This is a genomic window from Pseudomonas sp. TE24901, assembly GCF_054058375.1.
Genome location: NZ_JBSSAF010000001.1, coordinates 506923 through 622265 on the forward strand (window position 1 = coordinate 506923; position 115343 = coordinate 622265).

Annotated in this window: 96 protein-coding genes (2 of these 96 only partly in view); 47 read left to right on the forward strand and 49 right to left on the reverse strand. The window is 62.0% G+C overall.

Features of this window, described 5'->3' with window-relative positions; all coding sequences use genetic code 11:
• The 10 genes in view from ACVWVP_RS02385 to tagH are tightly spaced (at most 51 nt apart) and all read right to left on the reverse strand, a layout consistent with a single transcriptional unit that may run on beyond the window.
• On the reverse strand, window positions 1-303 hold the start of the coding sequence (locus tag ACVWVP_RS02385; protein ID WP_457404409.1) for an ABC transporter permease. The gene continues 882 nt to the left of window position 1, outside the view; 303 of the gene's 1185 nt are visible here — the first part of the coding sequence; it begins with the start codon at window positions 301-303; the stop codon falls past the left edge of the window.
• A complete protein-coding gene (locus ACVWVP_RS02390; protein ID WP_178920373.1) occupies window positions 303-1007 on the reverse strand; it encodes an ABC transporter ATP-binding protein in 705 nt (234 codons plus the stop codon). The genes ACVWVP_RS02385 and ACVWVP_RS02390 overlap by 1 nt, the downstream gene beginning before the upstream one ends.
• Entirely contained in the window at window positions 1007-3991 is a 2985-nt protein-coding gene (locus tag ACVWVP_RS02395) for a serine/threonine-protein kinase (protein WP_457404411.1), read from the reverse strand. The genes ACVWVP_RS02390 and ACVWVP_RS02395 overlap by 1 nt, the downstream gene beginning before the upstream one ends.
• A complete protein-coding gene (locus ACVWVP_RS02400) occupies window positions 3988-4707 on the reverse strand; it encodes a PP2C family protein-serine/threonine phosphatase (protein WP_178920377.1) in 720 nt (239 codons plus the stop codon). The genes ACVWVP_RS02395 and ACVWVP_RS02400 overlap by 4 nt, the downstream gene beginning before the upstream one ends.
• Entirely contained in the window at window positions 4708-5361 is a 654-nt protein-coding gene (gene tagF, locus ACVWVP_RS02405; RefSeq protein ID WP_457404413.1) for a type VI secretion system-associated protein TagF, read from the reverse strand. It lies immediately after the preceding gene.
• Window positions 5358-8858, reverse strand: coding sequence for a type VI secretion system membrane subunit TssM (gene tssM / locus ACVWVP_RS02410; RefSeq protein WP_457404414.1), 3501 nt, complete (start codon window positions 8856-8858; stop codon window positions 5358-5360). Before tssM ends, tagF begins: the two co-directional genes overlap by 4 nt.
• Window positions 8855-10144 carry a DotU family type VI secretion system protein gene (locus tag ACVWVP_RS02415; protein WP_176994476.1) on the reverse strand — a complete coding sequence of 430 codons (1290 nt, stop codon included), beginning with the start codon at window positions 10142-10144 and terminating at the stop codon, window positions 8855-8857. The genes tssM and ACVWVP_RS02415 overlap by 4 nt, the downstream gene beginning before the upstream one ends.
• 6 nt (window positions 10145-10150) lie before the next feature.
• Entirely contained in the window at window positions 10151-11485 is a 1335-nt protein-coding gene (gene tssK, locus ACVWVP_RS02420; RefSeq protein ID WP_178920385.1) for a type VI secretion system baseplate subunit TssK, read from the reverse strand.
• Between the two features lie 18 nt (window positions 11486-11503).
• Window positions 11504-12013, reverse strand: coding sequence for a type VI secretion system lipoprotein TssJ (gene tssJ / locus ACVWVP_RS02425; protein WP_176994478.1), 510 nt, complete (start codon window positions 12011-12013; stop codon window positions 11504-11506).
• Between the two features lie 51 nt (window positions 12014-12064).
• A complete protein-coding gene (gene tagH / locus ACVWVP_RS02430) occupies window positions 12065-13399 on the reverse strand; it encodes a type VI secretion system-associated FHA domain protein TagH (RefSeq protein WP_178920387.1) in 1335 nt (444 codons plus the stop codon).
• Between the two features lie 404 nt (window positions 13400-13803).
• Here tagH and tssA point away from each other — a divergent pair, with 404 nt between their 5' ends.
• The 12 genes from tssA (at window position 13804) to ACVWVP_RS02490 (ending at window position 31280) form a co-directional block, all read left to right on the forward strand.
• Entirely contained in the window at window positions 13804-14823 is a 1020-nt protein-coding gene (gene tssA / locus ACVWVP_RS02435; RefSeq protein WP_457404417.1) for a type VI secretion system protein TssA, read from the forward strand.
• A gap of 54 nt (window positions 14824-14877) precedes the next feature.
• Window positions 14878-15384, forward strand: a complete 507-nt coding sequence (gene tssB, locus ACVWVP_RS02440) for a type VI secretion system contractile sheath small subunit (protein ID WP_010207547.1) — start codon at window positions 14878-14880, stop codon at window positions 15382-15384.
• Window positions 15385-15386: 2 nt separating this feature from the next.
• Complete coding sequence (tssC, locus tag ACVWVP_RS02445) at window positions 15387-16886, forward strand: type VI secretion system contractile sheath large subunit (protein WP_178920391.1); 1500 nt, start codon at window positions 15387-15389, stop codon at window positions 16884-16886.
• A gap of 172 nt (window positions 16887-17058) precedes the next feature.
• Window positions 17059-17547, forward strand: coding sequence for an Hcp family type VI secretion system effector (locus ACVWVP_RS02450; RefSeq protein ID WP_005792512.1), 489 nt, complete (start codon window positions 17059-17061; stop codon window positions 17545-17547).
• Between the two features lie 78 nt (window positions 17548-17625).
• A complete protein-coding gene (tssE, locus tag ACVWVP_RS02455) occupies window positions 17626-18141 on the forward strand; it encodes a type VI secretion system baseplate subunit TssE (RefSeq protein ID WP_005792513.1) in 516 nt (171 codons plus the stop codon).
• The gene (gene tssF / locus ACVWVP_RS02460; RefSeq protein WP_178920393.1) at window positions 18138-19997 is read left to right on the forward strand and encodes a type VI secretion system baseplate subunit TssF; all 1860 of its coding nucleotides are present in this window, start codon (window positions 18138-18140) and stop codon (window positions 19995-19997) included. Before tssE ends, tssF begins: the two co-directional genes overlap by 4 nt.
• Window positions 19961-21004, forward strand: coding sequence for a type VI secretion system baseplate subunit TssG (gene tssG, locus ACVWVP_RS02465; protein ID WP_178920396.1), 1044 nt, complete (start codon window positions 19961-19963; stop codon window positions 21002-21004). Before tssF ends, tssG begins: the two co-directional genes overlap by 37 nt.
• Window positions 20997-23675: a type VI secretion system ATPase TssH gene (tssH, locus tag ACVWVP_RS02470; protein ID WP_259172396.1), complete on the forward strand. Its 2679-nt coding sequence runs from the start codon at window positions 20997-20999 to the stop codon at window positions 23673-23675. The genes tssG and tssH overlap by 8 nt, the downstream gene beginning before the upstream one ends.
• A gap of 155 nt (window positions 23676-23830) precedes the next feature.
• The gene (locus ACVWVP_RS02475; protein ID WP_176994485.1) at window positions 23831-25771 is read left to right on the forward strand and encodes a type VI secretion system Vgr family protein; all 1941 of its coding nucleotides are present in this window, start codon (window positions 23831-23833) and stop codon (window positions 25769-25771) included.
• 14 nt (window positions 25772-25785) lie between these two features.
• A complete protein-coding gene (locus ACVWVP_RS02480; RefSeq protein WP_457404419.1) occupies window positions 25786-26220 on the forward strand; it encodes a DcrB-related protein in 435 nt (144 codons plus the stop codon).
• A 12-nt stretch (window positions 26221-26232) separates the two neighbouring features.
• A complete protein-coding gene (locus ACVWVP_RS02485; RefSeq protein WP_457404420.1) occupies window positions 26233-30657 on the forward strand; it encodes an RHS repeat-associated core domain-containing protein in 4425 nt (1474 codons plus the stop codon).
• Complete coding sequence (locus tag ACVWVP_RS02490) at window positions 30654-31280, forward strand: hypothetical protein (protein ID WP_457404421.1); 627 nt, start codon at window positions 30654-30656, stop codon at window positions 31278-31280. Before ACVWVP_RS02485 ends, ACVWVP_RS02490 begins: the two co-directional genes overlap by 4 nt.
• Before the next feature lie 112 nt (window positions 31281-31392).
• Here ACVWVP_RS02490 and ACVWVP_RS02495 read toward each other — a convergent pair whose 3' ends face one another.
• From ACVWVP_RS02495 to ACVWVP_RS02505, 3 genes are all read right to left on the reverse strand, one after another.
• The gene (locus ACVWVP_RS02495) at window positions 31393-31668 is read right to left on the reverse strand and encodes an HU family DNA-binding protein (RefSeq protein ID WP_003213368.1); all 276 of its coding nucleotides are present in this window, start codon (window positions 31666-31668) and stop codon (window positions 31393-31395) included.
• Between the two features lie 191 nt (window positions 31669-31859).
• Window positions 31860-33008 carry an NAD(P)/FAD-dependent oxidoreductase gene (locus tag ACVWVP_RS02500; RefSeq protein WP_178920403.1) on the reverse strand — a complete coding sequence of 383 codons (1149 nt, stop codon included), beginning with the start codon at window positions 33006-33008 and terminating at the stop codon, window positions 31860-31862.
• A gap of 36 nt (window positions 33009-33044) precedes the next feature.
• The gene (locus ACVWVP_RS02505; protein WP_015886569.1) at window positions 33045-33212 is read right to left on the reverse strand and encodes a rubredoxin; all 168 of its coding nucleotides are present in this window, start codon (window positions 33210-33212) and stop codon (window positions 33045-33047) included.
• Between the two features lie 196 nt (window positions 33213-33408).
• On the opposite strand from ACVWVP_RS02505, the gene ACVWVP_RS02510 reads away from it, so the two are divergent.
• Both ACVWVP_RS02510 and ubiA read left to right on the forward strand, forming a co-directional pair.
• The gene (locus tag ACVWVP_RS02510; RefSeq protein ID WP_178920405.1) at window positions 33409-33972 is read left to right on the forward strand and encodes a chorismate--pyruvate lyase family protein; all 564 of its coding nucleotides are present in this window, start codon (window positions 33409-33411) and stop codon (window positions 33970-33972) included.
• Window positions 33972-34862 (forward strand): 4-hydroxybenzoate octaprenyltransferase, encoded by an 891-nt coding sequence (gene ubiA / locus ACVWVP_RS02515; protein ID WP_178920407.1) that lies wholly within the window; start codon window positions 33972-33974, stop codon window positions 34860-34862. Before ACVWVP_RS02510 ends, ubiA begins: the two co-directional genes overlap by 1 nt.
• A 119-nt stretch (window positions 34863-34981) precedes the next feature.
• On the opposite strand, the gene ACVWVP_RS02520 is transcribed toward ubiA, so the two are convergent.
• Window positions 34982-35359, reverse strand: coding sequence for a COG4315 family predicted lipoprotein (locus ACVWVP_RS02520; protein WP_178920409.1), 378 nt, complete (start codon window positions 35357-35359; stop codon window positions 34982-34984).
• 153 nt (window positions 35360-35512) lie between these two features.
• On the opposite strand from ACVWVP_RS02520, the gene phoB reads away from it, so the two are divergent.
• From phoB to ACVWVP_RS02535, 3 genes are all read left to right on the forward strand, one after another.
• Window positions 35513-36202 (forward strand): phosphate regulon transcriptional regulator PhoB, encoded by a 690-nt coding sequence (phoB, locus tag ACVWVP_RS02525; RefSeq protein WP_003195617.1) that lies wholly within the window; start codon window positions 35513-35515, stop codon window positions 36200-36202.
• A gap of 82 nt (window positions 36203-36284) precedes the next feature.
• Window positions 36285-37571 carry a phosphate regulon sensor histidine kinase PhoR gene (gene phoR / locus ACVWVP_RS02530; protein WP_218172521.1) on the forward strand — a complete coding sequence of 429 codons (1287 nt, stop codon included), beginning with the start codon at window positions 36285-36287 and terminating at the stop codon, window positions 37569-37571.
• A 259-nt stretch (window positions 37572-37830) separates the two neighbouring features.
• A complete protein-coding gene (locus ACVWVP_RS02535) occupies window positions 37831-39171 on the forward strand; it encodes a hemolysin family protein (protein ID WP_178920411.1) in 1341 nt (446 codons plus the stop codon).
• An 87-nt stretch (window positions 39172-39258) separates the two neighbouring features.
• Here ACVWVP_RS02535 and ACVWVP_RS02540 read toward each other — a convergent pair whose 3' ends face one another.
• The 9 genes from ACVWVP_RS02540 to ACVWVP_RS02580 form a co-directional block, all read right to left on the reverse strand.
• Window positions 39259-39921, reverse strand: coding sequence for a M23 family metallopeptidase (locus ACVWVP_RS02540; protein WP_457404422.1), 663 nt, complete (start codon window positions 39919-39921; stop codon window positions 39259-39261).
• A 217-nt stretch (window positions 39922-40138) separates the two neighbouring features.
• Window positions 40139-41047, reverse strand: coding sequence for a response regulator (locus tag ACVWVP_RS02545; protein ID WP_178920415.1), 909 nt, complete (start codon window positions 41045-41047; stop codon window positions 40139-40141).
• Between the two features lie 163 nt (window positions 41048-41210).
• Window positions 41211-41972: a phosphate signaling complex protein PhoU gene (phoU, locus tag ACVWVP_RS02550; protein WP_176994499.1), complete on the reverse strand. Its 762-nt coding sequence runs from the start codon at window positions 41970-41972 to the stop codon at window positions 41211-41213.
• A gap of 71 nt (window positions 41973-42043) precedes the next feature.
• Window positions 42044-42877: a phosphate ABC transporter ATP-binding protein PstB gene (gene pstB, locus ACVWVP_RS02555; protein WP_178920417.1), complete on the reverse strand. Its 834-nt coding sequence runs from the start codon at window positions 42875-42877 to the stop codon at window positions 42044-42046.
• Between the two features lie 140 nt (window positions 42878-43017).
• Window positions 43018-44688, reverse strand: coding sequence for a phosphate ABC transporter permease PstA (pstA, locus tag ACVWVP_RS02560; RefSeq protein ID WP_457404423.1), 1671 nt, complete (start codon window positions 44686-44688; stop codon window positions 43018-43020).
• A 15-nt stretch (window positions 44689-44703) separates the two neighbouring features.
• Window positions 44704-46737, reverse strand: a complete 2034-nt coding sequence (locus tag ACVWVP_RS02565) for an ABC transporter permease subunit (RefSeq protein ID WP_178920499.1) — start codon at window positions 46735-46737, stop codon at window positions 44704-44706.
• 440 nt (window positions 46738-47177) lie between these two features.
• On the reverse strand, window positions 47178-48164 hold the full coding sequence (locus ACVWVP_RS02570) for a phosphate ABC transporter substrate-binding protein PstS (protein WP_053258707.1): 987 nt from the start codon (window positions 48162-48164) through the stop codon (window positions 47178-47180).
• 330 nt (window positions 48165-48494) lie between these two features.
• Complete coding sequence (locus tag ACVWVP_RS02575) at window positions 48495-49784, reverse strand: MFS transporter (protein WP_259172402.1); 1290 nt, start codon at window positions 49782-49784, stop codon at window positions 48495-48497.
• Window positions 49785-49886: 102 nt separating this feature from the next.
• Window positions 49887-51164 (reverse strand): MFS transporter, encoded by a 1278-nt coding sequence (locus ACVWVP_RS02580; RefSeq protein ID WP_457404424.1) that lies wholly within the window; start codon window positions 51162-51164, stop codon window positions 49887-49889.
• Window positions 51165-51541: 377 nt separating this feature from the next.
• On the opposite strand from ACVWVP_RS02580, the gene ACVWVP_RS02585 reads away from it, so the two are divergent.
• Complete coding sequence (locus ACVWVP_RS02585) at window positions 51542-51946, forward strand: acyl-CoA thioesterase (protein ID WP_003176975.1); 405 nt, start codon at window positions 51542-51544, stop codon at window positions 51944-51946.
• Window positions 51947-52003: 57 nt separating this feature from the next.
• Entirely contained in the window at window positions 52004-52903 is a 900-nt protein-coding gene (locus tag ACVWVP_RS02590) for a D-hexose-6-phosphate mutarotase (protein WP_457404425.1), read from the forward strand.
• A gap of 116 nt (window positions 52904-53019) precedes the next feature.
• Here ACVWVP_RS02590 and ACVWVP_RS02595 read toward each other — a convergent pair whose 3' ends face one another.
• From ACVWVP_RS02595 to purE, 4 genes are all read right to left on the reverse strand, one after another.
• Window positions 53020-53556 carry a DUF3299 domain-containing protein gene (locus ACVWVP_RS02595; protein WP_259172406.1) on the reverse strand — a complete coding sequence of 179 codons (537 nt, stop codon included), beginning with the start codon at window positions 53554-53556 and terminating at the stop codon, window positions 53020-53022.
• A gap of 78 nt (window positions 53557-53634) precedes the next feature.
• Window positions 53635-53880: a GlsB/YeaQ/YmgE family stress response membrane protein gene (locus tag ACVWVP_RS02600; RefSeq protein WP_017253508.1), complete on the reverse strand. Its 246-nt coding sequence runs from the start codon at window positions 53878-53880 to the stop codon at window positions 53635-53637.
• Between the two features lie 104 nt (window positions 53881-53984).
• Window positions 53985-55070: a 5-(carboxyamino)imidazole ribonucleotide synthase gene (locus ACVWVP_RS02605; RefSeq protein WP_176994505.1), complete on the reverse strand. Its 1086-nt coding sequence runs from the start codon at window positions 55068-55070 to the stop codon at window positions 53985-53987.
• An 11-nt stretch (window positions 55071-55081) separates the two neighbouring features.
• Window positions 55082-55573, reverse strand: a complete 492-nt coding sequence (gene purE, locus ACVWVP_RS02610) for a 5-(carboxyamino)imidazole ribonucleotide mutase (RefSeq protein WP_003176980.1) — start codon at window positions 55571-55573, stop codon at window positions 55082-55084.
• A gap of 379 nt (window positions 55574-55952) precedes the next feature.
• Here purE and ACVWVP_RS02615 point away from each other — a divergent pair, with 379 nt between their 5' ends.
• Window positions 55953-56588, forward strand: coding sequence for a hypothetical protein (locus ACVWVP_RS02615; protein WP_457404426.1), 636 nt, complete (start codon window positions 55953-55955; stop codon window positions 56586-56588).
• Window positions 56589-56644: 56 nt separating this feature from the next.
• On the opposite strand, the gene ACVWVP_RS02620 is transcribed toward ACVWVP_RS02615, so the two are convergent.
• On the reverse strand, window positions 56645-57556 hold the full coding sequence (locus ACVWVP_RS02620) for a LysR substrate-binding domain-containing protein (RefSeq protein WP_178920429.1): 912 nt from the start codon (window positions 57554-57556) through the stop codon (window positions 56645-56647).
• 182 nt (window positions 57557-57738) lie between these two features.
• Between ACVWVP_RS02620 and aspA the strand changes: the two genes are divergently transcribed.
• The 7 genes from aspA (at window position 57739) to ACVWVP_RS02655 (ending at window position 70062) form a co-directional block, all read left to right on the forward strand.
• Window positions 57739-59163 carry an aspartate ammonia-lyase gene (gene aspA / locus ACVWVP_RS02625; RefSeq protein ID WP_178920431.1) on the forward strand — a complete coding sequence of 475 codons (1425 nt, stop codon included), beginning with the start codon at window positions 57739-57741 and terminating at the stop codon, window positions 59161-59163.
• A gap of 393 nt (window positions 59164-59556) precedes the next feature.
• Window positions 59557-61002 carry an alanine/glycine:cation symporter family protein gene (locus ACVWVP_RS02630; protein ID WP_178920433.1) on the forward strand — a complete coding sequence of 482 codons (1446 nt, stop codon included), beginning with the start codon at window positions 59557-59559 and terminating at the stop codon, window positions 61000-61002.
• A gap of 77 nt (window positions 61003-61079) precedes the next feature.
• On the forward strand, window positions 61080-62057 hold the full coding sequence (locus tag ACVWVP_RS02635; RefSeq protein ID WP_457404427.1) for an asparaginase: 978 nt from the start codon (window positions 61080-61082) through the stop codon (window positions 62055-62057).
• 107 nt (window positions 62058-62164) lie between these two features.
• Window positions 62165-66766: a coiled-coil domain-containing protein gene (locus tag ACVWVP_RS02640; RefSeq protein WP_259172410.1), complete on the forward strand. Its 4602-nt coding sequence runs from the start codon at window positions 62165-62167 to the stop codon at window positions 66764-66766.
• 52 nt (window positions 66767-66818) lie between these two features.
• A complete protein-coding gene (locus ACVWVP_RS02645; RefSeq protein ID WP_178920439.1) occupies window positions 66819-67811 on the forward strand; it encodes an AraC family transcriptional regulator in 993 nt (330 codons plus the stop codon).
• Between the two features lie 122 nt (window positions 67812-67933).
• The gene (locus ACVWVP_RS02650) at window positions 67934-68974 is read left to right on the forward strand and encodes a histone deacetylase family protein (protein WP_457404428.1); all 1041 of its coding nucleotides are present in this window, start codon (window positions 67934-67936) and stop codon (window positions 68972-68974) included.
• Complete coding sequence (locus ACVWVP_RS02655) at window positions 68971-70062, forward strand: polyamine ABC transporter substrate-binding protein (protein ID WP_457404429.1); 1092 nt, start codon at window positions 68971-68973, stop codon at window positions 70060-70062. Before ACVWVP_RS02650 ends, ACVWVP_RS02655 begins: the two co-directional genes overlap by 4 nt.
• Before the next feature lie 60 nt (window positions 70063-70122).
• On the opposite strand, the gene ACVWVP_RS02660 is transcribed toward ACVWVP_RS02655, so the two are convergent.
• Both ACVWVP_RS02660 and pdxR read right to left on the reverse strand, forming a co-directional pair.
• A complete protein-coding gene (locus ACVWVP_RS02660; protein WP_457404430.1) occupies window positions 70123-72393 on the reverse strand; it encodes a hypothetical protein in 2271 nt (756 codons plus the stop codon).
• Between the two features lie 73 nt (window positions 72394-72466).
• Window positions 72467-74008: a MocR-like pyridoxine biosynthesis transcription factor PdxR gene (gene pdxR / locus ACVWVP_RS02665; protein ID WP_178920446.1), complete on the reverse strand. Its 1542-nt coding sequence runs from the start codon at window positions 74006-74008 to the stop codon at window positions 72467-72469.
• An 87-nt stretch (window positions 74009-74095) separates the two neighbouring features.
• Between pdxR and ACVWVP_RS02670 the strand changes: the two genes are divergently transcribed.
• The 3 genes from ACVWVP_RS02670 to ACVWVP_RS02680 are packed head-to-tail and all read left to right on the forward strand — an operon-like array spanning window position 74096 to window position 75859.
• Window positions 74096-74734, forward strand: coding sequence for an FMN-binding negative transcriptional regulator (locus tag ACVWVP_RS02670; protein WP_457404431.1), 639 nt, complete (start codon window positions 74096-74098; stop codon window positions 74732-74734).
• The gene (locus tag ACVWVP_RS02675) at window positions 74731-75177 is read left to right on the forward strand and encodes an N-acetyltransferase family protein (protein ID WP_457404432.1); all 447 of its coding nucleotides are present in this window, start codon (window positions 74731-74733) and stop codon (window positions 75175-75177) included. The genes ACVWVP_RS02670 and ACVWVP_RS02675 overlap by 4 nt, the downstream gene beginning before the upstream one ends.
• A 10-nt stretch (window positions 75178-75187) precedes the next feature.
• Complete coding sequence (locus ACVWVP_RS02680; protein WP_178920452.1) at window positions 75188-75859, forward strand: GNAT family N-acetyltransferase; 672 nt, start codon at window positions 75188-75190, stop codon at window positions 75857-75859.
• Between the two features lie 38 nt (window positions 75860-75897).
• Here the strand turns inward: ACVWVP_RS02680 and ACVWVP_RS02685 are convergent, their stop codons facing one another.
• The gene (locus ACVWVP_RS02685; protein WP_176994518.1) at window positions 75898-76173 is read right to left on the reverse strand and encodes a helix-turn-helix domain-containing protein; all 276 of its coding nucleotides are present in this window, start codon (window positions 76171-76173) and stop codon (window positions 75898-75900) included.
• Window positions 76170-77444 carry a HipA domain-containing protein gene (locus tag ACVWVP_RS02690; RefSeq protein ID WP_178920501.1) on the reverse strand — a complete coding sequence of 425 codons (1275 nt, stop codon included), beginning with the start codon at window positions 77442-77444 and terminating at the stop codon, window positions 76170-76172. Before ACVWVP_RS02690 ends, ACVWVP_RS02685 begins: the two co-directional genes overlap by 4 nt.
• Window positions 77445-77733: 289 nt before the next feature.
• Between ACVWVP_RS02690 and ACVWVP_RS02695 the strand changes: the two genes are divergently transcribed.
• Both ACVWVP_RS02695 and ACVWVP_RS02700 read left to right on the forward strand, forming a co-directional pair.
• Window positions 77734-80619 (forward strand): autotransporter outer membrane beta-barrel domain-containing protein, encoded by a 2886-nt coding sequence (locus ACVWVP_RS02695; RefSeq protein WP_457404433.1) that lies wholly within the window; start codon window positions 77734-77736, stop codon window positions 80617-80619.
• A 109-nt stretch (window positions 80620-80728) separates the two neighbouring features.
• Window positions 80729-82015 (forward strand): autotransporter outer membrane beta-barrel domain-containing protein, encoded by a 1287-nt coding sequence (locus ACVWVP_RS02700; RefSeq protein ID WP_457404434.1) that lies wholly within the window; start codon window positions 80729-80731, stop codon window positions 82013-82015.
• 73 nt (window positions 82016-82088) lie between these two features.
• Here the strand turns inward: ACVWVP_RS02700 and oadA are convergent, their stop codons facing one another.
• Both oadA and ACVWVP_RS02710 read right to left on the reverse strand, forming a co-directional pair.
• Window positions 82089-83897 carry a sodium-extruding oxaloacetate decarboxylase subunit alpha gene (gene oadA, locus ACVWVP_RS02705; protein ID WP_016971699.1) on the reverse strand — a complete coding sequence of 603 codons (1809 nt, stop codon included), beginning with the start codon at window positions 83895-83897 and terminating at the stop codon, window positions 82089-82091.
• A gap of 11 nt (window positions 83898-83908) precedes the next feature.
• A complete protein-coding gene (locus ACVWVP_RS02710) occupies window positions 83909-85324 on the reverse strand; it encodes an acetyl-CoA carboxylase biotin carboxylase subunit (protein WP_016971700.1) in 1416 nt (471 codons plus the stop codon).
• A 196-nt stretch (window positions 85325-85520) separates the two neighbouring features.
• On the opposite strand from ACVWVP_RS02710, the gene ACVWVP_RS02715 reads away from it, so the two are divergent.
• Window positions 85521-86495 carry a LysR family transcriptional regulator gene (locus ACVWVP_RS02715; protein WP_178920458.1) on the forward strand — a complete coding sequence of 325 codons (975 nt, stop codon included), beginning with the start codon at window positions 85521-85523 and terminating at the stop codon, window positions 86493-86495.
• Here ACVWVP_RS02715 and ACVWVP_RS02720 read toward each other — a convergent pair.
• The 3 genes from ACVWVP_RS02720 to ACVWVP_RS02730 form a co-directional block, all read right to left on the reverse strand.
• On the reverse strand, window positions 86425-86622 hold the full coding sequence (locus tag ACVWVP_RS02720) for a PA3496 family putative envelope integrity protein (RefSeq protein WP_178920460.1): 198 nt from the start codon (window positions 86620-86622) through the stop codon (window positions 86425-86427). The two genes, ACVWVP_RS02715 and ACVWVP_RS02720, sit on opposite strands and share 71 nt — an antisense overlap.
• Window positions 86623-86858: 236 nt before the next feature.
• On the reverse strand, window positions 86859-87725 hold the full coding sequence (hexR, locus tag ACVWVP_RS02725; protein WP_003177007.1) for a transcriptional regulator HexR: 867 nt from the start codon (window positions 87723-87725) through the stop codon (window positions 86859-86861).
• A gap of 162 nt (window positions 87726-87887) precedes the next feature.
• Window positions 87888-90761 carry an EAL domain-containing protein gene (locus tag ACVWVP_RS02730; protein ID WP_178920462.1) on the reverse strand — a complete coding sequence of 958 codons (2874 nt, stop codon included), beginning with the start codon at window positions 90759-90761 and terminating at the stop codon, window positions 87888-87890.
• 279 nt (window positions 90762-91040) lie between these two features.
• Here ACVWVP_RS02730 and uvrD point away from each other — a divergent pair, with 279 nt between their 5' ends.
• The 3 genes from uvrD (at window position 91041) to ACVWVP_RS02745 (ending at window position 94866) form a co-directional block, all read left to right on the forward strand.
• A complete protein-coding gene (uvrD, locus tag ACVWVP_RS02735) occupies window positions 91041-93224 on the forward strand; it encodes a DNA helicase II (RefSeq protein WP_178920464.1) in 2184 nt (727 codons plus the stop codon).
• 225 nt (window positions 93225-93449) lie between these two features.
• Complete coding sequence (locus tag ACVWVP_RS02740) at window positions 93450-94322, forward strand: Tim44 domain-containing protein (protein WP_178920466.1); 873 nt, start codon at window positions 93450-93452, stop codon at window positions 94320-94322.
• A gap of 136 nt (window positions 94323-94458) precedes the next feature.
• Window positions 94459-94866 (forward strand): SMI1/KNR4 family protein, encoded by a 408-nt coding sequence (locus ACVWVP_RS02745; RefSeq protein WP_010207624.1) that lies wholly within the window; start codon window positions 94459-94461, stop codon window positions 94864-94866.
• A gap of 183 nt (window positions 94867-95049) precedes the next feature.
• Here ACVWVP_RS02745 and ACVWVP_RS02750 read toward each other — a convergent pair whose 3' ends face one another.
• Entirely contained in the window at window positions 95050-96813 is a 1764-nt protein-coding gene (locus ACVWVP_RS02750; RefSeq protein WP_178920468.1) for a cation:proton antiporter, read from the reverse strand.
• A gap of 291 nt (window positions 96814-97104) precedes the next feature.
• Here ACVWVP_RS02750 and ACVWVP_RS02755 point away from each other — a divergent pair, with 291 nt between their 5' ends.
• Window positions 97105-97590, forward strand: a complete 486-nt coding sequence (locus ACVWVP_RS02755; RefSeq protein ID WP_176994526.1) for an acyl-CoA thioesterase — start codon at window positions 97105-97107, stop codon at window positions 97588-97590.
• Between the two features lie 34 nt (window positions 97591-97624).
• Here ACVWVP_RS02755 and ACVWVP_RS02760 read toward each other — a convergent pair whose 3' ends face one another.
• Together ACVWVP_RS02760 and pdxY are read right to left on the reverse strand one after the other, a co-directional pair.
• A complete protein-coding gene (locus tag ACVWVP_RS02760) occupies window positions 97625-98665 on the reverse strand; it encodes a hypothetical protein (RefSeq protein ID WP_457404435.1) in 1041 nt (346 codons plus the stop codon).
• 82 nt (window positions 98666-98747) lie between these two features.
• Window positions 98748-99620, reverse strand: a complete 873-nt coding sequence (gene pdxY, locus ACVWVP_RS02765; protein WP_178920472.1) for a pyridoxal kinase PdxY — start codon at window positions 99618-99620, stop codon at window positions 98748-98750.
• A 117-nt stretch (window positions 99621-99737) separates the two neighbouring features.
• Here pdxY and ACVWVP_RS02770 point away from each other — a divergent pair, with 117 nt between their 5' ends.
• On the forward strand, window positions 99738-100133 hold the full coding sequence (locus tag ACVWVP_RS02770; RefSeq protein ID WP_122716332.1) for a DUF3301 domain-containing protein: 396 nt from the start codon (window positions 99738-99740) through the stop codon (window positions 100131-100133).
• Here ACVWVP_RS02770 and ACVWVP_RS02775 read toward each other — a convergent pair.
• From ACVWVP_RS02775 to dksA, 4 genes are read right to left on the reverse strand one after another with little or no spacing between them, the layout of a single operon-like run.
• Window positions 100127-101089: a CobW family GTP-binding protein gene (locus ACVWVP_RS02775; protein WP_457404436.1), complete on the reverse strand. Its 963-nt coding sequence runs from the start codon at window positions 101087-101089 to the stop codon at window positions 100127-100129. The genes ACVWVP_RS02770 and ACVWVP_RS02775 overlap by 7 nt on opposite strands.
• Before the next feature lie 44 nt (window positions 101090-101133).
• On the reverse strand, window positions 101134-101778 hold the full coding sequence (locus tag ACVWVP_RS02780; protein WP_176994531.1) for a DUF1826 domain-containing protein: 645 nt from the start codon (window positions 101776-101778) through the stop codon (window positions 101134-101136).
• Window positions 101778-102986 carry a zinc metallochaperone GTPase ZigA gene (zigA, locus tag ACVWVP_RS02785; protein WP_178920477.1) on the reverse strand — a complete coding sequence of 403 codons (1209 nt, stop codon included), beginning with the start codon at window positions 102984-102986 and terminating at the stop codon, window positions 101778-101780. Before zigA ends, ACVWVP_RS02780 begins: the two co-directional genes overlap by 1 nt.
• A 27-nt stretch (window positions 102987-103013) precedes the next feature.
• Complete coding sequence (gene dksA / locus ACVWVP_RS02790) at window positions 103014-103418, reverse strand: RNA polymerase-binding protein DksA (protein ID WP_178920479.1); 405 nt, start codon at window positions 103416-103418, stop codon at window positions 103014-103016.
• Window positions 103419-103544: 126 nt separating this feature from the next.
• On the opposite strand from dksA, the gene ACVWVP_RS02795 reads away from it, so the two are divergent.
• A complete protein-coding gene (locus ACVWVP_RS02795; RefSeq protein ID WP_259172425.1) occupies window positions 103545-103913 on the forward strand; it encodes a glutamine synthetase in 369 nt (122 codons plus the stop codon).
• Here the strand turns inward: ACVWVP_RS02795 and ACVWVP_RS02800 are convergent.
• Complete coding sequence (locus ACVWVP_RS02800; RefSeq protein ID WP_178920482.1) at window positions 103910-105121, reverse strand: N-acetylmuramoyl-L-alanine amidase; 1212 nt, start codon at window positions 105119-105121, stop codon at window positions 103910-103912. The genes ACVWVP_RS02795 and ACVWVP_RS02800 overlap by 4 nt on opposite strands.
• 128 nt (window positions 105122-105249) lie before the next feature.
• Between ACVWVP_RS02800 and folE2 the strand changes: the two genes are divergently transcribed.
• From folE2 to ACVWVP_RS02835, 7 genes are read left to right on the forward strand one after another with little or no spacing between them, the layout of a single operon-like run.
• Complete coding sequence (gene folE2 / locus ACVWVP_RS02805) at window positions 105250-106146, forward strand: GTP cyclohydrolase FolE2 (protein ID WP_457404437.1); 897 nt, start codon at window positions 105250-105252, stop codon at window positions 106144-106146.
• Window positions 106143-106811: a metal ABC transporter ATP-binding protein gene (locus ACVWVP_RS02810; protein WP_178920486.1), complete on the forward strand. Its 669-nt coding sequence runs from the start codon at window positions 106143-106145 to the stop codon at window positions 106809-106811. The genes folE2 and ACVWVP_RS02810 overlap by 4 nt, the downstream gene beginning before the upstream one ends.
• Window positions 106811-107677, forward strand: coding sequence for a metal ABC transporter permease (locus ACVWVP_RS02815; RefSeq protein ID WP_178920488.1), 867 nt, complete (start codon window positions 106811-106813; stop codon window positions 107675-107677). Before ACVWVP_RS02810 ends, ACVWVP_RS02815 begins: the two co-directional genes overlap by 1 nt.
• Before the next feature lie 11 nt (window positions 107678-107688).
• Window positions 107689-108567, forward strand: a complete 879-nt coding sequence (locus tag ACVWVP_RS02820) for a metal ABC transporter substrate-binding protein (RefSeq protein WP_178920489.1) — start codon at window positions 107689-107691, stop codon at window positions 108565-108567.
• On the forward strand, window positions 108564-108977 hold the full coding sequence (gene hisI / locus ACVWVP_RS02825; protein WP_259172427.1) for a phosphoribosyl-AMP cyclohydrolase: 414 nt from the start codon (window positions 108564-108566) through the stop codon (window positions 108975-108977). Before ACVWVP_RS02820 ends, hisI begins: the two co-directional genes overlap by 4 nt.
• Window positions 108974-109534 carry a gamma carbonic anhydrase family protein gene (locus ACVWVP_RS02830; protein ID WP_005792581.1) on the forward strand — a complete coding sequence of 187 codons (561 nt, stop codon included), beginning with the start codon at window positions 108974-108976 and terminating at the stop codon, window positions 109532-109534. Before hisI ends, ACVWVP_RS02830 begins: the two co-directional genes overlap by 4 nt.
• 2 nt (window positions 109535-109536) lie before the next feature.
• Window positions 109537-110874 (forward strand): dihydroorotase, encoded by a 1338-nt coding sequence (locus ACVWVP_RS02835; RefSeq protein ID WP_457404438.1) that lies wholly within the window; start codon window positions 109537-109539, stop codon window positions 110872-110874.
• Here the strand turns inward: ACVWVP_RS02835 and ACVWVP_RS02840 are convergent.
• Window positions 110871-111392 carry a DUF3617 domain-containing protein gene (locus tag ACVWVP_RS02840; protein WP_178920492.1) on the reverse strand — a complete coding sequence of 174 codons (522 nt, stop codon included), beginning with the start codon at window positions 111390-111392 and terminating at the stop codon, window positions 110871-110873. The genes ACVWVP_RS02835 and ACVWVP_RS02840 overlap by 4 nt on opposite strands.
• 130 nt (window positions 111393-111522) lie before the next feature.
• On the opposite strand from ACVWVP_RS02840, the gene cls reads away from it, so the two are divergent.
• A complete protein-coding gene (gene cls / locus ACVWVP_RS02845) occupies window positions 111523-112962 on the forward strand; it encodes a cardiolipin synthase (protein ID WP_259172429.1) in 1440 nt (479 codons plus the stop codon).
• A gap of 135 nt (window positions 112963-113097) precedes the next feature.
• On the opposite strand, the gene cfaB is transcribed toward cls, so the two are convergent.
• The 3 genes from cfaB to bufB form a co-directional block, all read right to left on the reverse strand.
• Entirely contained in the window at window positions 113098-114282 is a 1185-nt protein-coding gene (gene cfaB / locus ACVWVP_RS02850; RefSeq protein ID WP_178920494.1) for a C17 cyclopropane fatty acid synthase CfaB, read from the reverse strand.
• An 87-nt stretch (window positions 114283-114369) separates the two neighbouring features.
• Window positions 114370-115158, reverse strand: coding sequence for an HvfC/BufC N-terminal domain-containing protein (locus ACVWVP_RS02855; protein WP_178920495.1), 789 nt, complete (start codon window positions 115156-115158; stop codon window positions 114370-114372).
• On the reverse strand, window positions 115149-115343 hold the 3' end of the coding sequence (gene bufB / locus ACVWVP_RS02860; protein WP_457404439.1) for an MNIO family bufferin maturase. Its footprint extends 651 nt past the window's final position; only the last 195 of its 846 coding nucleotides appear in the window; its start codon lies off the right edge, out of view; its stop codon occupies window positions 115149-115151. The genes ACVWVP_RS02855 and bufB overlap by 10 nt, the downstream gene beginning before the upstream one ends.

Below are 115343 nucleotides of genomic sequence, written 5' to 3' on the forward strand. Positions count from 1 at the left end.
GCCCACCTGCGCGGTCGCCGCAATCTGCCGCGTACGCGGTACGGCAAACGCCACATCACTACGCTCGCCAAGCTGCTGGATAAAAGCGCTGCTGAATCGACCACCGCCCAGCGGAATAATTTCACGGGTGGCGGGGTCGGTCTCCAAACGTTCGGTCAAACTGCTAACCAGTCCAAATTTCAACCCGAATAACACCAGCAGCGGCGCGATCACCGCCACCAGCGCCAGCACTGAACAGACCGACAACCAGGCATCATTGCGATAGTCCTGCCAGGCCAGCGACGCCACCAAACCGATACGCATCAGTACGCCTCCCCAAGAGTGGCGGTGACGCCGCCGTCGGTATCACGACGGCAACTGATGCGCCTTACCTGCAAGCCACTGGCACGGGCCAGAGGTTCGTCATGGGTGGCGATCACACAGGCGGCACGGTGCTCCCGGGCCTGGGCCAGCAACGCCTGCATCACCCGTTCGGCGTTCAGCGGGTCGAGGGAGGCGGTCGGCTCATCGGCCAACACCAATTGCGGCGCATGGGCCAGGGCGCGGGCACAGCTCACGCGCTGGCGCTGACCCACCGACAAGGCGGCGGGCTTCTTGGCCAGTTGGTCGCTGATCTCCAACTGTTCGGCCAGGCGCATCACGCTGCCGTCATCCCTCAAACCCAGCAGTTGGCGGGACAACGCAATATTGCTGCGCACATCGAGAAAGCCCAGCAAGCCACCGGTTTGCAGCACATACCCCAAGTGCTGGCTGCGCAGGGCGGCCAGCGTGGTTTGCTGATCACCGCGCCACAGCCCGGCGATGTCGTGCTGATGGAATTCAAACTGCCCGACCTGATCGGGCGCCAACACCAGCGCCAGCAGGTCCAGCAAGGTGCTCTTGCCGCAACCGCTGGGCCCGACGATTGCCACTTGCTCACCCGCACGCAGCGCCAGCGCCGGGATTACCAGGCTATAGCGCTGGCTACCAACGCCCCGGCTCTTGTGCACCGCGCTCAGGTTCAACATCACGGCAACGTCGACAGCGGCACGCGGTACAACGCATCGCCCGGCTCGGCATCGCCGAAACGGACCCAGTTGGCCACGTCATTGTGGAAGGTTTCGTAGAGGCGGATCTTCGAATCCAGCTCGTCGATAAAGTCTTCCTGCTCGGCCACGCTCAACGACAACCACAGGTCCTGGGTCATGTTCAGCGACTTGCTGCGGTACGGCAGGCCTTCGAGGTATTCGCCGAGGATGCCGCCGTCGGCCAGGTTGCCGCCCTTGCGCAGGGCCTGTGGGTCGCGGCTCATGTAGGCCGAGGCGCTGGCGATTTCCTGGAAGAAATCCTTGGGTGAGGTCTGGGTCTTGCGCGCAGCATCGACGATCAGTTTCAGCGACTGCTGCAGGTCGTTGAGCTGCAACTTGGTCAGCATCACGCACACCTGGAACGCCGGCAGTGCCGGGTTGGTGAGGTCACGGTCGGCGGTCCAGGCGCTGACCAGCTGCGGCGCCTGGCTTGCGCTCTTGCGACCGAGGAAGTCCATGTGCATCGCATAGCCCACCGCCGCCGACTTGTCCGCCAGGCTCGGTGCACTGCTCAGCAACGGCACCGGTTGCGGCGTGTTGCTGCGCACCTGGTGCACGAGGTTGGCGAACACGCTGCCGATCTCGTCCACACGCTCACCCAGCTTATGCACGTCGCCACCCGGCACCGGCGTGTACAGGTCGCCGATCTGCGGGTTGGCGTCTGCCGTGAGGATGCGGTACTGGCTCTCGGCGCCGGCGTGGGTTTTCTTGCCGGCATCGGTACGCAGGTGAAGGGCATAGATCTTGATCTGCTTGCCCAGCGCCGCCTGGCGCACCTCGGCCTCGTTCATCTGGGTGGCGGCAAACGGGTCGTTCTTGCGCAGCGCACCCGCATCGGTCACCAAGAGGATGATGCGCCCGCCGTAGCCAGACCAGTCCATGCCATCCACCGCCTGCATCACACCGGCGAAGGCATCTTCGTTGAAGGAATGGCTGGACACGGTCGACGCCTTGACCTGGCGCGCCATGTCGAGGAAGCGTTGCGGGTCGCGGCCCTGGTCGAGGGTGATCAAGGTCTTGGCCACATACTCCAGGCCCGGGGTTTTCTTGATGCTGTTACGGAACCCCACCAAGCCAAAACTCACGCTGTCCAGCTCGCCGCGCTCGGCAATACGGGTTTGCAGCTCGTGCACCACGTCGCGCACCTGGTCGATATAGGGCTGCATCGACACGGTGGTGTCCACCACCAGCACCACGGCGGTCCGGAAGGCGTCGGCGTTGGCGCTGATCACCGGCGTGGCGGGCTTGGCCGCTGCGCCGCCGGGGTCGATGGACGCCACATTGAGCAGCTGCACCGGCTGACCGTTTTCGTCGAAGCTCTCTTTGGAATCGAAGATCGGCAACAGGTAGAACTGGTTCTGCGGCACCGCGCTCGCCGTGGGTTCCAGGGCCAGCACCTGGCCGTTGTCGTCACGGTTTTTCTGCGCCTTGGCCAATACACCTTTGGCGGCTGCCGGGTCAGCCAACAGCTTTTCCACCTCAGCGGATTGGCGCAGGAACATCACCGGTGCCCGACCCGAGCGTTCGGTGAACTTGAGCACCAGGCTCTGCTTCCAGTCGCTGACTTGGGCCGCAGGCAGCCAGCCGTCGCTGCGCCCATCGGTGGCGGCACCGACGCGAACCCACGGGCTGCCGTCGACGTCTTTGCGCTGATAGACATACAACACGGAAAACGCCGGCAACGCCTTGCCCGGCGCACTGCCGGCCTCTGCCGAAAGCTTGGCGCCGGGCTTACTCAGGACCCGCTGGAACAGGGTCTTCTTGCCCGCCATCAGCAACGGGCGCTGGCCGCCATCCACCTCGGCCACCGATGCAACGGGCGTAGGCGGTGGTGTGACCGTCGGCACCACGGCAGCTGAAGGCTTGGCGGCAGGGGTATCGCTGCCACTCAACCACCAGTAACTGGCGCCGCCAATGGCCAATGCAACCGCCACCGCAACGGCCGCCAGTGCCAACACCGGACCGCGACGCTGCTCACTGTGCTGGGTGGGCGGCACCACCGGTTGGCGCACCGGCTGGGGTTTGTCGGTGGGGATCTCGATGGACTCTGGTGTGATGCCAGCCAAGTCGAAACTGACTGGAGTCGGAACCGGTATCGGCAACGGCCGTACCAGCGTCGCTTCCGGCGAGTCTGCCGGCAGTTGATCCAGCGCACGCAGCAAGGCCGCCGCATCCGGAAAGCGTTCTGCCGGGTCCTTGGCCAACAGCTTGCGCAGCACGTCCTGATAACGGCCGTGGTGCACCGGCAACTCCGGCAGGGGTTCGGTCAGGTGTGCCAGCGCAGTGGAAAGCGCATCGGTGCCGGTGTACGGCAACTTGCCCACCAGGATTTCGTAGAGCACCACGCCCAACGCGTAAAGGTCGGCGCGGCCATCGATCTCCTGGCCTCGCGCCTGCTCCGGGCTCATGTAGCTCGGCGTGCCCACGGCAAACCCGGCCTGGGTGAACTGGGTGCGATCGTCCAGGGACTTGGCGATACCGAAGTCCGACAACACCGCCGTGCCATCGGCGCGAAACAGGATGTTCGCCGGCTTCACGTCGCGATGCACCAGGCCCTGGGCATGGGCATAGCCCAGCGCCGAGGCAATCTGGCGGATCAGCGTCACGCCCTGCTCCGGGGTCATGCCGGCGGCAATGCGCTCCTTGAGCGTGCCATTGGGCAGGTATTCCATGGCCATGTAATACAACTCACCGACATTGCCGATGTCATGGATGGTCACGGTGTGCGGGTGGGACAACCGCGCCAGGGTCTTGCCCTCGCGCAAAAAGCGTTCGCAGAAAGTCGGATCCGCCGCCAAGGCCGCCGCCATCACTTTCAGTGCCACCTTGCGCTCCAGCGAACGCTGGGTCGCCAGGTATACGCTGGCCATGGCGCCTTCGCCGATCTCGCCGTCGATGTCATACCCCGGAATCACGATGTTCATGGCGAGACCTTCACGACAATGGCGGTGATGTTGTCCGGTGCGCCCCGGTTAAGCCCCAGGTGCACCAGGCTGCGCACGATTTCGTCGGGGGCGTCGTGGCTCAGCACTTCGCGGATTTCATGGTCTTCGACGGTCTTGTTCAGGCCATCGCTGCACAGCAGGTAGCTGTCGCCGGGGGCGATCAGCAGGTCGGTGACAGCCAGGTCCAACTGCGCCTCCACCCCGATGGCGCGGGTGACGATGTTGGCGCGCGGGTGTACGCGGGCGTCGGCTTCGCTGAGCAGGCCGCTGTCTTGCAGGTCCTGCACGTAGCTGTGATCGCGGGAGATGCCTTCCAGCACGCCATCGCGCAGGCGGTACAAACGGCTGTCGCCGGCCCACAGGCACACGCCTCGCAGACCGCGCGCCGCCAGCACCACAACGGTGCTGCCCATCAGGCTCACGCCACGGTTGGCGGTTTCTTCACGCACGGCGGCGTTGATGCGGATCAGGTCATTGCGCAGGGCCGCCGAGTACTCGTCCAGGGAACGCCCCACCGGCACGCCGCGCAGGCTGTCGACGATCAGGCTGCTGACATAGTCGCCCGCCGCATGCCCGCCCATGCCGTCGGCCACCACCCACAGGCGGTTCTCCGGCAGGTCCAGGCACGCGTCTTCGTTGACCTGGCGGACCATGCCCACATGGCTTTTGCTCGCGGATTTGAACGTCGACCCCATCTACACCACACCTTCTTGTCCGAGCAAAAACTGCGCAAAATCGCCGGCGGCAGGCAGGCCCTGACACCGTAATAAACCAGGGGAAATCTGTTGCGAGCCACGGCCCCACCACAGGCTCGCCCCTTCGCAGGCCTGTTCGGCCAGCGCGGCCAGGCGCCCGTGGGGCACGGTGGCGGCCACCCGTTGCAGGCCGGCGAAACGGCTATCGACCGCGCGGGGTTCACTGCTCGGCAGGCCCAGGTTGTCGAGGCCCTCGTTAAAGCTTTCGAAGGTGGCGCCGGCCTCCAGGGTGCTGAGCAGCAGTTCTTCTGCTTGCTCGAACCAGGTGTCCGGCCCGCCGACCAGAGACGCGGGGTTGGTGTCGTGGTCGAGCAAGGTGACCACCGCCAGCGGAAAATAACGCCCGACCCGGTCAATGCTCGGCATCACCACACCCGCTGCGGCGTCCGGCCCGCACACGCCCGGCGCCAGCACAAAACGCCACAGTGGGCTGACCAGGTAGGTGTTGAGCCAGTCACCGCCGAGGCTGTTCTGACTGGCGAGCAAACCTGCTGCCAGCCAGCTGTCCCACGGGCCGATAAAGCTCTGGGGCAAGGCACGGCTGACAAAGTCACCCCGGCTGGCCAACTTGCCGTAGAAGCCCAGCGTCGTCATAGCCGCTCCGGCAGGCTGAAGCCGCTGAGTACCCGGCTCTTGAACGGGTTGAAGGCACTGTTGGCGCGCAACTCGTAGGCGATGCTTGCGCCGTCGACCCGCAGGCGCAGGTTGAAGCGGTCCGGCGAGTTGCCGGCCGTGAGGTCCGACTGCTCCAGCAGGCGGAACCAGGCCCACGGCCCGTCCAGGGTCACGCCGGAACGGCCACTGGCCGACGGCGGCATGATGGAAATCCGCACCACGCCAATGCTGCCGGGGTTTGGCCATTGCATGGCCACCGGGCGGCTGGGGCCGTGGTCGTAGCTCAGTTGCTGGCCGTCCAGATCCAGCAGGAACTGGGTGATGGTCGGGTCCATCGACACCGGCTTGAGTTCAAAACGCACGATGGGCTGGGTGCCCCCGGCGCGGAAGAACGCATCCCGGATCGCCGCCGCACGCTGGAAGGTTTGCAGCACGCCCGGGGCAATCCCCAGTTTCTGCGCCGCGCCCGGCTGCCAGCGCCAGGTCTGGGCCGAGGTGTCCACGTAAGGCTGCAGGTATTTGCGGAAGTAGTTATCCATCACCCCGCCCACCCCGAAGAACTGGCCGAAGTCGTCCAGGGTGGCATCCCGTGCACTGCCCGGCGCCATCGGGTAACGCCCGGCCAGGGACTGGCGATACACGTTGACCACTTCGCTGACCCACGCCGCGTTCAGTTGGTTACGCACCCCGCCCATCATGGTGTTGGTGGTGGAGTTGACCACCGACTTGACCATGCCTTGCACCAGCGGCGGCTGACGCTCGGCATTCAGGCTGACCCGCGTGGCCGCAGCCGCCGCCTGGTTCTTCGCCTCGCCGAGCAAGGCGTCGCCACTGGCACCGACCATGGCGCTGACCTGCACGTACAGCGCATTCATGTCGGACAGCAGGCCATCGATGGCCGCTGGCTCACCTTCGTTTTTGCTGACAATGCTGTTGAGTTCGGCAAAGTGCGCGGTCACCGGATCATCCGCAGCAGCCGGCGCGCTGGCCGTCGGTTGCTCCTGGCCGAGCAGGCTGCCCAGGCGCTCCTTGAGCTTGTCCACGCCGCCTTCCACCGGCACACCTTTGGCGGTCAGTTGGCGCTCTTCGGCTTGCAGGTCGGTTTCCTTGGCCACCGCCACCAGCAGTTTCTTCAGTGGCGAGGTCGGGCCGGAGATCACCCGCAGCACGTCGGCCGCCTGGGCCACGCTGGTGATCGGCACAAAGTCGATGTCTGCCAGCAGCGCGTCCCACTGGCGTTGATAGTCCTGGAAGTACAAACGGCGCACATCGCCGGCCAGGCTCACCACGTTTTGCTGATCCGCCTGTTCGTGGCCCAGCACCCACTGCTCTTCGGCCAGGGTGCCGGTCTGGTTCAGGCTGCTGAGCAAGAACGCCTGGCGATAGCCCTTGGCGGTGAAAAACCCACTCAACGGCTCGCCCAGGGGCTTGCCGCTTTTGCGGCTGAACACCAGCGCCGCATCACGGCCTGCGGCTTCGTTGAGGCGAAAATCCGGGATGCCTTCGGGCAGTTTCTGACGTTTGACCCGGTCATACACACGCTGCGCCACCGGCAGTTGTTGCAGTTGTCGGCGCAGGTCGTCGATCAAGCGTGGGTCCAGGCGCGCATTCGGCGGATGGCGCTCGAACAGCGCCTGCAAGTGCCCGCTCAGGGCCTGGCGCTGATCGGCCGGCAGGTCGCGCGGCAGGTTGCGGTCCCAGTCGAGGGCGATCCAGGCCTTGATGAAGTCCGGGTCGTAATGCTCGCTGTCGGCCAGCATCAGGTAGGCCTTGAGGCCTTCGTAGAGGAAGTCGGAATTGCCGCCGCCGTGCAGTTGCTCTTCGATGCGCGTCACCAGGCGTGGTGCAAACACGGCGATCAACAGCTTGCGGTAGACACTGGCCGACTCGGCTTCGAGCATATCGCCCTGGTAAAGCCCCAGCCCTTCGGACCAGCTCGGCGAGTCACCCGCCAGGTGCTTCACCGCGTTGAGCAATGGCAGCACGGCGAGGACTTCACGCTGCGCCGGACTCAGGCTCTGTACCGCCTGCCCCAGCGGCGCGACCTTCTGGTCAACCTGGGCGATGTAGGCCTGGTTGGCGCGATAACTCACCCACCACAGGCCACTGACCACCACGACCACCGCCACGGTGGCCGCCAGCACGCCACGCGCAATCCACTTGCGTCGACGCTCGACCTTGGGGTTCACGCCCACCAGCCCGCGTTCGGCAAACGCCACGGCGGTGAAGAGTTTTTCGATAAAGTAACTGCGTCCGGTGCCGCTCTGGCGCGCCAGTTGTTGGCGGTCCAGGTTCATGCTCTGGGCCATGGCGCCGATCAGGCGATCAATCGGGCTGCCCTCCTGGGTGCCGCTGGTGAAATACACACCGCGCAGCAACACGCGCTCTTCAAAGGCATTGGGTTTGAACACACCTTCGAGGAAGCTTTGCAGGCAATCTTTCAACGCGCCGAACTGCTGCGGGAAGCCGTAGATCAGGTCGCGGCGCGCCGGGTCGCGCTCCTGTTGCAGGCGTTCCACCAGGCGTTCGTTGAGGCGCTGTTCCAGCCCGGCGAATTCGCTTTGCAGGTGCGCCAGCGGGCTGTCGCTGTTCTTGCCATCGTCCAGGGCAAAGGTCATGCCCCACACCTGGGTGCGGTCTTCCTTGCTCAGGTTGTCGAAGAACTCCATGAAGCCTGGTACCAGGTCGAGCTTGGTCAGCATCAGGTAGATGGGGAAGCGCACGCCCAATTGGGTGTACAGCTCCTGGATACGCAGGCGGATGGCGGCCGCGTGGGCGGCGCGTTCCGCGTCGGTGCCCAGCAACAGGTCCGACAGGCTGATGGCGATAAACGCGCCATCGATGGGGCGGCGCGAGCGCTGCTTTTTCAGCAGGTCGAGAAAGCCCAGCCATGCGGCCTTGTCCACCGTGGAGTTGCTGTCCTGGGTGGTGTAGCGGCCTGCCGTGTCGAGCAACACCGCCTGGTCGGTGAACCACCAATCACAGTTGCGTGTGCCGCCGACGCCGCGCACCGCACCGGCGCCCAACTGGGCCGCCAATGGGAAATGCAGCCCGGAGTTGACCAGCGCGGTGGTCTTGCCCGAACCCGGTGGGCCGATGATCACGTACCACGGCAGCTCGTAGAGGTTGCGGCGCTCATCGCCACCCAACTTCGCCTTTTTCAGCAGTGCCAGGGCCTCGTCCATGCGCTGGCGCAGGGTGGTGAGTTCTTCGGCGGTGGCCACGCTGTTGGGGTCGGCCGGGGTTTCGGCGGCCAGGCTGCGCATCACTTCGGCGGCCTGGCGACGGGCCTGGATGATGCGAAATACGCGGTAGGCGATCCACACCGCGAACACCAGGATGATCAGCGCCCAGCGGCGGCCTTCCGGCACCAAGGCATCGAGCAACGGCCCGACAAACCAGATGATCAGGCTCAAGGCGATCAGGCCCAGCACCGGGATCACCCAGCGAATCATGAAACTGAAAAACGCCTTCACTCGACGCCCTCCGCCAATACAGTGATTTCAACCCGACGATTGCGGGCACGGCCTTCGGCTGTGCTGTTGGTGGCCACAGGCTCCGTGTCGCTGCGGCCTTCGGCGCTGAAGCGCTCGGCCTGGCCAGTCTTGGCCGCCAGGATCTCCAGCACCGACTTGGCCCGCGCTTCCGACAGCGCCCAGTTGGACGGGAAGCGCAGCGTGGCAATCGGCCGGTTATCGCTGTGGCCGGTGACGCGCACCTGGCCTTTCACTTTGCGAATGGCGTCGGCGATGCGCAGCATCAGCGGCTGGTAGTCATCGACGATGCTGGAACTGGCGGACGCGAACAGCTCGTCGCCCCGGATGGTCACCACCGAACGGTCCACTGCGTCTTCCACGGCCACGCGCCCGGCCTTGATGTCTTCTACCAGGAAGCCCGCCAGGCGTGGTCGCTCGATCACCTTGGGCTGCGCCACTGGGCGGTCGATGGCTTGCACCGGAATCTCGCCCAGGGCATGGATATTTTTGAACACCGGCTCGGCATCCGACGCCAGCTTGAGGCGCAAGCCGAACAGCAACGCCAGCAACAGCGCAACGCCGATGGCCACCGCGATCCACGGCGGCATGAATTGGGCCAGCCGATCGCGGGCCACGGTCACACCGCGCCAGTGCGGCGACAGCTCACGCTCGTGCTCGCCACGGGCGCTGCGAATCGCCGCAGCGGTACGTTCACGCAACGCTTCCAGCTGGCTGCGGCCGTCGTTCATCACGCGGTAGCGGCCTTCGAAACCCAGGCACATGCACAGGTACAACAGCTCCAGCAGGTACAGGCGTTCCCGTGGGCTCTGCAGGCAGTGGTCGAGCAACTGGAAGACCTTTTCGCCGCCCCAGGCCTCGTTGTGCACGGTGATCAACAGGCTCTGCTTGCCCCAATCGCTGGTGCTGCCCCACGGCGTGCTCAGCACCGCTTCATCAAGGGCGGTGCACAACGCGTAGCGCGCCAGCAGCACTTCATTGCGCGCAATACCGGCGGCTTCGGCGCGCTCTTCGAACTGGCGCAGGTACGCCAGCAACTGCGCACGCAGGCTGGCGGGCGCCGGGTGGGCGATGGTGTTGCGCAGACGCGTCAGCAGCGCCAACAACGGGCCAGCCGCACTTTCCAGCGGGTTGAGACCCTGGCTCTTGCCGGTGAGCATCGGCGCGGCCGGCATCGACAAAGGCGCGGGTTCGGCACGCGCGGGTTCTGGCGCACGGCCACCGGGGCGCGGCATGAACTGGGTGCGGTCGTCATCATTGGGATGCATCGCGGATTATCCTCGGATCGCCCAGAAGGCCAGGTTCAAGCCCGGGAACTGCCCGGCGATGTGGAAGGCAAACCCACCGGAATTGCTCAACTGCTGCCAGTGCTCGCTGCCCCGGTCCAGTTCGTAATAGGTGGAGCCGGCGTGGTAGGGGATCTGCCGTGGTGCCACCGGCAACGGCAGCAGGCCGATGCCCGGCAGTTGCAGGTTGACCATGTCGCGGATGTGTTCCACCGAGCCGACCTTGCTCTGCTGGCCGAAGCGCGCGCGCAGGGTTTCGCCGGGCACATCGGCGCGTACCACGAGGATGAAGCTGGCGCTGTCGATCAGGGTCTTGTCGGCCAGCATCGCCACGTGGATGCCGTAGGCTTTCTCGACAATCGGGATCGGCGTGGCCTTGCTGTCGATCAGCATCGACAGGGCCTCGCGCAGCGCCGCCATCACCGGGGCAAAGCTCAGGGCCAGGTCGTCGTGCTGGTAGTGCGGGTATTCCTGGGGGCGCCGGCCGGTGGTGGAGAAGGTGGAGAATTCGCCGGCCAGGCTCACCAGCTCGCTGAAAAAACGCTCCGGGTGCAACGGGCTCAACTGGCTGAAATGCTGGATCAGCGGCTGGGCGCGGTTGACCAATTGCAGCAGCATGAAGTCGGCAATCTCCGACGCGCCACCGGCGCCCGAGGCGACCACGCGGCCGGCCAGGGCTTCGCCACGCTGGTGCAAAAGGCCCAGCAGTTCGCTGCGGAACGCCGTGAGCGGTTTGCTGGCGGCCACGTCGAGCACCGGCGGGATGTAGGTGTCGTCGAGCACCAGCGCACGGTCGGCGCGTTTTTCCTTGATGCGCACCAGGCCCACGGCGGCGTAATCGCTGATGCCGTCCTGGGCGGTCAACAGGCGCAGGGCCCGGGAACCCACGGCCACCGGCGCGCGGTTTTCGAACGGCGCGTTGTCATCACGCACTTCGCGCACCTGGCTCACATAGCGCGCGGCGCCAAGGGCTTCGCCCTCGTCGACCGTGTCGCGGGCGCCTGCACGCTTGAGCGGCAAGGCCAGGTACACCAGACCGTCACGCAGGTTGTCGTCGATGTTCAGTGGGCTCGGCGCCAGGTCGTCCTGGGGGATATTGAACGGTGTGCCGTCGGGCAACAGGCCGCGTGCAGACACAATGGCCAGCTTGCCCTGGGCCAGCAGGCCCTGGTCGATCAGCAATTCGGAAAAACCCCAGCTGCCTGCCGACAACGGGCGGCTGCGGGCATCAATGAGGTTTTCCAGGTAACGGTCATGCTGCTGGAAGTGCTGCGTTCCGATGAACATGCCTTCCGACCAGACCACGCGATTGTTCCAGGACATGGGGGCTCCGATTGCTTCTTATCTGGCAGGGCTGGATGGGGGAACCACGACGTCGGCGCGCACGGCACGCACATCGAGGCTGATCTGGTATTCGGTGTATTGGCGCGCCGGCACATTGATCACCGTGCGCCATTGCGCGCGATCAAGCTCGCGGTAACCCACCAGCAAGCCGATCTGGCGGGTGGACGGGTCGAGGTCGCGCTGAATGCTCAATTGCTGGCCGGGCTGCACCATCACTTCGTCTTGGTCGAGCAGGTCCAGGCCGAGGGTGGATTGCGCACGGTCGGCCAGGGCGAAGTAATCGGAACGGCCGAAGGTGGCGGCGTTTTTCAGCTCGAAGATGCGCACCCGCACCGGTGCCGCCTGGCCGTTGGCACCGGGGTTGAGCCCGGCAATCGCGTGGAAGTGCAATTCGACGGCGGCGGTGTCGGCTTCAGCCTCGGCCGGTGCGTCGGGTTTGGCGGCGTCCGTGGCACACGCCGTCAGCAGAAGCGCCGTGGCGGCTGCGAGTAAAAACCTGGGAATCATCCTGCGTCCTCAATGACGTACTTAGCTATCCGTTAATCCATGTACTGCGTGTCAGCGTCGCTGTCGGGCGCTGTGTTCTTCGTAGGCTCGGCTGAATTCGCGGCCGAACAGGTCCTGGAAGTCTTCCTGGGCCTCGCGGGAAATATTGCTGTAGAGCTCGGTGAACTGTTGCCAGTACTGGGCCTGGCGCGAACCGTTGAACAGGCTGGAGAGCCCGCCCGGCTTGCCCATGCGCTCTTCCAGCTGGGCCGGTTCAAAGCGCTTGAGCAGGTGCTTGATGGCCGCTTCCACCCCGGCCATTACCGCCAACTGGTGAGCGCGCAAGTCGTCGAAACTGTCGCGCACTGCTGCGTCCGGCGCCATGAACGCCTGGTTGCCGTGGCGAAGCAGCAGCAGTAACGCTTCATCGGCATTCGGGGCGAATTTCAACGGGTTGTTTTCGGCGGGCTGGATCATCGTCTGCTGCATGCGGAACTCGCCCTTGAGGCTGGCCCGGGCACGCAACACATCGATCAGGCCTTCGACCATCAGGCGGTAGCTGCGGCCGATGTTTTCCATCTGGGCGCAGGCGTCGGCCTTGTCCAGGCGCAGCTGGTCCAGGCCGGCACCGCGCAGGAAGGCTTGCAGCAGGTCGGGTTGCGCGGTATCGGCAAGCACCGGCGGCGCGATGACGGGCGCAGGGGGCGGCTCAGGTGTGGCGACTGGTACGGGCGTGGCCACCACAGGCGCGGGCGCGGGCGTGTCGCCGAACAGGTCCCAGTCCTCGGGGATCACCGAGCCGGACACCACGGGTTTTTCGACCACTGGGACTGCCACGGGCGTCGGTGGGCGGAAATCGTGCTGCTCGGAAGGCACATGGTCCGCCACGGTCGGCGGCGGCACGGCGGTGGGGCTGAGGAAGTCGAACAGGTCGGGCAAGGTGTCCATCGAGGACGCGCCCTGAAATTGCGGGGCGATCACCGGCACGGGGGCCGGCGTGGGCGTGTTCACCACGGCCCCCATCAGCGCTTCGAAGCTGTTGGGTGAGTCCCCGACAAACGGCTGGCTGTCGACGGCCTGCACGTTGAAGTCGATGCGGGCCTGGATCTCGTAATCGCCGATACGGATCAGCTCGCCGTCCTGCAGGGGCTCGCTGTTGCCCCGACGCAAACGAATACCGGCGTTGACCAACTCCACGCCGTTGGTGCTGTTATCGGTTAAATAATAACGGCCATCTTTGTATTGAATAACACAGTGTTGCGAAGAAACCAGACGCTCAGGATCAGGCAATACCCAGTCATTATCCGAGCTGCGGCCAATAGCCATCGAGCCCTGGTTCAAGGACTTTTCCGGACACTGCCCAGGGGTAATCTTGTGATAACTAGTGATAGTCAAACACAGCGACATCTTGCCTCCTTGCTGATACTTCGCGCGCGGTCGGCTCCCAGGACAGCGTTTCCCGGGAGATCCCCACCAGGCCGTGCAATCGACCTTAAAAACCTGCTTTTGTCAGCATGATCGCTGATCTTAACTGGCCTCTATGACAAAAATCCTGTCCTGGTGCGCCACCAGACCCACCAGTCGCGCAGGTTGTTAAGCACCGCACATCTGTCACAGAGGGCGAATAGCTTACCTTGACAAGGCATAAGTACTACACCAAAAATGCACAACTTCTTGAATACCAGTGATGGCACTTTGAAATCAACTTGAGTTCAAAGTTCCAATATGACCAAGAAAACATGCCTAGTTCCTCGCGCAACTAATGCATGCATTGCCCGCCATCTAACGGGCTGATAGGGAGATCAATTTCAGTGGATGTGCCGTTGCTGCTCACCGCCGTTTCCGCGACTTCGCCCTGTGGCGAAGACATGGAATATGACGCGGACTTTCTCCACCTGGAGCGTGCCGCCAAGGGTCAACCCGAGCGCAGCATGGGCGACTCGATCCTGCCCGCCGAACCTCCGGAATGGCGCAGCATCCAGCAGCAAAGCCTCGACCTGCTGGCGCGCAGCAAAGACCTGCGCATCACCCACTTTCTGGTGCAAAGCTCGCTCGCCCTGCAAGGCGTTGCCGGGTTTGCCGAAGCCCTTTCGCTGATCAACGCGCTGTTGCGCGACTACTGGGCCGAGCTGCACCCGCGCCTGGACGCCGACGACGATAACGACCCCACCGTGCGCATCAACGCCCTCACCGGCCTGACCTGCGACACGAACATCCGCCTGCTGCGCGAAAGCATCCTCACGCGCTCGCGCACCTTCGGCCCCGTGAGCCTGCGCGCCGCGCTCAACGCCAGCGGCCTGCAGAGCTTTGCCGACGAGCAACTGGGCGCCCAGCAGCTCAACGCCGCCTTCCTCGACAGCGACCCCGAGCAACTGCAAGCCACCCGCGATGCCTTGAGCGCCGCGCGCGCGGCCTGCGAAGCCATCGAGCAACAGGTCAACGATCAAGTCGGTTCCGCCCAGGGCGTGGACCTCAGTGCCCTGAAGCAGCCGCTCAAGCAAGCGCTGCAGATACTCAACCAAGCGGTGCCCGGCACCGACAGCAGCAGCGAACCCGAGGCCGTCAGTGACGACAATGCCCCCTCGGCCGACTTCGCTGCCGCCCCCGCAGTACAGCGTCCGGTCGGCGATATCGCCAGCCGCGACGACGTGCTGCGCAGCCTCGACAAGATCCTTGCGTACTACACCCGTCACGAGCCTTCGAGCCCGCTGCCGGTGCTGTTGAACCGGGCGAAGCATCTGGTGCACGCCGACTTCGCGGCCATCGTGCGCAACCTGATTCCCGACGGCATGTCCCAATTTGAAAACCTGCGCGGTCCGGACGGCGAGTAAGCCGCGCCAACGTGCAGTAACAACACCGTCGCTCAAGCGACCAGGAGCAGCAACGTGGCGAAGCAAAGTTCTCAGAAATTCATCGCGCGCAACCGTGCGCCTCGAGTGCAGATCGAGTACGACGTCGAGCTCTACGGCGCCGAGAAAAAGGTCCAGCTGCCCTTCGTGATGGGTGTGATGGCCGACCTCGCCGGCAAGCCTGCCGAGCCGCTCGCGCCCGTGGCCGACCGCAAGTTCCTTGAAGTGGACGTCGACAATTTCGACTCGCGCCTCAAGGCCATGCAGCCGCGCGTGGCGTTCCACGTGCCCAACGAGCTGACCGGTGAAGGCAACCTGAGCCTGGACATCACCTTCGAGAGCATGGACGACTTCAGCCCGGCCGCCGTGGCCCGCAAGGTCGACTCGCTGAACCAACTGCTCGAAGCCCGCACCCAGCTGGCCAACCTGCTGACCTACATGGACGGCAAGACCGGCGCTGAAGAAATCATCATGAAGGCGATCAAGGACCCGGCACTGCTCCAGGCACTTGCCAGCGCGCCGAAGCCTGCAGGGGACCAGTAATCATGACCGACAATACCGCCCGCGAAGGCTCCCAGATCCTGGGTACCCAGACCGAAGAAGCCAGCGAATTCGCGAACCTGCTGCTGCAAGAGTTCAAGCCCAAGACCGAGCGTGCCCGCGAAGCCGTGGAAACCGCCGTGCGCACCTTGGCCGAACAGGCCCTGGCGCAAACCGACTTGGTGTCCAATGACGCGATCAAGTCGATCGAATCGATCATCGCCGCCATCGACGCCAAGCTGACCGCCCAGGTCAACCAGATCATTCACCACCAGGATTTCCAGCAGCTGGAAAGCGCCTGGCGTGGCCTGCACTACCTGGTCAACAACACCGAGAGCGATGAGCAGCTCAAGATCCGCGTGCTCAACATCTCCAAACCGGACCTGCACAAGACCCTGAAGAAATTCAAGGGCACCGCGTGGGACCAGAGCCCGATCTTCAAGAAGATGTACGAAGAAGAATACGGCCAGTTCGGCGGCGAACCTTACGGCTGCCTGGTGGGCGACTACTACTTCGACCAGTCGCCTCCCGATGTGGAGCTGCTGGGCGAGCTGTCGAAAGTCTGCGCCGCCATGCACTCCCCGTTCATCGCCGCTGCTTCGCCAACCGTGATGGGCATGGGCTCGTGGCAGGAACTGTCGAACCCGCGCGACCTGACCAAGATCTTCACCACCCCGGAATACGCCGGCTGGCGTTCGCTGCGTGAATCGGAAGATTCGCGCTACATCGGCCTGACCATGCCGCGCTTCCTGGCGCGCCTGCCGTACGGCGCCAAGACCGACCCGGTAGAAGCCTTCGCCTTCGAAGAAAACACCGACGGCGCCGACAGCTCCAAGTACACCTGGGCCAACGCCGCCTACGCGATGGCAGTGAACATCAACCGTTCGTTCAAGCACTACGGCTGGTGCTCGCGTATCCGTGGCGTGGAATCGGGCGGTGAAGTGGAAAATCTGCCGGCCCACACGTTCCCGACCGATGACGGTGGCGTGGACATGAAGTGCCCGACCGAAATCGCCATCAGCGACCGCCGCGAAGCGGAACTGGCCAAGAACGGTTTCATGCCGCTGCTGCACAAGAAAAACACCGACTTCGCCGCATTCATCGGCGCCCAGTCGCTGCAGAAACCGGCCGAATACGACGACCCGGACGCCACTGCCAACGCCAACCTGGCCGCGCGCCTGCCGTACCTGTTCGCCACCTGCCGTTTCGCCCACTACTTGAAGTGCATCGTGCGCGACAAGATCGGTTCCTTCAAAGAGAAGGACGAGATGCAGCGCTGGTTGCAGGACTGGATCCTCAACTACGTGGACGGTGACCCTGCGCACTCCACCGAAACCACCAAGGCCCAGCACCCGTTGGCGGCGGCCGAAGTGATCGTGGAAGAAGTCGAAGGCAACCCGGGGTACTACAACTCCAAGTTCTACCTGCGCCCGCACTACCAGCTTGAAGGGCTGACGGTGTCGCTGCGCCTGGTATCGAAGCTGCCCTCGGCCAAGAGCGCGTAAGTAGCTGTTGAACCGGCTCTTCTGTGGGAGCCGGGCTTGCCCGCGATGCAGGCGGCGCGGTCCGGCAGGCAGACCGCGGTGATGCCATCGCAGGCAAGCCAGCTCCCACAGAAAAGCAAAGCCCCCTTGGGCTTAACCAAATTTCGTGGCCTGGGCCACACAGGGAGAAAACATGGCTGTTGATATTTTCATCAAGATCGGCGACATCAAGGGCGAGTCCATGGACAAGGCCCACAAGGACGAAATCGACGTGCTGAACTGGAGCTGGGGCATGGCCCAGTCCGGCAACATGCATGTGGGCGGAGGCGGTGGCGCGGGCAAGGTGAATATCCAGGACCTGTCGCTGACCAAGTACGTCGACAAGGCCTCGCCCAACCTGATGATGCACTGCGCCAGCGGCAAGCACATCGACAAGGTCAAGCTGACCGTGCGCAAGGCCGGTGGCGAGAGCCAGGTCGAGTACATGGTGATCAACCTGGAAGAAGTGCTGGTGACGTCCCTGAGCACCGGCGGTTCGGGCACCGATGACCGCCTGACCGAGAACGTCACCCTGAACTTTGCCCAAGTGATGGTCGACTACCAGCCGCAGAAAGCCGACGGCACCAAAGACGGCGGCGCGATCAAGTTTGGCTGGAACATCCGTTCCAACACCAAGCGCTGATAGCCCTTGAGGCCGTGGCTTCGCGCCACGGCCACAGCCCACTTGCCCCTCTCAAACCCCGTCCGTGGAGCCGCTTTGGTGGTCACTGAAATCGCTTCCCGCGACCGTCTGCAACCGTCCCTGCTGGACCGGTTGACCGACGACGATCCGACCAATCCCAAGGAAAGCGCCGATAAACGCGTGCTATCCCTGACCCAATTGAAAGCCTCGGTGCTGCGTGACCTGGCGTGGCTCCTCAACACCACGTCGTTGCTCGATGCCGATGCCACACTGCACACCCCGGCCGGTACGTCGGTGGTCAATTACGGCCTGCCGGCACTGGCGGGCAACAGTGTTTCCAGCGTGGACATCAAGGCCCTCGAAGCCCTGATCTACCAGGCCATCGCCACCTTTGAGCCACGTATTCTGCGCCACACCCTGCGCGTCAAAGCCCGCGTCGGCCATGGCGAGATGAACCACAACGCGCTGAGTTTCGAGATCGAGGGCGACCTGTGGGCACAGCCGGTGCCGTTGCGCCTGCTGCTGCAAACCGACCTGGACCTGGAGTCAGGCCACGTGCGCGTGGTCAATGCCGACCAGCGGAGACGCCCATGAACCCGCGCCTGCTGGAGCTGTACAACCAGGAACTGCACCACGTGCGCGAAAGCGCCGCCGAGTTCGCCAAGGAATACCCGAAGATCGCCAGTCGGCTGACCCTGTCCGGCATGGACTGCGCCGACCCGTACGTCGAACGTTTGCTCGAAGGTTTTGCCTACCTCACCGCCCGCGTGCAGCTCAAGCTCGACGCCGAGTACCCGACCTTCACCCACAACCTGCTGGAAATCGCCTACCCGCACTACCTGGCGCCGACGCCGTCGATGACCGTGGTGCAATTGCAGACCGACCCGGACGAAGGCTCCCTGGCCAGTGGGTTTCCGTTGCCCCGCGACAGTGTATTGCGGGCCGCGTTGGGCCGCGAAACCCAGACCTGCTGCGAGTACCGCACTGCCCACCCGGTGACGTTGTGGCCGTTGCAAGTGGCCAATGCCGAATACTTCGGTAACCCCGCTGCCGTGCTCGGGCGTCTGGCCGCCAGCGAGCCGAAAGCCAAGGCCGGCTTGCGCCTGACCCTGCGCACGGGCGCCGAATTGCCGTTCAACAGCCTCGACCTCGACAGCCTGCCGCTGTACCTCAGCGGCGCCGACGAGCAGCCGTTTCGCCTCTATGAGCAACTGCTGGGCAATGCCTGCGCAGTGTTCGCACGCAAGCCGGGGGGCGATTGGGTCGAGCGCCTGCCGCAGGATGCGCTGCGCTCCCGTGGTTTCGACGATGCAGACGCCGCCATGCCCGTGGTCGCGCGAGCGTTCCAGGGCTATCGCCTGCTGCAGGAATACTTCGCCCTGCCCCACCGCTTCCTGTTCGTCGAGTTCGCCGAACTGAGCCGTGCGGTCAAGCGCTGCGACGGCCAGGAGCTGGAACTGATCGTGCTGTTTGACCGCCATGAGCCGAGCCTGGAAGGCAGCGTCGGCGCGGCGCAGTTCCTGCCGTTCTGCACGCCGGCGATCAACCTGTTTCCCAAGCGGGTGGACCGTATCCACTTGTCTGACCGGGTCAACGAACACCATGTAATCGCCGACCGCACGCGGCCGATGGATTTCGAGATTCACTCGTTGAGCGGCATCACCGGCCACGGCACCGGGCCGGAGCAACCATTCTTGCCGTTCTACGCGGTGCGCGACCCGTCGCGGTACGGCCGCGACCAGGCCTACTACACCGTGCGCCGTGAGCCGCGTGTGCTGTCCAGCGACCAGCGCCGCAACGGCCCGCGCTCGACCTATGTGGGCAGCGAGACCTTTGTCAGCCTGGTCGACAGCCGACAGGCCCCCTACGGCCACGACCTGCGCCAGCTCGGCGTGACCGCGCTGTGCACCAACCGCGACCTGCCGCTGTTCATGAGCGTGGGCAATGGCAAGACCGACTTCACCCTGGCCGACAGCGCGCCGGTACTGGCCGTGCGCTGCGTGGCCGGCCCGAGTCGGCCACGCGCCAGCCATGCCCATGACGCCAAGGCCTGGCGCCTGATCAGCCAACTCTCGCTCAACTATTTGTCGTTGAGCGAGCAAGGCCAGGGCGCCGGTGCCTTGCGCGAACTGCTGCGCCTGTACGGCGACAGCAACGACGCCGCCCTGCAATTGCAGATCGAAGGCCTGCGTGAAGTCAGCAGCAAGGCCGTGACCCGGCGCCTGCCGATGCCCGGCCCGATTGTGTTTGGCCGTGGCTTGGAAATCACCTTGGAGTTCGATGAAAACGCGTTTCGCGGCACCGGCGTGTTCCTGCTCGGTGCCGTGCTGGAACGTTTCCTGGCGCGCTACGTGTCGATCAACAGTTTTACCGAGACGGTGATCCGTACCACCGAACGCGGCGAGATCATGCGATGGAAAGCCAAGCCCGGACGGCGTCCGACCCTGTGAACACACTGGATGCGATGCATCAGGAACCCTGGGAATACGATTTCTTCCAGGCGCTGCGCCGTCTCGAGTGCGAATCGCCGGAGCTGCCCCGCCTGGGCCATTCCCTGCGCCTGGCCGATGACCCGTTGCGCCTGGGTCAGCAGGCCGATTGCACCTTTGCCCCGGCCACCCTGGCGTCGGTCGACCCCGGTGGTGACGGCAAGCCGGCGCGCCTGGAGCAGTTCTTCTTCGGCCTTGGCGGCCCCAACGGCCCGCTACCGCTGCACATCACCGAGTACGTGCGCGAGCGTCAGCGCAACAACGCCGACAGCACCAGCAAACAGTTTTTGGATGTGTTCCACCATCGCCTGCTCAGCCTGTTCTATCGGGCCTGGGCCGAGGCGCGGCCGACAGTCAGCCATGACCGACCGGACGATGACTACTGGTCGGCACGCCTCGCCGCTCTGAGTGGACGCGGCATGCCGAGCCTGCTCAACCAGGGGCTCATCCCGGACACCGCGAAGCTGCATTACAGCGGCCACCTGTCGGCGCAAACCCGCTACCCGGACGGCCTGAAAGCCATTCTCGGCGAGTATTTCGGCCTGCCGGTGCAGATCGAAGAGTACGTCGGCCAATGGCTCGAATTGCCCGAGCGCAGCCGCGTCAGCGTGAGCGCCAACCGCTTGGGCGTGGACTTTTGCCTGGGCAGCTTCGTGTGGGACCGCCAGCACAAATTCCGCATCCGCCTGGGCCCGCTCAAGCTTGATGACTACATGAGCATGCTGCCCGGCCAGCAGCCGTTCAACGAGCTGGTGGCGTGGGTGGCCGAGTACCTGGGCCATGAACTGGACTGGGACCTGAACCTGGTCCTGCAACAACCCGAAGTCCCGGCGCTGCAACTCAACGGCAGGTTCCGCCTGGGCTTCAACACCTGGCTTGGCCAGCCCGAGCGAGACGCCAACGACCTAATCCTGGCCCGGCATTACGCCGATCAGGCCACCACCTCAAGGAATCCAGAGCATGGGTGAAATCAGTCGCGCCGCACTGTTCGGCAAACTCAACAGCGTGGCCTACAAGGCCATCGAAGCCGCCACCGTGTTCTGCAAACTGCGGGGCAACCCGTATGTGGAACTGGCCCACTGGTTTCACCAGTTGCTGCAACTGCAGGACTCGGACCTGCACCGCATCATCCGCCAGTTCAACGTGGAACCGGCGCGCCTGGCCCGTGACCTCACCGAAGCCCTGGACCGCCTGCCGCGCGGCTCAACCTCGATCACCGACTTGTCGTCCCATGTGGAAGAAGCCGTGGAGCGCGGTTGGGTCTACGGCAGCCTGATGTTCGGCGAAAGCCAGGTGCGTACCGGCTACCTGGTGCTCGGCATCCTCAAGACGCCAAGCCTGCGCCATGCATTGCTGGGCCTGTCGTCGGAGTTCGACAAGATCAAGGCCGAGGCCCTGAGCGAACGCTTTGACGAGTACGTCGGCGACTCGCCGGAGAACGCGCTGAGCGCCAGCGACGGTTTCAATGCCGGCGCCGTACCGGGCGAAGCCAGCGGGGCCATGGCGCCGAGCGCGATGGGCAAGCAGGAAGCCCTCAAGCGCTTTACCGTGGACCTGACCGAACAAGCGCGCAGCGGCAAGCTCGACCCGATCGTTGGCCGTGATGAAGAGATCCGCCAATTGGTGGACATCCTCATGCGCCGCCGCCAGAACAACCCGATCCTCACCGGTGAAGCCGGCGTGGGCAAGACCGCCGTGGTCGAAGGTTTCGCCCTGCGTATCGTTGCCGGTGACGTACCACCCGCCCTGAAAGACGTGGAGCTGCGCAGCCTGGATGTGGGCCTGTTGCAGGCCGGCGCCAGCATGAAAGGCGAGTTCGAACAGCGCCTGCGCCAGGTCATCGAAGACGTGCAGGCGTCGCCCAAGCCGATCATCCTGTTCATCGACGAAGCGCACACCCTGGTCGGTGCCGGTGGTGCTGCGGGCACGGGCGATGCGGCCAACCTGCTCAAGCCGGCCCTGGCACGCGGCACCTTGCGCACCGTGGCCGCAACCACCTGGGCCGAGTACAAGAAGCACATCGAGAAAGACCCGGCCCTTACCCGCCGCTTCCAGGTGGTACAAGTGGCCGAGCCGTCGGAAGACAAGGCGCTGCTGATGATGCGCGGCGTGGCGTCGACCATGGAAAAACACCACCAGGTGCAGATCCTCGACGAAGCGCTGGAAGCCTCGGTGAAACTGTCTCACCGTTACATCCCGGCGCGCCAGTTGCCGGACAAATCCGTGAGCCTGTTGGACACCGCCTGCGCCCGCGTCGCCATCAGCCTGCACGCGGTGCCGGCCGAAGTGGACGACAGCCGCCGCCGCATCGAGGCGCTGGAAACCGAGCTGCAAATCATCGCCCGCGAGCATGCCATCGGCATTGCGATTGGCGCGCGCCAGACCACGACCGACGCGCTGTTGAGTGCTGAGCGTGAGCGCCTGGCGACCCTGGAAAGCCGCTGGGCTGAAGAGAAAACACTGGTGGACGAACTGCTCGCCACCCGTGCAACGCTGCGTGAAACCGCAGGCGTGGTGGATAGCGCTGCTGGTAATAACGAGAGCGACGAACTGCGTGCCCAACTGGTCGACCTGCAACACCGCCTCAGCGCCCTGCAAGGCGAAACCCCGCTGATCCTGCCGACCGTGGATTACCAGGCCGTGGCCTCAGTGGTCGCCGACTGGACCGGCATTCCGGTGGGTCGCATGGCGCGCAACGAGCTGGAGACGGTGCTCAACCTCGACCAGCACCTGAAAAAACGCATCATCGGCCAGGACCATGCCCTGCAGATGATCGCCAAGCGCATCCAGACCTCCCGCGCCGGCCTCGACAACCCGAGCAAGCCGATTGGCGTGTTCATGCTGGCCGGCACCTCCGGCGTGGGCAAGACCGAAACCGCCCTGGCCCTGGCCGAAGCCATGTACGGCGGCGAGCAGAACGTCATCACCATCAACATGAGCGAGTTCCAGGAAGCCCACACCGTGTCGACCCTCAAGGGTGCGCCACCGGGTTACATCGGCTATGGCGAAGGCGGCGTGCTGACCGAAGCCGTACGACGCAAACCCTACAGCGTGGTACTGCTGGACGAGGTGGAAAAAGCCCACCCGGACGTGCATGAGATCTTCTTCCAGGTGTTCGACAAGGGCGTGATGGAAGACGGCGAAGGCCGGGTGATCGACTTCAAGAACACCCTGATCCTGCTCACCACCAACGCCGGTACCGAACTGATTTCCCACGTGTGCAAAGACCCGGCGAACGTGCCGGAGCCGGAAGAGATCGCCAAGGCCCTGCGCCAGCCGCTGCTGGAAATCTTCCCGCCGGCGCTGCTCGGCCGCCTGGTGACTATTCCGTACTACCCGCTCAGCGACGAGATGCTCAAGGCGATCACCCGCCTGCAGCTCAACCGCATCAAGAAGCGCGTGGAGAGTACGCACAAGGTGGCCTTCGACTACGACGACGCGGTGGTCGACCTGATCGTCTCGCGGTGCACCGAGACCGAAAGCGGCGGGCGCATGATCGACACCCTCCTCACCAACAGTTTGCTGCCGGACATGAGCCGTGAGTTCCTCACGCGCATGCTGGAGGGCAAGGCGTTGGCGGGTGTGCGGATCAGCAACCGGGATAACGAATTGCACTACGACTTCAGCGAAGTCGAGTAACTAAAGGTGGATGCGGTCAGTGTGGGAGCTGGCTTGCCTGCGAAAGCGGTCTGACATTCAACTTTGATGTTGACTGATACACCGCTTTCGCAGGCAAGCCAGCTCCCACATTTGATCCGGTTCCGTCAGTGAAAACGGTATTTACGGGTTAACCGATGCTATTCAACCAAGCCTCACGCCTGGCCAAAGTCACCAGCCCCCTCGGGCCGGATGTGCTGCTGCTCAATGAAATGGGCGGTGGTGAAGAGCTGGGCAGGCTGTTCAACTATGAGCTGCAACTGACGTCCCTGGACGCCAACATCGACCTCAATCAATTGCTCGGCAAACCCATGAGTGTGGGCCTGCAATTGGCGGATGGCGGTGAGCGGCACTTCCACGGCATCGTCGCGCGGTGCAGCCAGAATATCGACCAGGGCCAGTTCGCCAGCTACCAGGTGACCCTGCGCCCGTGGTTGTGGTTGCTCAGCCGCACCTCCGATTGCCGGATTTTCCAGAACCTGAGCATCCCGCAGATCATCAAGCAGGTGTTCCGCGACCTGGGGTTTTCCGATTTCGAAGACGCCTTGAGCCGGCCGTACCGCGAGTGGGAATACTGCGTGCAGTACCGCGAGACCAGTTTCGATTTCGTCAGCCGCCTGATGGAACAGGAAGGGATCTACTACTTCTTCCGCCATGAGCAGGACCGCCATGTGCTGGTGCTGGCCGATGCCTACGGTGCCCACACCACGGTGCCCGGCTACGCGTCGATCCCGTATTACCCCAAGGACGAGCAGCAGCGCGAACGTGACCACATGCATAACTGGCACCTGGCGCACGAGGTGCAGCCGGGCTCGCTGGAGCTCAACGACTACGACTTCCAACGCCCCAGCGCCAGCATCGATGTGCGTTCCGCCATGCCGCGCCCGCACACCGCCGGCGACTATCCACTGTACGACTACCCCGGCACCTACGTGCAGAGCGAAGACGGCGAACACTACGCGCGCACCCGCATCGAAGCCCTGCAAACCTTGCACGAACAAATCGAGTTCAGCGGCAATGCGCGAGGCCTGGGCTCCGGCCATTTGTTCAGCCTCACCGGCTTCAGCCGCCAGGACCAGAACCGCGAATACCTGATCGTCGGCTGCCGCTACTACATCGTCCAGGAAAGCCTGGAAAGCGGCGGCGGCTCGGGTTCGGCGCAGTTTGAAAGCAGCCTCACCTGTATCGACGCCCAACAGAGCTTCCGCCCACTGGCCAACACCCACCGGCCTATCGTCAAAGGCCCGCAAACCGCCCTGGTGGTGGGCCCCAAGGGCGAGGAAATCTGGACCGACCAGTACGGCCGCGTGAAGGTGCATTTCTATTGGGACCGCCATGACCAATCCAACGAAAACAGCTCGTGCTGGATTCGTGTGTCGCAGTCCTGGGCCGGCAAGAACTGGGGCTCGATGCAGATCCCACGGATCGGCCAGGAAGTGATTGTGAGCTTTCTTGAAGGCGACCCCGACCGGCCGATCATCACCGGCCGCGTCTACAACGCCGAGCAGACCGTGCCCTACGACCTGCCGGAAAACGCGACCCAGAGCGGCATGAAAAGCCGTTCGAGCAAGGGCGGCACGCCGGCCAACTTCAATGAAATCCGCATGGAGGACAAGAAGGGCCTGGAGCAGCTGTATATCCACGCCGAGCGTAACCAGGACATTGTGGTGGAGGTGGATGAAAGCCACTCGGTGGGGCATGACCGCAACAAGAGCATCGGCCACAACGAGACGGTGACCATCGGCAACAACCGCCTGCGCATCGTCAAGCAGGAAGACATCCTCTCGGTGGGCCAGCGCAAGACCGATAGCATCAGCCAGAGCTATGTCATCGAAGTGGGTGAAAACCTGCGGCTGGTCTGCGGCGAAAGCATTCTGGAGTTGAACGCCAGCGGGCAGATCAACCTGACCGGCGTGCAAATCAGCTTCTATGCCAGCGGCGATGCCGAATTCAACACGGGCGGCGTGCTGCACTTGAACAACGGCGGTGGCCCCGGCGCCACGCCCGATGGCCAGGGCCAGAAAGGCGCCATCGACGCCAATATCAAAGCCGCGTTCCCCGCGCCTAAAAGCTCCTGACGAGACCTGCTTTCATGACGTATCGAATCAACGAATTCCAGTTCCAACTGCCGGCCAGCGAGCTGCAGGACGCGACGATCAATATCCTCAAGTTCCCGGAACTGGGGACTTCACTGATCGTCAGCCGCAGCCTGCTCGCCGAGGGTGAAACCCTGCACAGCAACTTCAATGACCAACTCCAGCGCCTGGAAAAACAGGTGCAGGATTTACGCTATCAACCCGGTGTCGACGTGCGTTTGGGCACGGCCCAAGAGGTGGAAGGCATCGAGCTGCGCAGCCAATTCAACAAGGGCAATGACAAGGTGTTCCAGTATCAACTGGCGCTGGTACTACCGGGTACGCGCAAGATGCTCGCCTTGAGTTACGTGAAGGCCGACAAGCTTGGGGATGCCGAGGCGGCGCATTGGGCGTTGATCAAAAACTCGCTATCGTTCGACGCTGTTTCCTGATGAGCTGCCTGCATGTCTGACGCGTTATGGGCGGCCCGTATGGGCGATGCGCTGACCCACACCTCCATGATGGCCGATATCCTCGGCGGCGTGCTGGAGGTGGCGGCCAACGTGGCGATTACTGCGCTGGCGACTGCAGCTGTAGCGGCTGCCGTGGGGGTGACAATTGCTACCGCCGGTATCGGCGGCTGCATCCTCGGTGCGGTGGTGGGCATCGTCGTCGGCATGGCCATGAGCAAGACGGGGGCCGACAAGGGCCTCAGTAAGATGTGCGAGAGCTTCGCCAATGCGCTGTTCCCGCCCGTGGTGGAAGCTACGATTGCGGTGGGTTCGACCGACACCTTCGTCAACAGCATTCCGGCTGCGCGGGCTGCGGGCTCCATTCCCTCGCACGTGGCGCCCGCTGGTACGGAGCTTGAGCAAGCGCCGCCGGAGCTCGACCCCGAGCCAAAACCCGAGCCTGGCTTCCTGGACATGGCCGAGGGTTTCTTCTCCCAGCTATGGCGGCCCACCGTCGCCACGCCTGCACCGGGTGTGGTGCCGGCCCTCACCGACATGGTCCTGTGCGCCCGCCATCCGCCGATGCCGCCACAGCTTCTGGCCGAAGGGTCTGACAAAGTCACCATCAACGGCCAGCCCGCCGTGCGCAGCGGTGATCGCAGCATGTGCGAGGCGACGGTGGTGTCATCGGGGCTGATCTCGCCAAACGTCACCATTGGTGGTGGGACGGTGGTGGTGCAGGAAATTCGCAGCGGGAAGACCCCCGGCGTTGGCTTGGCGATTGAAGCATTAATGATGCTTAAAGGAGCCAAGGGCAAGACGCTGAGTAATTTGCCGTGCATGTTGTTGGGCGGTGTCAGCTCCTTTGCCGTGAGCCAGGCCATCGGCGCCATGACAAACGCCGCCATGTCTTCACTTAACCCCGTGCATACCGCGACAGGCGCCAAAATACTGGGCGGCACGAATGAATTGGATTTTGTGCTGCCAGGTGCGTTGCCCATGGCCTGGCAGCGCGTCTACAACAGCCACGATATACGCACAGCAGGGCTCTTCGGCGCGGGCTGGAGCGTTGCCTATGAGGTGAGTGTCGAAGTCCTGATGCATCCTGAGGGCGGCGAAGAGCTGATCTATACAGATGAGCAAGGGCGGCGTATCAACCTGGGTTCGCTTGTGCCAGGCAGCGCAATGTTCAGCCCTGCAGAAGTACTGAACTTCAGGCGCCATTACAACGGTCAGTTATTGATCGAGAGCGATGATGGGTTGTATCGCCTCTTCGATCTCACACCAGGTTCGACCACGCACCTTCGGTTGAGTCAGTTGGGGGATCGCAATGACAATCGGATTTTCGTCGGTTACCACGAGAACGGCCGCATTGCGCGCCTGCGGGACACATCGAACCAGGTCCAGGTTGAGCTGGTTTACGACCAGGATCGCCTGGAGCGAATCGAACGCCTGTACGCCGACCAGTCGCGTGAGGTTCTCGTCAGCTACCGCTACAACGCGATAGGTGAATTGGCGCAAGTAAGCAACGCGTCCGGCGAGGTTCAGCGACGCTTTGCCTACGACGCCGGTCGCAGGATGATTGAACACCAGCTCCCTACCGGTCTGCGCTGCTTTTATGAGTGGGGCCACATCGACAACACTGAATGGCGAGTGGTACGACACTGGACCGACGAGGGCGACGCCTACCAATTCGAGTATGACTTGCAAAAGGGCATCACACGCGTCACAGACAGCCTGCAACGTGTCAGTACTCGTCAGTGGAATGCCCAGCATCAGATAATCGCATTCACCGACAATCTGGATAAAACCTGGCTATTCGAGTGGAACGACGAGCGTCAGTTACTGAGCGCTACGGACCCTCAAGGAGGGCGCTACGAATACAGCTACGATGAGTCCGGCAACCTGACGGCTGAGACGGATCCACTCGGGCGTAGCGTATCCACACTTTGGCTGGAGCATTGGTCGCTGCCACGCACACAAACCGACGCCGCCGGTAACACTTGGCAGTATCGCTATGATCAACGCGGTAATTGTGTCGCCGAGACCGACCCGCTGGGCCATATGACCCGTTATCGCTATAACGCACAAGGCTTGGTGGTGGAGGTCATAGATGCCACCGGCAAAAGCAAACAGTTGAAATGGAACACGCTCGGGCAACTGACCGACCACTTGGATTGCTCGGGATTCCCGACTCGCTTTGGCTACGACCCTCACGGGTACTTGCAGGAGATTACCAATGCAATGGGCGAACGCACGCAGTTCCAGCATGACCGCCAGGGTCGGCTGATCAGCAAGCAATTTCCGGACGGTCGAACCGAATATTTCCAGCGCGACAGTGCCGGCCTACTGCTGGGTCATACAGACCCTGCGGGGCACACGACTCTTTACCAGCACAATCGCAGGGGCCAGGTCTGCCAACGTACGGATGCACAGGGTCGCCAGGTTAGCCTGGGCTATGACACGTTCGGCCGGCTACAGTCGTTGAGCAACGAAAATGGTGAGCGCTATCGGTTCACCTGGGATGCCTGTGATCGAATGATCCAGCAACATGGCCTCGACGGGGGCACAAAATCCTACGCCTACGATGGGCTGGACAACCTGATCCGCGTGACGTCCACTCCAGCGCCTTATGGCACCGGGCTCGCAATTGTCCCCCGAGCACCTGAAGCACCGATCATTCATCAATTGGAACGCGACGCCGTTGGACGACTGATCGCAAAAGTCACGGATGATGGCCGCACCGAATACCACTACGATCCACTGAACCAACTCAGCGCCGTCACGTTCAAGGAGGCGTCGGGCGCTGAACAGAGGCTTGGCTTTGCCTACAACGCGCTCGGCCAATTGCTTGAGGAACACAGTGCCTTTGGCAGCCTTCACCATCGCTATGATGAACTCGGCAACCTGATACAAACCCAAGTACCTGATGGCCGCTGGCTCAACCGCCTCTACTACGGGAGCGGTCATTTGCACCAGATCAATCTTGACGGCGAGGTGATCAGTGACTTCGAGCGTGACCGACTCCATCGTGAAGTCTTGCGCACTCAGGGTCAGCTTAGTACGCGCAGCGACTACGACCCCGTCGGCCGCTTACGTGCTCGCATACGCCGTCATGACAGCCAGCCCGCCTTGCTGCCACCCGATATGCAAAGACAGTTCGAATACGACCCGGCTGACAATTTGATCGGAAAGCTGGATCAGCGGTCCTCTGCGCGCCATCAACAACTGTTTCATTACGACGCAACAGACCGCCTTATCGCGAGCCAAGACTCTTTGTACGGCACTCGTGAGACCTTTGCATATGACGCAGCAGCCAACTTGCTTGACAGCGTCCACCCCAGCCAGGGGAAGGTGCTCCACAACAGGTTGGTCAGCTTTCAAGACAAGCGTTATCGCTATGACGGCTTCGGCCGAGTAATCGAAAAGCGCAGCGGGCGATACGGTGTACAAAGGTTTAGCTATGACGCCGAAAGCCGCCTGGTAGAAGTACGCAATGAAAAGGGCCATGTGGTTCGGATGGCCTACGACGCGCTGGATCGGCGTATCAAAAAGACCGAACAGGACCGCAATGGTTATACCTTGAGCCAATTCAGCTTCATTTGGGACGGTCTGCGACTGCTCTCAGAGACGCAAAATGAACGCAGCAGCCTCTATGTCTATCTCAATCAAGGACACGAGCCCTTGGCGCGAGTCGATGGATTGGGCGTGCACAAGAAGACCCGTTATTACCACAACGACCTCAATGGTTTGCCCGAGCAATTGACCGAGAGCGATGGAAACATCGTCTGGAAAGCGATCTATCAGGTGTGGGGCAATACCGTTAGTGAAGAACGGGAACCCTATTATCTGGAAGATCAGAATATTCGCTTCCAAGGCCAGTATCTGGATCGGGAAACCGGACTGCACTACAACACGTTCCGCTTTTATGACCCCGATATCGGCAGATTCACTACAGAAGACCCGGTTGGATTACTGGGTGGCATTAACCTCTATCAGTACGCCCCCAACCCTCTGGGCTGGAGTGACCCACTGGGCTGGTGCTCGACGAAGCTAGGCAAGAACATGGGGGCTCGCAAAGGTGACGGTATGGCCAACCATCACCTGATACCCGAGGAGCTGATCAAACACAAAGAGTTCGGCAAAATGTTCTCCAGGCTGAAAAAGATAGGTTGGGACCCGGATGGCGCCTCCAACGGTGCTTTCCTGCCAGGATCAAAGGACCTTGCCGCCAAAACGCAGCTTCCTGGACATTGGTCGAACCATAACAAGTACACCGATGCTGTCAGGGACAGGCTCAGGGGCTTGAACAAACAACAAGCCGGGTTATCTGACATGGACCTCGCACTGGAAGTCTCGAACATCCAAAAATGGGCGAGCGGCGGGCTGCAGAATGGCCTCTTCAAAACTGATGCAGTTACAGGACGACTTTTATGACCGGCGCCAGCGCTGATTTCTTCATCGTGAACTACCACACCAACGGGGCGGATGCGCCCAGCTTCTTTGAGTCGGACTGGACTCCTGGCGTCCCGGAGTTTCATTACCCTTCAGAAACACCGGATGAGAGTCAGTTTGCCAGTGCTTATAAAGTCAAGGCCAAGATCAAGGAGTTGAAAGCGGACCTCATGATTGAGGAATTGCTGGCGACAGATGCCGTCTTGACCATCTGCGCAACGCTCGAAATTCCTCATATCACGCGTCAGGTCGAGATAGAGTTAAAAGGAAAAAAAACACCTGAAAAACGCTACAACCTTTTCGTTCCGACCGCCCGACTCAGCCTGCTTGATCTTGAGCATTCGGTATTCACCATCGACCGCGACAAATACACCGGCAAACTCAAGACACCAGAAGAAAGTGATGTACCCGCTATCGTTTTTGAGTCCATCGAATCATTCAAGATAAAACCCGGTATTCATCAACACCTGTTTCTATGCACGGATATTAACGAAACGGTCTGTTCGGCTGAATTCAAGGCGATGTTCGAATCCAAGGCGCTTTTTGGGCTAGCGTTCACACCGTTGGATGCCACTTATAAATTCGATCCTTGGGGGGAGTTGTAACCGGGAGGTGACTACTGGTCTGACATTCTCCAGCCTACAAAAAATGGGCACCCGACCCTGTCGGCGTGCCCATTCTTTTACCGCCCCGCCTCCCTTCGAGACGGTGTCGCTGTTACGGGTTGACGCTGTCTTTGAGCGACTTGCCCGGCTTGAACGCAACGGTGTTGCTGGCCTTGATCTTCACAGGCTCACCGGTTTGCGGGTTTTTACCGGTGCGGGCGCCACGGTGGCGTTGCAGGAAGGTGCCGAAGCCAACCAGGGTGACGCTGTCCTTGCGGTGCAGGGCGCCAGTGATTTCTTCGAGAACGGCGTTGAGGACGCGGTTGGCCTGTTCTTTGGTGAGATCCGCTTTTTCAGCGATGGCGGCTGCGAGTTCTGGTTTACGCATAAGTGAAGCCTCTTTGACGGTTTTTTGTTGTTATGTCCGTGCTGCTCTCTGCTGGAGCAGCGCCCAAGGCGCCGCAGGCTCTACTCTGCGGCAGACGGGAGTGAGGATGGCATGCCCTCGCACGCTCCGCCAGTCTCGTGGCGACCTTTCTAGGGGTAAGAACGTGCTGATTCCGACAGAACGACAGGTATTTACGCCAGCAACGGCGGAAGTTCTTTGTTCAAGGCCAGTTTTTCCATGACGGCGGTGCCGGTCAGGGCGTAACCCAGCAGGCGCCCGCCTGCGTCGCGGCACAGGGCCTTGATGTCGGCGCCCTGGCCTTCAACGCTCCACACACCTTCGGTGCCCCGTGGCGGTGGCGATACCACCAGCGGGCAGACCGGCGTCTTCACGGTGACCGGCATCGGCCCATAGCTGACGGCCGTGGCGTTGCCCGCCAGGGTCTGGGCCAGGGCACGGGCGCAGCTCATCAACGGCATCACGTACAGCAGGTTCAGGCCATCAACCTCGGCGCAGTCGCCCAGGGCGTAGATATTGGCATGGGAGGTCTTGAGATGGCGGTCTACCATGATCCCACGGTTGGTTTGCAAGCCGGCAGCGGCCGCCAGGTCGACACGCGGGCGCAGCCCGATGGCCGAGACCACCAGATCGCAGTGCACCACTTCACCGTCGGACAGGTGCGCTTCCAGGCCGTCCGCCGTGCGCTGCAAGCGGTTGAGCACAGGGCCCAGGTGGAAGCGTGCGCCGAGCCCTTCGAGCCCGGCCTGCACGGCAGCGGCGGCCGCCGGGTGCAGCAGGGTCGGCATGACTTGCTCGCAGGGCGCCACCAGGTCGATCTCATAGCCACCGAGGATCAGGTCGTTGGCAAACTCGCAGCCGATCAGGCCGGCGCCGAGCAGCAACACCCGGCGTTTGCCGGCAGCAGCCGCGCGAAAGCGCGCATAGTCTTCGAGGTCGTTGATCGGGAAAATCAGTTCAGCGGCGTCGCCCTCGACCGGCACGCGCACAGTCTCGGCGCCCCAGGCCAGGACCAGGTCGCGGTAGGCCACTGCTTCCTCGCCGATCCACAGGCGCTTGTGGCCGGGGTCGATGCCGCTGACGCGGGTGTGGGTGCGCACTTCGGCTTTGAGTTGCTCGGCCATCGCGCCGGGTTCAGCCATGCTCAGGCCATCGGCTTCCTTGTTCTTGCCAAAGCCGGTGGAGAGCATGGGCTTGGAGTAGGAGCGCCCGTCGTCTGCGGTGATCAGCAGCAATGGGGTCTCGCTGTCGAGCTTGCGAAACTCCCGGGCCACGTTATAACCGGCCAATCCTGTGCCGATGATCACGACAGGTGCGTTCATTCCTTTCTCCTTGTAGTACGGTTCTTAAAATTCAGATCAGCCGATTTCGATCATCTCGAAATCCATCTTGCCCACGCCGCAGTCCGGGCACAGCCAGTCTTCCGGGACGTCTTCCCAACGGGTGCCAGGCAGAATTCCGTCATCTGGCCAGCCGTCTTTCTCGTCATAGATCAGGCCGCAGACTACACATTGCCACTTCTTCATTTACTTGCTTCCTCAGGGTCCAGGCTTCTTGGCCGACGGTCGATAGACCCGCGTTGCCGTGCGGCTCAGGGCGTTTTGTACTGATCGGGGCCGGCAGATGCAAGCACGATCGACGCATGGGGCCGGTTCAGCCCGGCAAAAGATCAAGACGCCATGGTAAGCTCGCCGCCTCTTTTGCTGCCAATACTGACTCACCATGCCGCACTCAATCGCCCGTCCCGATGCTTGCCAATGGCTGACCCAGAGCCTTCTGAGCCCCTTGCCCACGCCCCTGACCCTCAATTGGCTGTTCAACGAAGACTCGCTGACGCGGCGGCTGACGTGGCTGTCCAACGATGGTTTCAGCGTGACGCCGCTGTTCGAAGGCTGGCAGCCACTGCGCGAAGACGAGTGCGCGGCCCTGGGCCTGCCTGCGGCCACCATCGGCTGGGTGCGCGAGGTGTACCTGCGTGGGCACGGCCAGCCGTGGGTGTTCGCCCGTAGCGTGGCCTCACGCAGTGCCTTGCAAGGCGACGGCCTGCACATGGATGAACTGGGCAGCCGCTCGCTGGGCGAGCTGCTGTTTTGCGACCAGGCGTTCACCCGCCAAGCCATTGAGGTGTGCCATTACCCAAGCGACTGGCTGCCTGCGGCGGACAAGGCCGAGGGGTTGTGGGGGCGCCGTTCGCGCTTCGACCGTGGGGCGTTGAGCGTGCTGGTGGCGGAAATCTTCTTGCCGAGCTTCTGGCACGCGCTGCACGACCACCCGGAGAACTGCTGATGTACCAACGTCTGCTCAAGTCCTTGAACCACCTGAATCCCAGGGCCTGGGACTTCATTCAGCTGACCCGCATGGACAAGCCGATCGGCATCTACCTGCTGCTGTGGCCGACATTGTGGGCGCTGTGGATTGCCGGCAAGGGCTCGCCTTCCCTGATCAATATCGTGATTTTCGTGCTGGGCGTGGTGCTGACCCGCGCCGGTGGTTGCGTGATCAATGACTGGGCCGACCGCAAGGTCGATGGCCATGTGAAGCGCACCGAGCAGCGCCCGCTGGTCAGCGGCAAGATCAGCTCAAAAGAGGCGCTGGTGTTTTTTGCGGTGCTGATGGGCATCAGTTTCCTGCTGGTATTGCTGACCAACGCCACCACCATCCTGCTGTCCTTGGGCGGTCTGGCCCTGGCGGCGAGCTACCCGTTCATGAAGCGCTACACCTATTACCCGCAAGTGGTGCTGGGCGCGGCGTTTTCCTGGGGCATGCCGATGGCGTTCACCGCAGAGACCGGCCACCTGCCGGCCACGGCCTGGCTTCTCTATATTGCCAACCTGCTGTGGACGGTGGGCTACGACACCTATTACGCGATGACCGACCGTGACGACGACCTGAAGATCGGTGTGAAATCCACCGCCATTCTGTTCGGCGATGCCGACCGCGTGATCATCCTCACCCTGCAGGGCCTGTCGCTGCTGTGCCTGTTACTGGCGGGTGCACGGTTCGAACTGGGGGGCTGGTTCCATTTGGGACTGTTGGCCGCGGCGGGCTGTTTTGCCTGGGAGTTCTGGTACACACGGGACAAGGACCGAATGAAATGCTTCAAGGCATTCCTGCATAACCATTGGGCAGGGTTGGCGATCTTTGTCGGTATCGTCGCCGACTACGCCCTGCGCTGAAATTTTGCGGCGGCTGGGCTGACGCCTTCGCGGGCAAGCCCGCTCCCACATTCGACTGTGTTCACAAATCCAAATGTGGGAGCGGGCTTGCTCGCGAAGGTCTCAGCGGCGCCTCGGGCTCAAGGTTTGATGACGTGCCACGCCCCACCCTTGCCGTCGCCAGTCTTGTCCCCAGCCTTATGGTCATCCTTGTAGGTGTAGACCGGCTTGCCTTTGTAGGCCCATTGGCTGCTCTGGTCATCGCGGGTGATGACGGTCCAATCGCCCATGGACTTGTCGGTAGACTCAGCCTTCAGCGGCGGCCAGTTGGTTGCGCACTGATCCTTGCATACAGACTTGCCGCCTGCGTCTTTATCGAAGGTGTAGAGCGTCATACCCTTGTGGTCGACCAGCATCCCGTCTTTCGTCATCGCGGGTTCCGCCGCGAAGGCCAGCGTCGGCAGCGTCAACGCCGCCGTGACCAGCAGGGCTTTCCAGGAAACACTGTTGATAGCCATCGGAACCTTCCTTTTGTGGTTGTAAGGATTCGGACCCAAAGCGTAGTCCAGAGAGGCGCGAATTGCCCAAGCGACTAAATTACTGTCACACGACTGCAATAATTCCGTTATCTAATGCGGCGCAAGACAGTTAAATGACAAGAGGATTTAGGCATGGTTGGCAGGAGCATTCTGATCGTTGACGACGAAGCGCCCATTCGCGAGATGATCGCCGTTGCGTTGGAAATGGCCGGCTATGACTGCCTGGAGGCGGAGAACTCCCAGCAGGCCCATGCCATTATCGTCGACCGCAAGCCGGACCTGATCCTGCTGGACTGGATGCTGCCCGGCACCTCCGGCATCGAGCTGGCCCGTCGCCTCAAGCGTGACGAGCTGACCGGGGACATCCCGATCATCATGCTCACCGCCAAGGGCGAAGAGGACAACAAGATCCAGGGCCTGGAAGTGGGCGCTGATGACTACATCACCAAGCCGTTTTCCCCACGTGAGCTGGTCGCGCGTCTGAAGGCCGTATTGCGCCGCGCCGGCCCGACCGACGGTGAAGCGCCGATCGAAGTCGACGGCCTGATCCTGGACCCGATCAGCCACCGCGTGACCATCGACGGCAAGCCGGCCGAGATGGGCCCGACCGAATACCGCCTGCTGCAATTTTTCATGACCCACCAGGAGCGCGCCTACACCCGTGGCCAACTGCTGGATCAGGTCTGGGGCGGCAACGTATACGTGGAAGAGCGCACCGTAGACGTGCATATCCGTCGCCTGCGCAAAGCCTTGGGCGATGCCTACGAGAATCTGGTACAAACCGTGCGCGGCACTGGCTATCGCTTTTCCACCAAAGGCTGAGCCAGCCCCTTTCCTTCCTTAACAGCTGACAAGGACGCATGTTTAAGTGAACCAGAACTGGCATGGCACCCTGATCCGCCACATGCTTCTGTTGATCACCGGCTGCCTGTTGGTGGGCCTGGTCAGCGGTTATTACGGCTGGAGCCTGGCCGTTGGTATCGGCCTGTACCTGGGCTGGACCCTCAAGCAACTGTTGCGCCTGCATGAATGGCTGCGCCAGCACAAACCCGATGAAGCACCACCCGACGGCTATGGCCTGTGGGGCGAGGTGTTCGACAGCATTTACCACCTGCAACGCCGCGACCAACGGGTACGCGGGCGCCTGCAAGCGGTGATCGACCGCGTGCAAGAGTCCACTGCCGCGCTCAAAGACGCGGTGATCATGCTCGACAGCGACGGCAACCTGGAATGGTGGAACCGCGCCGCCGAGACCTTGCTGGGCCTCAAGACACCCCAGGACAGCGGCCAACCGGTGACCAACCTGGTGCGCCACCCGCGCTTCAAGGAGTACTTCGAACAGGAGAACTACGAAGAAGCCCTGGAAATCCCTTCGCCCACCAACGACCGCGTGCGCATCCAGCTGTACCTGACGCGTTACGGCAACAACGAACACTTGATGCTGGTGCGCGACGTCACCCGCATCCACCAGCTTGAACAGATGCGCAAAGACTTCGTCGCCAACGTCTCCCACGAACTGCGCACGCCGTTGACGGTGATCTGCGGTTACCTGGAAACGTTGCTGGACAACGTCGACGAGATCAACCCGCGCTGGAGCCGCGCCCTGCAGCAGATGCAGCAGCAAGGTTCACGCATGCAGACCCTGCTCAACGACCTGCTGTTGCTGGCCAAGCTGGAAGCCACCGACTACCCGTCGGACAACCACCCGGTGGCCGTGCAGAGCCTGCTGCAGACCATCAAGAACGACGCCCAGGCCCTTTCCGGCCAGCGCGGGCAGCAGATCACCCTGGAAGCCGACCCGGCCGTGTTGCTCAAGGGCAGCGAAGGCGAGTTGCGCAGCGCGTTTTCCAACCTGGTGTTCAACGCCGTGAAGTACACCCAGGACAAGGGCAATATCCGCATCCGCTGGTGGGCAGACGAGCACGGCGCGCACCTGAGCGTGCAGGACTCGGGCATCGGCATCGACGCCAAGCACCTGCCGCGCCTGACCGAACGTTTCTACCGTGTCGATTCCAGTCGCAACTCCAACACCGGCGGCACCGGGCTGGGGCTGGCCATCGTCAAGCACGTGTTGCTGCGCCATCGTGCGCGCCTGGAGATCAGCAGCGTGCTGGGCCATGGCAGTACCTTTACCTGCCACTTTCCCCCGGTGCAGATGACCCGTTCGCGGCTGGTCGAAAATGATGAATAACCTGAAGTAACAGTTGCCCGGTGTGGGAGCTGGCTTGCCTGCGATGACATTGGCACAGCCAATAGAGAGGTCGCCTGACACTCCGCTATCGCTGGCAAGCCAGCTCCTACAGGGGTTCGGCTATACGACTTTCCACGTCCCACCCGGCAGCGGGCACTAGGCAAGCGCCCCGTCAGCCGCTACATTGGCCGACTTGCGCCTGCCTTTGCGGCCCACCTACCACCCCTTATTGAACACACGGAACCTGCAAAACCCCATCATGGACCCTTCCCCTGGTATCACCCTCGCCACACTCTTCGCCGACTTCGGCATGATTCTTTTTGCACTGATCCTGGTACTGCTCAACGGTTTCTTCGTTGCGGCGGAATTTGCCATGGTCAAACTACGCGCCACCCGGGTCGAGGCCATTGCCCACAAAAACGGCTGGCGCGGACAGATCCTGCGCACCGTGCACAGCCAGCTCGACGCTTACCTGTCGGCCTGCCAGTTGGGTATCACCCTCGCCTCCCTGGGCCTGGGCTGGGTCGGTGAGCCGGCGTTTGCGCACATCCTCGAGCCGCTGCTGAGCGCGGTGGGCGTGCAATCGCCGGAAGTGATCAAGGGCGTGTCGTTCTTTGCGGCGTTCTTCGTGATTTCCTACCTGCACATCGTGGTCGGCGAGCTGGCGCCCAAATCCTGGGCCATCCGCAAACCCGAGTTGCTGTCGCTGTGGACGGCAGTGCCGCTGTACCTGTTCTACTGGGCCATGTACCCGGCGATCTACCTGCTCAACGCCAGCGCCAATGCGATCCTGCGCATTGCCGGCCAGGGTGAGCCTGGCCCGCACCACGAACACCATTACAGCCGCGAAGAACTCAAGCTGATCCTGCACTCCAGCCGTGGCCAGGATCCGAGCGACCAAGGCATGCGCGTGCTGGCCTCGGCCGTGGAAATGGGCGAACTGGAAGTGGTGGACTGGGCCAACTCCCGGGAAGACCTGGTGACCCTGGACTTCAACGCCCCGCTCAAGGAAATCCTCGCGCTGTTCCGTCGCCACAAATTCAGCCGCTATCCGGTGTACGACGCCGACCGCAACGAATTCGTGGGCCTGTTGCACATCAAGGACCTGCTGCTGGAACTGGCAGCCCTGGACCACATCCCCGAGTCGTTCAACCTGGCCGAACTGACCCGCCCACTGGAGCGCGTATCGCGGCATATGCCGTTGTCGCAGTTGCTGGAGCAGTTCCGCAAAGGCGGCGCGCACTTCGCCCTGGTGGAAGAAGCCGACGGCAAGATCATCGGCTACCTCACCATGGAAGACGTGCTGGAAGTGCTGGTGGGCGATATCCAGGACGAACATCGCAAGGCCGAACGCGGCATCCTGGCGTACCAGCCGGGCAAGTTGCTGGTGCGTGGCGACACGCCGCTGTTCAAGGTGGAGCGCCTGCTGGGCGTGGACCTGGACCACATCGAAGCCGAAACCCTGGCCGGCCTGATCTACGACACGCTCAAGCGCGTGCCGGAAGAGGAAGAAGTGCTGGAAGTGGAAGGCCTGCGCATCATCATCAAGAAGATGAAAGGCCCGAAGATCGTGTTGGCCAAGGTCCTGTTGCTCGACTAACCCCCCCGTAGAAGCCCGGCTTACCGGCGATAGCGACCGTGGAAACTGTGATGTTCTCACTGGCCCCATCGCCGGCAAGCCGGGCGCCTACAGGCCTGCTGCAAAATTGGGCAGCGTGCCCACCGGCTGGTTGAACTCATACGGAATCGATACCAGCCCCGCCTCCGTGGCACGCTGCACCACAAAGTGCAGGTGCGGCCCGCTGCTGTTGCCCGTATTGCCCGACAGCGCCAGCGGGCTCCCCACACTCACACGCTGCCCAGCCCTGACACTCACCGAGCCTTGCTTGAGGTGCAGGTACACCGCCTCGCTGCCATCGTCATGGCGCACCCGTACAAAATTCCCTGACGCATCATTGCCGTGCCCGACTTGCTCGTTCTCGGTCTTCACCACCATGCCACTGCGCGCCGCAATGATTGGCGTGCCTTCAGGCATGGCGATATCCATGGCGTAGCGGCTTTTGGCGTCGGTATGGCTGAAGTTGCCGTTGGGCCCTTGGGTGAGGCGAAACGGGCCGCCGCGCCAGGGCAGCGGGTAACGGTAGGCTTGTTGGGGATAAGTCGGCTTCGGCCTTTCGAGCAGCAAACGCGCAGGCTTGCGCTCCTGGATCACGAACGCCTGGGCCCCGGGGGTTTGCCGGTCGCTGTAGACCACGTTGCCCTGGGCATCAATGGATTTGTAGACGGTCATGGCCAGGGCCGAAGGAACGACCGTGGCCAGGCCGCACCACAGCAATACGCGCATGAGCATGGCGTGTCCCTGCCAGAATGACTGAACGGCAGGCTAGCAAGCGAACATGACGATTGTAGTGAGCGGGCTTGCCCCGCGCTGGGTGGCGAAGCCGCCCGGCAGCTGGCAGCGCGGTTTGACTGAAGGACCGCAGTGCCTGAATGGGGGCCGCTGCGCGGTCCGGCGCGGGGCAAGCCCGCTCACTACAAAAGCCCTGCAATCGGGCGATAGGTTTTTATCAGGCGCCTGGCACGAAGTGTTTTTGCGCCGTGCCGCGGGCGATCAGGCGGGAGATGTAGTCGAGCTTCTGCGCATCCTGGTCGATGAACCGGAAGGTCAGTTGCAGCCAGTCGCTGTCGGGCTTGGGTTCGTAGGCGACGATAGCGTGCAGGTAGCCGTTGAGGCGCGCCACTTCGGCGTTGTCACCTTGCTCAAGGTCGAGCACCGCGCTTTCCAGTACCTGAGGCAGCACTTCACCGCGGCGTACCACCAGCAGCGCTTCCTTGATGCTCAGCGCCTTGATCACACATTGCTGGTTGCCGCTGGACAAACGCAGTTGGCCCTGGCCACGACCGCCCGCCGGCGCGGCAGCCGGTGCCTGGACCGGTGGGCTGTTGAGCAGGCCTTTGCTCGGGGCGGGTGCCGCTGCAGCCACCGGTGCCGGGCGCACGGCTTCGGGCTTGCCGCCCGTCAGGGCGCTCAGGGAGTCGTTGCCGAAAGCCGAGTTCATCTTGGTCGGGGCGCTGGCGATCAGGGCGTCGAGGCGGCCGATCTTGTGCAGGGCTTGCTTGACCTTGTTCAACAACTGCTCGTTGGTGAACGGCTTGCTGACGTAGCCGGAGACGCCGGCCTGGATCGCCTGGACCACGTTTTCCTTGTCACCACGGCTGGTCACCATCACGAAAGGCATGGCCTTCAAATGGGCTTGCTCACGGCACCAGGTCAGCAGCTCCAGGCCCGACATTTCCGGCATTTCCCAGTCGCACAGCACCAGGTCGAAGGTCTCGCGCATCAGGATGGCCTGGGCCTTTTTGCCGTTTACCGCATCTTCAATCTTGATCCCGGGGAAGTAGTTGCGCAGGCACTTCTTCACCAGGTCGCGGATAAACGAGGCGTCATCCACCACCAATACACTGACTTTACTCATCGACCCTTCACCCTATAAACGGCACGCAAGACGCCTGACTGATGGCATTTTGCCAAAACTCGGTAGTCACAGTCGGACTTTATTGCCCCGGCTGCGCAAAAAATTCATGTGCCACAAACAAAAACGCCCGGCCTGAGGCCGGGCGTTAATTTCTCGGGCAACCTTACTTATCGTCAGGTTCGCCCGGAACATTAGGGATTTGGTCGGCTGTGCCTTCAACTTCGGCTTTCATGCGCTTGAGGCCCATGTGCCGCACATCGGTGCCGCGCACCAGGTAAATCACCAGCTCGGAAATGTTGCGTGCGTGGTCACCGATACGCTCCAGGGAACGCAGCACCCAGATAATGTTCAAGACCCGCGAGATAGAGCGTGGGTCTTCCATCATGTAGGTGGCCAGCTCACGCAACGCGGTCTTGTATTCGCGGTCGATGATCTTGTCGTACTGCGCCACCGACAACGCCAGCTCGGCGTCGAAGCGGGCGAAAGCGTCCAGAGCATCGCGCACCATGTTGCGCACCTGGTCGCCGATATGGCGCACTTCCACATAACCGCGCGGGGCTTCGCCTTCTTCGCACAGCTGGATGGCACGACGGGCGATCTTGGTGGCTTCGTCGCCGATGCGCTCCAGGTCGATCACCGACTTGGAGATGCTGATGATCAAGCGCAGGTCGGAGGCCGCTGGCTGGCGACGGGCCAGAATGCGCAGGCATTCTTCGTCGATGTTGCGCTCCATCTGGTTGATTTGGTCATCGATCTCGCGCACTTGCTGGGCCAGGCCCGAGTCGGCCTCGATCAGCGCGGTGACGGCGTCGTTGACTTGCTTCTCCACCAGCCCGCCCATCGCCAGGAGGTGGCTGCGCACTTCCTCAAGCTCGGCGTTGAACTGCGCGGAGATGTGATGGGTAAGGCCTTCTTTGCTAATCATGTGGGTGTCCTTGGAGCGTCCGGTAAGGTGCGGAGAACCGCAGCATTCAGTGCAATCAGAACCCGCGAGCTCTAGCCGTAGCGACCGGTGATGTAGTCTTCGGTCTGCTTCTTGGCCGGGTTGGTGAACAGGGTATCGGTGTCGCCGAATTCCACCAGCTTGCCCATGTACATGAACGCGGTGTAGTCGGAAACCCGTGCCGCCTGTTGCATGTTGTGGGTCACAATCACGATGGTGAACTTGGACTTGAGCTCGTAGATCAGTTCTTCGACTTTCAGCGTCGAGATCGGGTCGAGTGCCGAGCACGGTTCGTCGAGCAGCAATACTTCCGGCTCCACGGCGATGGTACGGGCGATCACCAGACGTTGCTGCTGGCCACCAGACAGGCCGAGTGCCGAATCGTGCAGGCGGTCCTTGACCTCATCCCACAGCGCCGCGCCTTTCAACGCCCACTCAACGGCTTCGTCGAGGATGCGCTTCTTGTTGATGCCCTGGATACGCAGGCCGTAGACCACGTTTTCGTAGATGGTCTTGGGGAACGGGTTCGGCTTCTGGAACACCATGCCCACGCGGCGACGCAGCTCGGCCACGTCTTCACCCTTACGGTAGATGTTGCTGCCGTAGAGGTTGATGGCGCCTTCCACACGGCAACCGTCCACCAGGTCGTTCATGCGGTTGAAGGTACGCAGCAGCGTGGACTTTCCGCAGCCCGACGGGCCGATGAAGGCGGTCACGCGCTGCTTGGGGATGTTCATGCTGACGTCGAACAGCGCCTGCTTTTCACCGTAGTACAGGCTCAGGCCCGGCACTTCGATGGCCACGGTTTCCTGGGCCAGGCTCAGGCTCTGCTTGTCGCGACCCAGGGCAGACATGTTGATGCCGTGGGTAGGGGTTTCGTGTTGCATGGGATGCTCCCTGTGCTACCAATTCGTTGTGTGGGAGCGGGCTTGCTCGCGAAGGCGTCGGGTCAGTCGACCTATGTGTTTCTGAGACACCGCATTCGCGAGCAAGCCCGCTCCCACATTGAGTCCGCGTTCAATTCAGATCAGCTATCCAGCGCTTTGTACTTTTCGCGCAGGTGGTTACGGATCCACACTGCCGACAGGTTGAGCGTGGCGATCACCAGCACCAGCAGCAAGGCGGTGGCGTACACCAGCGGCCGTGCGGCTTCGACGTTCGGGCTCTGGAAGCCGACGTCATAAATATGGAAGCCCAAGTGCATGATCTTCTGGTCCAGATGCAGGTACGGGTAGTTGCCGTCCAGCGGCAGCGACGGCGCCAGTTTCACTACACCTACCAGCATCAGCGGCGCCACTTCACCGGCGGCGCGGGCCACGGCGAGGATCATGCCGGTCATCATTGCCGGGCTGGCCATCGGCAGCACGATCTTCCACAGCGTTTCTGCCTTGGTCGCGCCCAGTGCCAAGGAGCCTTCACGCACGGTGCGAGGAATTCGCGCCAGGCCCTCTTCGGTGGCCACGATCACCACCGGCACCGCCAGCAGCGCCAGGGTCAGCGAAGCCCACAGCAGGCCCGGCGTACCGAAGGTCGGAGCCGGCAAGGCTTCGGCGAAGAACAGGCGGTCAACCGAGCCACCCAGTACATACACGAAGAAGCCCAGGCCGAACACGCCGTAGACGATGGCCGGTACGCCCGCCAGGTTGTTCACCGCAATGCGGATAACCCGTGTCAGGGTGTTCTGCTTGGCGTATTCACGCAGGTACACCGCCGCCAGTACGCCGAACGGGGTCACGATCATCGCCATGATCAGGGTCATCATCACGGTGCCGAAGATGGCCGGGAAGATCCCGCCTTCGGTGTTGGCTTCCCGTGGGTCATCGCTGAGGAATTCCCAGACCTTGCTGAAGTAGAAGCCGATCTTGGTCAGGGTGCCCATGGCGTTCGGCTGGTAAGCGTGCACCACTTTGCCGATGCCGATTTCCACTTCCTTGCCGTTGCCATCGCGGGCCGTCAGCGAGTCGCGGTTGAACTGGGTATGCAGGTCAGCCAGGCGCGCTTCGATCTCTTTATAGCGGTTGTTCAGCTCGGCACGGCCAGTGTCCATGTCGGCCTGGGCGGTGGCGTCGAGCTTGCCTTCCAGCTCCAGCTTGCGACCGTGCAGGCGGATGCGCTCCAACCCGGCGTTGATCGCGCCGATATCGGTTTTTTCCAGGCTTTTGAGCTGAGCTGCCAGCTTGTTCACACGGTCGACACGCGCCTGCAGCTCAGGCCACGCGGCCTCGCCTTCAGCAATGACCTTGCCGTCCTGCTTCACGTTGACCAGGGTGCCGTAGAAGTTGCCCCACTCGCGACGCTCGATGGCCATCAGTTCGACCGGCTTGGTCTGGTCCTTCAACCACTCGCCGACGATCCAGGTGAAGTCGTTGCCGTTCAGGTCCCGGTTACCGACCTTGATCAGCTCGCGGGTCATGAATTCCGGGCCTTGCTCCGGCACGGGCAGGCCGGCGCTTTTCAGGCGCTCACGCGGCACTTCTTCCTTCTGCACCACTTCGCCGATGACGATATGGTTTTCCAGGCCAGGCACGCTGTAGTTGGCCTGGATCAGGTCGGCCGGCCAGAAGTGGCCGAGACCACGCACGGCAATCACCGCCAGCAAGCCAATGGTCATGATGACCGCGATGGACACCGCGCCACCGCTGATCCAGACGCCGGGGGCGCCGCTCTTGAACCATCCATTCAGGGAGTTCTGTTTCACAGACTTCTACCTTTCTTAAAGCGACGAGTATTTCTTGCGCAGACGCTGACGGATCAGCTCGGCGAGGGTGTTCATGATGAAGGTGAACAGCAGCAGTACCAGTGCCGAGAGGAAAAGCACGCGGTAGTGACTACCGCCCACTTCCGACTCCGGCATCTCGACCGCCACGTTGGCCGCCAGGGTGCGCAGGCCTTCGAACAGGTTCATTTCCATCACCGGGGTGTTGCCGGTGGCCATCAACACGATCATGGTTTCGCCGACCGCACGGCCCATGCCGATCATCAGCGCCGAGAAGATACCCGGGCTGGCGGTCAGGATGACCACGCGAGTCATGGTCTGCCATGGCGTGGCGCCGAGGGCCAGGGAGCCCAGGGTGAGGCCGCGCGGCACGCTGAACACGGCGTCTTCGGCGATGGAGTAAATGTTCGGGATTACCGCAAAACCCATGGCCAGGCCGACTACCAGTGCGTTGCGCTGGTCGTAGGTGATGCCCAGGTCGTGGGAGATCCACATGCGCATGTCGCCGCCGAAGAACCAGGTTTCCAGGTACGGGCTCATGTACAGCGAGAGCCAGCCCACGAACAGGATCACCGGGATCAGGATCGCGCTTTCCCAGCCATCAGGAACGCGCAGGCGCAGCGACTCAGGCAGGCGGCTGAAGATGAAACCAGCCACCAGGATGCCAATCGGCAACAGCATCAGCAGGCTGAAGATGCCCGGCAGGTGCCCTTCCACATACGGCGCCAGGAACAGGCCGGCGAAGAAGCCGAGGATCACCGTCGGCATCGCTTCCATCAACTCGATCACCGGCTTGACCTTGCGGCGCAAGCTCGGGGCCATGAAGTAAGCGGTGTAGATCGCAGCGGCAACGGCCAGCGGTGCAGCCAGCAGCATGGCGTAGAACGCAGCTTTCAACGTACCGAACGTCAGCGGAGCCAGGCTCATCTTCGGTTCGAAGTCGGTGTTGGCGGCGGTCGATTGCCAGACGTACTTAGGCTCGTCGTAGTTTTCGTACCAGACCTTGCTCCACAACGCGCTCCAGGACACTTCCGGGTGCGGGTTGTCCAGCAGCAGCGGTTGCAGCTTGCCACCGGCTTCCACGATCACGCGGTTGGCGCGTGGCGACAGGCCGAACAGGCCTTGGCCATCAACCACGGGGTCGACCAGCAGGGTGCGGTGGGCGGTGCTGTGGAACACGCCGAACTTGCCGGAAGCATCCAGGGCAGTGAAGCCTTTGCGACGCTCTTCAGCGGTGATTTCCACGATGGGTGCAGTACCCATCTGGAAGGTGCGGATCTGTTTCAGGCGTTGCTCGCCGTCCGGGTCGCGGGCCATGAACCACTGGGCCAGGCCACCCTTGGAGTTACCGACGATCAGCGAGATACCGCCCACCAGTTGAGTACTGGCCGTGATCTCGGCAGCGCCGTCTTCGAGCAGTTTGTAGCGACCGTTGAGGCTCTTGTCACGCAGGCTGAACACATCGGCCAACGCGCGACCGTTGATCACGTACAGCCACTGCTGGCGTGGGTCGATGAAGATCGCCTTCACCGGCTCGGTCATTTGCGGCAGCTCGATACGCTTCTGCTCGCTGGTGACTTCACCGGTCATCATGTTTTCTTCGCGGCTCAGTGACAGCACGTTCAAGTGCGAGCCCGACGAACCGGCGACCACCAGGGAGGAGTCAGTGGCGTTCAGTGCAACGTGTTCCAGCGGGCGACCACCATCGTCCAGCACGATTGGCGTTTCACCGTAAGGGTATTCGACTGCTGGGTTGATGGTTTTCTTGCCGTCCGGGTACGACACTTTATAGGTGTGGCGGAACACCAGGGATTGGCCATTGGACAAACCGAGGATCACCAACGGGCTGCCCGGTTGGTCTTTACCAATGGACACCACTTGGCTGCCAGCCGGCAACGGCAAGTCGACGCGCTTGATCTCGGCGCCGCTGTCCACATCAAAGAACAGCGCCTGGCCCTTGTCGGAAACCCGCATGGCGACCTGGTTCTGTTCTTCCAGAGAGATCATCAGCGGCTTGCCGGCGTCCTGGATCCACGCAGGCGTGAGGGCATCTTCCTTGGTCAACGAGGCACCCTGGAACAAAGGCGCGACGACATAGGCGAGGAAGAAGAAGATCAGGGTGATGGCGCCGAGGACGGCGAGGCCGCCGATCAAGACGTACCAACGGGTCAGGCGATCTTTGAGCGCGCGAATGCGGCGCTTGCGTTGCAGCTCAGGCGTATTGAAATCAATGCGCTTGGGGGGAGAAGTAGTCGTCATGGTGGAATTGGCCAGATCATTCATGCGCACACCCTAGCGATCCTGTATGACAGAAAGATGACAATGCAGTGACGCAACAAAGCCGCCGCGTAGCAGGGCTGGCAGCGGACTAGAAAATGGACTGTAGGAGCCGGCTTGCCAGCGAAGCGGTGTGCCTGGCAGACCGCGTCACTTCCATCGCTGGCGAGCCAGCTCCTACAGGTGTTGCAGGCTTAGTTGCCTTCTTTCAGACCCAGGTCAGCCAGGGCCTTGGCGGCCACTTTGGCTGGCAGTGGGATATAGCCGTCTTTCACCACAACTTCCTGGCCTTGTTTGGACAGAACCAGTTTCACGAACTCAGCTTCCAGCGGGGCCAGAGGCTTGTTCGGGGCCTTGTTGACATAGACGTAGAGGAAACGCGACAGCGGGTATTTGCCGTTCAGGGCGTTTTCTTCGCTGTCTTCGATGAAGTCAGTGCTGCCTTTCTTGGCCAGAGCAACGGTCTTCACGCTTGCAGTCTTGTAGCCGATGCCCGAGTAACCGATGCCGTTCAGCGAGGAGCTGATCGACTGCACGACCGAAGCCGAGCCTGGTTGTTCGTTCACGTTTGGCTTGTAGTCGCCTTTGCACAGGGCTTCTTCTTTGAAGTAGCCGTAGGTGCCGGATACCGAGTTACGACCGAACAGTTGCACTGGCTTGTTGGCCAGGTCGCCGGTCACGCCCAGGTCACCCCAGGTTTTCACGTCGGCTTTGGCGCCGCACAGACGAGTCGAGGAGAAAATCGCGTCGACTTGTTCCATGGTCAGGTGCTGGATCGGGTTGTCTTTGTGTACGAACACGGCCAGGGCGTCCACGGCAACCGGGATAGCGGTTGGCTTGTAGCCGTACTTCTGCTCGAAGGCAGCCAGTTCGGTGTCCTTCATCTTGCGGCTCATCGGGCCCAGGTTGGAGGTGCCTTCAGTCAGCGCAGGAGGTGCAGTGGCGGAGCCGGCAGCCTGAATCTGGATGTTGACGTTCGGGTATTCCTTTTTGTAGGACTCAGCCCACAGGGTCATCAGGTTAGCCAGGGTGTCGGAACCAACGCTGGACAGGTTGCCCGATACACCGGTGGTCTTGGCGTAAGCCGGAATTGCCGGGTCAACACCAGCGGCCACCGCGTGGGCGGTCGCAACGCCAGCAGCGACAAAAGTCATTGCCGCCATCAAACGCTTCAGTTTCATGCCTTGCTCCTAGCAGATAGGGATAGTTGGATCGGGGCCAAGTATCGGTAGGCCGTGTGAACACTCTATGTCTGGAATATGACAATTAGATGAAAGGCCAGCATTTGTGAAAATCCTGACAGGAAGGGCAAAGATCAATAAAACCGGGGCTTGCGGGGGAAAAGCGGGGATTTAGGCGATGTTTCAGAAACACTCTGAAAACGTTGGCATAAACAAACTGTGTGGCGAGCGAGCTTGCTCGCGCTGGAGTGCGTAGCGCTCCCGCTTTTTTCTGGGGCTGCTGCGCAGCCCAGCGGGAGCAAGCTCCCTCGCCACAGGGTTATCAGTGAGTCAGCGCCCGCGTTTCCACAGGTAGCCACCCACCAGCGTCCCCATCACACACAGTACGGCGACATAGTAGGCAGGGCCCATCGGGCTTTCCTTCATCAGCAGCGACACCGCCAGCGGCGTCAGGCCGCCAAACACGGCGTAGGCAACATTGTACGAGAACGACAACCCGCTGAAGCGCACCACCGGCGGGAAGGCCTTGACCATCACGTAGGGCACCACACCAATCACGCCCACAAACAGGCCGGTCAGGGTGTACAGCGGGAAGAGCCAGTTCGGGTGCTCGATGAGGCTGTGGTACAGCGTCCACGAGGTTGCCAGCAGCAGAAGGCAACCAATCACCAGCACGCGGCCTGCACCGAAGCGGTCGGCCAGGGCGCCAGAGGCGATACAGCCCAGGCTGAGGGTAACGATGGCCAGGCTGTTGGCTTGCAACGAAACCGTCGGGCTGAAGTGGTAGACGGTCTGCAGCACGGTCGGGGTCATCAGGATGACCACCACCACACCGGCCGACAGCAGCCAGGTCAGCAGCATCGACAGCACGATGGCGCTACGGTGATCACGCAGGACCGCACGCAATGGCAACTCGGCCGCCAAGGCTTTGCGCTGCTGCATTTCGGCGAAGATCGGCGTTTCATGCAGCCAGCGGCGCAGGTACACCGACAACAGGCCGAATACGCCGCCGAGCAGGAATGGGATACGCCACGCGTAGTCCGAGACCTGCTCCGGGCTGTAGAGCGTATTGATGGCGGTGGCCACCAGCGAGCCCAGCAGGATGCCCGCAGTCAGGCCACTGGTCAGGGTGCCGCAGGCGTAGCCGATGTGACGGGGTGGCACGTGTTCGGACACAAACACCCAGGCACCCGGCACTTCGCCGCCGATCGCCGCGCCCTGGATGACGCGCATCAGCAGCAACAGCAGCGGCGCCCACAGGCCGATCTGCGCGTAGGTGGGCAGCAGGCCCATGATCAGGGTCGGCACGGCCATCATGAAGATGCTCAGGGTGAACATCTTCTTGCGGCCCAGCAGGTCGCCGAAGTGCGCCATGATGATGCCGCCCAGCGGGCGCGCCAGATAGCCCGCGGCGAAAATGCCGAAGGTTTGTACCAGGCGCAGCCATTCAGGCATGTCGGCGGGGAAGAACAGTTTTCCGACCACGGTGGCGAAAAACACAAAAATGATGAAGTCGTAGAATTCCAGCGCCCCGCCCAAGGCAGACAGCGACAGGGTTTTGTAGTCGTTGCGGGTCAGCGGGCGCGAAGGTTGCGCACTGCTTGCGGGCACGGAGGACATGGCAAGGCTTCTCTTATTGTCAGGACGGCGAACGCGAGACCCCGGCAAGCACCGGGGTCGGTTCGGCACGATAACAAATCGCCCGCAAAAGCACAGCGTTGCTTAGCGCCCGCGCTTGCAGAGGTACCCACCCACCCCCATGCCCATGACGCACACCAGCGCCACATAGTAGGCCGGGCCCATCGGGCTCTCCTTGAGCAACAGCGACACAAACACCGGGCTCAGCCCGCCAAGCACGGCATAGGCCAGGTTGTAGGAAAACGACAGGCCACTGAAACGCACGGCCGCCGGGAAGCCCGTCACCATGACGAAGGGGGCTGCGGTCACCGTGCCGACAAATAGCCCGGTCAGCATGTACAACGGGAAGAGCCACTGCGGATGGCCAGCCAGGCTGGCGTACAGCGCCCAGCACGTCACCATCAAGCCGAAGCAGCCAACCACTAGCACCCGGCCAGCGCCCAGGCGGTCGCACAACTTGCCGGCAATCACCAAGCCCAGCGCCATGCTGATGATCGCCAGGCTATTGGCCTGCAACGCCACCTTGGGGGCGACATGGTAGACACCTTGCAGCAGGGCGGGCGTCATCAGGATCACCACCACCACACCCGCCGACAAGAACCAGGTCATCAACATCGACAACACAATCGACTCGCGACTCTCGCGCAACACCGTGCGCAGCGGCACGTCACGGGACAATGCCTTGCGCTGCTGCAACTCGGCGAACACCGGCGTTTCATGCAACCAGCGACGCAGGTACACCGACATCAAGCCGAATACCCCGCCCAGCAGAAACGGAATACGCCACGCATAATCGGCCACCTGCTCGGGGCTGTAGGCACCGTTGATACCCGTAGCGACCAGCGAACCCAGCAGAATCCCCAGGTTCAGGCCTACCGACAACACACCAACGGCATAGCCAATCCGCTTGGCTGGCACGTGCTCGGCCACAAAAATCCACGCGCCCGGCACCTCGCCGCCAATCGCCGCGCCCTGGATGATGCGCATCAACAGCAACAACACCGGCGCCAGCAGGCCGACCTGTGCATACGTCGGCAGCAAGCCGATGGCCAGGGTCGGCAATGCCATCAGGAAAATACTCAGGGTGAACATCTTCTTGCGCCCCAGCAGGTCGCCGAAGTGCGCCATGACGATGCCGCCCAGGGGGCGGATCAGGTAGCCGGCCGCAAAAATGCCGAAGGTCTGCACCAGGCGCATCCATTCAGGCATGTCCGGTGGGAAAAACAGCTTGCCCACCACCGCCGCGAAAAACACAAAAATGATGAAGTCATAGAACTCCAGGGCACTGCCCAGGGCGGACAGCGACAGGGTTTTGTAGTCGCTGCGGGTCAGCGAGCGCACGAGGGGCGCAGAAGTAGACATCGGCAAGGCTTCTCTATAAAGACGGGTACTTGCCGGAACAACACCCCACGCCCTGCAAATATTCCGTGCCATGAGCACAGTTTCCGGAAAAAGCCCCATTACAGCTGGGATTTGGCGACCAAATGAACGCTGGGAGGTCGTCGCGACGCCAGCGTCTCGATATACTCGGCCCTTGCAAGCGCCAAACCCGCTGTCTTGAGGGGCTGCTGTGCCAAAACGTCGTTGGGTGCCATCCAGCCGATTTGGCAGAGTTTCCCTTTAGTACGCCTTACGAGAAACGCATCACGCGGTGTATGTTGGTGCTGAAACGTTTTTTTCGAAGACGGCTATCCACTTGAAATACCCATGAAGCGTTACGGGTCAGAGGCACCCTTGGCATGATCGAACTCGAACAAGAAGATCCTATCCCGCAAGGCGATCTCGCCCTGCAAATCACCGCGCTCCCGCGTGAAACCAACGGTTTTGGCGATATCTTCGGCGGCTGGCTGGTCGCACAGATGGACCTGGCCGGCACCGCCATGGCCAGCAAAGTTGCAGGCGGTCGCGTGGCAACCGTGGCCATCGATCGCATGGCGTTCCTGGTACCGGTGGCAGTGGGCGCGCAGCTGTCCTTCTATACCCAGGCCCTGGAAATCGGCCGCAGCTCGATCCAGATGATGGTCGAAGTGTGGAGCGATGACCCGCTGTCCAGCGAATGGCGCAAGGTCACCGAGGCGGTGTTCGTGTTCGTCGCCATCGATGGCAGCGGTCGCACGCGTTCGGTTCCGTCGCGCGCACGTTAAACCTCATTGGGTTTTGACGGTCAATTGCCCCATTGCCTGCCATAAAGAGTGCTTTGTATGCCTGTGCCCCACGTTGAAACCGTGAAAATCGACGAGCTGGACTGCTGGCGCATTCGCCACGACGGCGCCGAACTGATGATCGCCCAGCAAGGCGCGCACATCTTCAGTTACCGGCGCGAAGGCGAACAGCCGTTGATCTGGCCCAACCCTGAGGCGGTGTTCAAACAAGGCAAGGGCATTCGTACCGGCGTACCGGTGTGCTGGCCGTGGTTCGGTGTATTCGACCGCAACCCGCAGAGCGTGAAGGCGATGCGCCAGAGCGAACGGCCTGCCGGCGCCCATGGCTTTGTGCGTACAGCACTCTGGGAATTGGCCGGGACCGCATTCGAAGGCGAAGCGCTGCGAGTGGACCTGGCGCTTCCAGTCCCGGCGGGCGGCTTCCCGGGATGGCCCCATCAAGTCGACCTGACGCTAAGCCTGTTGCTGGACGACCAGTTGCACATCCGCCTGACCAGCCATAACCGTGGCAGCGAGACCGTGACCCTGAGCCAGGCGCTGCACACCTACTTCGCCGTGAGCGACGTGCGCAATGTGCAGGTAGAAGGCCTGGACGGGCTGGCGTATATCGACACCGCCGATGGCTGGGCCGAGAAGACGCAGTCCGGCCTCTTGCATTTCACCGCCGAGACCGACCGCATCTACCTCGACACCCCGGCGCAACTGCACATCGTCGACAAAGACTGGCAGCGCCGCCTCCAGCTCACGGCCGAGGGTTCAAAGTCCACCGTGATCTGGAACCCGTGGACCGAACGCGCCAAGGCGTTCGACGACATGGCCGATGATGGCTGGCAAGGCATGCTGTGCATCGAAACGGCGAATGTGCTGGATGATGTGGTGACCTTGGCACCAGGCCAACACCACACCTTGGGCGTGAGCATCACCAGTATCGCGCTGTAAACCCGATCCAAATGTGGGAGCTGGCTTGCCTGCGATAGCATCGCCTCGGTGACACTGATACACCGAGGTGCCTGCATCGCAGGCAAGCCAGCTCCCACATTGATAGGTGTTGGGTTTTAGAGATCCGACTCCTTCACCACCCTCACCTTCCCCGCATCCAGCGCATACGCGGCGTCCGCCAGGTCGTTATTGACCTTCTCCACCTTCAACGTGCCCGTCACCCACAACGGCGTGTAGATATCATCCAGCTTCAAGCCCTTGGGGTAGCGCACCAGCACCAGCTGATTAGGCGGCGGTGGCGGCACGTGGATGCAGGCGCCCGGGTACGGCACGAGGAAGAACAAGGTGCTGCGGCCCTTGGCGTCGGTTTCCAGCGGAACGGGGTAGCCACCAATGCGGATGTTCTTGCCGTTCATGGCGGCCACGGTCTTGGTGGAGTACATCACCGCCGGCAAGCCTTTGCTTTGTTTCAAGCCACCTTTTTCGGTGAACGTGCCTTGGGCTTCAGGGGAGTTGTGATCAATCTCGGGCATGGCCTCGAGGGCTTTCTGATCCGACAGCGGCATCAGGTCGAGCCAGTCGGTTTCCGGCAATTCGCCGGCGTGTGCAAGGCCGGAACCCAGCAAGAGAAGAGTCAACAGAAGACGGCGCATGGAGAGGCTCGACAAATACAGGTGGCGAGCATTCTAGCCCTCTGCGCCTGCGCAGCGCAGAGGGCTTTGTCGCTTAGATCATTTCTTTTTGATCAGGCCGTAGATCACCAGCAGCACGATGGCACCGATCAGTGCACCGATGAAGCCCGCGCCCTGGCCCGCCTGGTAGATACCCAGCGCCTGGCCACCGTAGGTGGCGACCAGGGAACCGGCGATACCCAGCAGGATGGTCATGATCCAGCCCATGCTGTCGTCGCCTGGCTTGAGGAAACGCGCCAGCAGGCCGACGATCAGGCCGATAAAGATGGTTCCGATGATACCCATGGCATTTCCCTCTGAATGAAGTGAACTATGCCAAAGCCTAGTCAGGCTTTGGCATCCTGCAATCAGAGGACGACGGTTACCGAATGGTTCCCGTCGGACTCGGCTTATTGCTCGGCGATCAGCGCCTCAACCTTGAGGATCTGCGCCTGCAGCGTCGCACGGTCCTTGCAGCGCAGGTTGGCGTGACCTACCTTGCGCCCGGCCTTGAAGGCCTTGCCGTAGTGATGCAGGTGGCAATCGTCGATGGCGATGACTTTTTCCACCGCAGGCACGGTGCCGATGAAGTTGAGCATGGCGCTCTCGCCGACCTTGGCCGTGGAGCCCAATGGCAAGCCCGCCACCGCCCGCAGGTGGTTTTCGAACTGGCTGCACTCGGCGCCTTCGGTGGTCCAGTGCCCGGAGTTGTGCACACGCGGGGCGATTTCGTTAGCCTTGAGGCCACCGTCGACTTCAAAGAACTCGAACGCCATCACCCCCACGTAATCCAGCTGCTTGAGCACACGGCTGGAATAATCTTCGGCCAGGGCCTGCAACGGGTGGTCGGTGCTGGCCACGGACAGCTTGAGGATGCCGCTGTCGTGGGTGTTGTGCACCAACGGGTAGAAGCGGGTTTCGCCATCGCGGGCACGCACGGCGATCAGCGAAACTTCACCGGTGAACGGCACGAAGCCTTCCAGCAGGCAGGCAACGCTGCCCAACTCGGCGAAGGTACCGACCACATCAGCCGCAGTGCGCAGGACTTTCTGACCCTTGCCGTCGTAACCCAGGGTGCGGGTTTTCAACACGGCCGGCAGGCCGATGCTGGCAACGGCCGCGTCCAGGTCTGCCTGGGACTGGATATCGGCGAAGGCCGGGGTCGGAATGCCCAGGTCCTTGAACATGCTTTTCTCGAACCAGCGGTCGCGGGCGATGCGCAAGGCTTCGGCACTCGGGTACACCGGCACGAACTGCGACAGGAAGGCCACGGTTTCAGCCGGGACGCTTTCGAACTCGAAGGTCACCAGGTCGACTTCGTCCGCCAGTTGACGCAGGTGGTCCGGGTCGCTGTAGTCAGCACGCAGGTGTTCACCCAATGCAGCCGCGCAAGCGTCCGGCGCCGGGTCCAGGAAAGCGAAGTTCATCCCCAGTGGAGTTCCCGCCAGGGCCAGCATGCGACCCAGTTGGCCGCCACCGATTACACCGATTTTCATCGTCAACAACCTCAGGCGATGCGTGGGTCTGGATTGTCCAGCACGCTGTCTGTCTGCTCAGCACGGAATTTTTTCAGCACCGCGTGGAACTGCGGGTGCTTGGCGCCCAGGATGCTGGCAGACAGCAGCGCGGCGTTGATCGCGCCCGCTTTGCCGATTGCCAGGGTGGCCACCGGGATACCGGCCGGCATCTGCACGATGGACAACAGCGAGTCCACGCCCGAGAGCATCGCCGACTGCACCGGCACGCCGAGTACCGGCAGGTGGGTCTTGGCCGCACACATGCCTGGCAGGTGCGCCGCACCGCCGGCACCGGCGATGATCACCTCGATGCCACGGGATTCTGCTTCATCGGCATACTGGAACAGCAGATCCGGGGTGCGGTGGGCAGAGACCACTTTCACTTCATACGGAATGCCGAGTTTTTCCAGCATATCGGCGGTGTGGCTAAGGGTGGACCAATCGGACTTGGAGCCCATGATCACGCCAACCAATGCACTCATCGTCGTGCCTCTTCTCTCTGGGCGCCCGCAGGCGCGTCAAAAAACAACAAGCCACGCGGGAAATCCGGCGTGGCTTGTTGTACGAAATTTGGCCGGTTGGACCGGCCGAAGGCCGCGCAGTATACCGTAATAATCAAGATAAACAGCCCCTGGCATGACCATCTGTCTAGCGTATCGCTCAAGACGATTTACTGACTCAAAAGTCAGCCAATTTCTATTTAAACCCATTAAATACGCCACACGAATAACCAAAAACTTACAAAACCAGACACAGTTTCCCACTAACTGTTCAGATAAGTTAATACTTCATGAAAACGCATAAATTATACGCTTGTCCCTGGCTACTTAATTTTCAACACGAAGCACGAGGGATATATCCGTGAGCGCTAATTCCATCTTCGACTTCTATCGAATCACTTCACAAGGAACCCCAACAATAACGGAAAAATCCAAGCGCCCCCCCAAACAACCGATTCATGTAAATGTAGTTTTCCACAAAGATTTGGGTTATGTCGCCGAACAGGAATTCGAGCAAACTCATTTGGCGTTGGCCAAAAAGCATATTCAGAAGATTTCAGGACGAGAAGTTGTCATCAATGTGATCCGCGATCCCAAAATGCGCGACTTCAACTACAAATCCGACAATGATGTCGAGCGCGGCCTTCGCGAGCACTGGAACAGAAACGAGAACCCAGGTCACAACCACAAATCGAAAAAGCCCGAGCTGCAGAAAACGTTATTCGTAACACCGGCCCATTTAAGCTTCAGCGAACCTGCCAAGGCCGACTCCGGCCATGAGTTTGGAATGACTTCTTACAACAATCCTCGAGGCGCAGCGCACGCACTTGGACTTTTGCTGGGCGCAACGCGCAAGGACGCGGATATCACTTATAACGGTTGGTGGAATGATACGTTTATGAAATACAACGGCGAGTCCGTTCTGCGCGGCAATGATTTGAACTACTCCGACGCGAACAAACAAAACATTCGCAAATACCTTGATAAATTCGACTGAGCCACCCTCCCAGTCAATTTCAACAGGTCACAATTGCCCCGGGCTTCATCCGCCGTTCACAGTGTTGCGCTGGCCGCCCCACCTTCAAGCTTGCGCCACAACAACCGCACATTCGCCTTGCGCACCAGCGCACAGCGATACAGGCGGATCTCCAGCGGCACGTGCCATTGCGGACCGCCGCATACCACCAGCTCACCGCGCGCCAACTCCGCACGCACACTCAACTGTGGCACCCAGGCGATGCCCAGGCCTTCCAGGGCCATGCTCTTGAGACTGTCGGCCATGGCGGTTTCGTACACGGTGGTAAAGCGCAGCGCACGCTGGCGCAGCAGCAGGTGCACCGAACGGCCAAGGAACGCGCCGGCGCTGTAGGCCAGCAGCGGCACACTGCCCTCGCCTTCCAGGTCGAACAGCGGCTTGCCGTCGGCATCGGCGGCACACACCGGGAGCATTTCGGTATTGCCCAGGTGCAGCGAAGGGAAAATCTCGGCATCCATCTGCATGGCCGCATCCGGGTCGTAGAACGCCAGCATCAGGTCGCAACCGCCTTCGCGCAGGGCGTGCACAGCATCACCGACGTTGGTGGCCACCAACCGTGTGGCGATGTTCAAGCCTTCGTTGCGCAGTTGCGCGATCCAGCGCGGGAAGAAGCCCAGCGCCAGGGAGTGCGCTGCCGCCACTTGCATGACCTCGCCCTGCCCACCTTCCAGGTGATGCAAATGGCGCAACACTTCACCCAGCTGTTCGACCACGGTGCGCGCCGTCACCAGGAACAGCTGGCCCGCCGCCGTCAATTCCACTGGCGTACGCGACCGGTTGACCAGCGTCAGCCCCAACGCCGCTTCCAGGCTACGGATACGGCGGCTGAACGCCGGCTGGGTCACAAAGCGCCGCTCTGCCGCCTGGGAAAAACTGCGCGTCGCCGCCAGGGCGCTGAAGTCTTCCAGCCATTTGCTCTCAAGGTTCATCAGTTCCTCCCACGGGTACGCACCATTTTGGCACACACGCCCGCCATGATAACCGGGTCACACGCATATTATGCCGTTTGTGCATAGGTTAGTGCTTAACAGCATTGGCCCAAAAACTTCTACAAGCCTAGCATTCGCAGCGTTCCGGCCAGTTCCGGGTCCATATCGAGATGATTTCCGTCATGTCCTCCGCTGCATCTTTCCGCACAGAAAAAGACCTGCTTGGCGTACTCGAAGTACCGGCTCAAGCGTATTACGGCATCCAGACCCTGCGAGCGGTGAACAACTTCCGCCTCTCGGGTGTTCCGATTTCGCATTACCCGAAATTGGTGGTCGGCCTGGCAATGGTCAAGCAAGCGGCGGCAGACGCCAACCGCGAGCTGGGTCAGCTCAGCGAAGCCAAGCACGCGGCCATCAGCGAAGCCTGTGCCCGCCTGATCCGCGGCGATTTCCACGAAGAGTTCGTGGTGGACATGATTCAAGGCGGCGCTGGCACTTCAACCAACATGAATGCCAACGAAGTCATCGCCAACATCGCGTTGGAGGCCATGGGCCACAACAAGGGCGAATACCAGTACCTGCACCCCAACAACGACGTGAACATGGCGCAGTCGACCAACGACGCCTACCCGACCGCGATCCGCCTGGGTCTGCTGCTGGGCCATGACGCGCTGCTGGCCAGCCTCGACAGCCTGATCCAGGCGTTCGCCGCCAAAGGCGAAGAGTTCAGCCACGTGCTGAAAATGGGCCGCACCCAATTGCAAGACGCCGTGCCGATGACCCTCGGCCAGGAATTCCGTGCCTTCGCCACCACCCTGGGTGAAGACCTGGCCCGCCTGAAAACACTGGCGCCAGAACTGCTGACCGAAGTGAACCTGGGCGGCACCGCCATCGGTACCGGCATCAACGCCGACCCGCGCTACCAGGCCCTGGCCGTACAACGCCTGGCCGTCATCAGTGGCCAGCCGGTTGTTCCAGCCGCCGACCTGATCGAAGCCACCTCCGACATGGGCGCCTTCGTGCTGTTCTCCGGCATGCTCAAGCGTACTGCCGTGAAGCTGTCGAAGATCTGCAACGACCTGCGCCTGCTGTCCAGCGGCCCACGCACCGGCATCAACGAGATCAATCTGCCGGCACGCCAGCCAGGCAGCTCGATCATGCCCGGCAAGGTCAACCCGGTGATCCCGGAAGCCGTGAACCAAGTGGCGTTCCAAGTGATCGGCAACGACCTGGCCCTGACCATGGCAGCCGAAGGCGGCCAACTGCAACTGAACGTGATGGAGCCGCTGATCGCCTTCAAGATCTTCGACTCGATCCGCCTGCTGCAACGCGCCATGGACATGCTGCGCGAGCATTGCATCACCGGCATCACCGCCAACGAAGCCCGCTGCCGCGAGCTGGTGGAGCACTCCATCGGCCTGGTCACCGCGCTGAACCCGTACATCGGCTACGAAAACGCCACCCGCATCGCCCGCATCGCCCTTGAAAGCGGCCGCGGCGTGCTGGAACTGGTGCGCGAAGAAGGCTTGCTCGACGACGCCATGCTCGACGACATCCTGCGCCCCGAAAACATGATTGCCCCACGCTTGGTTCCACTGAAGGCCTAAGCGTTTGTTGCACCGCTCACCAGGTTGAGGGACTAGACACCTCTCACCTTTTGAGGGCCTGAAGGCTCGTTCTTCAGGCCCTTTTTTTTGCCTCAAGGTTGTGAAATGACGCTTATAAAAAATCCAATATCGCCCTGCAAACCCACTACCCCCGCCACAGCTCGGCTGAAACCTTTAATCGCCCCGTGCAGACGGATCACGCTTGCCTAGGTATAGTGCCGCCCCTCTTCGCGCCTGCGGCCGTCGGTAACGAGGCCCGGACACAACGCGAAAGCGCATGAATAACAACACCCGCAAAAGGATTGGGTTCCAAGCGTCGTGCACTGCCTGGTGCTGAGCGATGCGTCGGACCGTCCTGCGTTTGCCATTAGAAAAATCAGCGAGGAACACTCCATGCTCGAAGTCATCAACGACTTCCTCTCAGGGAAAGTACTGATCGTGCTCATTGTCGGGCTCGGCGGTTATTTCACGATTCGCTCGCGTTTCGTACAACTGCGTCACTTCTTCCACATGTTCTCGGTGTTTCGCGACAGCTTGAAGAACAGCTCCGACCAACTCAGCTCGTTCCAGGCGCTGATGCTCAGCCTGGCCGGTCGTGTAGGTGCGGGTAACATTGCCGGTGTCGGCATTGCCGTGACTCTGGGTGGCCCGGGTGCCGTGTTCTGGATGTGGGTCACCGCACTGGTGGGCATGTCGTCGAGCTTTATCGAATGCGCCCTCGGCCAGCTGTACAAACGCACCGATGCCGAAGGCACCTTCCGTGGCGGCCCGGCCTACTACATCCAGCACGGCCTGCAAAAACGCTGGCTGGGCATGGTCATCGCGTTCCTGTTGCTGGTGACCTTCGGTTTCGCCTTCAACGGCCTGCAAGCCCACGCCGTGACCCACTCGCTGAACAGCGCCTTTGGCCTCGACACCACTTACACCGGCCTGGCCCTGGCCGTGTTGCTGGGCATGGTGTTCATTGGCGGGATCAAGCGCATCGCCTCGATCGCCGACCTGCTGGTACCGGTCAAGACCCTGATCTACATCGCCGTTACCCTCTACGTGATCGTGCTGCAGTTCGACCACGTGCCGGCCATGCTCGCGACCATCGTCAAGAGCGCCTTCGGCCTCGACCAGGCCTTTGGTGGCCTTGTTGGCAGCGCGATCATCATGGGTGTGAAGCGCGGCGTGTTCGCCAACGAAGCCGGCCTGGGCAGTGCGCCTAACGTGGCCGCAGTCGCGTCCGTAGAACACCCGATCGCCCAAGGCGTGGTCCAGGCATTCAGCGTGTTCCTCGACACCTTCGTGATCTGCACCTGCACCGCGCTGCTGATCCTGCTGTCCGGTTTCTACACCCCGGGTTTTGAAGGCGACGGCATTGCCCTGACCCAGAACTCCCTGGCTGCTGTAGTCGGCGACTGGGGCCGCATGTTCATCTCCGTAGCCCTGGCGTTGTTCGTGTTCACGTCGATCATGTACAACTACTACCTGGGCGAGAGCAACCTGCGCTTCCTGGTGGGCAACAACCGCAAGATGCTGATGGCCTACCGTGCGGTGGTGCTGGCGCTGATTTTCTGGGGTTCGATCGAGAACCTGAGCACCGTGTTCGCCTTCGCCGACATCACCATGACGATGCTCGCGTTCGTCAACCTGTTCGCCCTGGCATTCCTGTTCAAGATCGCCATGCGCATCCTCAACGACTACGACAACCAGCGTGCAGCGGGGATCAAGACCCCGGTGTTCGACTCCAGCCAGTTCCCTGACCTGGACCTGGACCTCAAGGCCTGGCCGGCCAACCCGGTGAAACCGGACGTGGCGGTGTCGGCAGAGTTGAACGCTCAAACGCAACGCTGAAACGCTAAGCAGTGACACGCCGCCCGGCCTTGGGCATGCTCTGGGCCCGGCGGCGTTTTTCGTTCAGGAGAATCTCAATGTCAGCATCCAACCACGTCATGGTGCTCTACACCGGCGGCACTATCGGCATGCAGGCCAGCGCCAACGGCCTGGCCCCCGCATCCGGTTTCGAAGCGCGCATGCGCGAACAGCTTGCCGGCCAGCCATTGCCCGCCTGGCGCTTCCAGGAAATGACCCCGCTGATCGACAGCGCCAACATGACGCCCGCCTACTGGCAGCGCCTGCGCATCGCCGTGATCGATGCGGTGGACCAGGGCTGCGATGGCGTGCTGATCCTGCACGGCACCGACACCCTGGCCTACAGCGCGGCCGCCATGAGCTTCCAACTGCTGGGCTTGCCGGCACCGGTGGTGTTCACCGGTTCCATGTTGCCGGCCGGCGTGCCGGACAGCGATGCGTGGGAAAACGTCAGCGGCGCCTTGCAGGCACTGGGCACAGGCCTGACGCCGGGTGTGCACCTGCATTTCCACGGCGCGATGATCGCGCCGACCCGCTGCGCGAAGATCCGCAGTTTCGGCCGCAACCCGTTCGCGGCGCTGAATCGCCAAGGCGGTGCGGCCCGTGCCGATACCCTTCCCCCGGTCCTGGACTATCGCCAGCCCAAAGCCTTGGCCAACGTCGGTGTACTGCCGCTGGTGCCGGGTATTGGCGCTGCGCAGTTGGACGCCATGATCGGCAGCGGCATCCAGGCCCTGATTCTCGAATGCTTCGGCAGCGGCACCGGCCCAAGTGACAATCCAGGCTTTCTCGCCAGCCTCCAGCGCGCCCAGGAACTGGGTATTGTGGTGGTGGCGATCACCCAATGCCATGAGGGCGGCGTGGAGCTGGATGTCTACGAAGCCGGCAGCCGCCTGCGCGGCGTTGGTGTGCTGTCCGGTGGTGGCATGACCCGCGAAGCGGCGTTCGGCAAGCTCAATGCGCTGCTTAGCAGCGGGCTCGACACCCAGACAGTCCGCCGCCTGGTGGAACTGGACCTGTGCGGCGAGCTGCGCTGAGTACCCGCCTTAGATAAGCACCACCGCACCCGGCACGACGCTCCCTAGCATGGCAACGCCCCAGGTTTTACTGGGCTCGTTGCCATTCTTTCGTGCCAGGAAGCGTCATGACTTCATCCCCATCATCTGAACCCACCCAAAGCCTCACCGACACGCTGATCGCGCAAATGTCCAGCGGCCCCGCGTTTCGCGAAGTGGCCGCCCTCTTGCTGCGTGAGCAATTGCAGGCGCTGTACCCCACGCTGGACATCGACCCGAATACCGCCGTGGTCGGCACTCCGCTGTGGGACATCGAGGATGACCAGGTGGTGCCGGCCGGTCGCCATTACCAGGTGCTCACCGACGTCCTCGCCGTGCAGTCCGTACTGGCGGTGCCCACGCTCTACATCGAAGGCCAGCATTTTCTGACCCAACTGCCCGTCATTGAACCGGCGGTCCACCTGCCAGTGCGCATCCTCGATATCGCCAGCATCCTCAATACCCTGGCGCCCGTGATGTTGCGCGGCTACCAACAGGCCCAACTGGAGTACTGGAACGCCACCGAAGGTGACAGCGACCCACGCTGGCATGCGCTGTCGGATGTGCTGCGCGACCACTGGAACCTGGAGCGAATGCCCGGCTGGAGCGCTGCCGATTGCCAGATGGCACGCCAGCTGTTCCGCACACCGGACGCGGCCACGCGCAAGCGGGATGACCCGGCCGAAGGTCGAGCTTATGTGGTGGATGTCGACCAGGTCGATGACGCGGGTAACACCACCCACTTGGATGAAAACCTGATCAGCGTGCTCATCGGCAAGCCGGAGGGCACCGAGGTGGTGCTTACCCATTCGTTGATGTCGGGGTTCAAAAAGTACCGCTCCCTCGACGAGTTGGGCAAGGACCTGCCGCTGCTGGCGAGGCATAAAAAACTGGAGTGGCGCCTGGTCGAACCTGACGGGGATTTCTTTGACTACCTGGCCAGTGCCTTCATCGGCATCCAGATCAAGGCGATCGGGGCGATCGACTTTTCCTACCTGCGCGAGCCGGACGCTTCACAACACAACCTGGCGCAACCCCCCACACCCCGCGTCAAACGGAATGCACCGGACTTGCTCAATTACATCCAGGCGCTCCCCGAGTGGCTGACCAGCGCCTCTACATCAGACCAGGCTGCGTACTCACGCCACCTCAAGGACCTGGCAACCCTGCACAGCGCCAACGAGGGCCGCACCTACGACGAAGGCATCAACCCGCTGCCTCGATACACGCTCGAACAGCTCAGCGCCGAAATGCTCAAGGACCACCCTGACGCGCTCACGCAGTGGCTGAGCGACCTCGACATCGTCGTGCGCAGCCCCGTGGTCTGGGGCACTTTCGCGGTGCCGGGGCAAATCGAGACCACGGTGTTCAGCCTGGCAGAACTGGCCCTGCAAAACCTGATTGCCTTGCCGTTGGGTATCAAATCCCTGCGCCTGCGCAAACCGCTTGCGCTACCGGATTGGCTGACCGTCGACTACCTGGAAGGCCTGATCAACCGCGTGGACATCGGCAGCACCTACCCGGCGCTGATCCAGCGAACGCTGCTGGGTGATCCACAGGAGTCCGCACGCAGGCGCGCGCTCTACGTCCAGCACTTGCGCATTCAACTGCCGTTGCTGGCATTGCAATGCAAGCTGCGCGGCGAGGGAGACATCGATGAGCAAGGCTATGCGTATGTGAAGGCCGTGATGCAGGCCGAGTCCGCCGAGCGCCAGGTACAGGGCCAGCGCATCGTGATACGGGCGCTGGCGTTCGTACCGACCCGCCGACAGGGCAGTACGGCGGACCCGGTCACCAATATGTTCGTGATCGGGCCGGAAGACCCGACCGCCGGCCCCTGCCTGCTGTACCGGCCGCTGCTGGACAAACCCCTGTCCCAGTTCCCATCGCAGAGCAATCTGCTCTACGCCTTGCAGCAGTCCAGAAGCCTGCGCGATTCGGTGCTGGCGTGGCTGCCGGATGACGTGCGCGATGACTATGCCCAATACGTGTTTCCTGGCGACCTGCCGTCACCCTGGGCGGTGGTCGAATTCCTGGTGGACCCGTTCAAGCTGTGGATCATGGGCGGGCCGCTGGTGCTCGGCCAGGAGGCCATCGAGGACGATTTGCTCAGCGCGCTGTACGATGCCAACGCCAAGGCCCTGATCACCCTCGCCGACCGGCAATCGGTGTCCAACGCCGAAGCGCGCTGGGCCACGTTCAAGCGTGCCGGCTGGCTGATCTTCAACAGTGCGCTGCCCTTTCTGGGGCGCACCGTCGGCGTGGCAGCCTGGATCTGGCAGATCATGGATCAACTGCAAAACGTGGTTGACGCCCAACAGCATCCCGAGCAGCAATCCACGTGGGCCGCGCTCGCCGAGCTGCTGCTCAACCTCGGCACGGCCCTGACCCTGCACAGTGTCACCCGCACCGCGCCACGCCGGCCAACGCCGGGCAAGCCTGTGATTGCGCCAAAGCAGCCCTCTCCTCCAGCGCCCGTCAGTATTACCCGATTGACGCCAATTGCCTCGGACGCACTGATCACCCATGACCAACCGTTGCACATCAGCGGCGCCATCAACCGAGCGCCCGCCCGCCTGGCCACCGTGCTGGACAGCTTCATGGTGGTCAAACCCGATGCACTGGGAGACGCCAATAGCGAACCTGGGGCCTATCACTTTCTGCATCGCGGCGGGCAAGACTGGTACGCCCCGGTGGCACATCGCTGGTTCAAGGTGCTGGTCGACGAGAATGACGATGTGCAGATTGTCGACCCTGTGCTGCCCAGCCGTACCGGCCCGATGTTGATTCACAACAGCAGCGGCCAGTGGTTTATCGATACCCGCCTGCGCCTGCGCGGTGGCGGGCCCAAGCTCATGACCGCCAAGGCCCGCGCGCAGGCCAAGCAAAAGGCCCGGCAGTTGCGTGAGCGCCTGGAAGCTTTCGAAAGCGGCAAAAAAGCCGCCCAGAACGAGCTGCAACGCGCCCGACAGGCGTTGGACGCCGGCCCCTCCACCTCAGCCGATGCGCTCCGGCATACCTATATCCAGACCCTGGAGACCCAGCGCACGGAGTACGAATCGGCCCTGCAGATGCTCAAGGAAATGAATGTCCACGAACCCAGCGCTGAGTACGCGCCCAAGGCCCTCAACTACATCAAGGCCCAGGCCAGGCTGACCCAGGCAGCGCTCAGCGACATCCTCGCCCGCTTCACCCCCAAATGGCGCACCGTGCACGATCAGATGCAGCGCCAGATCGAAGAGCCGCAAGAGCGCCACATCGAAGACTTCCGCGAACTGCGCGAACTGGCCGGCAAGCTGCTCGTGCAATTGGAATACATGCACGGCCGCTTCACCGAACTCAAGGGCCTGGCCAGGGATGGTGCGCTGCTGCTCAATACCCTCAAGGGTTCAATGCCGGTCTACACCCCCGACGATCTCAAAGCGATACGCATATCACTGACGCGCAACCTGTGCCTTCCCGAAACCAGTATCAAGCAGACGCCGCAAGCCTGGTTGGCGATTGACCAGATTGTCGACACCGCCGACATCGCGATCCAGTGCCTGCGTGACACCCTCGAAGAGCACAGTGATCGGCGCCTGGACGAGCGCATTGACACCTTGAGCAGCCTGATCGAACAGTTTCAATTGCTGGACGAGCGCCTGCAGGATTTTCCCGTGGAGTTTTCCGAACAAGCCATCACTGATCAACTGCTTGAACTGCGCGGGGAGCTGAGCGAGTTCCAACGCCGGGCCACCAGCAACCTCGGCAGACTGAGCCTGGAAAGAACCGCGCTCAGAAACCGTCCCACCCCACCTTCTACGCCGCCGCGCCCCAGGAAACAATTTATCCACACCCGCTACAACGGCCTGCTGATCGGTGAGCCGCGCTTGAACGCCCTGGGCCTGGAAACCGGCCTGGTGGATATCCGCTCACCCCTGACCCAGCAAGTGCTGGCCACCTATCATGAGAAAACCAAAGGCGTCTGGGTGGTACGCGACCGCACCCCACCGCCGTCGGCCGGGCCCATTGCAGTGGATGTGCAGCAGAGCATCAGCGAAGGCCAGCGCCTGTTGGACGAGTTGCCTGCGTTCCTTGCTCGGGCCCGTACCCACGCTAACCTCGCTGACCGTGCACCGTTTGGCATCGAGCACCTGTACCACCAGCACGCCAGCAGGCTGGAGCTGGCCCGTCACTCGATCGAAGAGGCCCTGACGCAGCGCAACATCACCGACGGCGGGGCCTTTTCAGCACCGGCCAGCGCCGTGATCAAAGCCCTCGACGGTGCCTTGGCCGACCTGTATCAGCAGAGCAATCAGCTGGTGCAACGCACGCTCAAGCTGCGCCCGCCCACCGTGCCAGGGGTTGAATGGCTCAAGCGGCACAATGCGGTGTCCATCAAGAAAACCGTGGCCCGCCGTCGCATCAAGTCCATGAAACCGGACTACCTGGACGAATACACCATCAGCGACCGCGCCACGGGCCAGGTGCTGTGGTATGCGCACTTTCACTACAGTACCCACTGGACGCCAGACAAAGCCTACCTGTCTGCTCGCCTGAAAACGCCGGACGAGTACCGCCTGGGCACCGCTGCGGATACCGCCAAGGGCCTTGATCGCACCCAGACCGTGGCGTTCTATCGCAGCGAGATCAGCCTGGAACAGGCCCGTGAACTGTTTTTCCAACGACCCAAGTCCGAGTCCGGGAGCTGACACCCGGCATGTAACTTGCTGCCCGTAAGCCATACCCCGCACAGGTTTGCCCATGCTGCATTCACACCTGACCACCCTCAACGCCGTGTCCCTGGTGTTGTCCACCTTCAACGCCCAGGGCCTGGCGAGCGAGGTATTGCTGGCCGGCAGCGGCATCGGCCTGACGGATCTGCGCCACGCCGACACGCGCATCACCACGTGCCAGGAGATGCGTGTGTGCGCCAATGCAGTGGCGCTGCGCCAGGACATCGGCCTGGAGCTGGGCCAGCGCATGCATGTGTCGAGCTACGGTCTGCTCGGTTACGCCCTGCTCACCAGTGCCACCTTAGGTGACGCTTTGCGCCTGGCATTGCGCTACCCGGCGCTGTTGGGAACACTTTTCGAGCTGCGCCTGGTGGAGGACGGGGAGCAGATCTGGCTGACCGCCGGGGACTATCGGGAAGACCCGGCGCTGGCCGCGTTCAATGTGGAGTTTTGCCTGGTGTCGATGAAGGTCATCTGCGATGACTTGCTCGGCTGCGCGCTGCCGTTGCGGGAGGCGCGCTTCGACTACCCGGCGCCGGACTATCACGCCCGCTATGCCGAGCGCTTTGGCTGCCCGCTACAGTTCGACGCCTCGGTCAGCGGGTTTGCCTTCGACCAGGCATTGCTGGAACAGCCCTTGCCCCTGGCAGACCCCATCACCCATCGAGCCATGGCCGAACGCTGTCGCAAACAGAACTCCGAGTTCACAGGGCGCCAGGCCTGGCTGAACCGTGTGCGCCAATTACTGGCTGACCAACTGCACGCCGCTCCCGGCCTTGAGGGTTTGGCCGCGCAGATGAATTGTTCTGCACGCACGTTGCGCCGGCACTTGCAGGCCCTGGGGTGCAGCTACCAGCAACTGCTCGACGAGCTGCGCTTTGAAAAAGCCAAGCTGTGGCTGGCGCAAGACCAGATGCCGATCCACAAGATCGCCGAACAGCTGGGTTTCAGCGAAACCGCGAGCTTTCGCCACGCGTTTGTGCGCTGGAGTGGGGTAGCGCCCAGCCTGATGCGCCATTGAAGGGCGAATTACGGTCACGTTCTTTGGCCACATTTATCCCCTTCTGGCCGCTCCTGCCGTTTTCATGACTCCCGCTGAACGCAACACTGCAAGGCACAACAATGAGCCTGCGGGAGCCACCCATGCTGACGATCTACTCCGACGACCACCACCTGCACCACGGCCGCTGCGAACTGATGGACGGGCAACTGATGCCCTGTTTCGAGATGCCGTCCCGTGCCGACCATGTGCTGCAACGGGTCAAGGACCGTGAACTGGGCCCGGTGCAGGCGCCACAGGACTTCGGCCTGACGCCCCTGCAACGCATCCACAGCCGCGACTACCTCGACTTCTTCAAGGGAGCCTGGGCGCGCTGGACCGAGTTCAACACGGACGGCGACCTGCTGCCCTACACCTGGCCCGCACGCACGCTGCGCCGGGTATTGCCCACCAGCCTGCATGGCCAGTTGGGTTACTACAGCTTCGACGGCGGCGCACCGATCACGGCCGGCACCTGGCAAGCGGCCTACAGCGCGGCGCAGGTGGCGCTCACCGCACAGCGGGCGATCCAGCAAGGCGCCCACAGTGCGTTCGCCTTGTGCCGCCCGCCCGGGCACCATGCCGCCAGCGACTTGATGGGCGGTTATTGCTACCTCAACAACGCGGCGATTGCCGCCCAGGCGTTCCTCGACCAAGGCCACAAAAAGGTCGCGATCATCGACGTGGACTACCACCACGGTAATGGCACCCAGTCGATTTTCTATCACCGCAGCGATGTGCTGTTCACTTCGATCCACGGCCATCCCGAGGCGGAGTTTCCGTTTTTCCTGGGGTATGCCGATGAGTTGGGAGAAGGCGCGGGCGAGGGCTTCAATTTCAATTACCCCCTGCCAGCCGGTTCCGGTTGGGGGGCTTGGAGCGCCGCACTCGACGCCGCCTGCCAGGAGACCGAACGCTACGACGCCGACATCATCGTGGTGTCCCTGGGTGTCGACACCTTCAAGGACGACCCCATCTCCCAATTCAAGCTCGACAGCCCGGACTACCTGGCCATGGGCCAACGCATCGCGCGCCTGGGCAAGCCCACGCTGTTCGTGATGGAAGGCGGTTACGCGGTCGAAGAAATCGGCATCAACGCCGTCAATGTGCTCGAAGGTTTCGAACAACAAGGAGCCACCCGATGAAGATGCTCGCCTCCCTGGCCCTGTGCGCCGCCGTGTTGAGTGGTGCGGTGCAGGCCGAAGAAAAAACCCTCAAGGTCTACAACTGGTTCGACTACATCACCCCCAAGGCGCTGGAAGACTTCAAGGCGCAGAACCCCACGATCAAGCTGGTGTACGACATCTTCGACACCAACGAAGCCCTGGAAGCCAAGCTGCTCACCGGCAATTCCGGGTATGACGTGGTGGTGCCGTCCAACGTGTTCCTGGCCAAGCAGATCGAAGCCGGCGTGTTCCAGCCGCTCGACCGCAGCCAGTTACCCAACTGGAACCACCTCGACCCCAAGCTGATGAAACTGATCGAGGCCAATGACCCGGGCAACAAATTCGCCGTGCCCTACATGTACGGCACCATCCTCATCGGCTTCAACCCGGACAAGGTCAAGGCGGTGCTGGGACCGAACGCGCCGGTGGACAGCTGGGACCTGATCTTCAAGGAAGAGAACATCAGCAAGCTCAAGCAATGCGGCGTGGCCTTCCTCGACTCGCCGTCGGAGATCCTGCCCCTGGCCCTGCAGCACCTGGGCCTGGACCCTAACAGCAGCAACCCCAAGGACTACGTCAAGGCTGAAGCGCTGCTGATGAAGATCCGCCCCTACATCACCTACTTCCACTCCTCCAAGTACATGGCTGACATCGCCAATGGCGACATCTGCGTGGCCGTGGGCTATTCGGGCAGTTTTTCCCAGGCCGCCAACCGCGCCAAGGAAGCCAAGAACGGTGTGACCGTGGACATGCGCCTGCCCAAGGAAGGCGCGCCGATCTGGTTCGACATGCTCGCCATTCCCAAAGGCGCGCAGAACCCGCAGGACGCCTACACCTTTATCAACTACCTGTTGCAACCCCAGGTGATCGCGCCGATCAGTGACTTTGTCGGTTACCCGAACCCGAACAAGGACGCGACCGAGCAGGTTGATCCGGCCATCCGCAACAACCCCAACCTGTACCCGACCGAGGCGGCCATGGCCACCTTGTATACGTTGAAGCCCTTGGGGCGAGATGCGGAACGGGCACGGACGCGCGCGTGGACCAAGATAAAATCAGGCACTTGATCGAGCCTGTTTTCTTCTAGGCATAACCTGTGCGGGAGCGAAACACACGCTCCCGTATGGCTACACAACGTCCAGAAAAATCCGCCGACCCGACGGTGTACTGATCGGCCCGCGATAGACCTGCGTGTTGCGCCCGGCATCCCTTTGCGCCTGTTCGAAGACGCGGCCCATTCTGCGCTGGGCGGCCAGCTTCAAGTGGGCCTTGGAGGGCTGGTCGGGTGGTGTCTGAAGCAAGGGGTAATGAAAGTGGGCGTACCACAGGGGACGGTAGCCGGCCAACACGTCCACCACTTCGAACTCCTGCAGATAGTCCACCGTGCCATCGATGGTTTCTTGTACGCGGCCGTTGACCCGGCGGATACAAACGGCCTGCTGCTCAAGCAGGTACTGCACATCCCCTACGGTAGGGGTCTGGCTGAACCGGGTCAGATCGATTCGCAGGCGATGCCCCTTGATCCGTAGCTGAAGGGCCTTTGCTCGCAATTGGCTGAGCAGCGCGGCAGAGTCGGCGGTACTGAGGCGTTGGGTGAATTGCGCTAGCACGGTGGCTGCGCCGTCCAACCTGCGAGCCTCATGCTCGAACTGCTCCTCGACTTCAACAGGCGGCGTACCGGGGCGTATAGCCTCGGCTTCCAACGTGCTGGCGCGAGCCAGTGAGGCCCTCGCCGCATCAAATGCTTTACGCCCGCGAACACTCAACCCCTCCACCTCGCGCTTGAGCCGGGGCGCACGGCGAATGCCCCAGACACCTTCGGCATTGGCGACGATATCCGGCCCCACTGTTTCCGGACTATCGGGGCTGTCGACCAAGCGATGAACCGGGACGTTGATGTTGATAACGGGGCTGATACGGTTGTGCGACAACACGTTAAAGTGGTTTTCGTCCTTGTTGTAGACGAGCACGGTATTGAACAGGTGCAGGCCTTTATGGACGCCCTCACGAATCAGCTCTCCCACCCGAGACGGGCGGCGAATATCAGCCAAGCGAGACTGCTGGGCCACCGAGAGCGTCTGGCGGGCACCGGCCCAATAGGTATCCAGCCGCTTGAAGCGTGGGTGCGCCGGCACGGGCTCTGCGCCCGGTAACGCGGCGGGATAAACCAGCAGCAGGGCGACAGAACGCATGCGGCCAATACCTTCGCGCCAGGGCGCATCAGCGTTCACCGCCAGCAACGCGTTGAGCGGGCCGTCGACCTGCGGCTGGCTGGCCTGGAACAGTTCAACAAACGGTTGCTGCAGCACGGGCCCCGACGCGGGTGGCGTCGCCACCTGCTGGAAAACCTGCGCCGACCGCGGCCGAAAAACCAACCAGGGCCCTGCTTCATCGTTCTGTGCCCCGATCAGGTAGCCCGACTCATCCATCAAGCGCCTGAAAACCATCTGCTCGCCCTGCACAAAGCGATGGGTCGCGTAGGTTCTCACCGCGGCACGCAGGCGCTGATACCCCTCAAGCGTAACGCCCGCCCTCGCCTGAAGGCTGTATTCCAACGCGACCCGACGCAGTTGCAGCGCCATGTCCTGGGTAAAGCAGGCTTCGTGCACACTGTCATCGGCCGGCAGCGCTGCGAGCAGGTGTGGCGCGCAGTATTTCTGGTGGGCACCGGCCATCGCCATCAGCCACTTGCTGTAGGCCAACCGGCCTTCAGGCGAGGCATCTTTGAGCCACAACGGCAATGTCTGGTGCAGCGCCTCTTCTTCAGGGTCCTGCTGGAAGAAATCACGGAACCGAGTCACCCAAGCCAGTTGCCGATCCAACGGCCCTAGGCGCGGTGGGTCATTGAGGTCAATCGCGTCGATACGTTGCAGCATCACTTCCAGCGCACACAACGCCCAACCTTCAAAAACGTCATGGTCTAGCCGGTCCGCGTTTTCCAGCACCTCGGGCGGCAGGGTGGGTGCAAACACCTCAAGGCCATTTGCCACGGAGTAGATCAGGGCGGTGTCGACACCCACGATCGCCAAGGCGAGATCGTTGTGGCGCCGCACGCCATAGGCCTCAATCGTCGGCGCTCGCTCACCGCTATCAGGCAAGGTGAGCACCGCCTGGAGCAGGCGGCGGATAGTCGGGTCTGTCTGTTTACGCAAAATTTTGCGCAACCGCTGCGCAAGTATTTGCGCCAACTGCTCCCAGCGATTGCTCGACGCGGTGTCGGGTCCGCAGAAAAAATCGATCAACTGCTCGGCGTAATACTCCAGCACGGACTCAGGGTCCTCATCGAGCTGGGCTTGTGTCACGCCGAGTGTGCCGAGGGTCGGGCGCAAGGCGAACAGTTGGCTGATGCGCAGTTGCAGCAAATCGACCGAGGGTGATGGGGAAAGTGGGTCGGGCATGATCGTCTACCTTGGGCAATACATAGGAAACCCTCACGGTATGGGTCTCGTTACCCGACAGGACGGTAGTTAATTACCCAGCCTGCCAACCCTCACGCAGACGCTTCAACGCATGCGCAATGTCCACCTCCGGTACGGCAGCAAACCCCATCACCAGGCCCGCGCGCTGGTCAGGGGGGGTGCAGGACTGTGGCAACCAGTAACTGCTCAAGCCGTTGACCTCGACACCCACCTCGCAGGCCTGGGCAAGCAGTTGCTGTTCACGCGCCAGGCTGTCCACCCGCACGGTCAAGTGCAGCCCCGCCGCCACGCTGGGCAGTTCGCCGACACCCGCCAACCCACTTGGCCAGCCTGCCAGCAACGTGTTGCGCCGGCTCAGGGCCGCACGGCGCATGCGCCGGATATGCCGCTGGAAGTGCCCGGCCGCCATGAACTCGGCCATCACGGCCTGGGTGCTGACCTCGGAGTGACGCATGTCCACGGCACGGCGCCGGGAGAACGCATCGACCAACCCCTGGGGCAACACCAGGTAGCCCAGGCGCAAGGCCGGAAACGCCACCTTGCCGAAAGTGCCGACGTAGAGCACACGCCCGCTGCGGTCCAGGGCTGCCAGGGGCGATAACGGCGCACCGCTGTAGCGGTACTCGCCATCGTAGTCATCCTCGATGACCCATCCCCCCGTACGCTCGGCCCAAGCCAGTAGCTCCAGGCGCCGCGCCAGGCTCATCACCACACCCAGCGGGTACTGATGGGACGGCGTGACATAGGCCACCCGGCAGTCCGCCAGGGTGTTGAGCACCTGGCAGTCGATCCCTTCACTGTCCACCGGTACGCCGTGCAGGCGACCGCCAGCCAGGGCGAACGCATGGCCCGCGGCTCGGTAGCCGGGGTTTTCCACAGCCACACCATCGCCAGGCTCTACCAGCAACTGTGCACAAAGGCTGATGGCCTGCTGCGCGCCGCTGGTGATCACAATTTGTTCAGCGGTGCACTGCATGCCTCGTGAGCTGCGCAGGTAGGCCGCAATCAAGCCACGCAAACGGCTGTCACCTGCCGGGTCGCCATAGCAGAGCTGTTCCAAGTCTGGCTTGCGCCAGAATGCCCCGTTGAGCTTGGCCCAGACGTCGAATGGAAACAGATCGAACGCCGGGACACCGACCCGAAATGCCCGTGGCGGCCCTGCGGGAGGCAGCGACAGGTGGTTGGTTTTTATACGCGCCAAGCCCGGACTGTGGATAACTTCGCTGTCCAGATCTTCGGGCAAATCGGCCCATTTTGTGGATAAGGCTGGGGATAAGCCTGTTGAAAACCCTGTGGACAGTTTTGTGGATAATTTTTTTGTCGTCGGTAATTGAGCTACATAAGTGCCATCACCCACCCGACTTTCGATAAATCCCTCTGCATACAGCTGGTCATACGCGCGTACCACGCTGTTGCGCGAGATCGACAACGCCGCCGCCAAGTCACGGGTCGCCGGCAAACGCGTGCCGCTGACCAACCGCCCGTCCAGCACGCGCTGGCGCAGGGCTTCATATAACTGGCGAGTCAGGCCTTGGCGGCGATCCAGCTCGATACCGGCAGGGTTGAAGGACAGTGGCGGTGTGATCGGCGGCATATTGGACCTATGAAATTGGCCTTAGATGGCTCTTACAACGAACCATTAGCCTGCCTAGGATGCAGGCATTCGCCAAGGAATATTTCCATGTACACACCCCGCGCCTTTGCCCTCGACGACTTGCCCGAACTGCAGCAACTGATCCAGCACGCCCGCCTGGCGCAGTTGGTGACCTTTGGTGAGCAAGGCTTGCAAGCCAGTCATCTGCCGCTGCTGCTCAACCCCGATGAGGGCCCGAACGGCACACTGTACGGCCACCTGGCCAAGGCCAATCCGCAGTGGAAAGACTTGCAGAACGGCAGCGAAGCCCTGGTGATCTTCGCGGGCGCCGAAGCCTACGTCAGCCCAGCGTTCTACCCGGCCAAGGCCGAGCACGGCAAAGTCGTGCCCACCTGGAACTACATTGCCGTGCACGCCTACGGCAAGGCCGAGGTGTTTACCGATGCCGAACGGTTGCTCGCAGTGGTCAGTGCGTTGACCGATCGCCACGAAAATGACCGTGCCCAGCCGTGGAAAGTCAGCGACGCCCCGGCCGACTACATCGACGGCATGCTCAAGGCCATCGTCGGCTTTGCCTTGCCGGTCGAGCGCCTGATCGGCAAGCGCAAACTCAGCCAGAACCGCAGCCCGGCCGACGTTGCCGGCGTACGCGAAGGCCTGGCCGCCAGCAGCGATGTGCGTGACCAGACCCTCGCCCGCTTTATTCCCCAAGGAGTTTCAGAATGAGCCAGATCGACATCCGCCAGGTCACCGCCGCCGACTACGCCGCCTGGCTGCCGCTGTGGCAGGCGTATTTGAAGTTCTACGCGACCGATCTGCCAGACGCTGTCACCCAAAGCACCTGGCAGCGCCTGATCGACGCCCATGAGCCGACCCATTCCGCATTGGCCTGGCAGGACGGCAAGGCCGTGGGCATGGTCAATTTCATCTACCATCGCTCCAATTGGAGCATCGAGAATTCCTGCTACCTGCAGGACCTGTTGGTGGACCCGGCTCAGCGCGGCACCGGTGTGGGCCGCAAGCTGATCGAGTTCGTCTACGCCACCGCCAAGGCCGACGGCTGCTGCAAGGTGCATTGGCTGACCCACGAAACCAATGCCACGGCGATCCAGCTGTACGAACGCATCGCCGAACGCCCGGGCTTCATTCAATTTCGCAAAGGCCTCTAAGGAGCGCAGCATGTCCACTTCCCTCACCGACTGGAAAGGCGTCCCCGCCCCTACCGTGCAACGGCTCGAAGGGCGCTTTATCCGCCTGGAAAAACTCGACCCCGCGCGCCATGGCGATGACTTGTTCCAAGCCCTGCAAGGCCCCGGTGCCGACCCCAAGCTGTGGGATTACCTGCCTTACGGGCCGTTCCCCGAGCGCGCCGCGTTTGATGCCTGGCTCGACAACCATGCCCAGCACGCCGACCCGTATTTCTTCAGCGTGATCGACCGCGCCACCGGCCAGGTGCAGGGCATCCTCAGCCTGATGTCCATCGTGCCGGCCCAGGGCCGCATCGAAATCGGCCACGTCACCTTCGGTGCGCCCATGCAGCGCTCGCCAAAAAGCACCGAAGCGGTGTACCTGCTCGCCAAACATGCGTTCGAGCAGGGCTATCGTCGCCTGGAGTGGAAGTGCAACAACGGCAACGCCCGCTCCAAATATGCAGCCGAACGCCTGGGCTTCAGTTTTGAAGGCGTGTTCCGCCAGCACATGGTGGTCAAGGGCCAGAACCGCGACACGGCGTGGTATTCGATTATCGACTCGGAATGGCCCAAGGTGGGGGCGGGCTTTGAGGAATGGTTGTCGGAGGGGAATCAGAGGGGTGAAGGCCAGCTGAAAACCTTGGCCGAGTGCCGGGCCTAGCGCCTTGTACGGTTCCCACAAAAGTGGGAACCGTTCTGTCACACCTCCCGTCGTACCTTCACCACTCCCATTTTCAGCCCGAACGGCCTGAACACGGCATTCAGCGACTTCAGTGTCTGATTGCCTTCACCATGCTCAATATGCACCAAGGTGCGCACGGAGATTTTGCACATCCTGGCGAACTGGCTTTGGTGTAGCCCGGTGACTTCGGTGCGAAGACGGCGTACGGCCTCACCCAACTCAAGTGTGCCCTGCGCCAAGCCCAGCTCAACGTCTTCAATGACCTGTGCACGCTGGTCAATGGAAATACTCATCTCAACCCCCACTCAGCCAAACGCCGGTCCAGCTCACGCAGCGCGATACGAGGATGATTCAGGGTGACCTCCGGCAGGCCGCTGGCGACGAGGATGTCGGGCAAGGCTCGCAGACGCTGCGCCTCTTCACGAAGGCGTTCATAAACCAAGCCAGGGTCAACCACCGGCGAAAGCACGTTGCAAACGCCTCGCCAATCAATGTCCCCCGCAACTTCCAGTGCCCCCGGCCACTTCGTGGTACGGGTGATGCCTTCATCATCCATGACCATTGGGGCCAGATCGTAGATAGGCGCAAGGCGCAAGCTGTCGGCCCCCCTGATAATGGAGGTATTGCGCCCATGGTTATCGGAGTTACCGAGGATTTTATTCAGCAAATCACGACGCAGGTAATCGACGACAAGATCAGTGATTTGCTCGCTCTGACCGGCGGTTTTCCAAAGACTGGCCAGCAGTTGCACAACCTTTACATGATCCATGGAACTGCCGGGCGCTGTATTGCCCGCCGCCGAATAAATCGACTCCACCGCAAAACGCTCTACGCCCTGGTCACTGACAGCGCGATCAAAGCGGTGCATCCACAAACTGGGCTTGCTGGCCTCTTCCAACGCGAGCCCTTCTGCTGCAACCGTTTCAATGCCCAGCACCTGCAATGCCTTGTAGAAGTGGTACTCGCTCCTGAGGATGTCCTGATCGCGCTGCAAGCCTTGGTTGCGGGCGAACTTGATAAACCAGTGCTGGGTAACGTGTGCATCCTCCAGGACCGCATCGGGGTACAGCAGCCCGTCATGGCTCTGAGCAAGCAGCAATTTTGGGGCTTCGCCACCCGCCCCCGTGGCGCCACCAATGGCAGCGCCCTGCTCATAAGCGTACTCAAGAAAGCGGTTATCGCGTTCAACGACCTCTTTGCGCGCAAAGCCGACGACAGGGCGATGCGCCTCTGCACGCCCAGACTCCTTGATGCGCATATGGCCGATAGGCGCGGGCGTACTGCGCGCCAGCAGGAACAGGTCCGCACTGAGGTTGTCGGGTTTTTCTGCGCCAATACGGTTCAGGAGAAAGCGTTTTGCAGCACCTGCCGGAGCAATGTCGTACAGAAACGCGGGCGCCTGATTGAGCGACTCCCGCCCCCAGGTAGGCGGTACTCGTACGCTGACCGCCGTGGAAAACAACGTCTCAATGTGGTCCAGGTGATTCTCCAGGTAGACGCTCTCGTAGGCGTAGCGACAAGGGCCGGCGAAACCGGCTTGTGGCTCGGTAAACTCCAGAATCATCGCGTCCTGCCAGACATCGGCATCGAACACCTGAAGCGTCAATTTGAATGCGGCGTCGATCTGCAATTTAATGCACCTTAAATCATCTTGAGGGCGGTCAATCTGCAATATAGTGCATAAATTCGAAAACTGCCGAGCAATTAGCGCAATATAATGCATGCGCATACCCTATATGCCACGGACGTAAGCAATAAACTGCAGATTTACAAGCCGTCACCTCCCCGACACATTCCTGTAAACACCCTCCGCTATACAGGTCGACTCGTTTCTTATAACAAGGTCGTCCGTCATGCCCCCGTCGCCCCACCGTCTTGCGTTGGCCATCACTTTATTGGCTGGCAGCGGTTTCGCTGAAGCAGACCCCGCGCCGCCGAAGAACCTGCAAATCACTGCACCCACGACCACCGGGCAAACCCTGGGTGGCAGTGATGCGTTGACCACCTCAGCCACCGGCAGCATCACCACGTCCGGCGTGGCGGTGACCTTGAAGGACGGCACCAACGGTGCGGGCGTGGTGATCACCAACGCAGGCAAGCTGGTGTCCAGCGGCGGTCGGGGTATCGACAGCTCGGGGACGATCACCGGCGCGCGCAACTACAGCATCTACAACCTTGCGGGCGGCGTGATCCAGGGCGCCAATGATGCGCTGCGCATCAACAGCAATTTCGCCAGCGGCACGTTGTTGATCGACAACAGTGGCACCATTCGCTCGGCCACCGGCCAAGGGCTGGACCTGGATGCGATCCGCAGCAACAACGTCGCCACCACCATTATCAACCGCGCAGGCGGGCTGATTCGCGGCGACGCCAGCGACGGCATGAAGACCGGCGCCAACGCCAGCATCACCAACTACGGTGAGATTTCCACGGGCAACACCTTCTCCCGCGATGACAAGTTCGACGGCGTCGATATCGACTCCGCCACCGGTGTGACGGTGACCAACTACGGCCTGATTTCCGGTGGCCGTCACGGCATTACCACCGACCTGGGCGCCACGCTGACCAACTACGGCACGGTGATCGGCCGTAACGGTTCGGGTTTTGGCTCCGACGGCGACGGCACGGTGATCAACCATGGCACCATCACCGGCGCGTTTTCCGGGCTGCAACCGGACGGCGACGGCGATGGCGTGGACATCGACAAGATCGCCCACATCGAAAACTACGGCATCATCCAGGGCGTCGGCGCAGGTGGCGTCGACAAGAACGGTTTTGCCAACGGCAGCGAAGGCATCGCCCTGGGGGGCGGCACGGTGTACAACGCCAAGGGCGCGCTGGTCAGCGGCGCCAACAACGCGATCCTGGTGGACGACGGCAGCGACGGCCCGGGCCTTGCCGCCACCACCCTGGAAAACCATGGCGTCATCCAGGGGCTGAATGGCTTTGGCGTGAAGTTCGTCGGCAACTTTGCCGACACCGTGATCAACGACGGCATCATCCGTGGCAGCAACGGCCTGGCCCTGGACCTGGGCGGTGGCGACGACAAACTGGTGTTGCTGGCGGGCAGCCGGTTTGTCGGCACGGTCGATGGCGGCGCGGGGTATGACCGCGTCACGATGGACGACGCCGCAGGCGGCAGCTTGGGTGACAGCCGCAACTTCGAGTGGCTGGACGTCAAGCAAGGCACCTGGACACTCACCGGCAGCGGTGATTTCAGTGACGGCGGCGAGATTTTCAGCGGCGCCACACTGATCAACCAGGGCGGTATCGCGGGCAACGTGACGGTCGACGCTGGCGGTGTGTATGCCGGCAACGGCTCGGTAGGCGGCCTGACCGTCAACGGTACGCTGCAGGCCAATACCACCCAGGGCCCTATCACCATTACCCGCGACCTGACCCTGGGCAGCCATTCGGTGTTGGCACTCAGTGGTAATTCACCGTGGCAAGGCCATTACACCTTGCTGCAAGCCGGCAACATCAACGGGCAGTTTGCGAAGGTCACCAGCGACTATGCGTTCCTGACCCCAACCCTGGATTACAGCACCACCCAAATCGGCCTGACCTACACCCGCAACGACGTCAGCTTCAACAGTTTCGCCAGCAGCGCCAACGGCAGCAGCGCCGCCAACGGCTTGGCCGGCCTGGGCAAGGATAACGCGCTGTATAACGCCTTGATCACCAGCACGAGCGCTACCGCGGGCGCGGCCATCGAGCAACTGGCCGGCAGCAGCACCGCCAACCTCACCAGCGCTACCCTCGGCGCCAGCGCCCAGGTGGGCGGCAGCATGCTCGCGGCGATGCATCAACTGGGCGGTGGCGCGGGTTTGCTGGTGGGGCTCGATAGCCGTGACACTCCTGTACTCGCGGCCACCGGTGTGCCCGCCGAGGCGCGCAACCTCAACGACCCGAACGCTCGCGGCCGCCTGTGGCTGCAAGGCATCGGCAGCTACGGCAAGCTGGACGGCGAGCACGGCAACAGCGGGCTGACCCAACGTACCAAAGGCAGTGTGCTGGGCGCCGACTGGGCAGTGGATAGCGACTGGCGCCTGGGTGTGCTGGGCGGCTATTCCAAGACTGACCTGGACACCACCGGCGTTGACGGCAGCGTCGACAGCTGGCACGCCGGCGTCTACGCCCTGCGCCAGAGTGGCCCCTTGGCCTTGCGCCTGGGCGCGGCCTACAGCGGGCACCAGGGTGATAGCAAACGCACGGTGGCCTTCAACGGGTTCAGCGACACACCCAAAGGCGATTACGACGCCAACAGCCAACAAGCCTTCGCCGAGCTGGGTTACGCCATGGGCAGCGGCCGTCTGAGCGCCGAACCGTTCGCCAACCTCGGCTACCAGCGTTACCACCGTGACAGCTACAACGAAAAAGGCGGCGCCGCCGCGCTGCATGTCGACGGCCAGACCCAGGACAACGTCAACAGCACCCTGGGCCTGCGCCTGGCGCATCTGAGCCAGTTGGAAAACGGCATCAGCTTCACTCCGAGGGTCAGCGCAGGCTGGAAGCACACCTACGGCGATGTCGACAGCAACACGCGCCAAGCCTTCCTCGCGGGCGGCACCGCGTTCAATGTCGAAGGCAGCGCCCTGGACCGCGACAGCCTGCTGCTGGAAGCCGGCCTGGACGTCGGTTTGTCAGCCCGCCACACCCTGGGCCTGGGCTACAACGGCGAGATTGGCAGCAACAGCCGCAACCACGCGGTGATCGGGCAATGGCAGATGAGTTTTTAATCGCTGCGCACGAAAGACGACTCCTGCAAAACAGGGGTCGATGACCTGACAGTTATCCCCCCGTCACCTCGCTAGATTCCCGACCTCATTCAACAGAGGTCGGGAATTCATGCCCCATATACCCCGTAGATCAGCGTTCATCATCAGCCTTGTGGCTGCTGGCGGTTTTCAACTCGCGCATGCCCGTGGTGATATCGAATACAGACCGTACTCGATTCAACCGTATGACGCGCTTGATGAGTGGTTCTACACGCCTGAAGAACCAGCGGCCCTACTAGACAATTACCTCGCCCGGCAGGCGACTACCCCCAATGGCTTGCAAGTCGCCAAGGTGCTCGACCCTGCGCTGATTCGCCTGCTGGAGTCAGGCCAACTGACCTCCGAACAGCTCAAAGCCCTGCAAAAGTTGGATGATGCGCTCAAAAGACAACCGGGTGGCTATGGCGCGGCCCTGGAGCAACTGGCGGGCAGTCAACATGCCAACCTGGCTGCAGCCACCCAGAACACCACACAACAACTCAGCCACCGCTTGCTCACCACTTTGCGCGAATTGCCGACTGACGAAGACGGCCACTTCTGGGTAAAAAACCTCGGCAATGAGGGCAGCCTCGACGGCCAACGCGGCAGCGCCGGTCTTAACCTGGACACCCAAGGCCTGCTGTTGGGTACGGATTGGGCGCTGGACCACGCCTGGCGGGTCGGCGTGCTGGGCGCAAAATCCACTCATCGCCTGGACGCCAGGCGCTTTGCCGCCGAGCTGGACAGCTGGCACCTGGGCGCCTATGCCGTACGCCAGGACGGCCCCCTGGCCCTGCGCCTGGGAGCGATCTACAGCAACCATGGCGGGAAGAATAAACGCACGATCGATATCCAGGGTTACAAGAACTCACTCAACGGCAACTACGACGCCACAAGCCAGACGGCTTTCGCCGAATTCGGCTATCAGCTGGGCCGTGGGGACTTCAGCCTTGAACCGTTTGCCGGCCTTGGCTACCAGCGCTATCAACGTGACGGCTTCCAGGAGCATGGCGGGCTGACGGCGCTGAATGTCCGCGCGCAAACCCAGCAGAACGTCAACAGCACCCTCGGCCTGCGCCTGGCGAAGTCGTACAGGTTCGATAACCAGATGATCCTCACGCCGCACCTGAGCAGCGGTTGGAAACACCTGTATGGCGATGTGGACAGTCGGGTGCGCCAGTCCTTCCGATATGGCGGCGGCGCCATTGACGACTTCACCATCCAAGGCACATCCCTGGACCGCAACAGCCTCAACCTGCAGGCGGGGTTGGACCTGGCCTTGACGAACAACCATAGCGTCGGCCTGGCCTACGCCAGCGAGTCCGGCACCCACAGCAGCAGCCAAAGCCTGACCGGACAGTGGCGGATTCGGTTCTGACCCTCAAATCCCAGGCAAAAAAAAGGGGGGCACCTGCCCCCCCGAGGATTAAGCGGTAGTGTCGAAGGCTGGATCAGCCTTCGATTTCAATCAGGATTTCACCCGGGTTGACCCGGTCGCCCTTGGCCACATGAACGGCGGTGACCTTACCGGCGATGGCCGCCTGCACTTCAGTCTCCATCTTCATGGCTTCGGTGATCAGCACGGCCTGGCCGGCCTTGACCACATCGCCTTCCTTGACCAGCACGTCGACGATATTGCCCGGCATCGCCGTGCTGACGTGACCCGGCGCCGTGGCGTGCTTGCGCTTGCTGCCGCCACTGCTGACGAACTCGTTGAGCGGTTCGAACACCACTTCTTCGGGCATGCCGTCGATGGACAGGTAGAAGTGACGCTTGCCTTCGGCCTTAACGCCGACACCGGTGATGTCCACGCGGTAGCTTTCACCGTGCACGTCGATGACGAACTCGGTCGGTACGCCCTCGCCACCCGGGCGAGCCACGCCACCGGCTTCAGGGATCGGCAACAGCACTTCTGGCGCCAGGGTGCCCGCGTCGCGTTCTTCGAGGAACTTACGGCCGATGTCCGGGAACATGGCGTAGGTCAGCACGTCTTCTTCGGACTTGGCCAACGCGCCGATTTCGCCGCGCAGCTTGGTCATTTCCGGCTTGAGCAAATCAGCCGGGCGCACGTCGATCACTTCTTCGCTGCCGATCGCCTGGCGCCGCAGTTTCTCGTTCACGGTGCCCGGCGCCTTGCCGTAGCCGCCTTGCAGGTACAGCTTCACTTCATTAGTGATGGTCTTGTAGCGCTCGCCGGCCAGCACGTTGAAGAACGCCTGGGTGCCGACGATCTGCGAGGTCGGGGTCACCAGCGGCGGGAAGCCGAGGTCTTCACGCACACGCGGGATCTCGGCCAGCACTTCGCTCATGCGGTTCAGTGCGCCCTGCTCTTTGAGCTGGTTGGCCAGGTTGGAGATCATGCCGCCCGGCACCTGGTTGACTTGCACACGGGTGTCGACCGCGGTGAATTCGCTTTCGAACTGGTGGTACTTCTTGCGCACGGCGTAGAAGTACAAACCGATTTCCTGCAGCAGCTCCAGGTCGAGGCCGGTGTCGAATTCGCTGCCTTTGAGGGCGGCGACCATCGACTCGGTGCCCGGGTGGCTGGTGCCCCAGGCGAAGCTGGAGATGGCGGTGTCGATGTGGTCGGCACCGTTTTCAATAGCCTTGAGCTGGCACATCGCGGCCAGGCCGGCGGTGTCGTGGGAGTGGATGAAGATCGGCAGGGTCTGCTCGGCTTTCAGCGCCTTGACCAGCTCACCTGTGGCGTACGGGGTCAGCAGGCCGGCCATGTCCTTGATCGCGATGGAGTCGCAACCCATGGACTCCAGTTGCTTGGCCTGGGCCACGAAGGCTTCGACGGTATGCACTGGGCTGGTGGTGTAGGCGATGGTGCCCTGGGCATGTTTGCCGGCCGCTTTCACGGCTTCGATGGCCACGCGCAGGTTACGCACATCGTTCATGGCGTCGAAGATGCGGAACACGTCGATGCCATTCACGGCAGCCTTGGCGACGAAGGCCTTGACCACGTCGTCGCTGTAGTGGCGGTAGCCCAGCAGGTTCTGCCCACGCAGCAGCATTTGCAGGCGGGTGTTGGGCAACGCCGCGCGCAGTTTGCGCAGGCGTTCCCACGGGTCTTCTTTCAAGAAGCGCACACAGGCGTCGAAGGTCGCGCCGCCCCAGACTTCCAGGGACCAGTAGCCGACTTTGTCGAGCTTGTCGCAGATCGGCAGCATGTCGTCGGTGCGCATGCGGGTCGCGAGCAACGATTGGTGGGCGTCGCGCAGGATGGTGTCGGTTACGAAGATTTTCTTGCTCATTATTCTTTTCCTCACAGGCCTGCGTGGGCGGCGATGGCGGCGGCGATGGCCAGGGCCAGCTCTTCGGGTTTGCGCTTGATCGAGTAGTTGGTCAGCTCAGGATGGCTTTCCACAAAGCTTGTATTGAACTGGCCGCTGCGGAATTCCGGGTTGCGCAGGATTTCCTGGTAGTAGGCGGCGGTGGTCTTCACACCTTGCAGGCGCATGTCGTCCAGGGCGCGCAGGCCACGGTCCATGGCTTCTTCCCAGGTCAACGCCCACACCACCAGTTTCAGGCACATGGAGTCGTAGAACGGCGGGATGGTGTAGCCGGTGTAAATCGCTGTGTCGGTCCGCACGCCAGGACCGCCTGGGGCGTAATAGCGGGTGATCTTGCCGAAGCTCGGCAGGAAGTTGTTCTTCGGGTCTTCGGCGTTGATACGGAACTGCAACGCGAACCCCCGGTGCTGGATGTCTTCCTGCTTGACCGACAGCGGCAGCCCCGATGCAATGCGAATCTGCTCACGCACGATGTCGATGCCGGTGATTTCCTCGGTGATGGTGTGTTCCACCTGCACCCGGGTGTTCATCTCCATGAAGTACACCTCGCCCTCGGCGAGCAGGAACTCCACGGTGCCGGCATTCTCGTAGCCCACGGCCTTCGCCGCGCGCACCGACAGGTCGCCGATGTAGGCGCGCTGCTCAGGGGTCAGCTGGGGGCTTGGGGCGATTTCGATAAGCTTCTGGTTACGACGCTGGATCGAGCAATCGCGCTCGAACAGGTGCACCACGTTGCCAAAGCTGTCACCAAGGATCTGCGCCTCGATGTGCTTGGGGTTGACGATGCATTTTTCCAGGAACACTTCCGCCGAACCGAAGGCCTTGGTGGCTTCGGAAATCACGCGGGGGAAGGCTTGTTCGAGTTCTTCGCGGCTGTTGCAACGACGGATACCGCGCCCGCCGCCACCGGAGGTAGCCTTGAGCATCACCGGGTAACCAATGCGGTCGCCTTCGGTCAGGGCTTCATGGATATCGGCGACGTTGCCTTCGGTGCCGGGGGTGACCGGCACGCCGGCCTTGATCATGCTGCGGCGCGCTTCAGTCTTGTCGCCCATGCGGCGGATGACTTCGGCGGACGGACCAATGAACTTGATCCCACGTTCGGCACAGATGTCTGCCAGTTCGGCGTTTTCCGACAGAAAACCATAGCCCGGGTGCAACGCGTCACAGCCGGTTTCCACGGCCAGGTTCACCAGCTTGCGCGGGTTCAGGTAGCCGGCCAGGGGCTCGGCACCAATGCTGTGGGCTTCGTCGGCACGTTTGACGTGCAACGCATGGCGGTCGGCGTCGGAAAAGACCGCGACCGAGCGAATGCCCATCTCGGCGCAGGCACGCACGATTCGTACGGCAATTTCACCACGGTTGGCGATCAGGATCTTTTTTATCACTTGGAAATTCCCTTGAGCCGATTGCTGCGTTCTTCAACCCGCTAGACCCGGGTCGGCGCGTGACTAAATGTTTCATGACAGTCGCGAGACACACACTAAGCCGCGCAAGGGATTAACAAAAATCAATAATTATTGGGTCGTGCATAAGTAAAGACTTATAGTTATCCGGACGGCTCAGGGCGAAAGGACAAAAATAATGCGTAAGTCATTGATGCGTATGACATTGCGTCAACTGCAGATCTTTAACGAAGTGTGCGATTTGCGCTCCTACAGCCGTGCCGCCGAGGAAATGTCCCTCACACAACCGGCCGTCAGCCTACAAATTCGCCAGCTGGAAGAGCTGATCGGCCAGCCGTTGTTCGACTACGTTGGCAAAAAGCTCTACATGACCGAAGCCGCCGAAGCGCTGCAGCGGGCCAGCCGCGATATCTTCGGGCGCCTGGAAAACCTCGATATGCAGCTCTCGGACATGCAGGGATCGCTGCAAGGCCAGTTGAAGCTGGCGATTGAGTCCAGTGCCAAGTACTTCGTGCCGCACTTGTTCGCCGCCTTCAAGCGCCAGCACCCGGAGGTGCAATTGCACCTGACCGTGGTCAACCGCGCACAGGTGATTCGCAGGCTGTCGGACAACCGTGACGACCTGGTGATCATGTCGATGGTGCCCCAGGACATGGGCCTGGAATTCCTGCCCTTCCTCAACAACCCGATTGTCGCCGTGGCGCCACCGGACCATCCCTTGAGCCTGCAAGGTCCGTTGCGCCTGCAGGACCTGGAACCCTACACGCTGCTGCTGCGCGAGCCGGGCTCCGGTACGCGACTGGCGTGCGAGGAGTACTTCAAGGAGAAACGCGTGCACTTCACCCAGACAGTGGAAGTGGCCTCGGCCGAGGCGCAGCGCGAATGTGTCTGTGCGGGCTTGGGTGTAGCCCTGCTGACGCGTCATGCGGTCAACATGGAGCTGGCCACCGGCGGGCTCAAGGAGCTGCCGGTGGAAGAACTACCGCTGTACCGCAGCTGGTGCCTGGTGCAAGCCAAGGCCAAGCGCTTGTCACCGGTGGCCCATGCGTTCCTGGGCTTTATCCGCAGCGAACGGGCGCAGATCAGCGTGCTGGCTGAGCGTTTCGCTGGGCAGCCACGGGTGCCTGCCAATGGAGTTCCGGGTAGTCAGTGATGCTCTGGAGCAGTTGGCGCTCTTCACAACGGTCTTCGATTGCCCGACGGAACGCCATGCGGCGCTGGTCTTCCTGCTGACGACGGGTCTTTACGGCGCTGTTGCTGTCTTCGTAGGGACGTGCCATTTGGAATCTCCCAATGCGAGTACGGGGAGTTCAGGATGGGCTTGGGGAGTTACGGTTTAGCGGCGCGGGGATGACAGGACGATGAATCTTCTGGAAATACAGGCGATCAAAATGTGGGAGCGGGCTTGCTCGCGAATGCGGTGGTTCAGTTACAACATCCTTGACTGGCACGCCGCCTTCGCGAGCAAGCCCGCTCCCACACAAGCCCTACCCCACATTGCTGTGCGTGCGACCTATCAGTCGTCGAGGGCTTTGACGGACTTGGGCGACAACCGCAGGCTGCGCAAGCTGCGTTTCACGCTCTTGAGGTGGTTGACCAGGCTCGGCCCGCGCGCCATGGCCACGCCCATGGCCAGCACGTCGATCACCACCAGGTGGGCGATGCGCGAGGTCAGCGGCGTGTAGATTTCGGTGTCTTCGTGCACGTCGATCGCCAGGTTGACCGTGGACAGCTCCGCCAACGGCGTCTGGCTCGGGCACAGGGTGATCAGCGAAGCGCCGCTCTCACGCACCAGGTTGGCGGTGATCAGCAAATCCTTGGAACGACCGGACTGCGAAATGCAGATCGCCACGTCGGTGGGCTTCAAGGTCACCGCCGACATCGCCTGCATGTGCGGGTCGCTGTAGGCCGCTGCGGTGAGCAGCAAGCGGAAGAACTTGTGCTGGGCGTCGGCCGCCACGGCGCCGGAAGCGCCGAAGCCATAGAACTCGACCCGCTGGGCCTGGGACATGGCGGTCACGGCCTTTTGCAGCTCCACCGGGTCGAGCTTCTCGCGCACTTCCATGAGGGTGTGCAACGTGGTGTCGAAGATCTTCAGGCTGTAGTCGGCGACGGAGTCGTCTTCATGGATCGCAAACTGCCCGAAGCTCGCGCCGGCAGCCAGGCTCTGGGCCAGCTTGAGTTTCAGGTCCTGGAACCCGGAGCAGCCGATGGCGCGACAGAAGCGCACGATGGTCGGCTCACTGATGCCCACGCTATGGGCCAGGTCGGCCATGGAACTGTGCATCACGGCCGCAGGGTCAAGCAGCACGTGATCGGCAACCTTGAGTTCCGATTTGCGTAACAGGTGGCGCGACTGGGCGATATGTTGCAACAGGTTCAAAGGGCAGGACTCTTGTTATTGGCAGACGCCAGGGATGTAGCAAGCTTGTAGTTATACTACAAGAATTGCCGTTTTGCCCGCCCGATGCATCACTAAATCGCCCTGCTGCCCTCTGATTCAAAGGGCACAGGCTTTGTAGCCACAGGGGCGCGCCCCGCGACTCTAAGGAAAATCTGCATTTTTACGTAACAAATCTGCCAACCCTTGCGCCTGCATCGGCCGGCTGATCAGGTAGCCCTGCACTTCATCGCAGCGCTCTGCGCGAAGGAAATCCAGTTGCTGCTGATCTTCCACACCTTCGGCCACCACCTTGAGCGCCAGCCCATGGGCCATGGCGATGATTGCCCGGGTGATCGCGGCGTCTTCGCGGCCCTGGCCGAGCCCACGTATAAAGGTCTGGTCGATCTTCACGTAGTCCACCGGGATGCGCTTGAGGTAACTGAGGGACGAATAGCCCGTGCCGAAGTCATCGATCGCCAGCTTCACGCCCAGGTCGCGCAGTTGCTGGAAGGTGGCGATGATGTGCTCAACGCTGTCGAGCAACTGGCTTTCGGTCAGTTCCAGCTCCAGGTATTGCGGATCAAGGCCGGTTTCTTCGAGCACCTGGCGTACCAGGCTCACCAGCTTGCCCTGGCGCAATTGATGCACCGACAGGTTCACCGACACCCGGATCGGCGCCAGCCCCTGGCGTTGCCACTCGCACGCCTGCCAGCAGGCCTGGCGCAACACGAACTCGCCCAGCGGCACGATCAGGCCGGTCTCTTCGGCCAGGCCGATGAAATCGCCCGGCGGCACCATGCCCCACTGCGGGTGCTCCCAGCGAATCAGCGCTTCGGCGGCATTCAGCTTGCCAGTGGCCAGGCACAGCTTGGGTTGGTAGAACACCGTGAGCTGGCGTTCGTCGATGGCCTTGCGCAAGTGGTTTTCCAGTTGCAGACGCTCCAGGGTGCTGGCTTGCAGGCTGTCGGTGTAGAACTGGAAGTTATTGCCGCCCAAGTGCTTGGCATGCTGCATGGCCATGTTCGATTGGCTGACCAACGCAGAAATTTCCCGCGCGTTATCCGGCAGCAAGCTAACGCCCATGGACGCACTGACCACCAGCTCATGCCCTTCCACCGTCACCGGCACCCGCAGCTTGGCCAGCAGCCGTGTGGCCACCCGCGCCAGGCTCGACAGGTTGCCATAGGCGTCAAACAACACCGCGAATTCATCCCCGGACAGGCGCGCAATGGTGTCGGCTTCCGGCAAGGCATTGATCAGGCGACGGGACATCTTCTGCAGTAATTGGTCGGCCACTTCATGGCCAAGGCTGTCGTTGAGCAGCTTGAAGCGGTCCAGGTTGATGTGCAGCAACGCCAGGCTGCGCCCGCCCTGACGCACCCGCGCATGGGCTTCGCGCAAGCGCTCGCGAAACAGCGAGCGGTTGGCCAGGCCGGTCAGTTCGTCATAGTGGGTGAGGTAGCGCATGCGCTCTTCAGATTCACGACGGGCCGACAGATCGGCGAAGAAGCCCACGATATGACTGACTTTTCCGCGAACATCGCGCACGACATTCAACTGCAGCCACTGCGGGTACAACTCGCCGTTCTTGCGCGTTTCCACCAACTCCCCTTGCCAGGAGCCATGGCTGAGCAATGCCTGGCGGATCACCGGGAAATGGCGGCGCGCATCACGACTGCTGGGCAGTTCCACCACGTTGCGACCGATCATGTCGTCGGTATCAAAGCCGGTGACGCGGCTGAAGGCCTGGTTCACGGCGATCAGCACGTAATTCGGGTCGAGGATCACGATGCCTTCGCTGGCGGCCTCGAACACCGTCGAGGCCAGGCGCTGCTGTTCTTCCAGGGCCTTGTCGGCGCTGATATCGCGGCGCGTGCCCAGCATGCGCGTGACTCGTCCGCTGGGCGCACGCTCCACGGCGCGGCCACGGTCTTCGATCCATACCCAATGGCCATCACCGTGGCGCACGCGGTATTCGACCTGGTAGTCCTCGCTGCGCCCCTTGAGGTGCTCCACCAGCGCACGCTTGAGCAGTGGCAAGTCTTCGGGGTGCAGGCGCGGCTTGAGGTGACTGAGCATCGCCGTGACGTACTCGGGCTCCAGGCCAAACAGCTCCTTGAGCTGGGTGTGATGGACTTCGTCGGTTTGCAGGTTCCAGTCCCACAGGCCCAGCTCGCTGGCTTGCAGCGCCATGGCCAGGCGCGCCTCACTCTTGTTCAGGGCCAGGCTGGCGGCGTCCAGTTCCTGGCTGCGTTGCGCCACGCGGTCTTGCAGGCCGATTTGTGCTTCACGCAGTTCCTGCTCGACCTGGCGACGCTGCTCGACTTCGCGTACCAGTTCCTGGTTCAACTGCTCGCTGCGTTGCTGCGCCTGCTGCAGGTGCTCGATCAGCGCCTGGTTCTGGAAGCGGCGCAACAACCCGCGCTGGATCAGGCGATTGACCTGCCACGCCACCACACTCAAGGAGGCCAGCAGGATCAGGCCGAGCACGCCCCAACCTTGCTGCTGCGGGGCGCCGTTCCAGAACAGGTAAAGGATGGCCGGCACCAGGCACGGCACGGCAAAGGACAGGAATGCGGGCAGGCTCACGGCGTAGGCCACGCTGGCCGAGAGCGTCGCGGCACCGATCAGGCCGAACACCCAGGCCTGTTGCATGAAGCTGTCCACCGGCACCAACGCGATGGCTGCCGTGGCCAGGGTCAGGCCGCTGACCGCCGAACCGAGCATGAACATGCGCCGCCATATGGGCTGGGCCTGGCGGCTGGGCATGGCCGAGTCAAAGGCCGCCACCTGGATCACGCGCATGGCCACCAGGGCGAGCAGCCACACCAGCCAGATGCTGTCGAGCAGGTATTGCTTGGGGTTCCACAATAACCAGGCGCAGACCAGGCCGTTGACCAGCATCAACAAGGTCGGCAGCAGCGAACCCTGATACAGCAGGCGCGTGCGTTCGACCGCCATCTCTGTGGCGTAGTGTTTGCGGATGACCTGCGCGGGCGCCGCCGAGGGGCCGAACAGGTCGGTGCTGAGGGTCATAGGCAGTGTTCTTATAATGGTGAGCCCGAAACGTCGACGGAGCATACACAAGCACGCGCTTGGGCCAAACTGCTCCAAGTCATAAAAACCGCACGATAAACCGTCGCAAACCTTGGGGCCAGACAGCTTGAGCGAGACACTGCGCGGGCTGTGGCCCATGACCGACCGGTCATCACCCCCGATAGAATGTTTCAGCCGCCCCGTTCGCCCTTGAAGTTTTCCATCGACCACCCGGCATTGGGATTTGCCCCACTCCCCCCGGGGCCATAGAATGCGCCGATGCGCGATGATCTCTCCCTTTTGCTGAACTCCCTCAACGATGCCCAACGCCAGGCCGTAGCAGCCCCCGTTGGCCGTCAGTTGGTCCTGGCCGGTGCTGGCTCCGGTAAAACCCGCGTGCTAGTGCACCGTATCGCCTGGTTGATCCAGGTCGAAAACGCGTCCCCGCACTCCATCCTGTCGGTGACCTTCACCAACAAGGCCGCTGCCGAGATGCGCCACCGCATCGAGCAGTTGATGGGCATCAGCCCGGCCGGCATGTGGGTGGGCACCTTCCACGGCCTGGCGCATCGCCTGCTGCGGGCGCACTGGCAGGAAGCGGGCCTGGCCCAGACCTTCCAGATTCTCGACAGCGACGACCAGCAACGCCTGGTCAAGCGCGTGATCCGTGAGCTGGGCCTGGACGAACAGCGCTGGCCAGCGCGCCAGGCGCAATGGTTCATCAACGGCCAGAAAGACGAAGGCCTGCGCCCGCAACATATCCAGGCCAGCGGCGATCTGTTCCTGGCGACCATGCGCAGCATTTATGAGGCGTACGAAGCTGCCTGCGTGCGCGCCGGTGTGATCGACTTCTCCGAGCTGCTGCTGCGCGCCCTCGACCTGTGGCGTGACAACCCGGGTTTGCTGGCGCACTACCAGAAACGCTTCCGCCACATTCTGGTGGACGAGTTCCAGGACACCAACGCCGTGCAGTACGCCTGGTTGCGCCTGCTGGCCAAGGGCGGCGACAGCCTGATGGTGGTGGGCGACGACGACCAGTCGATCTACGGCTGGCGTGGCGCGAAAATCGAGAACATCTACCAATATTCCGAAGATTTCCCGGACGCCGAGACCATTCGCCTGGAGCAGAACTACCGCTCCACCGCCGGCATCCTCAAGGCTGCCAACGCCTTGATCGCCAACAACACCGGGCGCCTGGGCAAGGAGCTGTGGACCGACGGCGGCGAAGGCGAGGCGATCAACCTGTACGCTGCCTTCAACGAGCACGATGAAGCGCGCTATGTGGTGGAAACCATCGAGAGCGCCCTGAAAACCGGCCTGGCACGCAGCGACATCGCAATCCTGTACCGCTCCAACGCCCAGTCGCGGGTGCTGGAAGAAGCCCTGCTGCGTGAGCGCATTCCGTACCGCATCTATGGCGGCCAGCGCTTCTTCGAACGCGCTGAAATCAAGAACGCCATGGCCTACCTGCGGTTGCTGGAAGGCCGTGGCAACGATGCGGCGCTGGAACGGGTGATCAACATCCCGGCGCGCGGCATCGGTGAAAAGACCGTTGAAGCGATCCGCGACCACGCACGCCATGCCGATGTATCGATGTGGGAATCCATGCGTTTGCTCATCGCCAATAAAGGCCTGACCGGCCGTGCAGCGGGTGCGTTGGGTGTATTTGTCGAGTTGATCGAGAACCTGGCGGCCAAGTGCGCGGAAATGCCCCTGCACCTGATGACCCAGACGGTGATCGAACAGTCCGGCCTGATCGCCTATCACGAAGCGGAAAAAGGCGAGAAAGGCCAGGCTCGGGTAGAAAACCTTGAGGAACTGGTCAGCGCCGCCCGCGCGTTCGAGAACACCGAGGAAGACGAAGAGCTGACGCCGCTCGCCGCGTTCCTCGGCCATGCATCGCTGGAGGCCGGTGATACCCAGGCCGACGAGCATGAAGACAGCATCCAGCTGATGACCTTGCACAGTGCCAAGGGCCTGGAATTCCCCTACGTGTTCCTGGTGGGCATGGAAGAAGGCCTGTTCCCCCACAAGATGAGCCTGGAAGAGCCCGGCCGCCTTGAGGAAGAACGCCGCCTGGCCTATGTGGGCATCACCCGCGCCATGCAGAACCTGGTGATGACCTACGCCGAGACCCGACGCCTGTACGGCAGCGAGACCTACAACAAGGTGTCGCGCTTCGTACGTGAAGTGCCGAAGGGGCTGATCCAGGAAGTGCGTTTGTCCAACAGCGTCAGCCGTCCGTTCGGCGGTGGCCAGCAGCAGAGCGCCAGTACTCTGTTCGCCGGTTCCGAGATTCCGGAGACCCAGTTCAGCCTCGGCCAGCAGGTCAAGCATGCGATCTTCGGCGAAGGGGTCATCCTCAACTTCGAAGGCGCCGGCGCCCAGGCGCGGGTGCAGGTGAATTTCGCCGAAGGCAGCAAGTGGCTGATGATGGGTTACGCGAAGCTCGAAGCCATTTGACCCCCCCGTTTTAGGAGCCCGGCGATTCGACAAGCCGGGCTCCTACAATGTGAAGAATTGTGAGCCTCCCTTGTTTTCCGGCGTTGCGGGCCAATATCTGTAACTAGTCCTACAGACCCTTCGGAATCGGTCTTACGCAAAAGCCCGAAACACTATGCCGCTAGCCACTGTCACTGCACCTGTGCAACATGGCGCGCGTGCAATCCACAAATGGGAATTCCCTTTATGAAACGTTTTCTTAGCATCGCCATGGCGTTGTGCATCGGCCTGACGATGAGCCTCGACGCCAACGCCAAACGCTTCGGTGGCGGCAAAAGCATGGGCTCGGCGCCGACTCACCAGACCAGCCAAATGGCTCCATCCGCCGGTGGCATGGGCGGTGCAGCCGCAACCGCAGGCGCAGCCGGTGCTGCTGGCGCCGCTGCCAAGGCCGGCGGTGCTTCGCGCTGGTTGGGCCCTCTGGCCGGTATCGCGGCCGGTGGCCTGCTCGCTTCCATGTTCATGGGCGGCGGCTTCCAGGGCATGCAGATCTTCGACATCCTGATCATGGCGGTCATCGCCTTTGTGATCTTCCGCTTTATCGCCGCCCGTCGCCGCAAGCAGCAGGAGCATCTGGCTCCAGCCGGCGCGCCGATGCAGCGTGAAGTGTTCGAGCAAAAGCCTGCCATGGGCTCGATCTTCGGTGGTTCTGCAGCGCCTGCTGCAGCCCGCCCGGTGATCAACGCTCCGGCCTGGTTCAACGAAGAACGTTTCGTCGAAGCGGCCCGCAACCACTTCCAGTCCCTGCAACAGCACTGGGACGCCAACGAAATGGACAAGATCGCCGAGTTCGTGACCCCGCAACTGCTGGAGTTCCTCAAGCGCGAACGCGCCGACCTGGGCGACGGCTTCCAGTCGACCTACATCGACGACCTGCGCGTACAGCTCGAAGGTGTGGATGATCGCGCCGACAAGACCATCGCCACCCTGACCTTCAGCGGTGTGTCGAAGACCTCGCGTTTCGACCAAGGCGAAGTGTTCAGCGAAAGCTGGAACATGGAGCGCGCCCAAGGCGACAACCAGCCTTGGCTGGTCGCCGGTATCCGCCAGAACGGCTGATACCCGCACGCTTGAGCAAGCGGTAATAAAAACCCCGGACATGTTCCGGGGTTTTCTATTTCACGGTTGCACTTATAGCGAGCTACTGTATAAAACGCCCCTATGAACCGCGCCATCTAGCAAGAGGATCCCGGCCGTGGAAGAAATCATCGAACAATTGCGTGAAGCCAACGAACCGGTCCCGGTTCCTCTGGAACTGCCTGACGAAGACCTGCTGGTGGAAATCGAGGAACAACTGTTCATCGACATCCCCTTTGTCTTCCGTGAATTCCTGCTGACCGTCAGCGACGTGGTGTACGGCAGCCTGGAGCCGGTGACCGTCACCGACCCGCAATCCCACACCTACCTGCCGGACGTTGCCGCCAACGCCTGGGACGCCGGTGTCGACCGCAGCCTGATCCCGATCTGCCAGGATGGCGATGACTACTACTGCGTCGAAGAAGACGGCACCGTGGTGCTGTGGTCTGGCGAAGAAGAAATCGTCACCGAGGAAACCTGGGAATCGGTGTGGCACTGGGCGCGGGACGTCTGGCTGGAAAGCTGAGCCAAACACTAGCGCCAACCCCTGTGGCGAGGGAGCTTGCTCCCGCTGGGCTGCGAAGCAGCCCCAATCCAAACGACGCGTTCTTTCAGATGCAGTGATGCGAAGGTTTTGGGGCTGCTGTGCAGCCCAACGCGAGCAAGCTCGCTCGCCACAAAAAGCTCACTTGCCACCCCGTAAAAGCGATCAATGTTCTGGGGTGTCCTTATGGTTATCCAGCGTCTCCAGCAAGGCGACCTGCATCCGCGTATGCACCCGGATGAACCAGCGCCAGAGCACCGCCGCCACCGCCGCCGTGACCACGGCAATCAGCACCAGCAGCTTGTTGGTCGGCAGGATACTGGCCGACAACGCAGCCAATAGCAGGAAAATCACCAGCAGCGACAGGAGGGGGATCAGTTCCGCGATCACCCGCCGCACACGCTGGGTATGCCGCCCGGCCATTTCCGGCTTCACGCTCATCTCCGCCAGCAGCATCGATAGCGCCTTGAGCTTGCGGTACGCGGCAATCAGGAACGGCAGCGACAACAGCAACGCACCGCCCCAGATCAGCGCCTTCTGCCAGCTCGGATCGCTGATCCAGCCCTCCAGATACCCACCAATACGCGTCGCGAAAAAGCTGCCGGCGAAGAAGATCGCCACCACCAACGCCAGGTTCACCCCCACTTGCAGGATGATCTTGCGGATCATCGAGGCCAGCATCGCGCCCTCGCCTTGGGGCTGAATACTGCGTAGCCATTCGCCATACAGGCCGAATACCCGGCTCATGCGCTTGGGCATCACCGCCGCGATCTTCAATGACAAGGGGTCTGCACCGCGAATCAGGTACGGCGTCAGCAGTGTGGTAATCGCCGAAACCGCCACGGCGACCGGGTAAAGAAAATCACTGGTCACCTGAAGCGTCATGCCGAGCGCGGCGATGATGAAGGAAAACTCGCCAATCTGTGACAGCCCCATACCCACTCGCAGTGAGGTACGGCCGTCGTTGCCAGCGATAAACGCCCCCAACCCGCAGGACAACATCTTGCCGAGCACCACCGCCACCGTGATCACCGCAATCGGCCAGGCGTATTGCAGCAGGATCTGTGGGTCGATCATCAAGCCAATGGCGACAAAGAAGATGGCACTGAACATGTCGCGAACCGGCTCGATCAAGCGCTCGATCTTAATCAACTGACGGGATTCGGCCATGATCGCACCGATCAGGAACGCGCCCAGCACCATGCTGTATTCCAGCTTCACCACCAACAGGCAGAAGCCGAAACACAGGCCCAGCACGGTGATCAGTAACATCTCATTGCTTTCGAACTTGGCCACGTAAGCCAAGAGGCGCGGCACCAGCAGAATGCCGATGACCAGGGCGACGATCATGAACAGCGAGAGCTTGCCGACCGTGGAGAACACCTCGCCGGAGCTGACCGTGCCACTGACGGCAATGCTCGACAGCAAGGCGATGATGCCGATGCCGAGGATATCTTCCACAATCAGCACGCCGAAAATCAGCTGGGCGAAGCGCTGGTTCTTCATCTTCAGGTCGTTGAGCGCCTTGACGATGATGGTGGTGGAGGAGATCGCCAGGATCGCGCCGAGGAACAGTGAATCCATGGTGTTCCAGTCGAACCAGCGGCCGATCTCGTAGCCGATCCAGATCATCAGGATGATTTCCAGGAACGCCGCGATAAACGCCGTGGCGCCTACCTTGAACAGCTTGCGCAGACTGAACTCCAGGCCCAGGCAGAACATCAGGAAAATCACGCCCAGTTCGGCCAGGGTCTTGATGGTGTCTTCGTCATGGATCAGGCCGAACGGCGGGGTGTGGGGACCGATGATGAAGCCGGCGACGATGTAGCCCAGCACCACCGGCTGCTTGAGGCGGTGGAACAGGATGGTGACCACCCCTGCCACCAGCATGATCACGGCCAAGTCCTGGATAAAGCTGATGGCGTGCATGGCGAGGGGCTCCTTGAGGGTACTGGCGCTTTTCCCACTTCCGCGCGCGCCTCTGAACGGTCGCAGTGCGCGGAAGGAAAAGTCGGCCTAAATCGTAAGAAATGCCCTGAGACGGGCTTTTGAAGGTTAACACCGCGACTTCCGGCAGAAAGCCGGTGCAATATATGGAAACAGAACGGTGCAGGCGTGACGGCGAGCCGCCCGCCGGCGTCCGGTTATGGATGGCTCTGCAAAGATTCCAGCACCCGCAGAGGTGCCCCCCAACCAATGCCTACAACCCGTGAGTGTGCTATGGAACCCGGAAACGCCCAGCTGTCGATGACGGTACTGATGACCCCTGATATGGCCAACTTCTCAGGCAATGTCCACGGCGGCACCTTGCTTAAGTACCTCGACGAAGTGGCCTACGCCTGCGCCAGCCGTTATGCCGGTCGCTATGTGGTGACGCTGTCGGTAGATCAGGTGATTTTTCGCGAGCCGATCCATGTCGGCGAACTGGTGACCTTCCTGGCGTCAGTCAACTACACCGGCAACACCTCGATGGAGGTGGGCATCAAGGTGGTGACCGAGAACATCCGCGAACGCTCGGTGCGCCACACCAACAGCTGCTTCTTCACCATGGTGGCCGTGGACGACCAGCGCAAACCTGCCGCCGTCCCGCCCCTGCAACCGCAGAACAGCGAAGACAAGCGCCGTTTCGTACAGGCCCAGCAGCGTCGGCAGATTCGCCAGGAATTGGAGAAGCGTTACCAGGAAATAAAGGACGACGCGCCGTAAGCCTGTGCGCAGGGGCCCGCCCCTGCGCCCGCCCTCAATAGCGCCAGCACTTGTCGTAGTGTGCGCACACGTCGAAGCGCTGGTCCAATTGGGCCATGCGCTCCATGTGAAGGTTGAGGGTCTCGACCATCATCGACTTGTCGGTGTCCTGGTAGTAGCGCTCCATGAATTTGTCGTTCGCTTTGACGCGCTCGCTGACAGCGCGGTCCGTGGGGCTCATCCACTGTTCCAGCACAGCGTCTTCGGTGCCACTCAGGCGAAGCCGGTACACCTGCTCGTAAAGCGCCAGCGTGCGCGCCTTGCGGCCGGCCATTTCCTGACTGAACAGGACATAGTTCTGACGGTATTGCGTCCAATAGGCTTCAGGCGGGGTAAAGGTGCCCAGCTGCGCCTTGCGCTTGGCGATCACACCGTCGATCTCATCCAGGGATGATTGCAGGCGCCCCTGAGTGTCGGGCTCCATCAGGGTGATCAGTTGCAGGTTGGTGGACGTGATCGTGTTGATCAGTGCCGCGCGCTTGGGGGTTTCTGGGATCGACTTGCCGAATATCGGGCTTTGGCCCGTGCACGCGCTCATCCCTTTATCAAAAATAGGCAGCGGAATGCGCTGGTCCTTGCCGTCAAAACGGGTCAGGCGCTGCAGCAGCGTGGTGCAACTGCCGCCTCGCATATCGAAGGTCACTTCATACTCTTGCCCCGCCTTGGGCGTAAAGCTCACGGCCTTGCCGCAGACGTAACTGCCGCCATTGGTGTTGATCATCAACATAACGTCCTTGCCCGGCTCCAGCTTGACCTCCAACAGGCCCCTGGCCTTGGCGGGCGGCGGGACGATCATGTCGACACGCCGCTTGGTATCGACCAGCAGGAAGTTGTTGAGCATGCCAGTGTTGCGGCCCTGGCAGTGCTGGGCGTCGTAAATATCGAGAGTGCTGTTCGAGGTGTTGGAGACAAAGCGCAACTTGGCGGCATCGGGTGCCGTCGAGTCGGTGTAGGCACCGTTGACGCTGCAACCGGTGAGCAATGACGTCAGGGCCAGGGCGGTGAGAGCCCGTGGCGATGGGAATACAGCTGGCATCGGTCTTCCTTGATTAGCACTGGGGACAAAGAGGCGGCCGATACTACCGGACGCCCTTTGCCTGGCTCAATCAGGAATACTCCTACAGCTCGATGGGCGTTGCTTCAAAGCGTACGCGGGGGTGGGCAATACGGTCCTGGGCGCGTACCAGCTCCAGTTCGTAACTGGCGCACGCCTGGGTTTCCAGTAGCACTTCATGCACGGCGGCTGCGGTGAACTCGAAGGCGGCCAACAGGCTGTCGCCCAGCAGCACCCGCGCCAGGAACAGCCCCGAGGTCAGGTCGCCCACGCCCACCGGTTGGCGCGGGAACGCCAACAGCGGCCGACGCAAATGCCAACTGCCTTCGGCGGTCACCAGCAACATCTCAAAACCTTCGGGCAACTTGCCTGGGTAATCCAGGTGCTTGACCAGCACCGCTTTGGGCCCGCGTGCCAGCAACGCCTTGGCCATGGCCAGGCAATCGAACAGCGATTGCGGCTTGCGACCGGCAAAGCTGTCGAGTTCCAGCTGGTTGGGGCACAGGAAGTCAGCCATGGCCGCCGCTTCGTCCAGCAGGAAATCGCTGACTTCCTGAGGCACGATGCAGCCTTTTTCCGGATGGCCCATCACCGGGTCGCACAGGTACAGCGCCTTGGGGTTGATCGCCTTGATGCGCGCCACGCCACTGAGGATCGCCCGCCCCTGGTCCGCACTGCCCAGGTAGCCGGACAGTACGGCGTCGCAGTTGCCCAGCTCGCCGATGGCTGCAATGCCTTCGACCAGCGCCGGAATTTGCTGCGGCGCCAGCACTTCGCCCGCCCACTGGCCATACTGGGTGTGGTTGGAGAATTGCACCGTATTCAGTGGCCAGACGTTCACCCCGACCCGTTGCATAGGGAATACGGCAGCGCTGTTTCCGGCGTGGCCAAAGACCACATGAGACTGGATCGCAAGCAGATGAGGTGTGCGTTTCATGCGGGAGATTTCCGTAAAGCCATTGAAATTCTGGCCGCGCAGTATGCGACTAAACGCAGCCTGTACGACAGACCGGCGACACAGTTAAGCTGCTCTCACTTTGTTGGAGTTTTTCGCATGCTGACCCTGGGAAACATCTTCGTGTTGATGCTGCTGGCGACCGGCGCCGCCTGGGTATGGCACAACCACGGCCTGCGTGAGCGGGCGTTGGAGCGGGTCAAGCAGCATTGCGCCAAGCTCGACATCGAGCTGCTGGACGGTGCCGTGGCGCTCAAGCGCATCGGTTTTGTAAAGGATGCCAACGGTCGGCGGCGCCTGGCACGCGTCTACAATTTCGAGTTCACCGTGACCGGCGAAACCCGCCATCCCGGGACCATCACACAATTCGGCGCCCACAGTGCGCAAATCGAACTGGCGCCCTACCCGTTTGAAATCAAGACACCGTTGCCCAGCGCCGAAGTCATCGAGCTGAGCCAGTGGCGCCAGGACCACGCCACCAAGAACCGTCACTGACGGCAGGCGGCCAGCGCGGCCTGTAGCGCCGCCACGTCCTGTGGTGCGCTGAAGATCAATTCGATACGTGAATCACGCCGCCACTCGCTGGGCTGCCAGGCGATCGGGCTGTTATCCACAGCGTTGGCGCTGAGCCAGCCCTCCACGCTGTGGATAACAAGTTTGGCGCGGCGCCACTCAAGGCTGACAAGCCAGTCGTTCACCTGCTGGCTATCGAACTGCTGGCTCGGGTGCCAACGCCAGCCGATGCTCCAGCCGCCTTCTTGGGCCTGGCTCAGGCAGATGGGCTGGGCAGGGTCGCTCCAGATGGCCGGCATTTGGGCCAAGCCTTGAGGTGCATCGAAGTTATCCACAGCCGCGCTGGCCTTGGTATGCAGGCCGGGCAAGTGCTCCAGCGGCAATTGCGCCTGGCGGGTCCAATACAGTGGTTTGTCGGGTAGTTGCCGTTCGATGGCCAGGCGTTGGTCGCCATCCAGCGATTCATCCTTGTTCAACACCAGCAGGCCAGCACTGGCCAGCGCTTCACGCTGCGACGCCGGCAAGGGCTTGCCCGCCGCCAGCGCCTGGGCATCCAGCACCAGCACGCAGGGCTGAACCGCCAGCACGTTTTGCCACGGTGCTTCGCGCAGTTGCTTGAGCAGCTGTGCCGGATGGCCCAGGCCCGAGGGCTCGATAAACAGTCGGTCCGGCTTGGCCTTACGTAAGAGGCGTCCCAGGCCTACCTGGAACGGCGCACCATTCACACAGCACAGGCAGCCACCTGCCACTTCGCCCAAGGCGATGCCATCGTCATCCTGGGTAAGCAAGGCCGCATCCAGGCCGATCTGCCCGAACTCGTTGATCAACACCGCCCAGCGCTCGTTGGCCGGGCGTTGGGCGAGCAGGTGCTTGATCAGGCTGGTCTTGCCGGCGCCCAAAGGCCCGGCAATCACGTGGGTGGGAATGTTCTGCAACATGGAAGGTGTCATTCAGGCCGTGTAGAGCGTTTGATCCTACGCGGTTATGCCAGCCAATCCAGTGTCAGGATCAAGCGACGCTCATCGGCCTTCAGCGCCGGCGAGCGATGGATCAAGCCATGGCCTTCGTTGCCATGCCATTTGGTGCCCTTGAGCAAGGCCACTTCGCCGCAGTGGATCTGTTCGATACGGTCAGTGGGCTCAGCGTCGGGCTGGCTGAGCTGGCGACGGTCCATCACCCCTTCGCGCAACCACTGGCTGCCGATGCCGGCATAGGTGGTGATCAGCCGCACCGGCACATGGTCAACGTGAAAACGCGGGCACATGGCCTTGTCCAGCAACCGCAGGCGCACGCCAATGCGCTTGGCGCCGAGCAAACAGGCGAAGGCACTGACCAACCAGGAGACATCGGCGATGAAGCCTTCGTAGCCTTCAAGATCGCGGCAACTGGACGCCAGACCTTGCAGGTTCGGCACCGCGTCCTCGTTGTTGAGCTCAATCACCAGGGACTCGGCCAAAGGCTCGTTCAACGCCACCAGCAACGCCCCGAATTCGGCGATATGCAGGGGCAACTGGCGCTGCCACACAGCCAGGTTGACGCCGTCTTCCAGAATATCGGAAAGGGCCAGCGGCGTTTCGCCGTGGCTCTGGCGGATCACGGGGCGCAGGGGAATAACCGGGGCAAGCATCAGGCGGCGGCCTCTTCATACCAAGGGCCAAAAGGGTCCGCCAGCAAGCGCCAGCCTTCGACGCCCAGCGCCATTTCTTCATCGTTGAGCAGGCAGGCATCCAGCTCTGCGCGCATCTGGTCGAAGTCGATGTTCTGCCCGATGAATACCAGTTCCTGGCGGCAGTCACCGGTGCTCAGCTGCCAGTTGCCCATGATGGCCGCGATGCTTTCTTCGTCCTGGGGCCACTGGCTTTTCGGCACAAAACGCCACCAACGCCCGGCAAAACCATGGCGCATCAAGCCCCCGGCCTGGGACCAACTGCCCGCGTCCTGATGCTTGCTGGCCAACCAGAAAAAGCCCTTGGAGCGCAGCAATTTGCCGTTCACCCACGGGCGGTCGATGAAGTCGAAGAAGCGCTGCGGATGGAACGGGCGGCGCGCGCGGTAGGCGGTGGACGCGATGCCATACTCTTCGGTTTCCGGCACGTGCTCACCGCGCAACTCCTGAAGCCAGCCTGGGGCCTGGGCGGCGCGCTCGAAGTCGAACCGGCCGGTGTTGAGGATCTTGTTCAGCGGCACTTCGCCCATGACCATCGGGATGATTTCCGCTTGGGCATTCAGGCGTTCAAGGATCGCCATCAGCTCTTCACGTTCGCGGCTGCTGATGAGGTCGATCTTGCTGATCAGGATGACGTCGGCGAATTCGATCTGCTCGATCAGCAGGTCGGTGATGGAGCGCTCGTCGTCTTCACCGAGGGTTTCACCCCGTGAGGCCAGGCTTTCGGCAGCCTGGTAGTCGAGCAGGAAGTTCATGCCGTCGACCACGGTGACCATGGTGTCCAAGCGCGCGATGTCGGCCAGGCTCTGCTCGTTTTCGTCGCGAAAGGTGAATGTCTCGGCCACGGGCAAAGGCTCGGAGATGCCGGTGGATTCGATCAACAGGTAATCGAACCGACCTTCCTTGGCGAGTTTTCCGACTTCTTCCAGCAAGTCTTCGCGCAAGGTGCAGCAGATGCAGCCGTTGCTCATCTCCACCAGCTTTTCTTCGGCGCGGTTGAGGGTGACGTCGCGCTGTACTTCGCTGCCGTCGATGTTGATTTCGCTCATGTCGTTGACGATCACCGCCACCCGCAGGCTCTCGCGGTTGCGCAGGACATAGTTGAGCAGCGTGCTTTTGCCGGCGCCGAGAAAGCCGGATAACACAGTAACGGGAAGGCGGTTGGTCATCAGGTGGTCCTCATCAGGGGTGGCCGGTCAAATCGCCCGTTTGTGGCGTTCGCGCAGCTCTTCACGTTCTTTGGCTTCGATACACAGGGTGGCGGTAGGACGCAGCAGCAAGCGTTGCAGGCCGATGGGCTCGCCGGTTTCACGGCACCAGCCATATTCGCCGCGGGCCAGCAGTTCGAGGGCGTCGTCGATCTTGTCCAGCAGCTTCTTTTCCCGCTCAAGCAGGCGCAGTTGCCACTGGCGCTGTTCTTCGGCGCTGCCTACGTCAGCCGGGTCGCTGTTGGTTTCTTGCTCACGCAGGACGAGGAACTCGGCGTCGATACGCACTTGCAGCTCATTGCGCTGGGCCAACAGCAGCTCTCGGAAGAAGCCTTGCTGGGCTTCATTCATGTAGTCGGCGGCGGGTTGGGCCAGGAGGTCTTGTTCAGTCATGGGGAGCGGTTCACGGGTCAGGCTGTCTTTTAATGTTATAGTATAACAATACAAATAAGCCAATCCCCCTTGCTCGTCTCGACGAAGGGCGCAATGCTTGACCACCCTCTGTCCCTGAGAACCCCTATGAAATACCTGGTGTGCGCCCTGTTACTGGCAGCGGCAGGATCGGCCTGCGCCCAGCCACCGAGCCTGTTGGCCAACTGCACGCGCAGCGCCAACCTGCTGGCGTGTGTGGACCCATTGGGGAATGCCTACAGCGTGGCGACGGCGGGCAGCACCACGTACTTGCGGGGGTTTGAGGTGATCGGCAAACGCTATTGGGCACAGACCAACAGCCGCTATGGGCAGTTGACGTTCTTTACCGGGCTGGCCTCCGATGGTGAGGCGTGGGTGGGCTACACGCGCCGCGTGGGATGGACCACCCTCAACCGGTTCTCCAGTTCAGGGGGCGCCAGCGCCAAGTTCACGTGCAGCCGTATCACCGGCTGTTAGACCTCGCCGTTCTTCTGCTCCTGAACCCAGGCCATGTAGCTGTTCATCGGCGGGTTCTTCTGGAAGTAACTTTTCAGACCTTCGAACAGGCCATCGGCTACAGCTTGCTGATGACGCGCCGTCACCAGGCGCTGGGCGTCCTGGGTATTGGAGATAAACCCGGTTTCCACCAGGATCGACGGCACATCCGGTGACTTGAGCACCGCAAAACCAGCCTGTTCCACGCGCTTCTGGTGCAGCGTGGTGATGTTTTGCAGGCTACCCAGTACCGAACTGCCCAATTGCAGGCTGGAGGCGATGGTAGCGTTCATCGACATGTCGAGAATCACGCCGGCCAACATCGGGTCCTTGTCTTTCAAGTTGAGCAAGGTGGTGGCACCCAGCAAGTCCGCGCCGTTTTCGCGCTGCGCCATGAACCGCGCGGTAGCAGACGTCGCGCCGCCTTCTGACAGCGCATACACCGAGGCGCCCGACGCTGTGAGCCGTGGTGCGGCATCGGCGTGTACCGAAATGAACATATCCGCCTTGTGCTGACGCGCGATGTCCACGCGCTTGCGCAGCGGCACGAAGAAGTCGTCGTTGCGCACCAGCTTCACGTCAAAGCCCTTCTCGCGCTTCAAACGCTTGGCCAGCAACTGGGCGATCGACAACACCACATCTTTTTCGCGCTGGCCTTTGGAGCCGATGGCGCCGGGGTCTTTGCCGCCGTGGCCAGGGTCAACCACCACGATGATGTCGCGCTTGGGATGGGCTTTATCGACGGGAGCGGCCAACGGCGCCGGTTCAGCAGCGATCTGGCGCGGGGCGTGGGTGGCACTGGTCAGGTCCAGCACCAGGCGGTGGCCTTGGCCGTCCTGAGGCGGCAACAAGAAGCTGTTGAGCTGCATCGGCGCGGCCAGGTCCAGCACGATCCGCGTGTCACCCTTTCCGAAATGACCTGAGCGGATCGAGGTGATCCCACTGTTCTTCAACGCCAGCTGAGAAAAATCACCGGTGAGCCCGGCGCCGCTCAAATCGATGATCAAGCGTTCAGGCGATGTCAGGGAAAAAGTCTTGTATTGCACCGGGCCGCTGAGGTCGAACACCAGCCGAAGCTTGTCGTCCGAACGCCACAGGCGTGCATTACGGATCTGCGTGGCGTAGGCCCCCAACGGCAACGTGAACAGGGGACTGACCAGCAGCAGGTTAAGAAGCTGACGTCTGTGCATGACATATACCGCAAATAAAGGAGCGTCCCTGCTCGATATGACTGAAGAAAGGCTGGAGCAGAAAAATCATCGTCGACTCAATAGTTATAATATAACATGTCTTTTTATTTCCAACGATGGACCTGCTCATGAACGCGCTGACTCTGCCGGATATCGCCGCGCAGGCTTCACGCCAAGCCTTGCCACTCGATTGGGTGGGCATGTGCGGCATTGCCCTGCCGATCCTCATCGACGGCCAACGTCTGACGGCCACTGCCGATGCCGGCGTAAGTCTGGACGACGGCGAGGCCCGTGGCATTCATATGTCACGCCTGTACCTGGCCCTGGAAATGCTCGACCAACAACCCCTTACGCCTGCGCTTCTGCATACTCTACTTGAGCGCTTTCTTGAGAGTCATGAAGGTTTATCTAAGAACGCCTACCTGCGTATCCACACCGATTTGCTGCTCAAACGGCCTGCGCTGGTCAGCCCGCTGGCCGGCTGGAAAGGCTACCCGGTGAGCATCGAGGCGCGCCTGGAAAACCAGATGTTCCACGTGGAACTAAAAATTGACGTTACTTACTCGTCAACCTGCCCTTGCTCCGCTGCGCTCGCCAGGCAGTTGATTCAGCAGCAATTTCTCGAAGACTTTGCCAACACGCCGCTGCAATACGAGGACGTACTGACCTGGCTCGGCAGCGCCAACGGCATCGTCGCCACCCCTCACAGCCAGCGCAGCAGCGCGCAGCTTTCCATCCAGCTGGACGAAACCCTGCCGGGCCTGCCCCTGACCGACCTGATCGACAACGTCGAGGCCGCCCTCGGCACCGCCGTGCAAACCGCAGTAAAACGTGCGGACGAACAAGCCTTCGCCCTGGCCAACGGGCAGAACTTGATGTTCTGCGAAGACGCCGCCCGCCGCCTGAACCTCGCCTTGAAACGCTCGGATGCCGTCAAAGCCTTCCACCTGAAAGTGATCCACGCCGAAAGCCTGCACGCGCACGATGCCGTGGCTGAAAGCCGCTGGACGAGACACTCTGCATGATCACCTGCACCGCTTTGCGCTGGGGCGCTCCTGGCCAACCGCTGACACCCGCCATTGATCTCACTCTGGAAAAAGGCAGCCTCACCGGCGTGATCGGCGCCAACGGCACTGGCAAAAGCAGCCTGCTCAAAGTCATCGCTGGCTTGCAAAAGCCACTGGCGGGGAAAGTCACCGTGGATGTTCCACGCCGTGGTGGCTTGTCGTTCCTGCCCCAGCAACAACACCTTGACCGCCAGTTCCCTATCAGCCTGCAAGAGCTGGTGGCCGCTGGCTTCTGGGGTACCAGGCTGACCCCGGAGCAGCGCAGCCAACGCCTGCACGCGGTGCTGGAAGACTGGTGCCTCAGCGGCCTCGAGCACCGCCCATTAATGGCGTTATCGGGTGGCGAACTGCAACGCGCCCTGCTCGCCCGCATGAGCCTGGCCGACGCGCCGGTGTTGCTGCTGGATGAGCCCCACGCCGCTCTCGATGAAGAAGGCCAGGCCCTGTGCTGGAAACACGTACACGCCTGGCACGACCAAGGCCGCACTGTGGTTATCGTGTGCCACGACCTGGCGTCCGTACGCCATCACACCCAGCAAGTGGTGCAAATCAAAAGCACCGGCTGCGTGTTCGGGCCGAGTAAAGAACTGATCCGCCCGCAACCACACATGCAGGTGGCCTGATGCACTTCGCCGCCCACCTGTGGATGCCATTCTTCGATTTCGTCTTTATGCGCCGCGCCCTGATCGGCGGCCTGGTGCTGGCCTGCAGCACCGCGCCGCTGGGTGTGTTCCTGATCCTGCGCCGCATGAGCCTGATCGGTGACGCCGTGGCCCACGGCATCCTGCCCGGTGCCGCGCTGGGCTTCTGGTTCGCCGGGCTCAGCTTGCCTGCCCTGACCATCGGCGGCCTCGGTGCCGGCCTGGGCATGGCCGGGCTCTCGGCGTGGATCACCCGCCGCACCGGCCTGCGTGAAGACGCCAGCCTCGCCGCCATCTACCCCATTTCCCTGGCGGCCGGCGTGCTCATCCTTGGCATCGCCGGCAAACGCCTGGACCTGCTTCACCTGCTGTTCGGCTCCGCCCTGGCCGTGGACGAAACCACCCTCACCGGCATGTTGTGGGTCTCCGGGTTCAGCCTGATCGCCATGGCGGTGATCTACAAACCGCTGCTGCTGGACACCCTCGACCCGCTGTTCCTGCAAACCGTCAGCCGTCTGGGCCCGCTGGCCCACGGGTTGTTCCTCACCCTGGTGGTGCTGAACCTGGTGATCGGTTTCCAGGCCATCGGCGCCTTGATGGTGGTGGGCTTGATGATGTTGCCGGCCATTGCTTCACGCTTCTGGAGCCGGCGCCTGCCGGTGTTGATCGCGGTATCGGCGGTGCTGGGATGCCTGTCGGTGTGCTTCGGTTTGTTGCTGTCGTTCTACTACTCACTGCCCAGCGGCCCGGCCATCGTGCTGGTGGCTGGCATTGGGTACCTGCTGTCTGTGGTTTTCGGTCCGGTGCACGGCTTGCTGCGCCGCCCGCCCTCTCTTACATCCCAATGAGGTGTTTCCCGATGCGCGCTTTACTCGTGCTGTTCAGTCTGCTGCTGCCACTGTCGATGGCCCAGGCCGCCGACAAACTCCAGGTGGTTACCAGCTTCAGTATTCTCGATGACATCACTCACCAGATCGGTGGCGATCACATCCAGATCAGCAATATGGTCGGCCCGGACTCCGACGCCCACACCTACGAACCGACCCCGGACGATGCCAAGGCGCTGCTCAAGGCCAAGGTCATCATCAAGAACGGCCTGGGCTTTGAGCCCTGGCTGGATCGTCTGGTGACCAGCACCGAGACCAAGGCCACAGTCGTCACCGCCAGCAAGGGCGTGATCTCCCACACCATGGAAGAAGACGGCGAGACCATTCCGGACCCGCACGCCTGGCACAACCTGGCCAACGCCGAAATTTACGTAAACAACATCACCAAGGCCTTGGTGGCCGCCGACCCGGCCAACAAAGCTGACTACCTGCGCAACAGCCAAGCCTACCTGAAAGAAATCTACCGCCTGCTGGCCGAAGCCAAAACCAAGTTCGGCGCACTGCCACCGGGCAACCGTCGCATCGTCACTTCCCATGACGCGTTCGGCTACCTAGGCCAGGCCTACGGCATTCAGTTCCTCGCGCCACAGGGCTTGTCCACCGAGCGTGAACCGTCGGCCGCCGAAGTCGCTGCGCTGATCACCCAGATCCGCAAAGACAAGGTCAAGGCCGTGTTCATGGAAAACATCAAGGACGCGCGCCTGCTCAAGCAGATCGCTGACGAAAGCGGCGCGCAGATCGGCGGCACGCTGTACTCCGACGCCCTCGCCGCCGAAGGCCCGGCCAGCACCTTCACAGGGTTGTTCGAATACAACCTCAATACCCTGTGCGCGGCCCTGAGCAAGCCATGACCTTGAGCATGCTCGACCTGGAAGAGGCTGCCCTGGGCAGCCGCTTTCCACTCGAACCGGTGCTCGACGCCCTGCCGTGGAACAGCGATGGCCTGATTGCCGCCATCGCCCAGCAACACGGCAGCGGTGAGGTGTTGATGCTGGCCTGGATGAACCGTCAGGCCCTCACCGAAACCCTGGCTACCGGTCAGGTCTGCTATTGGTCCCGTTCACGCCAGCATTTGTGGCGCAAAGGCGAGAGCTCCGGCCATTGGCAACAGTTGGTCGAAGCGCGGCTTGATTGCGACGGCGACGCGGTGTTGCTGATCGTCAACCAACTCGGCCCGGCCTGTCACACGGGCCGCCCGACCTGCTTCTACAACGCCATCGACGGCGACCACGTTCACATCATCACGGAGCCTGTTGCATGATCCGCAAGAACCCTTCCGGCGACCTGCCGGTGATTGCCGAGTCGGCCTACGTCGACAAAACCGCGATCATCTGCGGCAAGGTCATCATCGGCGAGAATGTCTTCGTCGGCCCCTACGCCGTCATCCGCGCCGACGAAGTCGACGCCAGCGGCGCCATGGACCCGATCACCATCGGCGCCAACTCCAACATCCAGGACGGCGTGGTCATCCACTCCAAATCCGGCGCGGCGGTGACCATCGGCGAATTCACCTCTATCGCGCACCGCTCCATCGTCCATGGCCCCTGCACGGTCGGTGATCGTGTCTTCATCGGGTTCAACAGCGTGCTGTTCAATTGCGCCGTGGGCGATGGCTGCGTGGTGCGCCACAACTCGGTGGTCGACGGCCGCGACTTGCCTGCCGCCTTCTACGTACCGTCCACCACCCGCATTGGGCCCAACACTGACCTGTCGCAGTTCCCGCCGGTGAGTGTCAGCGCCTCGGAGTTTTCCGAAGACGTGGCACGCACCAACGTCGATTTGGTACGCGGCTACAAAGCCCTGCAAAACGAGTTCTGACCATGAGCCGCCTGCTGATCCGCAACGCCCGCCTGGTGAACGAAGGCGAGGAATTCGACGCCGATGTGCTGGTTGCCAATGGCCGAATCGAGAAGATTGCCAGCAGCCTCGAAGGCTACAACGAGCCGGTGGAAATCGACGCCCAGGGCCAGTGGCTGTTGCCGGGCATGATCGATGACCAGGTGCACTTTCGTGAGCCTGGCGCGCCGGACAAAGGCAGCTTCTACAGCGAATCCCGCGCGGCCGTGGCCGGTGGCATCACCAGCTTCATGGACATGCCCAACACCAACCCGGCCACCCTGAACCTGGAAGCGCTGGCCGATAAGAAGCGCCGCGCCGCCCTGCATTCGGTGGCCAACTACGGCTTCCACTTCGGGGTGAGCAACGACAACCTCGACACCGTCGCCGCCCTCGACCCACGGGAAGTGGCCGGCGTCAAAGTGTTCATGGGCGCGTCCACCGGCAACATGCTGGTGGACGATCCACGAATTCTGGAGCGCCTGTTTGCCGAAGTGCCGACCATTTTGTTGGCCCACTGTGAGCACACGCCGAGCATCCTGGCCAACGAGCAACGCCTGCGCGAACGCTTTGGCGATCACATCCCCGCCGTCGCCCACCCGCTGATCCGCGATGCCCAAGCCTGTTATCGCTCGTCATCCTTTGCCGTGGAATTGGCCCAGCGCCACGGCACGCGCCTGCACGTGTTGCACCTGACCACTGCCCGCGAGCTGGCGCTGTTCGAGGACAAACCGCTGGCCGAGAAACGCATCACCGCCGAGGTGTGCCTGCACCATCTGCTGTTCGACGACCACGACTATCACCGCCTCGGCCATCAGATCAAATGCAATCCGGCGATCAAGACCCGTGCCGACCGCGACGCCCTGCGCCAGGCCTTGTTGAGTGATCGCCTGGATGTGATCGGCAGTGACCACGCGCCGCATACCTGGGCGCAGAAACAGTTGGGTTATCGCGAAGCGCCGTCCGGGCTGCCACTGGTGCAGCACGCGTTGCCGGCGTTGTTGGAACTGGTGGCCGACGGGCACCTGCCACTGACCACGCTGGTGGCGAAGACCAGCCATCGCGTGGCTGATCTGTTCGCCATTCCTGACCGTGGTTATTTGCGTGAAGGGTATTGGGCCGACCTGGTGCTGATCCAGCCCGAGCCCCAAGGCAAACCCGTCAGCAGCCAGCCGATCCTGGCGCGCTGCGGCTGGACGCCTTTTGCCGAGCGCAGCTTCCGGCACAGCGTCAGCACCACGCTGGTGTCAGGCCACCTGGCGTGGCACAACGGCCAGGTGGTCGACAGTTGCCAGGGCTTGCCCCTGCATTTTCTGCGTTAAGCGCGGGGCTTGACCGTACCGCAATCGTTGCCCAGCCACTGGGCATGACTGTCGAGGCTGCCTTTCTGCTGGATGCCGGTGGCATTGAAGGTGCCGTTGACGGTGGTGGTGAATTCTTTCTGACTCTGGAAAGTCGCGACGCCAGTACCCTGTGCTTTCGGGCAACTGAAGCGGAATTTCCACTGGTTGCCGGTCTTGTCGGTCACTTCCTGTTTGCAGCCCGATTGCGGGTCGGTCAGGGGGATCGAGTCCGAGGCGACCTGAGCTGGCGTGAGGCACACCTGCACGCCTTTACCGGCCATGGTGATGCCCTGTTTTTCCAGCATGGCGCGCTGTTCAGGAGTCATCTGTTGCTTGAGCTGGCCGAGGATCAGGGAAAGATCCGGCAGGTCCTGGTTGTCCACTTTCATGTTGCTGGTAGTCAATTCCCACAAGCCCGGCGCCAGCATCTGCGCCTGCGCCGCCACAGGCAGCGACAAACAGGTAACCATGGCTAAACAGAGCAAACGAGCATTCATCGGGTAACTCCTGGGTAATGTTGGGCGTTAGACGCCGCAAAGCGGCCAGTGTTGCACGGCAAATAAAATAGCGACATTCACAGCCGTTCATGGTCTGTTAGGCACTGGACTGTCAGGAGTCATGTCGTTCATGGATTTTTTTGGCCCGCACCTGCTCGCCTACTTCATCGCCACGCTGCACTTTCTCGGGACCCTTGCCGCGATCCACGCGGTGTTGACCGTCAGGACCGCCCAAGGCTCGATCGCCTGGGCCTTGTCGCTGATGTTCATGCCCTACCTGACGCTGATCCCCTACCTGATCTTCGGCCGCAGCACCTTCGACGCCTACATCCAGGCCCGCCGCCAGGCCAACCAGGAAATGCACACCGCCATCACCGAATTGAACTGGCGCCCCTGGGTCGAAGAAGCCCTCGCTGCGCGCAACTCCAGCGCCTACGCGTCCCTGCGCGCCATGCCCAAGCTGGGGCGCATGCCGTGCCTGGCTAACAATGAAGTGCGCTTACTGATCAATGGCGAGGCCACCTTCAGCGCAATCTTCGAGGCGATCCGCAACGCTAAGACCGCCGTGCTGTTTCAGTTCTTCATCATTCACGACGACGAGCTCGGCCGCCAACTGCACGCGCTGCTCAAGGCAAAAGCCGCCGAAGGCGTCGCCATTTACGTGCTTTACGACCGTATCGGCAGCCATGCCCTGCCCCATCGTTACGTGCAGTCACTGCGCGACGCCGGCGTGCAGGTCAAGGCATTCGCTACCCGCAGCGGCTGGCTCAATCGGTTTCAGGTCAATTTCCGCAACCACCGCAAGATCGTGGTGGTGGACGGCATCACCGGATTTGTCGGCGGGCATAACGTGGGTGACGAGTACCTGGGTAAAAAACCGCCACTGGCGCCCTGGCGCGATACCCACGTGCAGGTGACCGGCCCGGTGGTCGCGTGTTTGCAGGAGTCGTTTGCCGAAGACTGGTTCTGGGCCGCGCGGGAGCTGCCGCCGCTTATCCTGCCGGACGCCTACCCCGAAGACGGCGTGCTCTGCCAACTGCTCGCCAGCGGCCCGGCCGACCCGTATGAAACCTGCTCGCTGTTTTTTGTCGAGGCCATTCATGCGGCAACTGAACGGGTGTGGATCACCAGCCCGTATTTCATTCCCGATGAAGCGGTCTTCTCCGCCCTGCGCCTGGCGGTATTGCGCGGCGTTGACGTGCGCCTGCTGCTGCCGTCGCGGCCCGACCACCGCATCGTCTACGCCGCCTCCAGCCTCTACGCGATCGAAGCCGTGCGCGCCGGGGTGCGGGTGTTCCGCTACACGCCAGGGTTTCTGCATCAGAAAGTGGTACTGGTCGACAGCGAAATCAGCGCCATCGGCAGTGCGAACATGGACAACCGTTCATTCCGGCTGAATTTCGAAGTGATGTTGCTGACGGTGGACGAAGCCTTCGCCAGCCAAGTGGAACAGATGCTGTTGGATGACTTCGCCCTGGCCCATGAAGTCAGCCAGGAAGAAAGCCGTCAGACACGTCGCCTGCAACAGCTGGGCATGCGGGTGGCCCGCTTGATCTCACCCATTCTCTAGCTGGCAACACCAAATCAATGTGGGAGCTGGCTTGCCTGCGATGGCGGTGTATCAGTCGACTTATCCGGTCCTGATACACCGCCATCGCAGGCAAGCCAGCTCCCACAGTTTTTGGATCTCCGGTGTTGCAGTCAATCAGCGATAAATATCTTCCCGCGTCCACGGCAAATCATGGCTGCCATCGGCGTGAGGCTTCACCGCCAATATCTGGTGCAGGTTGATCCAGCCCCGGGCAAACGCATAGGCGCAACCGGCCAGGTACAGCCGCCAGATGCGCAACGCCTGCTCCGGCACCATCTTGGCTGCCGCTTCCAGGTTATCTTCCAGGCGCTCGCTCCAATGGTCCAGCGTGCGCGCGTAGTGCAGGCGCAGGCTTTCAACGTCCACCACTTCCAGCCCGACTTCGCTGATTTCCGCGGTCATCATCGCCAGGTGCGGCAGCTCGCCATTGGGGAACACGTAACGCTCAATAAACTCACCGGCGCCCCGCCCTACCGGGCGGCCATCGGTGTGCTTGGCGGTAATGCCATGGTTCATCACCAGGCCACCTTCACGTACCGCGCCGAACAGCACCTTGCAGTACTCCGCCAGATTGGCGTGGCCCACGTGTTCGAACATGCCCACGCTGACCACTTTGTCGAAACGTCCGTCTTGCGGCAGGTCGCGATAGTCGAGCAGTTGCAGGTCGACCTGGTCTTCCAGGCCTTCGGCTTTCACTCGCTCACGGGCCAACGCCAACTGCTCTTTACTCAAGGTGATACCAAACACCTTGACCCCGAACTCCCGCGCCGCAAACCGCGCCAGCCCGCCCCAACCACAGCCGACGTCGAGCAGATACTCGCCCGGCTGCAAGCGCAACTTGCGGCACAGGTGGCGGAATTTGTCTTGTTGGGCCTGGTCGATGGATTCGCTGCCGGTTTCGAAATAACCGCAGGAGTACGCCATGTCCTGATCCAGCCACAGCTGGTAGAACTCGTTGGACAGGTCGTAATGGTAGGAAATAGCCGCTGCGTCAGTGGCCTTGTCGTGGATCGAGCGCACCGGACGACTCCCCTCGTCGTCTTCGATCAGGGCGTGACTCAATTCGTCACACACCCGGATGACCTCGGCGATGGAGCCTTCCAGCTCCAGTTTGCCCTCGACGAAGGCTTCGCCCAATGAATCGAGCGTGGGATGGGTCAGCTTGGTCACGACCGTGGGGTCCTTCACCACGATAGTCACACTGGGCTCGGGGCCCAAGTTGAATTCATGGCCGTCCCAGAGTCGAAGACGCAGCGGTAGCTGAAGATTCTGTAAGGCCGGTGGAAGTTGCGCGAGCATGAGTAGTCCCCCCTTGTTTCAGACGTCTGGAGTGAGGGTAGACCATCCGAAGACAAAGTAGGAGGCTATCGATTTGATAGCGTTCCTCTATGGGGCTCGGCGCTCGAGCAAACCGTCCTGGATCCACTGTTTCAGCCACGTCACCGCTTGCAGTGGCGCACCCTCTGCATAAGTGACTAGCAACTGCTCGCACAGTTCTGAAAAATTCCAGCCAGTGGTCACCATCCCGGCCAGCGCACAGGCCTCGGCGGGTTCCAGGCTACGGTAATGGCACACATTCTGGTGACGCCACACCAGGCAAATCTGCGCCAGTTCCAGGGCCTGACTGTTGGGGAAGTCCGACTCATCCTTGCTGGCACGCCAGATCGCCACACTATTGAAATGACACAGCATCTGCTGCACCGATGGCGCCAAGGTCACTTGCAGGCCTGGCCACTCCTCAGGCGCCAGTTGCGCCATGTCATTGAGGGTCAGCGGCTCGCCCTGGGGTGCATCGAACGCCAGGGTGAAGGCCCATTCCAATCGCGCCAGCTCAGCCAATGGCGCGCTTTGTTCGGCCACCAGGTGCTCCACGATAAACGCCGGGAAACGCTCGCCCAGCCAGCGCAGGCTGTAATGGGCAGACGGATAACGACGCACATAAGCGTGGGTCAACAGCGCAAACTCGTCATCCCCCAGCCAATACCAGATGGCGCCGAAGTCATGCCGCAACACTTCCTGCAACCGCGACACGTAGGCGTTGTGATAAATCGCCAGGCCCGTGTCCACATCCAGTGTCGGCCCACCCAACAACGTGGCGGCAAACCCGCTGTTGGCGACGCAAGTCTCGGATAACAGATGCTGTTCGAAAGCCAGCTGCCAATCGGTCAGGCGCATAACGACCTCCTGGCCAACGCCGAAGCGCCCAGCTCACGGGCCTTGCTCAGCTCGGTGAGCAGCTCTTCGAACGGTGGGAAATGGTCGTCGCGCTCCAACAAGGTCGAGACCGGCCCCAGGTGCTCCAACGTCTGCTGGTACAACGCCCACACCGGATCGCACACCGGGTGGTCATGGGTATCGAC

What these genes read in the sequence shown, in the direction of transcription:
- ACVWVP_RS02570 (WP_053258707.1), bottom strand. Translation starts at nt 48,164, where the DNA reads ATGAAACTGAAGCGTTTGATGGCGGCAATGACTTTTGTCGCTGCTGGC.
- ACVWVP_RS02590 (WP_457404425.1), top strand. Translation starts at nt 52,004, where the DNA reads ATGCCTGTGCCCCACGTTGAAACCGTGAAAATCGACGAGCTGGACTGC.
- cfaB (WP_178920494.1), bottom strand. Translation starts at nt 114,282, where the DNA reads ATGCTCGCGCAACTTCCACCGGCCTTACAGAATCTTCAGCTACCGCTG.
- ACVWVP_RS02795 (WP_259172425.1), top strand. Translation starts at nt 103,545, where the DNA reads ATGAAATACCTGGTGTGCGCCCTGTTACTGGCAGCGGCAGGATCGGCC.
- folE2 (WP_457404437.1), top strand. Translation starts at nt 105,250, where the DNA reads ATGAACGCGCTGACTCTGCCGGATATCGCCGCGCAGGCTTCACGCCAA.
- ACVWVP_RS02660 (WP_457404430.1), bottom strand. Translation starts at nt 72,393, where the DNA reads ATGCCCGACCCACTTTCCCCATCACCCTCGGTCGATTTGCTGCAACTG.
- ACVWVP_RS02810 (WP_178920486.1), top strand. Translation starts at nt 106,143, where the DNA reads ATGATCACCTGCACCGCTTTGCGCTGGGGCGCTCCTGGCCAACCGCTG.
- ACVWVP_RS02775 (WP_457404436.1), bottom strand. Translation starts at nt 101,089, where the DNA reads ATGTTGCAGAACATTCCCACCCACGTGATTGCCGGGCCTTTGGGCGCC.
- ACVWVP_RS02655 (WP_457404429.1), top strand. Translation starts at nt 68,971, where the DNA reads ATGAAGATGCTCGCCTCCCTGGCCCTGTGCGCCGCCGTGTTGAGTGGT.
- cls (WP_259172429.1), top strand. Translation starts at nt 111,523, where the DNA reads ATGGATTTTTTTGGCCCGCACCTGCTCGCCTACTTCATCGCCACGCTG.
- purE (WP_003176980.1), bottom strand. Translation starts at nt 55,573, where the DNA reads ATGAGTGCATTGGTTGGCGTGATCATGGGCTCCAAGTCCGATTGGTCC.
- ACVWVP_RS02640 (WP_259172410.1), top strand. Translation starts at nt 62,165, where the DNA reads ATGACTTCATCCCCATCATCTGAACCCACCCAAAGCCTCACCGACACG.
- ACVWVP_RS02695 (WP_457404433.1), top strand. Translation starts at nt 77,734, where the DNA reads ATGCCCCCGTCGCCCCACCGTCTTGCGTTGGCCATCACTTTATTGGCT.
- hisI (WP_259172427.1), top strand. Translation starts at nt 108,564, where the DNA reads ATGACCTTGAGCATGCTCGACCTGGAAGAGGCTGCCCTGGGCAGCCGC.
- ACVWVP_RS02715 (WP_178920458.1), top strand. Translation starts at nt 85,521, where the DNA reads ATGCGTAAGTCATTGATGCGTATGACATTGCGTCAACTGCAGATCTTT.
- tagF (WP_457404413.1), bottom strand. Translation starts at nt 5,361, where the DNA reads ATGACGACGCTGGGCTTCTACGGCAAGTTGGCCAGCCGGGGTGACTTT.
- ACVWVP_RS02700 (WP_457404434.1), top strand. Translation starts at nt 80,729, where the DNA reads ATGCCCCATATACCCCGTAGATCAGCGTTCATCATCAGCCTTGTGGCT.
- pdxR (WP_178920446.1), bottom strand. Translation starts at nt 74,008, where the DNA reads ATGCCGCCGATCACACCGCCACTGTCCTTCAACCCTGCCGGTATCGAG.
- ACVWVP_RS02535 (WP_178920411.1), top strand. Translation starts at nt 37,831, where the DNA reads ATGGACCCTTCCCCTGGTATCACCCTCGCCACACTCTTCGCCGACTTC.
- ACVWVP_RS02630 (WP_178920433.1), top strand. Translation starts at nt 59,557, where the DNA reads ATGCTCGAAGTCATCAACGACTTCCTCTCAGGGAAAGTACTGATCGTG.
- ACVWVP_RS02415 (WP_176994476.1), bottom strand. Translation starts at nt 10,144, where the DNA reads ATGCATCCCAATGATGACGACCGCACCCAGTTCATGCCGCGCCCCGGT.
- uvrD (WP_178920464.1), top strand. Translation starts at nt 91,041, where the DNA reads ATGCGCGATGATCTCTCCCTTTTGCTGAACTCCCTCAACGATGCCCAA.
- phoU (WP_176994499.1), bottom strand. Translation starts at nt 41,972, where the DNA reads ATGATTAGCAAAGAAGGCCTTACCCATCACATCTCCGCGCAGTTCAAC.
- ACVWVP_RS02540 (WP_457404422.1), bottom strand. Translation starts at nt 39,921, where the DNA reads ATGCTCATGCGCGTATTGCTGTGGTGCGGCCTGGCCACGGTCGTTCCT.
- ACVWVP_RS02670 (WP_457404431.1), top strand. Translation starts at nt 74,096, where the DNA reads ATGTACACACCCCGCGCCTTTGCCCTCGACGACTTGCCCGAACTGCAG.
- ACVWVP_RS02485 (WP_457404420.1), top strand. Translation starts at nt 26,233, where the DNA reads ATGTCTGACGCGTTATGGGCGGCCCGTATGGGCGATGCGCTGACCCAC.
- ACVWVP_RS02680 (WP_178920452.1), top strand. Translation starts at nt 75,188, where the DNA reads ATGTCCACTTCCCTCACCGACTGGAAAGGCGTCCCCGCCCCTACCGTG.
- tssK (WP_178920385.1), bottom strand. Translation starts at nt 11,485, where the DNA reads ATGTCCTGGAACAATCGCGTGGTCTGGTCGGAAGGCATGTTCATCGGA.
- ACVWVP_RS02505 (WP_015886569.1), bottom strand. Translation starts at nt 33,212, where the DNA reads ATGAAGAAGTGGCAATGTGTAGTCTGCGGCCTGATCTATGACGAGAAA.
- tssH (WP_259172396.1), top strand. Translation starts at nt 20,997, where the DNA reads ATGGGTGAAATCAGTCGCGCCGCACTGTTCGGCAAACTCAACAGCGTG.
- pdxY (WP_178920472.1), bottom strand. Translation starts at nt 99,620, where the DNA reads ATGAAACGCACACCTCATCTGCTTGCGATCCAGTCTCATGTGGTCTTT.
- ACVWVP_RS02820 (WP_178920489.1), top strand. Translation starts at nt 107,689, where the DNA reads ATGCGCGCTTTACTCGTGCTGTTCAGTCTGCTGCTGCCACTGTCGATG.
- ACVWVP_RS02780 (WP_176994531.1), bottom strand. Translation starts at nt 101,778, where the DNA reads ATGCTTGCCCCGGTTATTCCCCTGCGCCCCGTGATCCGCCAGAGCCAC.
- ACVWVP_RS02490 (WP_457404421.1), top strand. Translation starts at nt 30,654, where the DNA reads ATGACCGGCGCCAGCGCTGATTTCTTCATCGTGAACTACCACACCAAC.
- ACVWVP_RS02830 (WP_005792581.1), top strand. Translation starts at nt 108,974, where the DNA reads ATGATCCGCAAGAACCCTTCCGGCGACCTGCCGGTGATTGCCGAGTCG.
- ACVWVP_RS02600 (WP_017253508.1), bottom strand. Translation starts at nt 53,880, where the DNA reads ATGGGTATCATCGGAACCATCTTTATCGGCCTGATCGTCGGCCTGCTG.
- oadA (WP_016971699.1), bottom strand. Translation starts at nt 83,897, where the DNA reads ATGAGCAAGAAAATCTTCGTAACCGACACCATCCTGCGCGACGCCCAC.
- phoB (WP_003195617.1), top strand. Translation starts at nt 35,513, where the DNA reads ATGGTTGGCAGGAGCATTCTGATCGTTGACGACGAAGCGCCCATTCGC.
- ACVWVP_RS02450 (WP_005792512.1), top strand. Translation starts at nt 17,059, where the DNA reads ATGGCTGTTGATATTTTCATCAAGATCGGCGACATCAAGGGCGAGTCC.
- ACVWVP_RS02840 (WP_178920492.1), bottom strand. Translation starts at nt 111,392, where the DNA reads ATGAATGCTCGTTTGCTCTGTTTAGCCATGGTTACCTGTTTGTCGCTG.
- ACVWVP_RS02685 (WP_176994518.1), bottom strand. Translation starts at nt 76,173, where the DNA reads ATGAGTATTTCCATTGACCAGCGTGCACAGGTCATTGAAGACGTTGAG.
- tagH (WP_178920387.1), bottom strand. Translation starts at nt 13,399, where the DNA reads ATGTCGCTGTGTTTGACTATCACTAGTTATCACAAGATTACCCCTGGG.
- tssG (WP_178920396.1), top strand. Translation starts at nt 19,961, where the DNA reads ATGGAAAGCCAAGCCCGGACGGCGTCCGACCCTGTGAACACACTGGAT.
- ACVWVP_RS02740 (WP_178920466.1), top strand. Translation starts at nt 93,450, where the DNA reads ATGAAACGTTTTCTTAGCATCGCCATGGCGTTGTGCATCGGCCTGACG.
- ACVWVP_RS02690 (WP_178920501.1), bottom strand. Translation starts at nt 77,444, where the DNA reads ATGATTCTGGAGTTTACCGAGCCACAAGCCGGTTTCGCCGGCCCTTGT.
- ACVWVP_RS02480 (WP_457404419.1), top strand. Translation starts at nt 25,786, where the DNA reads ATGACGTATCGAATCAACGAATTCCAGTTCCAACTGCCGGCCAGCGAG.
- ACVWVP_RS02760 (WP_457404435.1), bottom strand. Translation starts at nt 98,665, where the DNA reads ATGCCAGCTGTATTCCCATCGCCACGGGCTCTCACCGCCCTGGCCCTG.
- ACVWVP_RS02605 (WP_176994505.1), bottom strand. Translation starts at nt 55,070, where the DNA reads ATGAAAATCGGTGTAATCGGTGGCGGCCAACTGGGTCGCATGCTGGCC.
- ACVWVP_RS02720 (WP_178920460.1), bottom strand. Translation starts at nt 86,622, where the DNA reads ATGGCACGTCCCTACGAAGACAGCAACAGCGCCGTAAAGACCCGTCGT.
- tssJ (WP_176994478.1), bottom strand. Translation starts at nt 12,013, where the DNA reads ATGATTCCCAGGTTTTTACTCGCAGCCGCCACGGCGCTTCTGCTGACG.
- ACVWVP_RS02755 (WP_176994526.1), top strand. Translation starts at nt 97,105, where the DNA reads ATGGAACCCGGAAACGCCCAGCTGTCGATGACGGTACTGATGACCCCT.
- ACVWVP_RS02545 (WP_178920415.1), bottom strand. Translation starts at nt 41,047, where the DNA reads ATGAGTAAAGTCAGTGTATTGGTGGTGGATGACGCCTCGTTTATCCGC.
- ubiA (WP_178920407.1), top strand. Translation starts at nt 33,972, where the DNA reads ATGTACCAACGTCTGCTCAAGTCCTTGAACCACCTGAATCCCAGGGCC.
- ACVWVP_RS02730 (WP_178920462.1), bottom strand. Translation starts at nt 90,761, where the DNA reads ATGACCCTCAGCACCGACCTGTTCGGCCCCTCGGCGGCGCCCGCGCAG.
- phoR (WP_218172521.1), top strand. Translation starts at nt 36,285, where the DNA reads ATGCTTCTGTTGATCACCGGCTGCCTGTTGGTGGGCCTGGTCAGCGGT.
- ACVWVP_RS02400 (WP_178920377.1), bottom strand. Translation starts at nt 4,707, where the DNA reads ATGGGGTCGACGTTCAAATCCGCGAGCAAAAGCCATGTGGGCATGGTC.
- ACVWVP_RS02675 (WP_457404432.1), top strand. Translation starts at nt 74,731, where the DNA reads ATGAGCCAGATCGACATCCGCCAGGTCACCGCCGCCGACTACGCCGCC.
- dksA (WP_178920479.1), bottom strand. Translation starts at nt 103,418, where the DNA reads ATGACTGAACAAGACCTCCTGGCCCAACCCGCCGCCGACTACATGAAT.
- ACVWVP_RS02580 (WP_457404424.1), bottom strand. Translation starts at nt 51,164, where the DNA reads ATGTCTACTTCTGCGCCCCTCGTGCGCTCGCTGACCCGCAGCGACTAC.
- ACVWVP_RS02750 (WP_178920468.1), bottom strand. Translation starts at nt 96,813, where the DNA reads ATGCACGCCATCAGCTTTATCCAGGACTTGGCCGTGATCATGCTGGTG.
- ACVWVP_RS02500 (WP_178920403.1), bottom strand. Translation starts at nt 33,008, where the DNA reads ATGAACGCACCTGTCGTGATCATCGGCACAGGATTGGCCGGTTATAAC.
- ACVWVP_RS02395 (WP_457404411.1), bottom strand. Translation starts at nt 3,991, where the DNA reads ATGAACATCGTGATTCCGGGGTATGACATCGACGGCGAGATCGGCGAA.
- tssC (WP_178920391.1), top strand. Translation starts at nt 15,387, where the DNA reads ATGACCGACAATACCGCCCGCGAAGGCTCCCAGATCCTGGGTACCCAG.
- aspA (WP_178920431.1), top strand. Translation starts at nt 57,739, where the DNA reads ATGTCCTCCGCTGCATCTTTCCGCACAGAAAAAGACCTGCTTGGCGTA.
- ACVWVP_RS02510 (WP_178920405.1), top strand. Translation starts at nt 33,409, where the DNA reads ATGCCGCACTCAATCGCCCGTCCCGATGCTTGCCAATGGCTGACCCAG.
- ACVWVP_RS02800 (WP_178920482.1), bottom strand. Translation starts at nt 105,121, where the DNA reads ATGCACAGACGTCAGCTTCTTAACCTGCTGCTGGTCAGTCCCCTGTTC.
- ACVWVP_RS02855 (WP_178920495.1), bottom strand. Translation starts at nt 115,158, where the DNA reads ATGCGCCTGACCGATTGGCAGCTGGCTTTCGAACAGCATCTGTTATCC.
- ACVWVP_RS02585 (WP_003176975.1), top strand. Translation starts at nt 51,542, where the DNA reads ATGATCGAACTCGAACAAGAAGATCCTATCCCGCAAGGCGATCTCGCC.
- ACVWVP_RS02390 (WP_178920373.1), bottom strand. Translation starts at nt 1,007, where the DNA reads ATGTTGAACCTGAGCGCGGTGCACAAGAGCCGGGGCGTTGGTAGCCAG.
- ACVWVP_RS02595 (WP_259172406.1), bottom strand. Translation starts at nt 53,556, where the DNA reads ATGCGCCGTCTTCTGTTGACTCTTCTCTTGCTGGGTTCCGGCCTTGCA.
- ACVWVP_RS02645 (WP_178920439.1), top strand. Translation starts at nt 66,819, where the DNA reads ATGCTGCATTCACACCTGACCACCCTCAACGCCGTGTCCCTGGTGTTG.
- ACVWVP_RS02520 (WP_178920409.1), bottom strand. Translation starts at nt 35,359, where the DNA reads ATGGCTATCAACAGTGTTTCCTGGAAAGCCCTGCTGGTCACGGCGGCG.
- ACVWVP_RS02770 (WP_122716332.1), top strand. Translation starts at nt 99,738, where the DNA reads ATGCTGACCCTGGGAAACATCTTCGTGTTGATGCTGCTGGCGACCGGC.
- tssF (WP_178920393.1), top strand. Translation starts at nt 18,138, where the DNA reads ATGAACCCGCGCCTGCTGGAGCTGTACAACCAGGAACTGCACCACGTG.
- ACVWVP_RS02815 (WP_178920488.1), top strand. Translation starts at nt 106,811, where the DNA reads ATGCACTTCGCCGCCCACCTGTGGATGCCATTCTTCGATTTCGTCTTT.
- ACVWVP_RS02495 (WP_003213368.1), bottom strand. Translation starts at nt 31,668, where the DNA reads ATGCGTAAACCAGAACTCGCAGCCGCCATCGCTGAAAAAGCGGATCTC.
- ACVWVP_RS02650 (WP_457404428.1), top strand. Translation starts at nt 67,934, where the DNA reads ATGCTGACGATCTACTCCGACGACCACCACCTGCACCACGGCCGCTGC.
- ACVWVP_RS02620 (WP_178920429.1), bottom strand. Translation starts at nt 57,556, where the DNA reads ATGAACCTTGAGAGCAAATGGCTGGAAGACTTCAGCGCCCTGGCGGCG.
- ACVWVP_RS02835 (WP_457404438.1), top strand. Translation starts at nt 109,537, where the DNA reads ATGAGCCGCCTGCTGATCCGCAACGCCCGCCTGGTGAACGAAGGCGAG.
- ACVWVP_RS02635 (WP_457404427.1), top strand. Translation starts at nt 61,080, where the DNA reads ATGTCAGCATCCAACCACGTCATGGTGCTCTACACCGGCGGCACTATC.
- zigA (WP_178920477.1), bottom strand. Translation starts at nt 102,986, where the DNA reads ATGACCAACCGCCTTCCCGTTACTGTGTTATCCGGCTTTCTCGGCGCC.
- pstB (WP_178920417.1), bottom strand. Translation starts at nt 42,877, where the DNA reads ATGCAACACGAAACCCCTACCCACGGCATCAACATGTCTGCCCTGGGT.
- ACVWVP_RS02575 (WP_259172402.1), bottom strand. Translation starts at nt 49,784, where the DNA reads ATGTCCTCCGTGCCCGCAAGCAGTGCGCAACCTTCGCGCCCGCTGACC.
- ACVWVP_RS02475 (WP_176994485.1), top strand. Translation starts at nt 23,831, where the DNA reads ATGCTATTCAACCAAGCCTCACGCCTGGCCAAAGTCACCAGCCCCCTC.